Genomic DNA, 113,691 nt, shown 5'->3' on the forward strand with positions numbered 1-113,691 from the left:
TACTGTGTCCCATGACTAACTCGTCGTATCGTTTTATCAGGCGGGCATCTAGCCCAGTCATTTGATATCCATGCCGTCCCTTTATAGACCAGGATCGGGAGATGTGTAGATACCAATGCAGCGATGAGGGCATCAGACTCAACATCATCGCTGTCTGAAAGTCCGCGATCGCTGGCAAGTCGACCCGTCGCACCGCAGCTCCCACAGGGTCGTGTTCCGTCTGATTCACTTTCTCAGAGGTTCCATGCCCAACCGCCTGCCTCTCGACGCCATCACTGCCCGCTGGTTGCCGTGGGTCGTGGCCATTGCGTTCTTCATGCAGTCCCTCGACGGGACCATTCTCAACACCGCCCTGCCGGCCATGGCCCGCGATCTCGCTGAAGATCCGCTGCGCATGCAGGGCGTGATCATCGCGTACATGCTCACGGTCGCATTGCTGATCCCGGCCTCGGGCTGGATCGCCGACCGCTTCGGTACCAAGAAAATCTTTTTCGGCGCGATTCTGCTGTTCAGCATCGGCTCGCTGCTCTGCGCGTTATCCAGCAGCCTGAGCATGCTGATCGGCGCGCGGGTGATTCAAGGCCTCGGCGGTGCCCTGATGCTGCCGGTCGGGCGCCTGGTGGTGTTGCGCGCCTACCCGCGCTCGGAGCTGGTGCGGATCATGGGTTTCATCACCATTCCCGGCCTGCTCGGCCCGCTGATCGGCCCGACCATGGGCGGCTGGATGGTCGAGTATCTGACGTGGCACTGGATCTTCCTGATCAACCTGCCGGTCGGCGCTATCGGCTGCTACGCGGTGTGGAAATTCATTCCCGACCTGCGCGGCACTGAGCGTACGCGCTTCGATAGCCTGGGTTTCCTGCTGTTCGGCGCGGCGATGGTGCTGATCACCATCGCCATGGAAGGCCTCGGCGAATTGCACCTGCCGCACCTGCGGGTAATGCTGTTGCTGTTTGGCGGCATGGCTTGTCTGGCGGCATATTGGTTGCGTGCCGGGCACATCGAAAATCCGCTGTTCGCACCGTCGCTGTTCAAGACGCGGACCTTCGCGGTCGGCATTCTCGGCAACCTGTTCGCCCGTTTGGGCAGCGGCGCCCTGCCGTTTCTGGTGCCATTGCTGCTGCAAGTAGCGCTGGGTTATTCGCCGTCGCAGGCTGGCATGAGCATGCTGCCACTGGCCGCTGCGGCGATGTTCGCCAAATCCGTGGCGCGGCCGCTGATCGAGCGCTTTGGATACCGCACCATCCTCACCGTCAACACGTTGCTGCTGGGGATCATGCTGGCGAGCATGGGCCTGGTCAGCGAGCAGACACCGTACTGGCTGCTGCTGTGCCTGCTGGCTGTGCTCGGCGCGATCAACTCGCTGCAATTCACCGCAATGAACACCGTGACCCTGATTGACCTCGACGACGCCAGCGCCAGCAGCGGCAACAGCTTGCTGTCAGTGGTCGCGCAACTGTCGCTGAGCCTCGGCGTCGCCTGCGCCGGCGCATTGCTCGGCGGCTTCACGGCAGAGGTCGGAAACGACGGCGTTGACACCGTGTTGGGCGCATTTCAGCTCACGTTCGTCACCGTTGGCATCATGGCCATGCTGGCTGCAACGATCTTCTCGCAATTGTCGAAGAATGACGGACGGCGGGTCAAACGTCCGGAAGAACACATCGAGCCTTAGGGCGAATGGCCACCGGGCTGGTACACTGCGCGACATTTTGTTTTGCAGGCCAGTCCCGTGACCACCATCGCCACCGCTTTTAATACTCTGCCGCTCTCCGCCGCCATGCTGGCTAACCTCGAATCTCTCGGTTATGCCCAGATGACGCCGATCCAGGCGCAGAGCTTGCCGGTGATCCTCAAAGGGATGGACCTGATCGCCCAGGCCAAGACCGGCAGCGGCAAGACCGCTGCGTTCGGTATCGGTCTGCTGAACCCGATCAATCCGCGCTACTTCGGTTGCCAGGCACTGGTGATCTGCCCGACGCGCGAACTGGCAGACCAGGTCGCCAAGGAAATCCGTCGTCTTGCCCGTGCCGAAGACAACATCAAGATTCTGACCCTGTGCGGCGGCGTGTCTTTCGGCCCGCAGATCGCTTCGCTGGAGCACGGCGCGCACATCATCGTCGGCACCCCAGGGCGTATCCAGCAACACTTGCGCAAGGGTTCGCTGGTGCTTGACGGCCTGAACACGCTGATCCTTGACGAAGCCGACCGCATGCTCGACATGGGTTTCTACGACGCCATCGAAGACATCATCGAGAAGACCCCGGCCCGTCGTCAGACGCTGCTGTTCTCCGCGACTTACCCGGTGGGCATCAAGCAACTCGCCTCGAAATTCATGCGTGACCCGCAAACGGTCAAGGCCGAAGCGTTCCACGATGACACGCAGATCGAGCAGCGCTTCTACGAGATCACTCCGGAAGAGCGCATGAGCGTGGTGACCAAGGTTCTGCACCACTTCCGTCCGGCGTCTTGCGTGGCGTTCTGCTTCACCAAGCAGCAAGTGCAGGAAACCGTTGATCACCTGACCTCCAAAGGCATTTCCGCCGTCGGCCTGCACGGCGATCTGGAACAGCGTGACCGCGACCAGGTGCTGGCGATGTTCGCCAACCGCAGTACTTCGGTACTGGTCGCCACCGACGTCGCCGCCCGTGGTCTGGACATCGATTCGCTGGACATGGTGCTCAACGTCGAACTGGCGCGTGACTCGGAAATCCACATTCACCGCGTTGGCCGTACCGGTCGTGCGGGCGAAAAAGGTATCGCGATCAGCCTGGTCGCACCGTCCGAAGCGCACCGCGCGCAAGCCATCGAACAACTGCAAAAATCCCCGCTGAACTGGGATCAGGTCGACAACCTGAAATCCCAGGGCGGCGCCCCGCTGCAGCCGCCGATGAGCACGCTGTGCATCGGTGGCGGCCGCAAAGACAAAGTGCGTCCGGGCGACATTCTCGGTGCTCTGACTGGCGACGCGGGTATTCCGGGCGCGCAGGTTGGCAAGATTGCGATCTTCGACTTCCAGGCCTATGTGGCGGTTGAACGCACCGTGGCCATGCAAGCGCTGCAGCGTCTGAACGACGGCAAGATCAAAGGCCGCTCGCTGCGCGTCCGCATCCTCTGACTGTATTCGGTTGAACCTGTGGCGAGGGAGCTTGCTCCCGCTGGGCTGCGAAGCGGCCCCCTCAATCTGCCAGTCACTCCGTGATTCCAGGTTTACGACTGCTGCGCAGCCGAGCGGGAGCAAGCTCCCTCGCCACAAAAGCCTTCCCTGGTCTGTTTAGTGAAATTTGAGGACACCGTTTTGCGCTCTACCGAAGTCGTGATCATTGGCGCTGGCGCCGCAGGTTTGATGTGTGCACTGACCGCCGCCGGGCGTGGGCGTCAGGTGTTGCTGCTCGATCATGCGAACAAGGCCGGCAAGAAAATCCTGATGTCCGGCGGTGGCCGCTGCAATTTCACCAACATGTACACCGAGCCGAGCAATTTCCTCTCGCACAACGCGCATTTCTGCAAATCCGCGCTGGCGCGTTACACCCAGTGGGATTTCATCGGTATGGTCGCCAAACACGGCGTGCCCTACCACGAGAAAAAACTCGGCCAGTTGTTCTGCGATAACAAATCCAGCGACATCCTCGAAATGCTCCTCACCGAGTGCGATCAGGTCGGCGTCAGCCTGCACCTCGACACCTCGATTCAGACCATCGAGAAAGTCGAGGGTGGTTACCTGCTCGACACCACCCTCGGGCAGATCCAGTGCCAGTCGCTGGTGATCGCCACCGGCGGACTGTCGATCCCGACGCTGGGCGCTACTGGCTTCGGTTATCAGGTCGCCAAACAGTTCGGCCATGAATTGCTGCCGACCCGCGCCGGGCTGGTGCCGTTCACCATCACCGACCAGTTGAAAGAGCTGTGCACCGAATTATCCGGCACCTCGGTGGATTGTCTGGTCAGCTGCAACGACCAGAGTTTTCGCGAGAACATCCTGTTCACGCATCGTGGCCTCAGCGGCCCGGCGATTTTGCAGATTTCCTCGTTCTGGGAATCCGGCGACACGGTGGAGATCAACCTGCTGCCGGATCATGACGCCGCGAGCTGGCTGCAACAGCAAACCGCCGAGCGCCCGAACAGCGAACTGAAAACCCTGCTCGGCGAGATTTTCACCAAGAAGATGGCCAACCTGCTGGCGGACAACTGGTTCGTGTCCAAGCCGATGAAGCAGTACACTTACGCTGAACTGGCGGAGATCGCCGAGAAGCTGGGGAGCTGGAAAGTCGTCCCGGCCGGCACCGAAGGTTATCGCACGGCCGAGGTAACGCTGGGCGGCGTGGACACGCGCGAAGTGTCGTCGAAAACCATGGAATCGCTGAAAAGCCCCGGCCTGTATTTTGTCGGCGAAGTGCTCGACGTCACCGGGCATCTGGGCGGCTTCAACTTCCAGTGGGCCTGGGCCTCCGGTTACGCGGCGGCGCAGTACGTCTGACACCATTCTCAAAATGTGAAATGCAATCCCTGTGGGAGCTGGCTTGCCAGCGATGAGGCCTGCACATTCAACATTGTCTTTGAATGTCAGACCGCTATCGCTGGCAAGCCAGCTCCCACAGGTTTATTTGGCGGATTCAAAATTTGAGCCCGGCAAAGATCTCAAAGGAACATTTTTTGCTGTCAGATGTGATCGGCGCCATTGCGTCGGCGTCATTACTGGCTCAATTTAGCGGCATCGCCTCGGAAGGCCTTCGCACTTCATGTCCTCGACCTCGTTTCGTCAGTCTTTGCGGCGCCTGTGGGCGCTGGATAAATTCAGCTACAGCGTGCGGGTGTTCATCGCCCTGACCGGCAGCATGGCGCTGTGTTGGTATCAGGATGAAATGGGGCTGCTGATCCCGCTGTTCCTCGGAATTATCGCCAGCGCCCTGGCCGAAACCGACGACAGTTGGCAGGGCCGCCTCAACGCACTCGCCGTGACGCTGGTGTGTTTCAGCGTCGCCGCATTGTCGGTGGAATTGCTGTTCCCCTATCCCATCGTTTTCGCCATTGCGCTGGCGCTGGCAAGCTTCGGCCTGACCATGCTCGGTGCGCTCGGCGAGCGTTATGGTGCGATCGCTTCGGCAACCTTGATTCTGTCTGTCTACACGATGATCGGCGTTGACCAGCGCGGCGGTGCGGTCACCGATTTCTGGCATGAGCCGATGCTGCTGGTGGCCGGCGCCGCATGGTACGGCTTGCTCTCGGTTCTGTGGCAGGCGATGTTTTCCAACCAACCGGTACAGCAGAGTCTGGCGCGGCTGTTCCGCGAACTGGGCTTCTATCTCAAGCTGAAATCCGCGTTGTTCGAGCCGATCCGGCAGATGGACGTCGAAGCCCGACGTCTGGAATTGGCGCAGCAGAATGGTCGCGTGGTGGCTGCTCTGAACAGCGCCAAGGAAATCATCCTGCACCGGGTCGGCAACGGTCGCCCCGGCTCAAAAGTCAGCCGCTACCTGAAGCTGTACTTCCTCGCACAGGACATCCACGAACGCGCCAGTTCTTCGCACTATCCGTACAACGCGCTGGCCGAGGCGTTTTTCCACAGCGACGTGTTGTTCCGCTGCCAGCGCCTGCTGCGCCAGCAAGGCAAGGCCTGCCGCGCGCTGGCCGAATCGATCCAGATGCGCCAGCCGTTCATCTATGACGCGAGTTTTGCCGAAGCGCTAAACGACCTGCACGCCTCCCTCGAACACCTGCGCATCCAGAGCAATCCGGCGTGGCGCGGCTTGTTGCGCTCGCTGCGCGCACTGGCAGCCAACCTCGGCACCCTCGACCGTTTGCTCAGCGATGCGAGCAATCCCGATGCTCTGGCAGATGCCACCGACAGCAGCCTGCTCGACCGCTCGCCGCGCAATTTCAAAGACGTGTGGATTCGTCTGCGCACACAACTGACACCGACTTCGCTGCTGTTCCGCCATGCCCTGCGCCTGCCGCTGGCGTTGAGTATCGGCTACGGCATGGTGCATCTGATTCACCCGTCGCAGGGTTACTGGATCATTCTCACCACGCTGTTTGTCTGCCAGCCGAACTATGGCGCGACGCGGCGCAAGCTCGGTCAGCGGATTTTCGGCACCGCTATCGGCCTGACCGTGGCGTGGGCACTGTTCGATCTGTTCCCGAGTCCGCTGGTCCAGTCATGTTTCGCCATCGCCGCCGGGGTGGTGTTCTTTACCAACCGCACCACGCGCTACACGCTGGCGACGGCCGCGATCACGATCATGGTGCTGTTCTGCTTCAACCAGGTCGGCGACGGTTACGGACTGTTCCTGCCACGGTTGTTCGATACGTTGCTCGGCAGTTTGATCGCCGGCCTTGCGGTATTTCTGTTTCTGCCGGACTGGCAGGGTCGGCGCCTGAACAAAGTGCTGGCCAACACCCTGACCTGCAACAGCATCTATCTGCGGCAGATCATGCAGCAATACGCCGCCGGCAAAAGTGACGACCTGGCTTATCGCCTGGCCCGCCGCAACGCGCACAACGCCGATGCGGCGCTGTCGACCACGCTGGCGAACATGCTGATGGAACCGGGGCATTTCAGGAAAGAAGCCGATGTGGGTTTCCGCTTTCTGGTGCTGTCGCACACGTTGCTCAGTTATCTGTCGGGCCTGGGTGCGCACCGCGACACTCCGCTACCGCCGGATGTACGCGAGCAGTTGATCGATGGTGCGGGCGTGAGTCTGGCGGCGAGCATCGACGAGATCGCGCAGGGTCTGGCGAGCAAGCAGCCGATTGCGATTCAGAGCGATGAAGAGGAAGCGCTGGCCAACGAACTGGAGCAAATGCCGGACGAGATTGATGAAGGCCAACGGCTAGTGCAAACCCAACTGGCGCTGATCTGCCGCCAGCTCGGGCCGTTGCGCACCCTGGCGGCGCATCTGATCAAGGACACCAGCGAGACTTGAGTCGGCCGGACTGGCCCAATCGCTGCTCCCACAGGATTTATGTACACCGCGAAACCTGTGGGAGCTGGCTTGCCAGCGATTGGGCCATCAGCCCCACCGAAAATATTGGATCAACCCTTACATCCCATGCTGCCTGAGTAACTTGTCATAACTGCCATCAGCCTTCATTGCCGCAATCGCCCGATCAAACCCGGCGACGATCTGCGCATGCTGCGGGTTCTTCAGGCTGACGAGAATATGCAGGCTGTTCTCGCTCAGCGGCTTGGGCAGAAACTCCACGGAATTGCGCACTTTCGATGATTCGCGCGCCAGGTAATAGCGCGCGACATATTCGTCTTCCAGCGTCAGCTTGACCCGATCCGCCGCGAGCATGCGCACTGCCATGGCGAAGTTATGCACCGGGACTTTCTGCAATGCGCTGTCGGCATCGAACGGCGGCGAATAGGCGTAACCGCGCACTACCGCAATCGGATAAGTGTGCAGCTCTTGAAGATTGTTGTATTCGATAGGCGCGTCTTTGCGCTTGATGAAACGAATGCGGTTGAGCAGATACTCACCGGAAAACTGCCCGAGCTTTTTGCGGTCGTCGTTGTACCAGGCGTTGACCAGCACGTCATAACGCCCCTCACCAACACCGAGCAACGCCCGCGCCCACGGCACTTGTTCGTAACCGCTGGCATAGCCGGCACGCGCCAGTGCAGTGCTGACGATATCGGTGGCCACGCCGCCATTGACCAGCGTGTCATCGGTAAACGGTGGCCAGACGTCGAACACCAGCCGCAGTTTCTCTGCTGCAGCGCTTTGACCCAGCAACAGCAACCCGACCAAAGCAAAGGCTTGATGCAATCGCGGCATGCTTGAAAATCCTTAGCGGGCGGGCAGCCCGGCGTGCTTTCCAGTCAAAACCCCAAGACCCCTTTTCCGGCAAATCCCAGGCCCTAACGTTAGCTCATTGAAGCCATCGCACAGCGCTTCCCAGCAGATTACACAAAGATGTCAGCGGCGCGGAAAAGGAATGATGGCATTTTGGCCTTCGTCACAGATTAATGCGCCATACAGACAGAATTCGTCGCGGCGCTTAGTATCGGGCGACACAGTTCAAGGAATCAGAAGATGACAATCGAGTGGGTTTGCAAACATCACAGCGATCTGGGCAAGGAGCAGCTATATGCGCTGTTGAAGCTGCGGTCGGAAGTGTTTGTCGTCGAACAGAAATGCGCTTACCCGGACCTCGACGGCCAGGATCTGGACGGCGATACCTATCACCTGATGGGTTGGGAGGATGACCAGTTGATGGCTTACCTGCGCCTGCTCGATCCGGAATCCCAGGGAGGCGACGTGGTGATCGGGCGGGTGCTGACGGCGCCTGCCGGGCGTGGCAAAGGTTTGGGACATGAAATGATGGAACAGGCGCTGAAGCAGGCCGAGAAACACTGGCCGCAGGTGCCGATCTATCTTTCAGCGCAGGCGCATTTGCAGGGGTATTACGGGCGGTACGGGTTTGTTGTCGCGGGTGAGGAATACCTTGAGGATGATATTCCGCATATAGGTATGCGGCGTTCCTGAAAAGCCCCTCACCCTAGCCCTCTCCCGGAGGGAGAGGGGACTGACCGAGGTGTCTTACGCTAAACATCGACCTGAAAAAGCTTGGCGATTATGGATTCACCAGCGCCGGTGCACGTCGGCATCTCTCCCCAATATCCCCCAATAGGCCCCCTCTACCTCTGGGAGAGGGCTGGGGTGAGGGCAAACAATCTCAAGGCGAACACGCAACTCAGGGATACCCCAATACCGCCTTCACCTGCCGCAGATTGCGCTCGATCCAGCCCCGATCAATCGCGCCCCACTCACGAATTCGATAACCTCCGGCATGGTTGCGCCCGCCCTCTTCCTGCTCGAACTCGCAAACAATATCCAGATCCGCCAACGCCGCAATCGTGTCCTGCGCCGTACGCCGCGGCATGCCCGTGACATCGGTCAGCGCAGGCACGCTGCAGGCCAGACCGCTGTCGATCAGATACGCCACATACAAACGCCGATAGAAACTGCTCTTGGTCTTGCTCACGTCCATGCATGAATCCCCTTGATCGTTCACTGCATATCCCGCCACGTCAGGTACACGCGCAGATCAAACTCGATCTGGTGATAGCCCGGCAGCATGTGTTCACACAATTTATAGAACGCCTTGTTGTGATCCGACTCTTTGAAGTGCGCCAGCTCATGCACCACGATCATTTTCAGAAACTGTGGCGCGGCCTCCTTGAACAGCGAGGCGATGCGGATCTCTTTCTTGGCCTTGAGCTTGCCGCCCTGCACTCGCGACACCGTGGTGTGCAAGCCGAGCGCGCGGTGGGTCAGGTCGAGGCGATTGTCGAACAGCACCTTGTCGATGGCCGGCGCATTGCGCAGGTATTCCTGCTTCAAGTCCAGCGCGTAGCCATACAACGCCTTGTCGCTCTGCACGTCGTGGCGATCCGGATAGCGTTGGCTCAGGTAATCACCGAGGCGTTCTTCGGCAATCAATTGGCGCACCTGATCCTGCAAATTCGCGGGATAGGCCAGGAGGTATTTCAACGCGATCATCGGGCGGGCAGACACGGCTCAGGAAAAGGTCGCCAGTGTAGCGAATTCAATCGGCCAACGCGCTCCACTCGAACGGCTCGACAAAGCGCGCAGTGTCCTCGGCGATCAACGGTCGCGCCACCAGGAAGCCCTGTACATATTCGCAGCCGTGGGCTTGCAGCCACTGAAATTGCTCGACGGTTTCCACGCCTTCGGCGATCACCAGCAAACCGTATTCCTTGCACAGTTCAAGCACGCTGCGCACCAGCGAAGCATCCCGCGTCGAGTCAGGTAATTTGGCAATCAAGTGTCGATCCAGTTTCAGCGTGTCCAGTTCCAGATCGCGTAAATGCGCCAGTGAACAGGCGCCCGAGCCGAAATCGTCCAGCGCCACCCGCACCCCGAGATTGCGCAAAAGCCGCAATTGCTTGCGCGTTTCGTCCGCATTGATCGTCAGCGCTTCCTCAGTCACCTCGACTTCCATCTGATGCGGCTGCAAGCCGTGGCGATCCAGCACCTGACGCAATTCGGTGACCAGATTCGGCATGCCGAACTGGGTGTTGCTCAGGCTCACGCCGAGCACCAGATCATCCGCGAACTGCCCTTCCCACGCCTTGCGCTGGCCAGCGCTACGATGATAAATCCAGCTACCGAGCCGACTGATCAGCGTCGCCTCCTCCAGCAACGGCAAAAACAACCCCGGCGGCACATCGCCGACACTCGGATGCTGCCAGCGCAACAACGCCTCGAAACCGCGGATCCGCCCATCGGCGATGGCCACCTGCGGCTGATAGACCAGATTGAAATCACGATTCTCGATGGCGTTGCGCACACTCTCTTCGAGCATCAAGCGCGAGCGCGCGCGCCCGTTCATTTCGTGATCGTAGAAGCGATATTGCTGCCGCCCGGCGCGCTTGGCCTCGTACATGGCGATGTCAGATGCACGCATCAGCCCGTCGAGGTTATTGCCGCAATCCGGGTAAGTGGCGATGCCGATACTCGCGCCGAGTGCGATATCCATGCCTTCGATCTGCTGACAGATCGACACCCGTTCGATGAGCTTCTCGGCAATCTTCGCCGCCTGCTCGGGGAACTCCAGATCCAGCAGCGCAGTGAACTCATCACCGCCCATCCGCGCGAGAATGTCGAACGGCCGCAAGCACGCCTTCAACTGCTCGGACACCCAACGCAACACACGGTCGCCGGCATCGTGGCCGAGGGAATCGTTGACCCGTTTGAAGCCGTCGAGGTCGAGGTACATCAGCACCCAACGGCTGTCCGCGCGCTCACCGCGCAGCAGCAGATTCTCGACAGTCTGGTAAAAGCCGCGCCGATTGAGCAGCCCGGTCAGCGGATCGGTCACTGCTTGAAACTCCAGTTGCTGATGCAGATGGCGCACCACCGACATGTCCAGCACCGTCACCACCATCGCGTGTTGCTCGGCCGGCAGCGCTGCGCAAGACAGCGCCACCGGCACTTGCTGGCCGGGCGCGGTTCGCAGCAGCGCGTCGTGCAGTCGCAAGGTCTGACCGGATTGGTAATGGGCGTAAAACTCGGAATCAGCCCACTCGGCAATGTGCGGTTTCTGTAAGTAATCGAGAAATTCCTTACCTTCCAGTTCCTTCACCGGCGCATTCAACAGCCGCGAGATGGCCGGATTGGCGAAGCGGATCACTCCGTCCTCACCCAACACCAGAATGCCTTCGGCCGCGTTATCCAGCACCGACGCATTAAACGCGCGGGCAACTTCCAGATCATGACTCAAGCGCTGCAACGCCCGACGGTTGCGCTGGTGCTCCAGTAACGCCTGAACCTTGGGCTTGAGGATCTGCGGGTCGAACGGTTTGAACAGGTAATCCACCGCGCCACTGGCGTAGCCCTTGATCACGGCGTCCTGCGATTGCTCGTTGGCGGTGAGGAAGATGATTGGCGTAAGTCGCGTGCGCTGGCTGCCACGCATCAAACGCGCGACTTCGTAGCCATCCATGCCCGGCATCTGCACGTCCAGCAGCACCAGATCGACTTCATGTTCAAGCAACAAACTCAGCGCCTCGAAACCCGAGGCAGCCGTCAACACCTGCCAGTCCTGGCGCTGCAACAACGCGCGCATACTGGTCAGATTTTCGGGGTAATCATCAACGATCAAAAGGACAGAGCTGCCTTCAACTGGCGGGTTTTGCGCGCATTCCATGCTGCTTCTCTTGTCGGGACTTCAGGCGGTTTCGCGGTTAAAAACCGTACACGTACTGAGCGTCCACTCTAGTCCGGGATCGCTCAAAGCAATAGCTGTCATCAAGCCATCATTTGCCCCCAGCCACGGTTAGCCGACTAACGGTCACCGCCACAGCCCCCGTAAACCGGGACAGATGGCATTTCGACAGGAGTTTGGCGCCAATCATCTGCCGGACGGGCGTTAACAAAAAATCCTCCTGCGCTTATAAAGGCCGCCCCCAAAACCCGCGTGCTAGAGCTTCTGGTACGCGCGTGCAGTGAAAACAGAATGGAACAAACGACATGATCGATCTCGCAACCTGGAACCTCAGCGTTCCCGTTGGCAGCCCGCCCTACACCGTCGAAACCTCCAAACTGGTCAAAGGCTTCAAGAATCAATACTTCCATTCAGACACCGGCACCCTGTTTTTCTGGTCTCCGGTGACAGGCTCGAAAACCGAAAACGCCATCTACCCGCGCACCGAACTGCGCGAAACTTACAGCAACGGCACCTTGCGCAACTGGCTCTATCCAGACGCCGATAACTCGCTGCGCGCGACCCTGACGGTTAACAAAGTCCCCAGCTCGGGCAAGATCGTCATCGGCCAGATTCATGCGTATGAAAGCCAGAAACCGATGGTCAAGCTTGAGTATCAGTACAAAACCAAGACCGAAACCGGCAACCTCGTCATCAAAGTGCGCATGCACCCGGACGACGACGAAAGTCGCGTCATCACCTTGGCGACCGGGATCAAAATGGACCGCGAGTTCAACTACCTGATTCACCTGAGCCCGGGTGGCGCGCTTGGCATCAGTGCGGCGGGGTATCAGTGGGATTCGCAGATCAGCGCGACGTGGAGGAATAAACCGTTGTACTTCAAGGCTGGCGTTTATGTTCAGGACAACACCGGTTACACCAGCGAGGGTGGCCAGGTAACCTTCAGCAAGCTCGACATCGACCACGACAAATAACAAATTCCCCCCGACCTCTCGGCAAAACACATACCTCTGTGGCGAGGGGACTTGTCCCCGTTGGGTCGCGCAGCGGCCCCGCTCTGCCTCTGGAAAGCAGGGGCCTGCTGCGCAGTCCAACGGGGACAAGTCCCCTCGCCACAAGTCTGTATTCCCCAGCCAATCCCGTCGCTGTTTACCAAGTTGTTTAAAGACACTCAGCGTTACGTCATCCAGCCTACAACGCCTTGCGCCATTACCTACCACTAAGCCAGAATCCGCCGGCTTGTGCGCCTGGAGGGCCATCGGTAACTTGATTCGGGTCACTGATTCGCAGTGATCGGGTTTAGTAGCCCGTGGTTCGCGATGCGTATTTGCACTCCATGCAGTCAGGTATTTCTATATCTGCACTTGATGGTAGCTGTACGCAGGGCGCCTTCGGGCGCGCCGGTTCGCGTCTCCCCGGTCTACTAACCTGCGTTCAGCTGCCACCCCTTCGTTTAGTAGCGATCCGGTGTCGGCTTCATTTCCGGAGACGAAACATGACTATATCGACACCACATCCGCCGGCCACAGACCCGGCCTCCCCCTACGAATCCCTCGATTCGCGAAAACTCAACGAAGCCGCCGACCGCGCCCTCGATCACTACCTCTGCCCCGGCGCGCGCATCATGGCCACGGTCAACGAACCCGAAACCATGTACCTCGCCAACCCCGCCTACAACAGCGAATCCCTGCTGGCCAACGCCAGCGAAACCCTCGGCTCCGCCAGCGAAATGCTCAACAACTTCGCCGCAGTACTAGACCCCGCTCACCGCAAAACTGCGTTGGGTATTGCGCAATTGGTGATGCTTGGAGAATTGGCGGTGAATCAGGCACTGGATCATGTAGAGCCAACAATTTAATCGGCGGATGGCTCAAGCGTTCCAACTACGAAGAAAATGCGCACCCGGCGGGTTTCTTAGAAAAACCGATAATTGGTTCAATTTCTAACAGAACGACAAGTTCTAGTACTTGAGCGCAATCGAAATCGGAATCTCCCCTTAGCAACTAAAGCGCATAACACCAATGCCGAAAAGCTTTAAAAAACTGTCAACTATGACAGTTGCCATCAACTTGATAACAATAAATTATAGGCACCCACTCATGGAGAGTCTTGAAATGCCAACCACCATCACACCAATAACCCCAAGCCCTATACCTACAAGCGGCCCGGTTAATAGCTTACCGTTGCCAACATCCATCATCACTACCGCAGCTATCGCGCCCGCCCCTCACCTTGAAAAGTATATAGACAATGGCCAAGAATGCTTCAGGGTTGCAGCACCACTGCATATAAACACTAGACACCACGACGTCATCGGATTTCACTTGAAGAGTACCACCACTAACCCTCCTAGCTCATTCAATTTTGGCGGCGACATAGTCGACTCTAATTTTGAAAATAGAGGCATCCTTAACAACAACGGCATGTGCATCTCAGCCTACAGCATAGACAACATTAAAAACCTAGGAATTACGAGCGGGACATACAAACTTACGTACTCCCAAAGAAACGCCACCGGCATATTGGTCGTTGTATCTCTCTCAAACGGTTACGTGATCACTGTCTAATAGCGATGCATCGCATACAAGGGGGATCATTTACCTATCCACCTTGTATGCAACTCATGCTCTGCTCATCGTCACAATCATCCTGCTGTCTGAAAATAATCTACTCGATTAGATCCAAACAGGAGCATAACCGTCCGAAAACTCACTCCCGAAGGGTAATAGAAATAATGAAAATGCTCCGATTCTCTCGAAACGGAGCATTTATGTACGCGGCGAAATTGAGAGAGCTAGCATAGGTCGTGAGATTATTTTTTGCCTATCTCTTAACACATTCGGCGACTAGCCCGTCACTTCAAAACTGGTCTGCTAGTAGAAATACTCCCTGGGCACGTGGCTGAACACGAACAATCACCTAGAGATGGATGAAACCACATTCCCGACGCTGCGTCGTATGACGGAGGCCTTGAATGCGTGCCAACATATGAGGGGCCAAGGGAAGGGAAACAACCCACATCCCCTTCAAAGAATGGACCAACGCCTATCAATTCAAAACTCCCGTACCGCTTATCGAAATAAAGACCACGTGGAATACTGAACGATTTCACAGCACTTCGCGCCACTGCCTCTACTTCATCAGGTTCTGGACCAGTCTGCATGACCACTCCTTCAGCGTCCATACCCTTTATAGTGCCGCTAAAAGCACTTCCATCCTTGAGGTTTAACACGCCGACATCATCAATTCCAATTCGAATCTTCATCAAAGAACTCCTTTCGTTATTGAGCTTCCATCATTACGAACCTACCCGAACATCACCACTGTCAAAAATGACAGTTTTTAATAACTTTTTAGAATCACCAATTATCTTTTATTCCGAACAGAACATTTTGAACAGCAATCATTGCGGACCAATCATTGGGGACAGGAAATCATTGGGAAATCATTGGAGACGGATTCATTTAATTCCCCTCTTTGATTGGCGCCATCTTTCCAACCTTAAATCTAAACAGGTCGACAAAAATGTCATTATTTCCGAACGCGCCTCCAACCACCAGTACATTCCCTGGAAACATCACTCAAGTCCTGAACGCGATCCCTCCAAGAACTTCTGGAAATCCATCAACTGATCCACAAGCAATTCCAGCCCGACGGCTCATGTACATCTCTACACTGCTGATCAATCAGACTAAAAAAGATGACACCATCGAATTCTTCATATACGACGGCAATACACCCGCAAATAATATTTCAATTCACCAACAGGTTTTCGACGGCCCAAGGATATATGTATATATAAAATCACTTCAGAGATGAATCTCGAAAAGAAGCGAGGTTGAAAAAGTACCCGCCACGAAGTAGATATGGTTTGTACTACGAACAATACGATTCATCTCAAAACCTGAAGGCGGTCGGCCAACAATCATATTTCATCATTTGACTATCGACCGTATTGAGTTAAGTTCATCGCCATCTTTCGGCGCCAGCTATTTTGTAGCTCACTGATCCACTGAAAATTGTGCTCATGAATGTGTCGCAGTCACTAGGATGCTTCGCGTTAATCAACCAATCGACAGACCTCGATCCGGCTTAATCGTAGAAGCCTAAGGGAGGAATTTATTTAGTTGCCCGCTTTTCACTCAGTCTCAATCAAATTAAGGAATATCAGCTGCTGGTCTTACCTACCGATTTGCGCCTCAATCCCGAACCAACGGAGTCGTTCAGAGCCACCACCCGATCACCATCCCATTCCCGCTGCATATCAGCAAACAGCTCACCATTCACCCGACCGCGATGATTCACCAACACCTCAGTCACCGCCTCAGCAATTCGCTCTATAACGACGGCAGGCTTCTGTATCGCGCATTGTTTTCGACCGAACTCAATCAGTTGCTGCCGGTCCGGATAGGTTTTCACCTTATTCATCTTTATTGCCAACGTACGGTCAACCAATGAACGGCCAGATTTTGGATTGTAGTTTTCGTAGACCGTTGTAGTGGTGACATCGAAAACCGGTGCCAATCGCACCGTCTCTGGCAAAGCAGGGTTAGCGTAAATCACTCCGAAGTTTTTCAGATGCGCATCGCCGTTGCGCACCATCACCGAAAGGCAGACCGAGTGGTAGAACCGTTCCAATTCGCGAAGTGGATCGCCATGCCGGCAGACTTGGCCGATAACGGCAGCGAGGGTTTCATAGCTCTGGGAATACTTGTAATTGTCGTGAGGATCCTTGTTGAGTCCCAACAGAACGGCCATGTCTTCAAACCCCAGCCGCCCGTCCGCAGTCAGGTCAAAGCGCTCCATCACAAACAGATCGCCATTTTCAGACAGCCAGAATGGTGGTGTTTCCATTCCTTCAATACGCGCGACTTCCAGACAAAGAAATTCGTTTTGCGCCAAGTGTGCGTATTCATCCGCGCCTGACTTCACGATCAGGTCGGAACTGAGCCTGGTTTTTCGGCCGCCGGAGAGTTTGTCCAGGTCAGGCACCAACACCTTGGGCTGCACCCCTGAAATACCCGACTCGAAAACACCATGCGAAGCATCTGCCGACAGGATTTCCTGAAGCACACGTTGCTGACACTTGGCGTCGGATCGTAAGGCATGACCAGTGGCACTTCCCTGGAAGCGTCGGCAGATTCGTAGGCAAACGAAAACTGTGAGCCCTTGGACAATGCTCCGGATAAACCTTGCGCAGTGATGACGTTGAGCAATTTGACCTTACTCATCTTGCTCTACCAGCTCGGCGAGCGACTTCAGATCAATTCGGTTATCGACAATTTCCAGCGCCATGCCCAATGCTGATAAAACCCTGAACACGGTATAGAGCGCGACGTTCTCACCCGCCTCCAGATCAATGATGGTTTTACGATTGCACTTGGCTCGATGCGCCAGAATTGCCTGGCTGTAGCCTTTGGCTTGGCGCAGCTGGCGGAGCCTTCCGCCGAAGACTGGGGGATTATGTAGAAGCATTGATGTCACCTATATCGGACTTTATCCGTGCATTTGTCTGAGTATGTCCGCTATAGGTAACATTTCAAGCGCCGCGCGTCTTATTACCGGTGGATCAAATTACGCCCACAAAAAACCCGTCTCGCGACGGGTTTCTTTCAAATCAGCTCAACACCCAGTCTCAATTGACCTTGGCGTTCAACTCACCTTTCAGATAACGCTGATACATCGCTTCCAGCGAGATCGGTTTGATCTTCGAAGCGTTACCGGCAGTGCCGAAAGCTTCGTAGCGAGCAATACACACATCACGCATCGCGGTCACGGTCGCGCCGAAGAATTTACGCGGGTCGAATTCGCTTGGGTTGGTGGCCATCAGGCGACGCATTGCGCCGGTGGATGCCAGGCGCAGGTCGGTGTCGATGTTGACCTTGCGTACGCCGTGTTTGATGCCTTCGACGATTTCTTCAACCGGAACGCCGTAGGTTTCTTTGATGTCGCCGCCGTACTGGTTGATGATTGCCAGCCACTCTTGCGGCACCGACGAGGAACCGTGCATCACCAGGTGGGTGTTCGGGATGCGTTTGTGGATTTCCTTGATGCGGTCGATGGCCAGCACGTCGCCGGTAGGTGGCTTGGTGAATTTGTAAGCGCCGTGGCTGGTGCCGATGGCGATGGCCAGGGCGTCGACCTGGGTGCGTTTGACGAAGTCAGCGGCTTCTTCCGGGTCGGTGAGCATCTGGCTGTGATCGAGAACGCCTTCGGCGCCGATGCCGTCTTCTTCACCGGCCATGCCGGTTTCCAGCGAACCCAGGCAGCCCAGCTCGCCTTCTACCGAAACGCCGCAGGCGTGAGCCAGGGCTACGGTTTGTTGGGTAACGCGGACGTTGTAGTCGTAGTCGGTCGGGGTCTTGCCGTCTTCGCCCAGCGAGCCGTCCATCATTACCGAGCTGAAGCCCAGCTGGATCGAGCGCTGGCAAACGTCAGGGCTGGTGCCGTGGTCCTGGTGCATGCACACCGGGATGTGCGGGAATTCTTCGATAGCCGCGAGGATCAGGTGACGCAGGAATGGCGCGCCAGCGTATTTGCGAGCGCCGGCCGAAGCCTGGACGATCACCGGGGAGTCAGTCTTGTCAGCGGCTTCCATGATGGCGCGCATCTGCTCAAGGTTGTTGACGTTGAAGGCTGGAACGCCGTAGCCGAACTCGGCTGCGTGGTCCAGCATCTGGCGCATGCTGATAAGTGCCATTGTGTGTGTCTCTCCCGGTTTGGGTCGTTAATCGTGCCAGCCTGCCGGAGCGGCGGCGGCTATTCAAGTGATTGCGGATCGGGGGTCGAGGCCCGGCCCGGTGATTCGATAAAGCAAAATCTTGTATGTGACTCAACCTGTGGCGAGCGAGCTTGCTCGCGCTCGGCTGCGAAGCAGTCATTAAAAGCCTGGGACCGCTTCGCGCTCCAGCGGGAGCAAGCTCCCTCGCCACAACAAGTCATCATCCGTAAATCTGTTGGAGCTACTCGGCCTTGCAGCCACGGCCGATCAGATCATTGGTGGCGACCCAGTACACCAGGCCTTCCTCACCTTTGATGTGAAACGCCAGCATGTCGTCGCTGTACAGCGCACCCGAGGCGCCCGGCTGTTCTTTCAGGCGATAGACCTGATCGGCACCGCCGAGGCGCACATCGACTTCCTTGCGTCCGGCATCCGTGAAGCGCCAGAGGACTTTGGCCTGGCTGTCGCAGGTCCAGGTGGTCCAGTTATCCACAGGCGCGGAGGACTGGAACGGGTTCCACTGCGCGCAGCCACCCAACATTGCCAGCGCCGCAATGGCGATCAAGCCTTTCATCCGTATTCCTCGACCGACAGCACACGCCGCCAGCCCTGAGTAATGAGTCAGACCGGTCAAGGACAACCATGTTCCTTGGCCGGGGTTTGCGTCTCGTATTTTTCCAGACCGTCCGGCCCCGAGCGCTTGTTCAGCACCGGGTTGGTTTCGGCCTGCCATTCAGCCTGGTAGCAGCCTTTCCGGGCCTCGCCGGGTGCAGGCGTCGGCTCGGCCTTCGGGTTGCTCCCGCAGGCCGCCAACACACCGGTCAGCAATAACAGCGCTAACGACTTGACCATGTAAACACTCCTTTGCCTGGCCAAACGGGCGGCCTCAGGCCTTGGCCCGGGTTTCCAGGACTTCTACGGCCGGCAGCACTTTGCCTTCGACGAATTCGAGGAACGCGCCACCACCGGTGGAAATGTAGGAGATCTTTTCCGCTACGCCATATTTATCGATAGCCGCCAGCGTATCGCCACCGCCAGCAATCGAGAACGCATCGCTCTCGGCGATGGCTTCGGCCAGCACTTTGGTGCCGTTGCCGAACTGGTCGAATTCAAACACGCCGACCGGGCCGTTCCACAGAATGGTTTTCGACGACTTCAGCAGTTCGGCGAAGTTGGCAGCGGTCTGCGGGCCGATGTCCAGAATCATGTCGTCGGCAGCGACGTCAGCGATCAGCTTGACGGTGGCTTCAGCCGTTTCAGCAAATTCCTTGGCGACTACAACGTCCACTGGCAGCGGCACGCTGACTTTGGCGGCGATGGCGCGAGCGGTGTCGAGCAGGTCCGGCTCGTACAGCGACTTGCCGACCGGATGACCGGCAGCAGCCAGGAAGGTGTTGGCGATGCCGCCGCCGACGATCAATTGATTGCAGATCTGGCTCAGGCTGTTCAGCACGTCGAGTTTGGTCGAGACCTTGGAGCCGGCAACGATGGCGGCCATCGGTTGCGCCGGAGCGCCCAATGCCTTGCCCAGTGCGTCCAGCTCAGCCGCCAGCAGCGGGCCGGCGGCAGCGACTTTGGCAAACTTGGCCACGCCGTGCGTCGAACCCTCGGCGCGGTGGGCGGTGCCGAAAGCATCCATCACGAACACGTCGCACAGGGCAGCGTATTGCTGGGCCAGTTCGTCGGCGTTCTTTTTCTCGCCCTTGTTGAAGCGCACGTTTTCGAACAGCACGATGTCGCCCGCCTTGACGTCAACGCCGCCAAGGTAATCGGCCACCAGCGGCACTTCGCGGCCCAAGGCCTTGCTCAGGTAGTCAGCAACAGGCTTGAGGCTGTTCTCGGCAGAGAATTCGCCTTCGGTCGGACGGCCAAGGTGCGAGCAGACCATCACCGCCGCGCCTTTTTCCAGGGCCAGCTTGATGGTCGGCAGCGAAGCCAGGATGCGCGCGTCGCTGGTGACAACACCGTCCTTGACTGGGACGTTGAGGTCTTCGCGGATCAATACGCGCTTACCTTGCAGATCGAGGTCGGACATCTTCAACACGGTCATGGGTCGCACTTCCTGAAATAGCTGTTCTTAGAGAGCAGGTTTTTTTGAAATCGCTGTTTGCAGATAGTGATCTGCAACGTCCAGCATTCGGTTGGCAAAACCCCATTCGTTGTCGAACCAGGCCAGGATGTTTACCAGCCGAGGGCCGGAAACGCGGGTCTGACTGGCATCGACGATGGCCGAATGTGGGTCATGATTAAAATCGCAGCTTGCGTGGGGAAGCTCGGTGTAAGCCAACAGGCCTTTGAGCGGGCCACTGGTAGCGGCGTCGCGCAGAATCCGGTTGACCTCGTTGGCGTCGGTGTCGCTCGCGGTCTGCATCGTGATGTCGAGGCAGGACACGTTGACCGTCGGCACGCGCACGGCTTTGGCCTGAATTCGCCCGGCAAGTTCCGGCAGCAGGCGTTCGATGCCGCGCGCCAGACCAGTGGACACCGGGATCACCGACTGGAACGCCGAACGGGTGCGACGCAGGTCTTCGTGGTGATAGGCGTCGATCACTGGCTGATCGTTCATCGCCGAGTGAATCGTGGTGATGGACACGTAATCCAGACCGATCGCCTGATCGAGCAAACGCAACAGCGGCACGCCGCAGTTGGTGGTGCAGGAAGCGTTGGACACCAGCAGTTCGTCGCCAGTCAGGCAATCCTGATTGACGCCGTAGACGATGGTGGCGTCGACATCCGCCTCGCTGGCCATTGGCTGCGAGAACAACACCCGTGGCGCGCCGGCGTCGAGGAAACGCTGGCCGTCTTCACGGGTGTTGTAGGCGCCGGAGCATTCGAGCACCAGATCGACGCCCAGCGACGCCCAATCGATGCCTTCGGGGGTGGCACTGCGCAGGACCTTCACGCAGTCGCCATTAATATGCAGACAATCGCCGTCGATCCGCACTTCGCCGGGAAACCGGCCGTGGGTGGAGTCGAAGCGTGTCAGGTATTCAATGCTGGCCATGTCAGCCAGATCGTTGATCGCGACAATTTCAAACCCGGCACTCGCCCCTCGCTCGAACAACGCACGCAAGACGCAACGACCAATCCGGCCGTAGCCGTTGAGTGCAACTTTGTAGGGACGCGGTTGAGGCATGGGGTTCTCGATAGAATTCGCTAACAACACAAGCCCTCTGTAGGAGCTGCCGAAGGCTGCGATCTTTTGATCTTGCTGTTTAAGAGATCAAGATCAATAGATCGCAGCCTTCGGCAGCTCCTACAAGAGAACGCGGTGACCGGGGCCACCGCATTTGTACTGCTTAGTCTTCCAGCAGCTCTTCAGCCTGACCCAGGATGTTTTCCAGGGTGAAGCCGAACTCTTCGAACAGCGCCGAAGCCGGAGCCGATTCGCCGTAGGTGGTCATGCCGATCACGCGACCTTCCAGACCCACGTACTTGAACCAGAAGTCGGCGTGAGCCGCTTCGATCGCGATACGTGCGCTGACCTGCAACGGCAGGACGGCTTGCTTGTAGCCCGCGTCCTGAGCGTCGAACGCGCTGGTGCACGGCATGGAAACCACGCGTACCTTGCGGCCTTGCTCGGTCAGTTTGTCGAAGGCTTGAACAGCCAGGCCGACTTCCGAACCGGTGGCGATCAGGATCAGCTCAGGCTCGCCTGCGCAGTCCTTCAACACGTAACCGCCACGGGCGATGTCGGCGATCTGGCCGGCATCACGGGTTTGGTGCTGCAGATTCTGGCGCGAGAAGATCAGCGCCGACGGGCCGTCCTTGCGCTCCAGAGCCTGTTTCCATGCCACTGCCGATTCAACGGCATCGGCTGGACGCCAGGTGTCGAGGTTCGGCGTGGTACGCAGGCTGGTCAATTGCTCGATTGGCTGGTGCGTCGGGCCGTCTTCGCCCAGACCGATGGAGTCGTGGGTGTAGACGTGGATCACACGCTGCTTCATCAGAGCGGACATGCGCACTGCGTTGCGCGCGTATTCCATGAACATCAGGAAGGTCGCGCCGTAAGGCACCAGACCGCCGTGCAGGGCGACGCCGTTCATGATGGCGGTCATGCCGAATTCGCGCACGCCGTAGTACATGTAGTTGCCGCTGGCATCTTCAGCGTTGACGCCTTTGCAACCGCTCCACAGAGTCAGGTTGGAACCCGCCAGGTCAGCCGAACCGCCGAGCAGTTCCGGCAGCAGCGGGCCGAACGCGTTCAGGGTGTTCTGGCTGGCTTTACGGCTGGCGATGGTTTCGCCCTTGGCAGCCACTTCAGCGATGTAAGCCGAGGCTTTCTCGGAGAAGTCGGCCGGCAACTCGCCGCTCAGACGACGGATCAGTTCGTTGGCTTCGGTCGGGAACGCGGCGGAGTAAGCAGCGAAACGCTGATCCCACTCGGCTTCGACAGCGCGGCCGCTTTCCTTGGCATCCCACTCGGCATAGATGTCGGCCGGGATTTCGAACGGGCCGTGGTTCCAGTTCAGCGCCTGACGGGTCAGAGCGATTTCCGCGTCACCCAGCGGGGCGCCGTGGCAATCTTCCTTGCCTTGCTTGTTCGGCGAACCGAAACCGATGGTGGTCTTGCAGCAGATCAGGGTCGGCTGCGCGCTCTTGCGCGCGGTCTCGATGGCGATCTTGATTTCTTCAGGATCGTGACCGTCAACGTTGCGGATCACTTGCCAGTTGTAGGCTTCGAAACGCTTCGGCGTGTCGTCGGTGAACCAGCCTTCGACTTCGCCGTCGATGGAGATGCCGTTGTCATCGTAGAAAGCGATCAGCTTGCCCAGACCCAAAGTACCGGCCAGGGAAGCGACTTCATGGGAAATGCCTTCCATCATGCAGCCATCACCCAGGAACACGTAGGTGTGGTGGTCGACGATGTTGTGGCCAGGACGGTTGAACTGCGCGCCCATGACTTTTTCTGCCAGCGCGAAGCCCACGGCGTTGGCCAGACCCTGACCCAACGGGCCGGTGGTGGTTTCAACGCCCGGGGTGTAACCCAGCTCCGGGTGACCCGGAGTGCGGCTGTGCAATTGACGGAATTGCTTTAGGTCGTCGATCGACAGGTCGTAACCGGTCAGGTGCAGCAGCGAGTAGATCAACATCGAGCCGTGGCCGTTGGACAGCACGAAGCGGTCACGGTCGGCGAACGATGGATTGCTCGGGTTGTGCTTGAGGTAGTCACGCCAAAGTACTTCGGCGATATCCGCCATACCCATCGGGGCACCGGGATGGCCGCTGTTGGCTTTTTGCACGGCATCCATGCTGAGGGCACGAATGGCGTTGGCACGCTCACGACGGCTAGGCATCGCTGATCTCCTGGGGGCTTGAATAAAACGAATCGGAAAAAAGGCGAGCATTTTCCCTCACCGGGACGCCTTGGGGCAATGACAGATAGTCATCCGAAGGCGTTTTTCCCATGGATAGCGGCGGTTTCGGCTGGTGAAACCTTTCCGCTACAGGTTTGTAGAGTTAACCGACCAGTGAGAAGTGCCAAAAAACGCCATCCATCGTGCAATATCAAAACTTTTTGATATTGGCCTTGCGGTGTTTTCCGGCCGTCTCTAGACTGCTGGCCCTATGAACTTACGTGTGCCCTCCATTCGCCATGACGACTGCGACGAGCTGGCAGCCTTGTGCAAGGCTGGCGGTGATCCGCTGCGGCTGAATGTCTTGCGCGCGCTGGCCAACGATTCGTTCGGTGTACTGGAGCTGGCGCAGATTTTCGGTATCGGTCAGTCCGGCATGAGCCATCACCTCAAGGTGTTGGCGCAAGCCGATCTGGTGGCGACGCGCCGCGAAGGTAATGCGATCTTTTATCGCCGCGCCCTGCCGCACACCGAACTGCTGGGCGGCAAGCTGCACGCCGCGCTGCTCGAAGAAGTCGACAATCTGATCCTGCCAGACGACGTGCAGGCACGGATCGCCCAGGTTCACGGGCAACGGGCTGCCAACAGCCAGGATTTTTTCGCACGAGTAGCGGAGAAATTTCGCGCCCAGCAAGATTTGATTGCCGGCCTGCCGCAGTACCGTGAAAGCGTGCTGGCCCTGCTCGACAAGCTGAACTTCAAGGACGCTGCCACAGCCATTGAAGTCGGCCCCGGTGACGGTGCTTTTCTACCGGAACTGGCGCGCCGCTTCAGTGCCGTGACTGCGCTGGACAACAGCGCGGCGATGCTCGAACTGGCGCGTCAGGTGTGCGTTCGTGAACAACTGGCTAACGTCAGCCTGCAATTGGCCGATGCATTGAATGGCGTGAGCCTGCAGGCCGATTGCGTGGTGTTGAACATGGTGCTGCACCATTTCGCCGCGCCGGCCGATGCGCTCAAGCACATGGCCAGCCTGCTGCAACCGGGCGGTAGCCTGCTCGTGACAGAGTTATGTAGCCACAACCAGAGTTGGGCCAGGGAGGCCTGCGGTGATCTGTGGTTGGGGTTTGAACAGGACGATTTGGCCCGTTGGGCCACCGCTGCGGGACTCGTTCCCGGGGAAAGCCTCTATGTAGGCTTACGTAATGGTTTCCAGATCCAGGTCCGCCATTTTCAGCGACCGGCTGGCGACACTCACCATCGGTAAATTCAGGAAAAAATCGAGATGAGCGAATACTCCCTCTTCACCTCCGAGTCCGTGTCCGAAGGGCACCCGGACAAAATCGCCGACCAGATTTCCGATGCGGTGCTGGACGCCATCATCACCCAGGACAAGCACGCACGCGTTGCGGTGGAAACCCTGGTCAAGACTGGCGTGGCCATCGTTGCCGGTGAAGTGACTACCAGCGCCTGGGTCGATCTGGAAGAGATCGTGCGTAACGTGATTCTCGACATCGGCTACAACAGCTCCGACGTCGGCTTCGACGGCGCGACCTGCGGCGTGATGAATATCATCGGCAAGCAGTCCCCTGACATCAACCAGGGTGTCGACCGTGCCAAGCCTGAAGATCAGGGCGCCGGCGACCAGGGCCTGATGTTCGGCTACGCGAGCAACGAAACCGACGTGCTGATGCCAGCACCGATCACCTTCTCGCACCAGTTGGTGCAGCGCCAGGCCGAAGCCCGTAAATCGGGTCTGCTGCCTTGGCTGCGTCCAGACGCCAAGTCGCAAGTGACTTGCCGTTACGAAGGCGGCAAGGTTGTCGGGATCGACGCGGTTGTTCTGTCGACCCAGCACAACCCGGAAGTGTCGTACAAAGACCTGCGCGAAGGCGTGATGGAGCTGATCGTCAAGCACGTACTGCCTGCCGAACTGCTGAGCAAAGACACCCAGTTCCACATCAACCCGACCGGCCAGTTCATCATCGGCGGCCCGGTAGGTGACTGCGGTCTGACCGGTCGCAAGATCATCGTCGACAGCTACGGCGGCATGGCCCGTCACGGCGGCGGCGCGTTCTCCGGTAAAGATCCATCGAAGGTTGACCGTTCGGCGGCCTACGCCGGTCGTTACGTGGCGAAAAACATCGTTGCCGCCGGCCTGGCCGAGCGTTGCGAGATTCAGGTTTCCTACGCGATCGGTGTGGCTCAGCCTACGTCGATCTCGCTGAACACCTTCGGCACTGGCAAGATCAGCGACGACAAAATCGTCAAACTGGTACGTGAAGTGTTCGACCTGCGTCCATACGCGATCACCACCATGCTCGACCTGCTGCACCCGATGTACCAGGAAACTGCAGCCTACGGCCACTTCGGCCGCACCTCGCAGACCAAGACTGTTGGCGAAGACACCTTCACCACCTTCACTTGGGAAAAAACCGACCGCGCCGACGCCCTGCGTTCCGCTGCTGGTCTGTAATTTTCTGGCTGCATGAAAAGCCCCGCACGGTTTGCGCCGTGCGGGGCTTTTTATTGCCTGAAGACGCTGCGAAACACCCCGCAAAACACCCGCCCGACCTCGCGCAAAATCCTGACTAGCCTTCAGGGTTCCCTATGAGCAAGGACGCTCGCGATGCGTTTTTCTTTCCTGATTCTGCTTAGCTTCATCAGCCTCACTGCCCACTCCGCCCAATGCCCGAACTGGCCCGCTGACCAGGCAGAACGCGAAATCACCTCTCTGCAAACGCAGATCGACCGATGGGACGACGCCTACCATCGCGAAGGCCGATCCCTGATCGCCGATGAACTCTATGACCAATCTCGCTCGCGACTGAGTGTATGGCGACAGTGTTTCAAACTCCCTGTAGCACCTGATCCAGTTCGCACGGCATCTGGCACGGTCGCACACCCCATCGCTCACACCGGCCTGGAAAAACGCCACGACGCAACGGCGATTGAAGCCTGGCTGCGCGATCGCAAAGACGTTTGGATACAACCCAAAATCGACGGCGTGGCAGTTACGCTGGTTTATCGCGGCGGCCGGTTGCAACAGGCAATCAGCCGTGGCGATGGGGTTCGCGGGCAGGACTGGACTGTGTCGGCGCAGAAGATCGCCACCATTCCTCAGAGATTGAAGCAGCCACAAGATCTGCTGGTTCAGGGCGAACTTTACTGGCGACTCGACGAGCATGTGCAGTCCCGCTCCGGCAGCCTCAATGCGCGCGCCACCGTCGCCGGACTGATGGGGCGCAAGACATTGAGCGCGGAGCAAGCGTCAGGATTAGGTCTGTTTGTCTGGGACTGGCCGCAAGGACCGGCTGATCTGCCTGCACGAAATTCGACCTTGGAGCAATTGGGTTTCGCTTCGACGTCGGCTTACAGCCAATCAATCACCAAACTCGCCGACGCAGAAAAATGGCGCGATCACTGGTATCGCTCTCCACTGCCCTTCGCCACCGACGGCGTGGTTCTGCGCCACAGTCAGCGCCCACCCGCCGAACGCTGGCAAGCACGCCCACCCTACTGGGCCGTCGCCTGGAAATACCCGTTCGCCCAAGCGTTGGCCGATGTGCGCAAGGTCAACTTCAAGATCGGCCGTACCGGGCGCATCACGCCGGTGCTGGATCTGGAACCGGTGATGCTCGACGACCGGCAGATCAAACGGGTTAGCGTCAGTTCGCTCAAGCGCTGGCGAGAGCTGGACATTCGGCCCGGCGATCAGATTGCAATCAGTCTGGCCGGGCTGACAATCCCGCGTCTCGACAGTGTCGTGCTTCGTGCGACTGAACGTGCAGAAATGCACATTCCAGTCGCCAGTGACTTTCACCCACTAAGCTGCTGGCAACCGACGCCGGGCTGCGAGAGTCAGTTCCTCGCCCGCTTGACCTGGCTCAGCGGCAAAAAGGGGTTGGCGCTGACGCACGTCGGTCCCGGTACCTGGGAGAAACTTCTCGAAACAGGCCAGCTGAAAAGCCTGCTGGATTGGTTGACCCTCGACGGGCCAGAGCTTGCTAACATTGCCGGCCTTGGCGAACGCAGCAGCGCGCGCCTGCTGGAGAGTTTTCACAGCGCCCGCCAGCGACCGTTTGCACAATGGCTCAAAGCCCTCGGACTGCCGCCGACCGGCCAGGCGCAATTGGCTGATTCATGGCAGGCGCTGGCACAACGTGACGCTGCACAATGGCAGGCAGAACCCGGAATCGGCCCCGGTCGCGCGGCGCAATTGAACGCATTTTTCCGCGACCCGCAGGTGCTGGCCCTGAGAGACACCTTGCAAGCCGCCGGCATCGACGGCTTCTGAATATGTAATCCCCGGCACGCCGGGAACCCAAAGTCGCCGAGGCGCTCCAACTGCGCAGTGCCTCACCGACCCGAATGTCTTTGCACATGGAGCTTTTATGAAATTTTATGCACCGCTCGCCCTGCTGACACTTTGCGGCGTGATGGCCGCCCCCCTGATGGCCGCTGAAGATGCGCCAGGGCTGACCGGTTGCGCTGCCAAGAAGCAGGGCATCATCAACCAGATCGAACAAGCCAAATCACGCGGCAACGCTGATCAGCAGGCGGGTCTGGAAACCGCTCTGCGCGAAGTGACTGAACATTGCACTGACGCTGGCCTGAAGAAAGAACGCGAAAACAAGGTGCTCGACGCCAAGCACGAAGTCAGCCAGCGCCAGGCTGATCTGGACAAGGCCATGAAGAAAGGCGATCCGGAGAAGATCGACAAGCGCAAAAACAAACTCGCCGAGTCGCGCAAGGAACTGCAGGACGCGCTGGACGAACTGGATAAATAATCGAAGATCCCTGTGGCGAGGGAGCTTGCTCCCGCTGGAGGCCGAAGGACTCCCGGTTCGTCCGGGCGCCGATATTGGGGCCGCTGCGCAGCCCAGCGGGAGCAAGCTCCCTCGCCACAGTTACTCAGATCAATGATCACGAAATTCTTTATGGCAAGCGCTGCAGGCATCTTCAACCTTCTGCACCGCTGGCCCGAGATTGCTGGCCTTGTACGGCTGAACCTTGCTGGCAATCACCAATTCACCGGTGGCCGCTTCAAGGGTACGAGCCATTTCCTGAAAGCGCGCCTGCTTCTGCCAGACATCGTCCTTGGCGCTGGTGTGATCTTCCTCGCGCACCTGCGGGAAGTGTTTCCACGGTTCATGCGACAAGGCATCCAGCTTGACCGCGCCGTCGGCGAATTTCGGCCCGTCGAACGGAATGCGCCCGCGCAGCATGCCGCCCAGATCTTCGCCGGTCTTGAGCATCTGTTTGAAGATGGCCTTGCGCTGGCCCAGCGGGGAGTCTGGATCGACACCGCCACAGGCGGACAAAGTCAGGCAGGCCAGCAATACAACAGAAAGTCTTTTAAAAGTCATGGTGGCTTCAGGTCACGGAAATCGGCGGCCAGTATCCCCGCGTCACGGGCAAACACCAATAGCCCTATTAACAATAGGGTTGCATGAGCGCATGGAGCACTTCTGCAACCGACACAGGAAAATCTCCATGAACAGCCGTTTCAAGGCCTGGCGTAATCCGCTCCTCGTCACCGTCCCGATGCTGGCAATACTCGCCGGCTGTACGGGTGGAGACACCGAGAAACCGAAAACCCACGCACTGGCCACCTACTCCAGCGCGACCTGGGAGGCATTGCCTGCCGTCACCGACAGCGATCTGGTTGCCGGTTTCGGCTCATGGCGCAGCGCCTGCACCCGACTCAAAGCCGACGCAGTCTGGGGTCCAACCTGCGCAGCGGCGGCCAATGTGCCGCAGAGCGCCGGTGACATCCGCGCGTTCCTCAAACAGAACCTCGCGGTCTACGGCTTGCGCGCCGCCAACGACAATCCCAACGGTTTGATCACCGGTTACTACGAACCGGTGTACCCCGGCAGCCTGACCCAGACCGAAACCGCGAACGTGCCGGTGTACGGCGTGCCCGAAGACATGATCATCGTGTCGCTGGACAGCATTTATCCAGAGCTGAAAGGCAAACGCCTGCGCGGGCGCCTTGAGGGTCGCGTGCTCAAGCCTTACGACGATGCGGCGACCATCGAGAGCCAAGGCGTCAAAGCGCCTGTGGTGGCATGGCTGACTGACCCGATGAATCTACAGTTTTTGCAGATTCAGGGTTCGGGGCGGATTCAGACTGACGACGGTCGCCAATTGCGCATCGCCTACGCCGACCAGAACGGTCATCCGTATCGGCCAATCGGCCGCTGGCTGGTCGAGCAAGGCGAGCTGAAGAAAGAAGACGTGACCATGGGTGCGATCAGCAACTGGGCCAAGGCCAATCCGGCGCGTATTCCCGAACTGCTGGGCAGCAACCCGAGTTACGTGTTCTTCACCCGCAACCCGGACAGCAACGAAGGCCCGCGCGGTTCGCTGAACGTGCCGTTGACTGCCGGTTACAGCGCAGCGGTGGATCGCAAAGTGATTCCGCTGGGCAGCCTGTTGTGGCTGTCGACCACGCGCCCGGACGGCACGGCGCTGGTACGGCCAGTGGCAGCGCAGGATACCGGCGGCGCGATTGCCGGCGAAGTGCGTGCGGATCTGTTCTGGGGCACCGGCGAGGCAGCCGGGCAACTGGCCGGCGACATGAAACAGCAAGGGCAGATCTGGATGCTCTGGCCAAAAGGCGCGGCATTGCCGCAAGTGCCTCAGGTCGCGGATAAACCGTAAAAAGCAAAAGCTCGCAGCCTTCGGCAGCTCCTACAGGGTTTGAGTAGGAGCTGCGGCACGCTGCGAGCTTTTGATCTTGCCTGTCACATCGACACAAAGAAGAAACTGGCAATCAACCCCATCCCGACAAACCACACCAGCGAACGCAACACCGCCCAGTCCGCCAGATAGCAAATGATGTACAGCAGGCGACTGGTGATAAACAGCACCGCCAGCACATTCACTGTCACCAACTGCGCAGTACCCACCAGATGCGCGACCAGCACGGCTGCGGCAAATGCCGGGGTCACTTCAAAGCTATTCAACTGCGCCGCATGCGCGCGTCGGGCCACGCCGTTAAGACTCTCAAGAAAATCCCGCGGGTCGTAATTATCCCGCAACCTGAAGCCGCCGGAGGCCTTGGCCACCACCGTGCACAGATACGGCAGAAAGATTGCGACCAACACACACCACAAAGCCACCGTCATAACGCAGTCCTTTTTCAGAATTTGATTTCAGGCCGTCAGAACTTCATCACCAGCATGCCGATCAGTACCAGCCCACAGGCTAAGAGCCGTGGCCGGCCGAAAGGTTCTTTCAGGTAACGCATGCCGAACAACACCACCAGAATCACGCTGATCTCGCGCAACGCCGCCGCTTCGGCAATCGAGCCCAATTGCATCGCCCATAGCACCAGAGCGTAGCTGAACAACACGCAGAACCCGACCGTCAGCCCCAACTTCCACTGCTCGCGCCAGAACTGCAAAAACGCCGGACGCCTGGCCACCCAAGCCAGCAGCGGAAACGGCCAGGCGCTGAGCAGCGTGACCCAGACCAGGTAATCCAGCGGATGCGACCAGCGCCGCAAAGCCTGGCCATCGATAAAGGTGTAGCAGCCGATGCACAAGCCAATCAGCGCCACCACCGGCAGCATCGACCAAGGCAATCGCGCCCCGCCACCGCCTTGCCACAGCAGGCAGAGCATGCCGAACGGGATCAGCAGAATGCCGAAGATCTGCTGTGTGCTCAGCACCTCGCCAGCGAAGATCAGAGTCAGCGCAAGCACCACCAGTGGAGATAATCCGCGCATCAGCGGATAGACCAGACCCAGATCGCCGACCCGATAAGCCTGAATCAGCAGATACCGATAAAGCAGCTCGAACGCCGCCGAGGCCAGAATCCATGGCCAGATTTCCAACGGCGGCAGGTTCACGAAGGGCAATGCCACGGCGACAGACAACAGCGCCACCGTGTCCATGCACGCCACCACCAGCAACCGCTCGGCGCTGAATTTGATCAGGGTATTCCACGCCGCGTGCAGCAGCGCCGCCACTAACACCAAAGCCGTTGCCAGCACAGCCAACTCCTTTTTTTGCCAACGCCCGGTAGAGGCCGCCGGGCAATTAGTCAGATTATTGATTCGCGATGTGTCAGCTGCTGTTTATACTGCAAGCGACCACGCCGCACTCAGTTGCGCACAGACTAATTCCAATAATTGCTGCCTGCACCGCTCTCTTCCGAGATCGGTCGTCGGCCTGCGTATGCCTGATCAAAGCGTCAAGACTACCGACAAGAGACCTTGCGCATGCCCCTCGCCTTGCTTGCACTGGCCGTCGCCGCTTTCGGCATCGGCACCACCGAATTTGTCATCATGGGCCTGCTGCCCGATGTCGCCCGCGACCTATCCGTAAGCATTCCCGATGCCGGTCTGTTAATCACTGGCTACGCGCTGGGCGTGGTATTCGGCGCGCCAATCCTCGCGATCGCCACCGCGAACATGCCCCGCAAAGCTACGCTGCTAGGCATGACGCTGATGTTCATTCTCGGCAACATCCTCTGCGCGCTGGCGCCAAATTACGCGACGCTGATGGCCGCGCGAGTGGTCACCGCGTTGTGTCATGGCGCGTTCTTCGGCATCGGTTCGATAGTTGCCGCCGGCCTCGTCGCGCCGAACAAACGCGCTCAGGCAATTGCCATGATGTTTACCGGCCTGACCCTGGCCAACGTCCTCGGCGTGCCGCTGGGCACAGCACTCGGCCAGTACGCGGGCTGGCGCTCAACCTTCTGGGCCGTTTCGGTGATCGGTGTGATCGCCGCACTCGCGCAATGGCTGTGGCTGCCGAAACACATCGCCATGAACAAGGCCAATCTGGCCAGCGAATTCAAAGTGCTGGGCAAGGCCAACGTTTTGTTGGCGCTGGCCATGAGCGTGTTGGCGTCGACCAGCCTGTTCAGTGTGTTCACCTACATCGCGCCGATCTTGCAGGACATCACCGGGGTCAGCCCGCATGGCGTAACCGTGATGCTGCTGCTGTTCGGCGTTGGCTTGACCGGTGGCAGCATGCTCGGCGGACGCTTGGCCGATAGCCGACTGCTGCCTTCTCTGGTGGGCGTGGCACTGGCGGTGGTAGTGATTCTGGCGGCATTCAGCCAGACCAGCCGCTCGCTAATTCCAGCGGCGATCACGCTGGTGCTGTGGGGGATTTTTGCTTTTGCGCTGTGCCCGATTTTGCAATTGCTGATCATTGATCAAGCGCATGAAGCGCCGAATCTGGGTTCGACGCTGAATCAGAGCGCGTTCAATCTGGGCAATGCGGCCGGGGCGTGGATTGGCGGGTTGGTGGTAGCCAGCGGCGCGGATCTGGCGGACCTGCCTTGGACCGGGGCGCTGGTCGGGGTGTTGACTGTGCTGACGGCGCTGTTCTTTATCTATCTGCAACGTCGCGGCGCAGCTGCGGTGAATGTGTCCGGCTGAATGCCCGGGGACACAAATGTGTCCCCTCCCCGCGCCAACCCATCCAACCTCTGCGCCGAAGAATCCGCGCGCTGTCTTTCCAACCCTCATCCAAAGGACCCCGGATGCTTGAACTTGTAGCCGCTTTCATCTGCCTCACCACCCTCCTCACCTACGTCAACTTCCGCTTCATCGGTCTGCCACCGACCATCGGCGTTATGGTCACGGCGCTGATGTTTTCCCTGCTGTTGCAAGGCCTGAGTCTGCTCGGCTACCCCGGTCTTGAAGAGCGCGTGCAACAGCTGATCGGCCAGATCGACTTCGGCGACCTGTTGATGAACTGGATGCTCTCCTTCCTGTTGTTTGCCGGCGCCCTGCACGTCAATCTGAATGACCTGCGCAGCTACCGCTGGCCAATCGGCCTGTTGGCGACCTTCGGCGTATTGATCGCCACCGCCGTGATCGGCAGCCTGGCTTATTACATCTTTGCCCTGTTCGGCTGGCACGTGAGTTTCCTGTACTGCCTGCTGTTCGGCGCACTGATTTCGCCGACCGACCCGATTGCGGTGCTCGGCGTGTTGCGGACCGCCAACGCCTCGAAGCCATTGAAGACCACCATCGTCGGCGAGTCGCTGTTCAACGACGGCACGGCGGTGGTGGTGTTCACCGTGCTGCTGGGTATCGCGCAATTGGGCGAGACGCCGACGGTTGGCGCCACCGCGATGCTGTTCGTGCATGAGGCGATTGGCGGCGTGCTGTTTGGCGGGCTGATCGGTTATCTGGTGTACCTGATGATCAAGAGCATCGAGCAGCATCAGATCGAAGTCATGCTGACCCTCGCGCTGGTGATCGGCGGTTCGGCGATGGCCACCGAGCTGCACGTCTCGGCGCCGATTGCGATGGTGGTGGCCGGTCTGATCATCGGCAACCTCGGACGCAATCTGGCGATGAACGACATGACCCGTAAATACCTGGACGGCTTCTGGGAATTGCTCGATGACATGCTCAACGCGTTACTGTTCGCGCTGATCGGTATGGAGCTGTTGCTGTTACCGTTCAACTGGTCGCACGTGGCGGCGGCGAGCATGCTCGCAGTGGCGATTCTGGCGTCGCGCCTGCTCACCGTGGCGCCGGCGATTGTCCTGCTGCGTCGCTGGCGCAGCGTGCCGCGCGGCACCATCCGCATCCTGACCTGGGGCGGCTTGCGCGGCGGTGTCTCGGTGGCATTGGCACTGGCCCTGCCGCTGGGCGCGGAGCGTGATCTGTTGCTCAGCATCACTTACATCGTGGTGCTGTCATCGATCCTGCTGCAAGGCCTGACCATCGGCAAACTGGTCAAGCACGCAACCCGCGACGAGCCGGCCGACGCCAGTGTGCCAGCGCACCACTGATCACTTTTTGATCTGCTGCGGATCAGGTTTTTCGGCCTGATCCGCAGCCTTCTTCGCCGCCGGTTCTTTCGGCGCCCCGCTCTCGCTGCGAATCTGCGCATGGCTGATCAGCGCAAAGATGAAACTCCCGCCGATGATATTGCCCGCCAGCGTCGGCCCGGCAAATACTATCCAGAAATCACTCCACGGCAACTCGCCGGCAAATACCAGATACGACACCTCCGCCGATCCGACCACGATGTGCGTGAAGTCACCGAGCGCCATCAAGTAGGTGATGAGGATGATGATCCACATCTTCGCGCTCTCCATCGACGGAATCATCCAGACCATGGTGGCGATCATCCAGCCGGAAACAATGCCCTTGGCAAACATCTGGCCAGCGTCGTTTTCCATGATCTTGTGCCCGATTTCGAGGAAAGCCAGATCGGTCTTGCTGTCGAAAATCGGCAGTTCGAGCATCACGTAGGCCACCAGAATCGTGCCGCACAGGTTGCCGACCAGTACCACTGTCCAGAGCCGGATTAGCCGACCGAAATTCGCCAGGGTGGGTTTGGTCATCACCGGCAGCACGGCAGTCAATGTGTTTTCGGTGAAGAGTTGCTGGCGCGCGAGAATCACCGCAAGAAAGCCGGCGCAGTAACCGAAGCTGGCGATCACCTTGAACTCTTCGCCGTCGGGCAACCGCGAGTTGAGCAGACCCATGCCCATCAGCGACAGGCCCATAGTCAGGCCAGCCGCCAGTGCAGACCACCAGAGCGCGGCGATGCTGCGCTCAAGTTCCTGATCGCCCTGAGTGCGAATGATTTCATGCAGAACCGCCGCGCGCGGCGGCTGGTTTTTCTCGACTTCATGTTGTTCCTGAGCCGAGAGATCGGGGGTCTTGCCGTCTGTTGGAGTCGTCATGGCGTGTGAACCGTGGGGGTGTCGTTTAGCTACGACCCCCGCCGTTCACAGCTGTTCAGTGACCAGATGAATCTTCGGTGATTACAGAATCGCCATCGCGGGCAAGCCCGCTCCCACAAGGACAACGCTGGACCTGTGGGAGCGTGGCTTGCCCGCGATGGGAGCGCTGCCAATATCACTTGGTAACGAGTTCATCTTCCTGAAACTGGTCTTTGACGTACTTGATCTCGGTCCGCCCGTGCGGTGCTGGCAGCCCATCTTCACCGAGGTTCACGAAGACCATTTTCTCGACGGTCAGAATGCTTTTGCGGGTGATCTTGTTGCGCACTTCGCAGGTCAGGGTGATCGAGGTGCGGCCGAATTCGGTGGCGGTGATGCCCAGTTCGATGATGTCGCCCTGGCGCGAAGCACTGACGAAGTTGATTTCGGAAATGTACTTGGTCACCACGCGCTGATTGCCCAACTGGACGATGGCGTAGATCGCCGCTTCTTCGTCGATCCAGCGCAGCAGACTGCCGCCGAACAGCGTGCCGTTGGGGTTGAGGTCTTCGGGTTTTACCCATTTGCGGGTGTGGAAATTCATGTTCACTCCTGAGCGTCTGGCCGAATGATGGGGGCCATCATGGCAGACCGGGCGGTCACGCTCCATGACCGATCCGCTATGGTCATGATTGGCAATCTTCATTTGTCCGACAGAAACCCTTTGGAAGATCAGCCCGGACAGCTATAATCGCGCCCGTTTCAAAACGGTAATGTTCACTTGCTACCGTTTTCCCGCCACCTGTCCGAGGGGCGCTGCAGCAGGTACAACCTGTCAGGCTCGGATGGGGCGTTGACCGGCCTTGTGCCGGACACTAAACGCACAACGGCGCCCATTCGCATACATTACGAATGGAGGCTCTTCATGAGCGCTGTTATCACGCCTGCAGATTTTACCGATTACAAAGTTGCCGACATGTCCCTGGCTGCCTGGGGCCGTCGCGAAACCATCATCGCCGAATCGGAAATGCCGGCTCTGATGGGTCTGCGTCGCAAGTACTCCGGCGAACAGCCGTTGAAAGGCGCGAAGATCCTCGGCTGCATCCACATGACCATTCAGACTGCCGTGCTGATCGAAACACTGGTTGCCCTGGGTGCCGAAGTACGCTGGTCGTCCTGCAACATTTTCTCGACTCAGGATCAGGCTGCTGCCGCTATCGCTGCTGCCGGCATCCCGGTTTTCGCCTGGAAAGGCGAGACTGAAGAAGAGTACGAGTGGTGCCTGGAGCAAACCATCCTCAAAGATGGCGCGCCATGGGATGCCAACATGATCCTCGACGACGGCGGCGACCTGACTCAGCTGCTGCACGACAAGTACCCACAGGTGCTGGATCGCGTTCACGGCGTGACCGAAGAAACCACCACCGGCGTACACCGCCTGCTGGACATGCTGGCCAAGGGCGAACTGCGCATCCCGGCCATCAACGTCAACGACTCGGTAACCAAGTCCAAGAACGACAACAAGTACGGCTGCCGTCACAGCCTGAACGATGCGATCAAGCGCGGTACCGACCACCTGCTGTCCGGCAAGCAAGCGCTGGTCATCGGTTACGGTGACGTGGGCAAGGGTTCGGCGCAGTCGCTGCGTCAGGAAGGCATGATCGTCAAGGTCTCCGAAGTCGACCCGATCTGCGCCATGCAAGCCTGCATGGACGGTTTCGAACTGGTTTCGCCGTTCATCGACGGTATCAACACCGGTACTGAAGCAAGCATCGACAAAGCACTGCTGGGCAAGATCGACCTGATCGTGACCACCACCGGCAACGTGAATGTTTGCGACTCGAACATGCTCAAAGCCCTGAAGAAGCGCGCTGTTGTCTGCAACATCGGCCACTTCGACAACGAAATCGACACCGCTTTCATGCGCAAGAACTGGGCATGGGAAGAAGTGAAGCCACAGGTACACAAGATTCACCGTACCGGCCCGGGCGCGTTCGACGCTCAGAACGACGACTACCTGATCCTGCTGGCCGAAGGCCGTCTGGTGAACCTGGGCAACGCCACCGGTCACCCGAGCCGCATCATGGACGGTTCGTTCGCCAACCAGGTTCTGGCGCAGATCTTCCTGTTCGGCCAGAAGTACGCCGACCTGTCGCCAGCCCAGAAAGCCGAGCGTCTGACCGTTGAAGTACTGCCGAAGAAACTCGACGAAGAAGTGGCCCTGGAAATGGTTCGCGGCTTCGGCGGCGTGGTCACGCAACTGACCAAGCAACAGGCTGACTACATCGGCGTAACCGTCGAAGGCCCGTTCAAGCCGCACGCTTACCGCTACTAAGTAACCGGCTGCTTTATTTGTTGGATTGGCTTGTTGTGGCGAGGGAGCTTGCTCCCGCTGGGCTGCGAAGCGGCCCCAGGATATTTGGGAGCGCTGCGCGCTCCAGCGGGAGCAAGCTCCCTCGCCACATACAAGCTTGATCCCACAGATGAAACATACCGCAGGCTTTCGTGTTTCCAAAGGTATGACCATGTCCCAAGACCGTCGCTACAGCTTCGAGTTCTTCCCGACCAAGACCGATGCTGGGCATGAAAAGCTGCTCAACGTTGCCCGTCAGTTGGCAACGTACAATCCCGATTTCTTCTCCTGCACCTATGGCGCTGGCGGTTCGACCCGTGATCGCACGCTGAACACCGTGTTGCAGCTGGAAAGCGAAGTCAAAATACCCGCCGCCCCGCACATGTCGTGCGTTGGCGACAGCAAGGACGACCTGCGCGGCCTGCTGAACGAGTACAAGGCTGCCGGCATCAAGCGCATCGTTGCCCTGCGTGGTGACCTGCCATCCGGCATGGGCATGACCAGCGGCGAGCTGCGTCACGCCAATGAGCTGGTTGAATTCATTCGTGAAGAAACCGGCGATCATTTCCACATCGAAGTTGCCGCTTACCCGGAGATGCATCCGCAAGCGCGCAATTACGAAGACGATCTCGCCCATTTCGTGCGCAAGGCCCAGGCCGGCGCCGACAGCGCGATCACCCAGTACTTCTTCAACGCCGACAGCTACTTCTACTTTGTCGATCGTTTGCAGGCGCTGGGCGTGGATATTCCGGTGGTACCGGGGATCATGCCGATCACCAACTACAGCAAACTCGCGCGTTTCTCCGATGCCTGCGGTGCGGAAATTCCGCGCTGGATCCGCAAGCAACTGGAAGCCTATGGCGATGACACTCAGAGCATTCAGCGCTTTGGTGAGCAAGTCGTCAGCGAGATGTGCGAACGCCTGTTGCAGGGCGGCGCACCGGGGCTGCACTTCTATTCCATGAACCAGGCTGAGCCTAGTCTGGCGATCTGGAATAATTTGAAGCTGCCGCGCTAAACATTAGAGCAAGATCAAAAGATCGTCCGATCGCGGCCCGAGCCTTCGGCAGCTCCTACATGGGGTTGTCGGGGGGCTACGATCTTTTGCTTTTAATCCCCGATTTAGAGCTTGTGCCGGCAGTTTCTGGCTCTTTGCCGTTTCTCGTCGTAATCTCAAGCCATGCCTTTGATCGCGCAGTTATTCACCGTGCTGGTTTTCGCTTGCCTGAGCTTTGCCGCTCGGGGCGAGAAGCTGCGCATTGTCACCGAACCGTGGGCGCCGTACGTCTACGAAGAAGGCGGCAAGAACCTCGGCCTCGATTACGAAACCACGGCGATTGTGTTCCAGCGGCTGGGGATTGAAGTCGACTGGCAATTCCTGCCGTGGAAGCGTTGCCTGTCGATGCTTGAAACCGGCCAGGCCGACGGCGCACTGGATATATTCCACAGCGCCGAGCGCGACGCGACCCTGCTCTATCCCAGCGAGCCGCTGTCGGATGTGGAGTTCGTGATGTTCTACGCCAATGAGCGTCCGCATCCATTTCGCACGCTGGATGAACTGAAAGGCCTGACCATCGGCACTTCGCCCGGCTATCTCTATAGTCCCGACTTCAGCGAGTCGACCCTGTTCACCCGCGAACCCGCACCGACCCACGAAGCCAACTTCGGCAAGCTGGAACGCGGGCGCATCGACCTGTTGATCACCGACCGCCGCGTCGGTCAGCATTTGCTCGATGAACTGGGAATCCGGGACAAAATCAGCGAAAACCCGACCGTTATCAGCCGTCAGAGCCAGTTTCTGGCCGTTCGGCGCAATGCCGGGATGGATTTGCTGGTGCAGCGTTTCGGCGCAGAACTCAAGCGTTTCAAGCGGGAACCGGCGTATGCCGAGCTGAGTGCGCGCTACGGCGCAGCCCCGGCACTCGCCGCACCGCTGGGCAGCGCCACCGCCAACAGTAAAACCGTTGAGCAGCAGGAAAGCGGCGCGCAGTGATTGCTCTGTTATACTCCGGCGTTCCCGCCAGGCTCACGCCCGGACGCCCGGAACCGTAACAGGCTTCTCGACCCGCTACAGCGCAGCTTTCAGCCCGCGCGAGCGCTCCAGACGTGCCTTCGGAACCGCAGCTGGACCGGACGGGATTGCGTCCTCTTAAACGCGATTCGCGCCAGGCAAGATTCCCATTGGGCCAAGCCCTAACTAGAACAGGATTACTCATGTCCTTTGCTTCCCTCGGTCTCTCCGAGGCTTTAGTCCGCGCCATCAATGATGCGGGCTATACCGAGCCTACTCCGGTGCAACAGCGGGCCATTCCCGCCGTGTTGCAAGGTCGCGACCTGATGGTTGCGGCACAGACAGGTACTGGTAAAACCGGCGGTTTCGCCCTCCCTATTCTGGAGCGGCTGTTCCCCAATGGTCACCCGGACAAATCCCAGCGTCATGGCCCGCGCCAACCGCGCGTACTGGTCCTGACCCCGACCCGCGAACTCGCGGCCCAGGTGCACGAGAGCTTCAAGATCTACGCCCGTGACCTGAAATTCGTCAGCGCCTGCATCTTCGGCGGCGTCGGCACCAACCCGCAGGTTCAGGCCATGTCCCGTGGCGTTGACGTGCTGGTGGCATGCCCGGGTCGTTTGCTCGACCTGTGCGGCCAGGGCAGCGTCGATCTGTCCCACGTGGAAATCCTCGTGCTTGACGAAGCCGACCGCATGCTCGACATGGGCTTCGTGCACGACGTGAAGAAAGTCCTCGCGCGTCTGCCGTCCAAGCGTCAGAACCTGCTGTTCTCGGCGACGTTCTCCAAGGACATCACCGACCTCGCCGGCAAGCTGCTGCACAACCCGGAACGCATCGAAGTGACGCCGCCGAACACCACGGTCGAGCGCATCGAGCAACGCGTATTCCGTCTGCCGGCCAGCCACAAGCGTGCGCTGCTGGCACACCTGATCACCGCCGGTGCGTGGGAACAGGTTCTCGTGTTCACCCGCACCAAGCACGGCGCCAACCGTCTGGCCGAGTACCTCGACAAGCACGGTCTGCCGGCTGTCGCGATCCACGGTAACAAGAGCCAGAACGCGCGCACCAAAGCGCTGGCCGATTTCAAGGCTGGCGAAGTGCGCATTCTGGTTGCCACCGACATTGCCGCACGTGGCCTGGACATCGACCAGTTGCCGCACGTGGTCAACTTCGAACTGCCGAACGTTGATGAAGACTACGTTCACCGTATCGGCCGTACTGGCCGCGCCGGTCGTTCGGGCGAAGCGATTTCGCTGGTCGCACCGGACGAAGAAAAACTGCTGAAAAGCATCGAGCGCATGACCAAGCAGAAAATCGCCGACGGCAACCTGATGGGCTTCGACTCGAGCACCATTGAAGCCGAGAAGCCGGAAGTGCGTGAGCGTCCGGATGTGCGTAACCCGCGCAACCCGCGTGGCCCACGCGGCGACGGTCCGAATGGCGGCGGCGGTGGCGGCGGTCGCAAGGACAAAGGCAAAGAGAAGAGCAAGGAAAAGCCAGCCGGCGAACGTGGAGAGCGCCCAGCTCGTTCGCAGAAGCCACGCGAAGGCACCCCGGCGCGCGAGCAGCGTCAGCCGAGCCAGACTCCGCGCGCAGCTTCCGACCGTGCTCCCGACGTGTTCCTTGATGACGATGTGGATAACTTCGGTAACCGCGTCGACTACGTGCCAAAGCCATCGCCTGCCGGCGGCCGCGGTCGTCGTCCCAACGCTCCAGCCCAAGGCGCAGGCGCCGGTTCGGGCGCACCACGCAGCGGTCAGCCGCAAGGTGGCCGTCAAAACAACCCGCGTAACAACAACGGTTCGACTACCGGTACTCCGCCAGCCAAACGCAGCGGCCCGCGCAGTGGTGCTCCGCGTGACGGTCAAGGCCGTCGCGACGAGTCCTCGCGCAACCGCCGTCCGGCCCGTGACGATCAGCCAAGTGCCGAGCCAGCGGTACAGAACCCGCGCAGCACCGGCCCGAAGATCATGCACAAGGAATCGAAAGCCGATCGCTTCCCGACTCCAGAGCAACTTGATCAACTGCCAAGCCGCCCGCGCGGCGAAAAACCGGCATTGCTGACCCGCAATCGCTGATTTTTCCCGGTAATAAAAAATGCCCCGACTCGCAAGAGCCGGGGCATTTCTATGAACAGCGCAAACCCTGTGGGAGCGGGCTTGCCCGCGATGAGGCCGGTACATTCAAAGTTGATGTTGTTTGAACTGACGCCATCGCGGGCAAGCCCGCTCCCACAGGTTATGTGCAAATACCCGATTAAGTGTTCGGCAATAAAAAACGCCCCCGGTCGCGAGACCGGGGGCGTTTTTGTGTGGCCGGCGAAAGTTATTTCGCTTTCACACCTTCAAACGAAACGTACAGCTCGACCGCATCGGATTTCGGGCCCAGATCTTTCTGCTTGCCGAAATCGGAACGCTTGATGGTCGTGGTGCCTTCGAAGCCGGCACGGTAGCCGCCCCATGGATCTTTGCCTTCACCCAGGAAAGTGGCCTTGACCACAACTGGCTTGGTCACGCCCAGGATGGTCAGGTCGCCAGTCACGTCAGCGGTGTTGGCACCGGTGGACTTGACGCTAGTGGAGACGAAGGAGGCTTTGCCGAACTTGCTCGCATTCAGGAAGTCAGCGCTGGCGATGTGCTTGTCACGTTCGGCGTGGTTGGTGAACACGCTGGCGGTGTTCACGTTGAACTCGATCTTGCTGTCTTCAGGCTTGGCGGCGTCAAAGCTGAACTTGCCGTCGATGTCCTTGAAAGTACCGGTAATGAAGCTGTAGCCCAAGTGGCTGATCTTGAAGTCGACGAAGGCGTGCTGGCCTTCTTTGTCTACGACGTAGTCAGCAGCCATTACGTTGGAGGACAGAACGGCAGCGCCGATTGCCAGAGCGGCCAGAGTCTTTTTCAACATGCTTTGTTTTCCTTTGGAGTCGAGGTTGAACATCAGGCTTTGCGTCCCAGCATTCGTGTCAGGGTCGCATCACGATCGATAAAGTGGTGCTTCATTGCTGCCAACGCATGAAGGCCGGAAAAAATTACCAGCGCCCATGCCAGGTAGAAATGAATCACCCCAGCGGTATCTGCCTGATCCGGTAGGCCGGAAACCAGTGCAGGCACTTCAAACAGGCCAAACACCGGGATCCCGACACCGTCTGCGGTGGAAATCAGGTAACCGGCAAGCATCACAGCAAACAGCGCGACATATAGAAACCCGTGGCCGAACTTCGCGCCAATGCGAGTCATGCGGCTGTAGCTTTGCAGCGTTGGCGGCGGTGGGCTGATAAAACGCCACAACACCCGCAGGACCATCACGCCCAACAACACCAGACCGATGCTTTTGTGCAGGTCCGGCGCGTCTTTGCGCCAAGTGCTGTAGTAATCCAGCCCGACCATCCACAGGCCCAGCGCGAACAGTCCGAAGACCACCAGCGCCACACCCCAGTGCATGAAGATGCTGACCCAACCGTAGCGCGAAGAAGAGTTACGTAGCTGCATTGCCCAAATCCTGTGAGAACTGCGAACCAAGACTAGCGAGTTATCTATCGAATTAAAGCGGAAAATTTCGCTTTGAAATATCGAGAAATACGATCAAGAGTCTTGAACAGGGGAGTTAAGGAAAGATTAAAGGCCAAAGTGTGAGGGGATGTTAGTCGGCAAGATAGGAAATCTGTGCTGACTTTACCGACACCTGTGGGAGCTAGCCTGCTAGCGATGGCTATGTGACAGACAATAAAAAAGCGCGGCATCAGAGCCGCGCTTCTTCATTCACCGCAAGGCTTACTGCGCCTTGGTCTCGGTGGTCGCCGCCGGTTTGGCCGCTGGCTTCTTCGCCGGTTCAGGCTTTTTCGCCGCTGGCTTGGCCGGCGCTTTTTTCGCGTCGGTTTTTGCCGCTGGTTTTTTCGCCGCCGGTTTGGCCGCCGCCTTCTTCGCTGGCTCGGCTTTCACCGGGGCCGCTGGCTTCGGCGCTTCCACCGGAGCTGGCGCTGGAGCAGGTGCAGGCGCTGGTGCAACCGGTGCCGGAGTTGGCGCCGGATCTGGCGCCTTGGCCGGAGCTGCATCGGAACCGCCGCCAAACAGGCGCTTGAAGAAGCCCGGCTTCACCGCATCGGCTTTCGCGTCAGCCTTGGCCGGTTCAGCTTTGGAAGCTGCCTTGTCGTCCGAGCCGCCGAACATATTGCTGAAGAAATTGCCTTTCTTCGCTGCTACTGCACCCGCCGCTGCCGCAGTAGCTGCCGGCACGACTTTGACTGGCTCAAACGATTTGCCTGCTGCCAGATCTTCAATCTGACTGGCCGCACGCTGGCCGGTGCGCAGAGCGCCTTCCAGAGTGCCCGGATACAAGGTGTCGGTGTGTTCGCCGGCGAACGCTACGCGTTGCAGCGGACGTTCCCAGATGCGCCAGAATTTGCTGATCTGGCCCGGGCCGAAGGCCAGGTACGAACCGCCTGTCGACGGGTCGGTGCTGTAGCGACGGATTTCATAACCGGTGAACGAGCCGCGCGCCTGTGGATAAAACGCGTGCAGACGGATCAGTACCTGATCGGCCATTTGCTTGTCGCCGAAGGCCTGCATCACCCGTGCGTTGTCGCCGGACAGGTTGATCACCACATTGGCGCCGCCCTTCAGTGCCGGCTCGACCCAAAGCATGCCCAGGCCGGTGTTGCTGTAGATCTCGCCGGACATGCGCGCCTTGCTTTCCCAGACCGGCGTCTTGAACTTCAACATGATCTGGTCGCGCCAGCCGTAGTTGGTGCCCTTGATCGCCGCCAGGTGCTGGGCGTCCAGTGCCGGGGTCAGTTGAATCTTGCTCAGGGCGCGCAATGGCACCGCGAGAACGACGTAGTCCGCCTGATAGCCGACTGCGCCGACCTTGACGGTCACACCGTCCTTGTCCTGAACGATCGCCGACACCGGAGCGTTGGTCTTGATGGTTTTCAGCTGTTTGACGAAGGCTTGCGCCAGCACCGGGCTGCCACCGACCAGACGCGAAGCGCGCAGGTCACGGTCGGACACGCCGCGATACACTCGGCCCTGCTGCGCGAAGTACAGCAGCGACAGGCGCGAAGGTTCGTCATAACGGGTGCGGATCTGCTGGTTGATCAGTTGACGAGCAGTAGGGGGCAGCGTCAGGCGATCGAGCCAGTTGGACACGTTGATCTGATCCAGCGCATGCAATGTGTTGTTGGCCGCTGGGTTTTGCGGATCGTCGATGGAGCGCGCCAGATCGTCGAGAGTCTTCTCGTAGCGCTTGAGCGCCTCGGCGGTGGCCGGCTCGCGGGTGGCCAGATCGGCGGCGGTGTAATACACGCCATCGATCAGGTAGCTCGGAGTACGCACGAATTCAGGCGCTGGCGTGGTGCTCAGCTTGAAGGTCGAGACGTACTTGTTCAGCACCGGCTGGGTCTTGTCGTTGCCGATCCACTCGCTGGTGGCCATGCCGGAGCGACCGCCCAGGCTTGGTTTGGCTTCGAGCAAGGTGACTTGCCAGCCCTTGTTTTGCAGCTCGTAGGCTGCGGTCAGGCCCGACAGGCCGCCGCCGATCACGATTGCGGTTTTATCCTTGGCCAGCGCAGTCACGCTGAACAGCCCCAACATCACCAGCGCACAGGCGCGCAGCCAACCGACAGACATTCAGCGAACTCCGGAAATACACGTAGGAAAAAGCAGCTTTTCGGGTCAGACGACCCAGATAACCGCGAAGAATACGTCAGCCATCAAAACGCCGCCAGCGACGTCTATCGCCCCATACAAAGTAGCTCAATCGACACAATGGGTTGTCCCGACGCGATGCATTGCATAGGCTTGCGCGATTGTTTGCCCGCGTCCGACGCGAGCCGCCTCGAGGAGACTGTAAATGGGCCTGAATAATCAGTGGATGCAACGCGATCTCGCGGTGTTGTGGCATCCCTGCACCCAGATGAAAGACCACGAACAGCTGCCGCTGATCCCGATCAAACGCGGCGAAGGCGTCTGGCTGGAGGACTTCGAAGGCAAGCGCTACCTCGATGCGGTCAGCTCGTGGTGGGTCAATGTGTTCGGCCACGCCAATCCGCGCATCAACCAGCGGATCAAGGATCAGGTCGATCAGCTGGAGCACGTGATTCTCGCCGGTTTCAGCCATCAACCGGTGATCGAGCTGTCCGAGCGTCTGGTGAAGATGACGCCCGAAGGCCTGAATCGGGTGTTCTACGCCGATAACGGTTCATCGTGCATCGAAGTCGCGCTGAAAATGAGCTTTCACTATTGGCTCAACCGCGAGCAACCGAACAAGAAGCGCTTCGTCACCCTGACCAACAGCTACCACGGCGAAACCATGGCGGCGATGTCGGTCGGCGACGTACCGCTGTTTACCGAAACCTATAAAGCCCTGCTGCTGGACACCATCAAGGTGCCGAGCCCGGATTGCTACATGCGCCCGCAAGGCATGAGTTGGGAAGAACACTCGCGCAACATGTTCGCGGCGATGGAACAGACCCTCGCCGAGAACCATGACAGCGTGGCTGCGGTGATCGTCGAGCCGTTGATCCAGGGCGCGGGCGGCATGCGCATGTATCACCCGGTGTACCTCAAGCTGTTGCGCGAGGCCTGCGACCGCTATGGCGTGCATCTGATCCTCGATGAAATCGCCGTCGGCTTCGGCCGTACCGGAACGATGTTCGCCTGCGAGCAGGCCGGCATCCGCCCGGACTTCCTGTGTCTGTCGAAAGCCCTGACCGGCGGCTATCTGCCGCTGGCCGCGTGCCTGACCACCGACGAGGTCTACAGCGCGTTCTACGACGACTACCCGACCCTGCGCGCGTTCCTGCACTCGCACAGCTATACCGGTAATCCGCTGGCTTGTGCGGCAGCATTGGCGACGCTGGATATTTTCGAGCAGGACAACGTGATCGAAAACAACAAGGCCCTCGCTCAGCGCATGGCCTCCTCGACCGCACATCTGGGCGATCATCCGAACGTCAGCGAAGTGCGCCAGACCGGTATGGTGCTGGCGATCGAGATGGTCAAGGACAAGGCCAGCAAAGAAGCCTACCCGTGGCAGGAACGTCGTGGTCTGAAGGTGTTCCAGCATGCGCTGGAGCGTGGCGCGCTGCTGCGTCCGTTGGGCAGTGTGGTGTATTTCCTGCCGCCGTACGTGATCACCCCGGAGCAGATCGACTTCCTCGCCGAAGTCGCCAGCGAAGGCATCGACATCACCACGCGTGACAGCGTCAGCGTGGCCGTGCCGAAGGATTTCCATCCCGGCTTCCGCGATCCGGGCTAGACCCTTACACAAATCCTGTGGCGAGGGAGCTTGCTCCCGCTGGAGGCCGAAGGACTCCCAAACCCAGCCGGCGCGATCTATCAGAAACACCGCGTCGGCAGTTTTTGCGGCTGCTGCGCAACCGAGCGGGAGCAAGCTCCCTCGCCACACAAGCACCACAATTCCTCAGCGATTCCAGCGATTCCGAGCCAATTTTTCAGAGACCCACCATGAGACTGTCCCGCTTCTTTATCGACGCCCCGCTGAGCATCGGCGACCACGAACTGCCGGAAGCCCAGGCGCATTACATCAGCCGCGTGTTGCGCATGGCCGAGGGCGATGCGGTGCAGATGTTCGACGGCTCCGGCCACGAGTTTCGCGGTGCATTGCTGGAAGTCGGCAAGAAACGCGTGACGGTGCGCATCGACGAACAACTCGCCGGGCAGATCGAATCGCCACTGCACATCCACCTCGGCCAGGGTTTGTCCCGTGGCGAGCGCATGGACTGGGCGATACAGAAAGCCACCGAGCTGGGCGTCAACGAAATCACCCCGATCTTCAGCGAGCGCTGCGAAGTCCGCCTCAAGGACGAACGCGCCGACAAACGCCTGCAGCACTGGCGCCAGGTGGCGATCAGCGCGTGCGAGCAATGCGGTCGTTCGCGGGTGCCGGTGATTCATCCACCGGTGTTGTTGGCGGACTGGGTGAAGCAGACTGAAGCCGAGTTGAAGCTGGTGCTGCACCCGGTGGCTGAGCCGTTGGTGAGTCATGCCAAGCCTTCAACCCTGGCTTTCCTGATCGGGCCGGAGGGGGGCTTGTCGGATGCCGAGGTTGAGCAGGCCAAGGGCAACGGTTTCCACGCTGCACGACTTGGGCCGCGCGTGTTGCGCACCGAGACTGCGCCGGTGGTTGCATTGGCGGTGGCCCAACAACTCTGGGGTGATTTCTAGGGCCCCATCGCTGGCAAGTCGAATCGTCGAACCGCAGCTCCCACAGGATCTGAGTTGACCACAAAATCTGTGAACAACCCTGAACCCTGTGGAGCTGGCTTGCCAGCGATTAGCCGCAACTCGGTCTACAGGACGTAAAACATAATCGCCACAAAGTGCAGCAAACTCCCGGCAATCACGAACAGATGCCAGATCCCATGCGCATGCCTTAACCGGTGATCCAGCGCAAAAAAGACAATCCCCACCGTATACAACACGCCGCCCGACGCCAGCCAGGCAAACCCCGTGCTGCCCAGTGCCGCGATCAGCGGCTTGACCGCCACCAGCACGATCCAGCCCATCACCGCGTAAATCACGATCGACAGAATGCGTGCCTCGGAACGCGGTTTGATCTCTTGCAATATGCCGATCAGCGCCAGCCCCCAGACAATCCCGAACAGCGTCCAGCCCCACGGCCCGCGCAGCGTCACCAGACAAAACGGCGTGTAGCTGCCGGCAATCAGCAGGTAGATCGAAAAGTGATCGACCTTCTTCATGATGGCTTTTCTGCGCCCGCGCACGCTGTGGTAAACCGTTGAAGCGCTGTACAGCACCAGCAAGGTGAACGCGTAAATCGCCACGCTGACAATCTTCCACGGACTGCCATCGAGACAGGCGATCACCAGCATCCATACCCCGCCGATAAACGCCGCCACCGCCCCGACCAGATGCGTCCAGGCGTTGAGTTTTTCCCCGTGATACATGTATCGCACACCTCGTAATCGTTATTGCAAAGCTTCTTTACGCAACTGACAGCGCGTCGAGCCCGGCATCCACCAATAATTGCTCAAGCGCTAAAAGATCAGGCACCTTGGCCACCTGCTCCCCCACCTGCACTGCCGCCTGCTCCAGCGCACACAGCGGCACATCGACATAACTCAACTGGCTGTCGAGCTTGTACGAACGCGGAATCCCCTGCACCAACAGCGCAATGAACTGCAACTGCGGCAACCCGCCGAGCGCATTCAAAATCACGATCCGCGCGCGCTCACCAATCACGACTTTCTGCCCACAGGCCGACTCGAAACTCAACAACGGAATCTGCCGCTCACGCCAGGTCACGCGCCCCAGATACCACGGTGGCGTGTCCAGATCGAACGCGCTCGGCTGATAGTCGATCAACTCGGCCACAGCGACGTTGGGCAGAATCAGATTGCGATCCGCCAGCGGCAGCAGCAGCCCGGTGAGCTGGCTGGTGCGTTGGTTATGCCGGCGTTCATGCATGTTTTTTGCTCCACAGGGCGATGCTTTCGAGCAGCAGCGCTTCCTGGTACGGCTTGCCGAGGTAGTCGTTGACGCCGATGGCCATCGCGCGGTCGCGGTGTTTCTGCCCGGTGCGTGAGGTAATCATGATGATCGGCAGGTGTTGCAGGCGTTCGTCGTGACGCACCTGAGTGGCCACTTCGAAACCGTCCATGCGCGGCATCTCGATATCGAGCAGCATCACGTCGGGCATGTGTTCTTCGAGCAGCAGCATCGCATCGACTCCGTCCTTGGCGGTCAGCACTTGCATGCCGTGGCGTTCAAGCAAACGGCTGGTGACCTTGCGCACCGTCACCGAGTCGTCGACCACCAGCACCAGCAGCGGTTTCTGCGGCTCGCTGTCGACTTCCTGGCTGGCCGGACGCTGCGGCAAACGCGCCTGCATCGCACGGATCGGCGCGAGCAAATCGAGAATCAGCACCACCCGGCCATCGCCGAGAATCGTCGCGCCGGACACGCCTTGCACCGCCGCGAATTGCGCGCCGAGGCTTTTGACCACGATCTCGCGAGTGCCGGCCATCGTATCGACCTGCACCGCAATGTGCCGCTCGTTGCACTGCACCAGCAGCACCGGCAACGGTAGGCTCTGCCCCAGGATTTTCGGGCGTGGCGCGGTTTTCAGCAGTTCGCCGAGATAGCACAGTTCATAGCGCTGGCCGCCATATTCATAGCGCGGCGGATCGTGGCGGAAATGTCCTTCCAGTTCCGTCGGCAGCACGCGGACGATGCCGTCGATGGTGTTCAGCGGAATCGCGTATTGATCCTCGGCGCACTGCACCATCAACGCGCGGTTCACCGACACCGTAAATGGCAGACGAATGCGGAAATGCACGCCCTGCCCCGGCACCGAATCGATCACCATGCTGCCACCGAGCTGACGCACTTCTTCGTGCACCACGTCCATGCCCACGCCGCGTCCGGAAATCTGGGTAATTTTTTCGGCAGTGGAAAACCCCGGCTGGAGGATGAACTGCAACACTTCGCGGTCGCTGATCTCGGCGTCCGGCGCGAGCAAACCACGCTTGATTGCCTTGCGGCGCACGGCGTCCAGCGGCACACCGGCGCCGTCGTCGCGAATGTCGAAAACGATGTCGCCGCCCTCGCGCGACAGATCCAGAGTGATCTGCCCTTGCGCCGGTTTGCCTGCGGCCAGCCGTACTTCGGCGGATTCCAGACCATGATCGACGGCGTTGCGCAGCATGTGTTCCAGCGGCGCGGCCATACGTTCGAGGACGTTGCGATCCATCTCGCCTTCGGCGTTGCCGACGCTGAACTCCACGTCCTTGTGCAGCTCTTCGGCAACTTGGCGGACGATGCGTTTGAGCCGCGGCAACATGCGTTCGAACGGCACCATGCGCGTACGCATCAGGCCTTCCTGCAATTCGGTGTTGATGCGGCCTTGCTGTTGCAGCAGGTTTTCCGCGTCGTGATTGCGCCGGTCGAGGGTTTCTTTCAGATCGAGCAAGTCGGAGGCCGATTCGAACAGCGCGCGTGACAGTTGCTGCAACTGCGAGTGACGGTCCATTTCCAGCGGATCGAATTCTTCATAGCCGAGGCGCTCGGCGTCGACTTGTTGGCGGCTGAGAATTCGCCCTTGGGTTTCGGTATCCAGCCGGCGCAACTGATCACGCATGCGCTCGATGGTGGTTTCCATCTCGGTGAGGGCGATTTGCGCGTCGTTGACCTGTTGCTCGATACGCCCACGAAAGATCGAGGTTTCGCCGGCCAGATTCACCAGCTCATCCAGCAGTTCGGCGGAGACCTTGACCATGTCCGCGCCGGCCTCGGCAACGGGTGCGGCCGGCTCGGTTTTGACCACAACCGACGCCGGCGCCTTGGGTGCTTCAACGGCTATCGGGTGACTGAAATTCTGGATCGCATTAATCAGGCGATCGGCTGGCGGGCACGGCTGGCCGGCGCGCACTGCGTCGAGCATTTGCGCCAGTCGGTCATGGCTGCGCTGCACCAGCGCAAACATCTCAGGCCCCGGTTGTTGCGCGCCGGTGGCGAGGCTTTCGTAGAGGTATTCCAGCTCATGGGCGAGATCGCCAATCGGGCCGATTTCGACCATCCGCGCACCACCCTTCAGGGTGTGCAGATCGCGCAGCAGGGTTTCCATTTCCTGGCGGTTGCCCGGCTCGGCTTGCCAGCGCTGTAGCGCGGCGCCGGAATTTTCGATGATGTCGAAACCTTCTTCGAGGAAGATTTCCAGCAGCTCCGGATCGTGACCGGCGCCCGTCTGGCTTGGGGCAGTCGCGGCTTGCGCAGTGCCGGACTGGGCTTGACGGAATTGGCGAATCGCCTCGATCAGATCCTGCGCGGGATTCAGCGGCTGATTGTTGTGCAACTGGTCGAGGAACAGCGCCAGACGCTCATGACAGCTGAGCAACAACATTCCCAGGGCATCGCTGTGGCTGTAGCGCCGATCCACCAGACCTTCGTAAAGGCTTTCCAACTCCTGCGCCAAATCTGCGACTGCTTCGACTTCGGCCATGTGCGCACCGCCCTTGAGCGTGTGCAGATCGCGTTGCAACGACGACAGCGGCGCACTGTTGTCGGTATCGCCGAGCCAGCGCTGCAAGGCCTGGCCGGCGCTGTCGAGAATATCCACTGCTTCTTCGAGAAAGATGTCGACGATTTCGTCGCTTGGCTCGGTTTCGGCAGCGGTCTTCTGCAGCTCTGCGGTGGCGCTGCCCAGTTCGCGGATGCTCAGGGTGCGGCTGCCGTCGCTGCGGATCAACCCCATCGACGACGGGTCGAGGCTTTCATCAAGCAACTCGTGCAGCGCGTGAATACGTTGCGGTTGCGGCGTGACTTCCTGGCCAGCCGCCAGTTCGTCGAGCATGTTGATCAGCGCTTCGTGGGCGAGTTGCGCCTCGCTGAAGAAACGTTCGCTGACCGCCAGACTGCTTTCTTCGACCGCCCCATAAAGGTCGAGCAAAGCCTCGCAGAGCACATCCACCGGCAGCAGATCTGCCAGATGCGCGCCTTCGCCGAGGGTGGTCAATTCATCCAGTAACGCGCTGAGTTCCTGGCGCTCGCCGGGGTGTTGCTGCCAGCGCTGCAAGAGGTTTTCGGCGTCGAGCAGGATGTCCATGCCCTGCGCCAGAAAGCTGTTGATCAATTGCGGATCGCGCTTGACCCGCAGGCCGCTGCTCGGCGCATTGAGGATCGATTCCAGTCGCTCGTTCAGCAGTGTTTGCGTGCGCTTGATCAGCGACTGCGCGCCGACAATCGGCGCCAGCGGATCGTGACGCAGTTGCCGCAGACCGACGCGCAACAGGCCTTCGGCTTCGAGCAGCAATTCCACTTCATCGAGATCCAGCGCCAGTTGATGCGCCTTGAATTCGCGGGCCAGATGATCCAGCGGCGCCGCCAGTTCGGCAATCGGCAGCACACCGGCCATCGACGCGCTGCCCTTGAGCGTGTGCAGGGCGCGCAGCAACTCGTCGCTGGCCTGCAACGGCACGTGTTCGGCGGCTTGATCGAGGAAGCGGTTGAGGCTGGCGAGGTGGGTTTCGGCTTCGTTGCGGAAGATCTCCAGCAACAGCGGATCGAGCGCGGCGACGTCTTCCACGTCTTCGGCGGACGGTGGTTTGTCACCCTTGGCCAAGGCGTGGGCGCGGGCCGCCAGTTGATCGACGTCCTGACGCTGGCGCTGGCGATTGACCGCGAACTCAGCAATCAGATCCGGCAGCAACAGCAGGCTGTCAGTGAGCAATTGCTGCACCGCAGGGCCGGGTTCGACGCTGTCTTCCAACACGCGATTGAGCAGGTTTTCCACGGCCCACGCCAACTCGCCGAGGATCAACGCGCGCACCATGCGTCCGCTGCCCTTCAAGGTGTGAAAGGCCCGACGCAGTTCGCTCAGGGCTGCGCGGTCGCGGGAATCGGCGAACCAGCGCGGCAGGTATTCACGCAGCACTTCGAGGACTTCGTCAGTCTCTTCGAGGAACACTTCGCGCAGTTCATCATCCACCGGTTCTTCATCGGCCGGCGGCGGCATCAGGCTGCCCGGAGTGATCAGCGCGGGCGGGTTGACCGCCGACACCGGGCTGGCCAACACGTCGGCCAGCGACTGCACAGTTTCCGGGTCCTCCAGCGCCTGCAGATCCTGCATCACCTGTGCTTCGTTGGGGCTGAGTACGTCTTCCAGCACCGGCACATGTTGCTCGCTGGGAAAGTAACCGAGACTGGCCAGACTCTTTTGCGCACCGTCGAGCAGTTGTTCACTCGGCGCTATCGGGTCATCCGTCAGGCGTTCGAGGTAATACTCAAGGCTGGTGATGACGTCGGCGAGGTTGTCCAGTTGCTGCCAGCCCGGCTCTTGCGGGTCGAGCAGCAAATGCTCGCGGATAAAGCCGTTGCAGGCCTCGACCAGATTCGCCGCCCGGCTCAGTCCGATTACGGCCAGCGCGCCGCGCACCTGGGTCAGCAGCGCGGGCAGCGGTTGCAGTTGCTGGCGATCCCAATCGGCGTCGATGTAGTCGACGATCATATCCTTGGCCTGTTGCAGGCAGATGCGCGCTTCCTTGATCACGATCTGATGAATCTGCGTCAGATCGGTAGTCGGCAGGCGATTGTCTTCCTGGCTCTCCGGTTCAACCGTGCCGACCATTCCGGCCAACGTGGCTTCGACGTAGAGCAAGGCGCCGGCGACGTCCATCAGGATCGCGTCGTTCGGCTCGCGCTGGCCCTGGACGAGACTCAGCACCACCGCCAGTTGATCGATAATGACCTTGCGCGGCTGGCCGAAACCGAGCACCGCCAGGGTATCGGCAATCTGCCGCAGCGGCGCCAGCAAACTGTCCAGATCCGAGGTGTGCTGACGGTCGCTGCGCACGAACAGGTCGAGGCGCTCTTTGACCCGCACCAGCTCTTCACATAACGCCTTGAGCACCGAGCGCATCGCATCGCGGTCCGGGCCGGCGAGGCGCGCGCGTTCTTCGTCGACCATTGCGCTGTCGGGCAACGCATCATCCAGCGAGTAGCGATCTTTCATGGTCAGCATCTGCCCGGTGGGATGTTCGGCTTTGGCAATATAGAACAGCAGGCTCTTGAGCAGCTCCGGCGGAGGCGGCTGATTGAGGCCCGACATGCCCTGTTCGAGCAGGTGCTTGAGTTGTTGGTCGGCGTCCTTGAACAGACTGCGCAGCGCCGGGCTGTTGGCGATCCGCCCTGCGAGCATGCCTTCGACCAGCGCCGAGGCGACCTGCCACAACGGACTCAGCGGCGCGTTGCCGCTCAACGCTTCGAGGCGAGTGAAAACTTTGGCGAGGTAGCCGATGTGCGTCTGATCATCCTGTTCGCGCAGCAAACCGACCAGCGCCATTTGCAGGGTCTGCCGCAGCTTGCGCAGCACATTGGGCAAGTCTGCCGGTTGGAGCAGCGCCAACGCTTCGTCACTGAGCGGCGGCAGTTCGGGCAATTGCGGACTGAACAGACTGGTTTCCGACAACAGGCTTTCGCCACGCGCGCTGCGCAGATCGTTGATCAATGGCAACACCACCAGCGGCAGATCGCGGCGGGCGCTTTGTACGCGATCCAGATAAACCGGCAACTGGCCGAGCGCTTGCAGCAGCAAGTGCAATGCCTCGTCGCGATGGTTGACCCGCTCGTGTTGCAGCGCGGCGCAGAGTTTTTCCATTTCTTCAGCCAGCAGCGCCGCGCCGTAGAACTCGACCATCTGCAAACTGCCGTGCACCTGATGGATGCACGCCAGACATTGGTCCAGACCGGGGAACGCCTGCGGATCATCGAGCACCGACTCAATCGCCTGATGCGCCTGCTTCAGCGTTTCGGCAATTTCGCCCTTGATCCACTCGAGGGCCACGTAATCGTGCCGATCAACCATAACCGCTCCGCTCAACATGCTGCCTCAAGCCTTGTCCGTCGCCGCGCCCGGCTCTGCCGGCAAAGTGAAACCGGACACCGAGCGGCGCAACTGACTGGCCATCTTCGCCAGATTGCCGATGCTCTCGGCAGTCGCCGTGGAGCCGGACGAGGTCTGCGAAGTGATCTGCTGGATCACGTTCATCGTCAGCGAAATCTGCCCGGCCGAAGAAGTCTGCTGCTGCGCCGCGTTGGAAATACTCTGGATCAGCGCCGCGAGGGTCTTCGATACGCCTTCGATTTCTTCCAGCGCCACACCGGCATCCTGCGCCAGCCGTGCGCCGCGTACCACTTCGGTGGTGGTCTGTTCCATGGAAATCACGGCTTCGTTGGTGTCGGTCTGAATCGCCCGCACCAGGGTTTCGATCTGGCGGGTCGCTGCGGATGAGCGCTCGGCCAGCCGCTGCACTTCATCGGCAACCACGGCGAACCCGCGTCCGGCATCGCCGGCCATCGAAGCCTGAATCGCGGCGTTGAGGGCGAGGATGTTGGTCTGGTCGGCAATGTCGTCGATCAGGCTGACGATGTCGCCGATTTCCTGCGACGACTCACCGAGACGCTTGATGCGTTTGGCGGTGTCCTGAATCTGCTCGCGAATGTTGTCCATGCCGTGGATGGTGTTGTGCACCACCTCGTTGCCCTTGTTGGCAATCTCCACCGAACGCTCGGCCACCGCCGAGGATTCCGCGGCGTTGGCCGACACTTGGTCGATGGATTCGGCCATGTCACTGATGGCGGTCGAAGCTTCGGAAATCTGCTGCGCCTGATGCTCGGAGGCCTGAGCCAGATGCATCGCAGTGGCTTGGGTTTCCTGCACTGCTGCGGCAACCTGGCCGGCGGTGAGGTTGATGGTCGCGACCAGATCGCGCAATTGGTCGACCGAGTAGTTGATCGAGTCGGCGATGGTGCCGGTGAAGTCTTCGGTGACCGAGGCGGTCACGGTCAGGTCGCCATCGGCGAGGTCTTCGATCTCGTCGAGCAGACGCATGATCGCGTTCTGGTTGCGCTCGTTCTTCTCGGCGGTCTCGCGCAACTGGCGGTTGGTTTCGCGCACCATGACCAGGCCGATCAGGATGATCGAGGCCAGCGCCAGCAAGCCCAAAACGTAGCCACCGATGGTGTCGGTGCTGCGCCCGCCGGCCAGGTTTTCAAAACGCGTGGCCAGATGCGAGGCTTCGTCAAGCAGGGTTTGCGACAGGCTGAAGATGTTGGTGGCCGACTCGCGCACCTTGAACAGTTCGGGCGAGGTTTCGAGGATTTCATCCACCGAGCCCGAGACGAACTGGAACAGCTCGGAAATCTCGCTCAAACGCGCACGCGCGTCGCGGTCCTCGACCTGGCTGATTTTCAGTGCCGGGTTGCCCTGCAGCATACCGTTGAGCACCTGGCCAAAACGCGCGGCGTCGCGGCCGAAAGCGTCGGCGGCTTGCTGGGAGTTTTCGTCGCCGGACAGCACGGTGTTGACCGCGCCGAGAATGCGCTCGGCGAGCAACGACTGGCGCTGGGCCATGGCCACTTGCGCGGACGGGGCACCGCGCTGGATGAGGATTTCGACGACTTTTTCGTATTCGATCTGCAACTGCGGCACGGTTTCGGCCAAGGTCGCGGCGACCTGATGCAGCGAGAGCACGGTCTGTTCGCTGGAGAGAATTGCGTCGGTGTTTTTCAGCAGGCGTTCCCAGTCCAGCTGTACGGCGCGCATTTCCGGGCGTACGGCGGAAGGTGCTGGCAGCAGGCTGGTCTGCGGGTCACCCTTTTTCAGATAGCCCCAGCGCTGCGCGAAATCGTTGCGCGCATCGCTGAGCAACTTGAACGCGGCAGCCTTGCCGGCGGCGGCTTCGGTGGCATTCTTGGCGATGCGTTGCGAGAGCACGCGCAGTTCCCCGGCGTGGCCGATGTACTGCTTGTCGTAGTTGGCCTGGGTGTTGAGGTAAGCGAAGTTGGCGAACAGCAGCATGATGAACACGATCAGCGCGATAAACAGCACGATGATCTGCGAGCGGCTGCGCGAGCCTTCTGCGGGCTTGCCTGTTTTTGCTTTTGTCATCCGCACCTTCCAAGACATGCCGAAAACCTGTGGGAGCTAGCCCTTGTGGCGAGGGGATTTATCCCCGTTGGGCTGCGCAGCAGCCCCAAGTTTTTTGGGGTCGCTACGCGACCCAACGGGGCGGTGCGACGATTCGCTGAATCCCCTCGCCACAAAGGCCCATTCCCACATGGGTTCTATATTGTTGCTGCTATACCGCTACGTTCATGAACACCGGTGACTGCGCCAGCGCAAACAGGCTGAACACGCGCCAGTCCTGCTCACGCCGAAAATGCCCCTGCACAAACTCGGCCTTCGAGCCGTGGCGCTGGCTGATCGGCATCGGTTCAAAACTGTCCTGCTCGAAATGCTGCAAGCCGAACACTTCATCGACGATCAGCCCGGCAAACACGTCCTGATGCTCCACCACCAATACCCGCCGCTGCTTGCGCATCGGCGACAGCTCATGGCCGAAGAACCCGCACAGATCCATGATCGGCAGCAAACGCCCGCGCAGGTTAGCCACACCCTTGACCCACGGCTTGACCCCGGGCAATTGAGTGAAGCGCGGTTCCGGCAGCACTTCGCTGACTTCGCCCATCGGCGCGACATACCAGTGTTCGCCGAGACGAAAGCCGATGCCGCTCCAGCGATCCTCGCGCGCCGCTTGCGACGGCAAGTCCGCCGCCAGCAAACGGCAGCGCTGGTCGATCTGCCACAACAGCTCGAACGCGGTCAGCGACTCGCTCATGGCTGCGCGATCAACCGGCCAGCACGTTGTTCAGGGTTTTGATCAGGGTTTCTTCGTCGACCGGTTTGGTCAGGTAGTCCTTGGCGCCCTGACGGGTGCCCCAGACCTTGTCGGTTTCCTGATCCTTGGTGGTGATGATGATCACCGGGATGTGCCCGGTGTCCGGGTCTTTGGTCAACTGGCGCGTGGCCTGAAAGCCGTTGAGGCCGGGCATGACAATATCCATCAGCACTGCGTCGGGTTTTTCCTGACGGGCCAGCGCTACGCCGTCGGCACCGTTTTCGGCTTTCAACACTTCATGACCGTGCTTTTCGAGCATGCCGGTCAGTTTGTACATTTCGGTCGGCGAGTCATCGACGATCAGAATACGTGCCATGGTTTTCCCCATTTTCTTGTCGACCCACGGCCCGCTGACCGCGCGTCTGTATACATGTCTTACTGCGGCAAAACGGCGGCGAAGCCCGGCACATGGGCCGAAATCGCGTCGAGCAGTTCTTCCTTGCTGAAAGGCTTGGTCAAAAATTGATCGGAACCGACAATCCGCCCCTTGGCCTTGTCGAACAGCCCGTCACGCGACGACAGCATGATCACCGGCGTGGCCTTGAACGCACTGTTGTTCTTGATTAAAGCGCAGGTCTGATAACCATCCAGACGCGGCATCATGATGTCGACAAAAATGATCCCGGGATGGTTATCGGCGATCTTCGCCAGAGCGTCGAAACCGTCGATTGCCGTGATGACTTCGCAACCCGCATTTTTCAACAATGTTTCGGCGGTGCGACGAATCGTTTTCGAGTCGTCGATCACCATGACCTTCAAGGCGCTGGACTGCTGTTCCATAAGGGGGCTCTACCGTCGCCTTTGCGAATCAATTTGTCCGTTTTGCGATGACCGCTGGCTTCAAACCCTTGATGCTCAAGGGCCAGCACGTATTGCCAGCCTTTTTAGCACAGTCTCCAGATGCAATCTATCGACGGGTTTTTCCTTGACCGCAAACCCGCCCGGCGCCACTCTGGCGGCACTTTTTTCATACCGTTCCGGTAGCCCATTTTCGAGGAAAACCCAATGAGCGTTCGCGTCGGGATTGTCATGGACCCTATCGCCAGCATTTCCTATAAAAAGGATAGCTCGCTGGCCATGCTGCTGGCCGCGCAGAAGCGCGGCTGGGAACTGTTCTATATGGAACAGCGCGACCTGTATCAGGGCGAAGGTCAGGCGCGGGCGCGCATGCGTCCGCTGAAGGTGTTCGCCAACCCGGAAAAATGGTTCGAACTGGACGCCGAGCAGGATTCGCTGCTGAGCGATCTGGACGTGATCCTGATGCGCAAGGATCCGCCGTTCGACATGGAGTTCGTTTACTCCACTTATCTGCTCGAACAAGCCGAAGCCGCTGGCGTGCTGGTGGTGAACAAGCCGCAGAGCCTGCGCGACTGCAACGAAAAGCTGTTCGCCACGCTGTTCCCGCAGTGCACACCCCCGACCGTGGTCAGCCGCCGCACCGACGTGCTGCGTGAATTCGCCGCCAAACACGGCGACGTGATCCTCAAGCCGCTGGACGGCATGGGCGGCACGTCGATCTTCCGTCACCGTGCCGGTGATCCGAACCTGTCGGTGATTCTGGAAACCCTGACCGCCCTCGGCGGCCAGCAGATCATGGGCCAGGCTTACCTGCCGGCGATCAAGGACGGCGACAAGCGCATCTTGATGATCGACGGTGAGCCGGTAGATTACTGCCTGGCGCGGATCCCCGCTCAGGGCGAAACCCGGGGCAACCTCGCGGCCGGTGGTCGCGGCGAAGCACGTCCGCTGACCGACAAGGATCGCTGGATCGCCGCACAAGTCGGCCCGACCCTGCGCGAGAAAGGCCTGCTGTTCGTCGGTCTGGATGTGATCGGCGAGCACCTGACCGAAATCAACGTCACCAGCCCGACCTGCATCCGCGAGATCGACAACGCGTTCGGCACCGACATCGGCGGCTTGCTGATGGATGCCATCGATCAGAAGCTCAAGGCTCGTTGAGTTAGAACAACCAAGATGCGACCAACATTGCGTTATCATGCGCGGCCTGTGAAAAACGCGATGTTGGTTTACTTGTCATGACCCTCCCGTCCGATCTGCCCGCAGAACTCGCCCATCGTGGCGTGCGCCCGGTCGATCGCCTCGGATTTACCCTGTTTCTCGCGGCGCTGATCCATTTGGCGCTGCTGCTTGGCGTGGGTTTCACCATGGTCGAGCCCAAGCAGATCAGCAAAACCCTGGAAATCACCCTCGCCACGTTCAAGAGCGAAACCAAGCCGAAGAAGGCCGATTTCCTTGCGCAGGAAAATCAGGAAGGCAGCGGCACGCTGGACAAGAAGGCGATTCCGAAGACGACTGAAGTCGCGCCGTTCCAGGCCAACGAGGTGAAGAAGGTCACCCCGCCGCCGGCCGCCAAGCCGCAAGTGCAGGACGCCGCGCCCAAGGCTGCAGTGACCACCGTCGCGCCGAAGCCAAAAAAAGCCCCGACCAAGAAAGAAGAAGCCAAAACCCCGATCAAACCGACGGTCGATGCGCCGACGTTCGACAGCTCGCAGCTGTCCAGCGACATCGCCAGTCTCGAAGCGGAACTGGCCAACGAACAGCAGCTGTACGCCAAACGCCCGCGTATCCACCGCCTCAGCGCGGCCTCGACCATGCGCGACAAGGGCGCCTGGTATAAGGATGACTGGCGCAAGAAGGTCGAGCGCATCGGCAACCTGAATTATCCCGACGAAGCGCGCCGCCAGCAGATTTACGGCAACCTGCGCCTGATGGTTTCGATCAACCGCGACGGCTCGCTGTATGAAGTGCTGGTGCTGGAATCCTCCGGCCAGCCGCTGCTGGATCAGGCGGCGCAGCGGATTGTGCGGCTGGCAGCGCCGTTTGCACCGTTCAGCGGCGATCTGGCAGATGTCGACCGACTGGAAATCATCCGCACCTGGAAATTCGCCCGGGGCGACAAGCTTTCCAGTAACTGAATACCACCCGTACAGCTTTTGTGGCGAGGGAGCTTGCTCCCGCTGGGCTGCGAAGCGGCCCCCTGCTTTTCTTGAGACACACCGCGCCAGCAGATTTTGCGACTGCTGCGCAGCCGAGCGGGAGCAAGCTCCCTCGCCACAGTGGTCTGTTGAACGATCAGAAGACCATTTGCAACGCATCCCCAGCTTGTCAGTTCGCCCCTTGAACGCCACACTAGCGCACATGAAAAACGTCAGCCCCAGCTACCTCAAGCATCAATTCCTGATTGCCATGCCACACATGGCCGACCCGAACTTTGCCCACACCTTGACCTACATCGTCGAGCACACGGCCAATGGGGCCATGGGGCTGGTGGTCAATCGACCGCAAGAGCTGAATCTGGCCGACATTCTCGAACAACTGCGCCCGGACATCGAGCCGCCTGCACTGTGCCAGCACGTGCCGATCTTCATCGGCGGTCCGGTGCAGACTGATCGCGGGTTTGTCCTGCATCCGGCGGGCAAGACCTTTCAGGCGACCGTCGAGCTGGAAGGCGATCTGGCGCTGTCCACCTCCCAGGACGTGCTGTTCGCCATCGCTGACGGCGTGGGCCCGGCGAAAAGCCTGATCACCCTCGGCTACGCCGGTTGGGAAGCCGGGCAACTCGAAGCCGAACTGGCCGACAACGCCTGGCTCAACTGCCCGTATGACGCCGACATCCTGTTCAACACCAGCAGCGAACTGCGTCTGGAAGCGGCAGCCAAGCATCTGGGGATCAACCTCAGCTTGCTGACCAGCCAGGCGGGGCACGCCTGATGGCTCTGCGTCTGATTCTCGGCTTCGATTACGGCACCAAACAGATCGGCGTCGCGGTCGGTCAGGTGATTACCGGCCAGGCCCGCGAGCTGTGCACCTTGAAAGCGCAAAACGGCGTTCCGGACTGGAATCAGGTCGAAGCGCTTATAAAGGAATGGAAACCCGACGCTGTAGTAGTCGGCCTGCCGCTGAACATGGACGGCACGCCAAGCGACATGTGCGTACGCGCCGAGAAGTTTGCCCGCCGCCTCAACGGCCGCTACAACCTGCCCTTTTATACCCACGATGAACGCCTGACCACTTTTGAAGCCAAGGGCGAGCGGATGGCGCGTGGCGGACAAAAGGGCAGTTACCGCGACAACCCGGTGGATGCCATCGCCGCCGCCCTGCTGCTGCAAGGCTGGCTCGATGAAAACACTGCACTGTTTGCGTCCTGAGCGCATTTAATTCGAGAAGCGCTACGGCGCTTTTCTTTTGGCTAAATACCCGAGCCACGTCCGGCAGGATCAGGCTCGGGTCAAAGAAGGAGCAACCATGAGTCTGCCCAATCCCGCCGATCTGATCAGCCAGATGGCCACTAGCCTCAAGGCGCACCTGGCCCAGCGTGGCATCAGCGAACCGCGTTACATCGGCATTCGCACCGGTGGCATCTGGGTCGCCCAGGCCTTGCTCAAGGAAATGCGCAGCGATGCGCCGCTCGGCACCCTGGATGTGTCCTTCTACCGCGACGATTTCAGCCAGAACGGCCTGCACCCGCAAGTGCGCCCGTCCGCCCTGCCCTTCGAGATCGAAGGCCAGCATCTGGTGCTGATCGACGACGTACTGATGAGCGGCCGCACCATTCGCGCCGCCATGAACGAACTGTTCGACTACGGCCGCCCGGCCAGCGTGACGCTGGTCTGCCTGCTCGATCTGGACGCCGGCGAGCTGCCGATCCGCCCGAATGTGGTCGGTGCAACCCTGACGCTGGCCGCGCACGAGCGGGTGAAGCTGTCCGGCCCCGAGCCGCTGGCGCTCGAACTGCAAGACTTTGCCCTTTAATCCGCCCTATTGAGAGTCCCCTTCGCGATGACGCCTCTAGATACCAAGCGCCCGCTGCAGCTCAATGATCAGGGCCAGCTGCGCCACTTCCTCTCGCTCGACGGCCTGCGCCGCGAGTTGCTGACGGAAATCCTCGACACTGCCGATTCGTTCCTTGAAGTCGGCGCCCGGGCGGTGAAGAAAGTCCCGTTGCTGCGCGGCAAGACCGTGTGCAACGTGTTCTTTGAAAACTCCACGCGCACCCGTACCACTTTCGAACTGGCGGCCCAGCGGCTGTCGGCGGACGTGATCACCCTGAACGTCTCGACCTCGTCGGCGAGCAAGGGCGAAACGCTGCTCGACACCCTGCGCAACCTCGAAGCGATGGCTGCCGACATGTTCGTCGTGCGCCACGGTGATTCCGGCGCTGCGCACTTCATCGCCGAACATGTCTGCCCGCAAGTGGCGATCATCAACGGCGGCGACGGCCGTCACGCGCACCCGACTCAGGGCATGCTCGACATGCTGACCATCCGTCGGCACAAGGGCAGCTTCGAAAACCTCTCGGTGGCCATCGTCGGCGACATCCTGCACTCGCGGGTGGCGCGCTCGAACATGCTCGCGCTGAAAACCCTCGGCTGCCCGGACATCCGCGTGATCGCGCCGAAAACCCTGCTGCCGATCGGCATCGAGCAGTACGGCGTAAAGGTCTACACCGACATGACCGAAGGCCTGAAAGACGTTGACGTGGTGATCATGTTGCGTCTGCAACGCGAGCGCATGACCGGCGGCCTGCTGCCGAGTGAAGGCGAGTTCTATCGCCTGTTCGGCCTGACCACCGCGCGTCTGGCCGGGGCCAAACCGGATTGCATCGTCATGCATCCGGGGCCGATCAACCGTGGCGTGGAGATCGAATCCGCAGTGGCCGACGGCCCGCATTCGGTGATCCTCAATCAAGTTACCTACGGCATCGCGATCCGTATGGCCGTGCTATCGATGGCCATGAGCGGGCAGACTGCGCAACGTCAATTCGAGCAGGAGAACGCCCAGTGAAGCTCAGCATTCTCGGCGCCCGCGTCATCGATCCAAGCAGCGGCCTGGATCAAATCACCGATATTCACATTGAAGCCTGCAAGATCATCGCCCTCGGCGCTGCGCCGGCCGGTTTCACCGCGCTGGAAACCATTGATGCGACGGGTTTGATCGCCGCACCTGGCCTGGTCGACCTCAACGTCGCCCTGCGCGAGCCGGGCTACAGCCGCAAAGGCTCGATTGCCAGCGAAACCCGCGCTGCAGCGGCGGGTGGCGTGACCAGCCTGTGCTGCCCGCCACAGACCAAACCGGTGCTCGACACTTCGGCGGTGGCCGAGCTGATCCTCGACCGCGCTCGCGAAGCCGGCAACACCAAGGTGTTCCCGATTGGCGCGCTGAGCAAAGGTCTGGATGGCGAGCAACTGGCCGAACTGGTGGCCCTGCGCGACGCCGGTTGCGTGGCGTTCGGTAACGGCCTGGAGAGTTTCCGCAACACCCGCACTTTGTGCCGGGCGCTGGATTACGCGGCGACCTTTGATCTGACGGTGATTTTCAATTCGCAAGATCACGATCTGGCTGAGGGCGGTCTGGCGCACGAAGGCCCGACCGCAAGTTTCCTCGGTTTGCCAGGCATTCCGGAAACTGCTGAAACCGTAGCTTTGGCTCGCGACCTGCTGTTGGTCGAGCAGACTGGCGTGCGTGCGCATTTCAGTCAGTTGACCAGCGCGCGCGGCGTGGCGCTGATCGCTCAGGCGCAGGCGCGTGGCCTGAAGGTAACGGCGGATGTGGCGTTGTATCAGCTGATCCTGACGGATGAAGCGCTGATCGACTTCAACAGTCTGTATCACGTACAACCGCCGCTGCGCACCCGCGCCGACCGCGATGGCCTGCGTGATGCGGTGAAATCCGGTGTGGTGTCGGCCATCTCCAGCCATCACCAACCGCATGAACGTGACGCGAAACTGGCACCGTTCGGCGCGACCGAGCCGGGCATCAGCAGTGTTGAGCTGCTGCTGCCGCTGGCGATGACGCTGGTTGAGGATGGTCTGCTCGATCTGCCGACCTTGCTCGCGCGTTTGAGCGCTGGCCCGGCCGACGCCTTGCGCCTGCCGGCGGGCAAGCTGGCGGTGGGTGGCGCAGCGGATATCGTGCTGTTCGATCCGAAGGCTTCGACAGTGGCCGGTGAAGGCTGGCGCTCGAAGGGTGAGAACTGCCCGTTCCTGGGTCACACTTTGCCAGGTGTGGTTCGCTATACCTTGGTGGATGGGCGGATCAGTCACCAGGCTTGATAACGAGTTGCCCTCAATCGCTGGCAAGCCAGCTGCTCCCACAGGTTTTGCGCTAACCCGAAGATTGCGCAAGACCTTGTGGGAGCTGGCTTGCCAGCGATGGCTTACTGGAAGGTGCCGCGATTCTGCGCGTTACGCACCGAGACCTGATCGTTCAGCGTCCAGAAGTCATACAACACCCCCAGAAAGAACAACCCGCCCGTCAGCAAGTACAGCAATCCGCTGATCCACTTGCCCTGATACATCCGGTGCACGCCGAATACGCCGAGAAACGCCAGCAGAATCCACGCCACGTTGTACTCGATCGGCCCTGCGGTGAAACGCAGATCTGCTTCGCGATCCATTGCCGGGATCAGAAACAGGTCGATCAGCCAGCCGATTCCCAACAATCCAAGGGTGAAAAACCAGATCGTCCCGGTCACCGGCTTGCCGTAATAAAAGCGGTGCGCGCCGGTAAATCCGAATATCCACAGCAGGTAACCGATGAATTTGCTGTGGGTGTCTTTTTCTTTCACACGGGGTAGCTGATAGCTGCTCATTAAGACCTCGATGCACACGATAGATAAATATTGTTGAATTCTTTGTGACTTTTTTACAGGTAGCCGACGTATGGCAAATGTTAGGGTGACGTCCGTCAAAGCCTTATAGCATCGGACTCGTGTCCGACAATCGCGTCAATTTGCCGCTTATTTGGTTCCGTTGCCCGCCGCTTGAATCGACCAACGGCCTCGGAAGGGACAAAAAAGCTGTTATAAAGTTGCGCGCTATCACTTAAGAGCCACGCCTAATGCGACCATTTTTCAAGACATGGCTAACCATTTGCCTGTTACTGCCACTGGCCGCCCACGCCACCAATCGTGAGCAACGTCTTCCCAACGTTAACGGTTTCACCCCGAAATCCCATGCTTCTGCTCCCTCGAACAAGAGCAAGCAGAGCAAAACCACCACGCTGAGCAGCAAAGGCAACAGCAAGCTGGTGCCACCGATGGCGAGCAAGGAAAGCAGCAATGTCCTCAGCCGCGCGGTAAACGTCCTCGGCACTCCCTATCGTTGGGGCGGCAGCAGCCCAAGTAAAGGCTTTGATTGCAGCGGTCTGGTGAAATACGCGTTCAACGACGCTACGTTCGACCTGCCACGCACCTCGAACGCCATGGCCAGCGGCCACGGCGAGAAAGTCGAGCGCAAGGATCTGAAGCCGGGCGATCTGATTTTCTTCAACATCAAGAGTCGTCGGGTCAATCACGTTGCCATCTACCTGGGCAACGACCGCTTTATCCACGCACCGCGTCGCGGCAAGTCGGTAAGCATCGACACCTTGAACAAGCCGTACTGGGAAAAACACTACGTGGTTGCCAAGCGTGTGTTGCCGAAAGAACCGAACCAGTTGCGCGTGGTTCAGCGCTAAGCCTTACAGCAAGATCAAAAGATCGCAGCCTTCGGCAGCTCCTACACGGGATTAGCGTTTCCCTGTAGGAGCTGCCGGAGGCTGCGATCTTTTGCTTTTAGCTCCTAAAAATTATCCGGCGTACGCGCCTTCTCTCGCGCATGCTCGCGGCTGATCAAGCCTTTGGTCACCAACTCCTTCAGGCACATATCCAGTGTCTGCATCCCCAAAGACCCACCGGTCTGAATCGACGAATACATCTGCGCGACCTTGTCCTCGCGGATCAGGTTACGGATCGCCGACGTGCCGAGCATGATCTCGTGCGCCGCCACCCGCCCGCCGCCGATCTTCTTGATCAAGGTCTGCGACACCACCGCCAACAGCGACTCCGACAGCATCGAGCGCACCATCGACTTCTCGTCACCAGGGAACACGTCCACCACCCGGTCGATGGTCTTCGCCGCCGACGTGGTGTGCAGCGTGCCGAACACCAGATGCCCGGTCTCGGCGGCGGTCAACGCCAGGCGGATGGTTTCCAGATCGCGCATCTCGCCGACCAGAATCACATCCGGGTCTTCGCGCAAAGCCGAACGCAGCGCCGTGGCGAAACTGCGCGTATCGCGGTGGACTTCACGCTGATTGATCAGGCATTTACGCGATTCATGGACGAATTCGATCGGGTCTTCGATGGTCAGGATGTGGTGATGGCGATGGGTGTTGAGATAATCGATCATCGCCGCCAGCGTGGTCGACTTGCCCGAGCCGGTCGGCCCGGTGACCAGCACCAGCCCGCGCGGGGCGTCGGTGATCTTGCGGAAGACGTCGCCCATGCCGAGGTCTTCCATGCTCAGCACTTTCGACGGAATGGTACGAAACACTGCCCCGGCGCCGCGATTCTGGTTGAAGGCATTGACCCGAAACCGCGCCACACCGGGCACTTCGAAGGAAAAGTCGGTTTCGAGATGTTTCTCGAAGTCCACGCGCTGGGTGTCGTTCATGATGGCGTAGATCAATTCGTGCACTTGTTTGTGATCGAGCGCCGGCAGATTGATCCGCCGCACATCGCCATCGACGCGGATCATCGGCGGCAATCCGGCCGACAAGTGCAGGTCGGAAGCGCCCTGTTTGGCGCTGAAGGCCAGCAGTTCAGTGATATCCATAGCGTCCCTCAATTCCAGTAGAATGCCGCGAACCTTCAGACCGCTGGCGCCTCTTGATGTCCACGATAGCAGACAACATTGTTCAGGTTAGTTCGCGCATCCGTGCCGCCGCCGAATCCGCCGGGCGCGTCGAAAACAGCGTGCAGCTCTTGGCCGTGAGCAAGACCAAGCCCGGCGAAGCCTTGCGTGAAGCGTACGCCGCCGGCCTGCGGGATTTTGGCGAGAACTATCTGCAGGAAGCCTTGGGCAAACAGCTCGAACTGGCCGACCTGCCCTTGATCTGGCATTTCATCGGCCCCATTCAATCGAACAAGACTCGCGCCATCGCCGAGCATTTCGCTTGGGTGCACTCTGTGGATCGTTTGAAAATCGCCCAACGCCTGTCCGAACAACGCCCGGCGGACATGCCGCCGCTGAACATCTGCATTCAGGTCAACGTCAGCGGTGAAGCCAGCAAGTCCGGCTGCACCCCGGCGGATCTGCCGGCATTGGCGCAAGCGATCAGTGCGTTGCCACGGATCAAGTTGCGCGGATTGATGGCGATTCCCGAGCCGACCGAAGATCGCGCCGAACAAGACGCAGCGTTTGCCACCGTGCAGCAATTGCAAGCGAGCCTCAATCTGCCGCTCGACACACTTTCCATGGGCATGAGCCACGACCTCGAGTCGGCCATTGCCCAAGGCGCCACATGGGTACGTATCGGTACGGCCCTGTTTGGCGCCAGAGACTATTCCCAATCTTGAACATTTCCAGATAAGGATCAGACATGAGCGACACACGTATTGCCTTTATCGGTGCCGGCAACATGGCCGCCAGCCTGATCGGCGGCCTGCGGGCCAAGGGTCTGGACGCCGCGCTGATCCGCGCCAGCGATCCGGGTGAAGAAACCCGCACGCGCGTCAGCCGCGAACACGGCATCGAAACCTTCGCCGACAACGCTCAGGCCATCGACGGCGCCGACGTAGTAGTGCTGGCGGTCAAGCCGCAAGCCATGAAAGCCGTATGCGAAGCGATTCGCCCGAGCCTCAAACCCCATCAACTGGTGGTCTCGATTGCTGCCGGCATCACCTGCGCGAGCATGACCGCGTGGCTCGGCGAGCAGCCGATTGTGCGCTGCATGCCGAATACTCCGGCGCTGCTGCGCCAAGGCGTCAGCGGCTTGTACGCCACCAGCGAAGTGACTGCCGAGCAGCGTCAGCAGGCCGAAGAGTTGCTGTCCGCCGTCGGCATCGCGCTGTGGCTGAACGAAGAGCTGCAACTGGACGCAGTGACCGCCGTGTCCGGCTCCGGCCCGGCGTACTTCTTCCTGCTGATCGAAGCCATGACTGCCGCTGGCGTCAAACTCGGTCTGCCAAAAGAAACCGCTGAACAACTGACCTTGCAAACCGCTCTCGGCGCCGCGCATATGGCCGTTTCCAGTGACGTTGACGCCGCGGAACTGCGCCGTCGCGTGACCTCGCCGGCCGGTACCACTGAAGCCGCAATCAAATCGTTCCAGGCTGGCGGCTTCGAAGCGCTGGTAGAAAAAGCACTCGGCGCCGCCGCGCACCGCTCGGCCGAAATGGCCGAACAACTGGGCAAATAAGGAGCCTTACATGATTGGATTGAACACCGCAGCGGTTTACGTGCTGCAAACCCTCGGCAGTCTGTATCTGCTGATCGTGTTGTTGCGCTTCGTTCTGCAACTGGTGCGCGCGAACTTCTACAACCCGCTCTGCCAGTTCATCGTCAAAGCCACCCAGCCGCTGCTCAAGCCACTGCGCCGGATCATCCCGAGCATGTTCGGTCTGGACATGTCGTCGCTGGTACTGGCAATTCTGGTGCAACTGGCGCTGATGGCCCTGACCCTGCTGCTGACGTACGGCACCACCGGCAATCCGCTGCAACTGTTTATCTGGTCGCTGATCGGCGTGGCCGCGCTGTTCCTGAAGATCTTCTTCTGGGCCATGATCATCAGCATCATTCTGTCTTGGGTCGCACCGGGCAGCCATAACCCGGGCGCTGAACTGGTGAACCAGATCTGTGAACCGGCTCTGGCGCCGTTCCGTCGCTTCCTGCCGAATCTCGGCGGGCTGGATCTGTCGCCGATTTTTGCCTTCCTGGTGTTGAAGCTGATCGATATGTTGGTGATCAACAATCTGGCGGCGATGACGATGATGCCGGAGATATTGCGTTTGTTGATGTGATCGGTTTTTGCTGGGGCGGTGTGGGCGTTGTTCGGTCTGATTCCGTGTCGGCCTCTCCCCTCACCCCAGCCCTCTCCCGAGGGAGAGGGAGCTCAGCTGTGTTGTTTCCGAGACCGGAGTCCGGCGCGGAAATTTCAGGTCGGCGTAGCTCTGAAGATCGCCTCGATCAGTCCCCTCTCCCTCCGGGAGAGGGTTAGGGTGAGGGCCGCTTGCCGCTAACCCCCCCGGTCTTTAGACTTACGCCTCATTTCAACGAGAGCAGGGTCGATGCCAGCTGCCTTTCCCCCCGATTCTGTTGGTCTGGTGACGCCGCAAACGGCGCACTTCAGCGAACCGCTGGCCCTGGCCTGTGGCCGGTCGCTGCCCGCTTATGACCTGATCTACGAAACCTACGGCACGCTCAACGCGCAGGCGAGCAACGCCGTGCTGATCTGTCATGCGTTGTCCGGCCATCATCACGCCGCCGGCTATCACAGCGTCGACGACCGCAAGCCCGGTTGGTGGGACAGCTGCATCGGCCCCGGCAAGCCGATCGACACCAGCAAATTCTTCGTGGTCAGCCTGAACAACCTCGGTGGATGCAACGGCTCCACCGGCCCGAGCAGCATCAACCCCGAGACCGGCAAGCCCTTCGGCGCCGACTTCCCGGTGCTGACCGTGGAAGACTGGGTGCACAGCCAGGCGCGTCTCGCTGACCTGCTCGGCATCGGCCAGTGGGCGGCAGTGATCGGCGGCAGCCTCGGCGGCATGCAGGCGCTGCAATGGACCATCACTTACCCGGATCGCGTGCGCCACTGCCTGGCCATCGCCTCGGCCCCCAAGCTGTCGGCGCAGAACATCGCCTTCAACGAAGTGGCGCGTCAGGCGATCCTCACCGACCCGGAATTCCACGGTGGCTCGTTCCAGGAAGCCGGCGTAATCCCCAAGCGTGGGCTGATGCTGGCGCGGATGGTCGGGCACATCACGTATCTGTCCGACGATTCGATGGGCGAGAAATTCGGCCGGGGCCTGAAGAGCGAGAAGCTCAACTACGACTTCCACAGCGTCGAATTCCAGGTCGAAAGCTACTTGCGCTATCAGGGCGAAGAGTTCTCCGGACGCTTCGATGCCAACACCTATCTGTTGATGACCAAGGCACTGGATTACTTCGATCCGGCGGCGAACTTCGACGATGACCTGGCGAAAACCTTCGCCAACGCTACAGCCAAGTTCTGTGTGATGTCGTTCACCACTGACTGGCGCTTCTCCCCTGCCCGCTCGCGGGAACTGGTGGACGCGCTGATGGCCGCGCGCAAGGACGTCAGCTACCTGGAGATCGACGCGCCGCAGGGCCACGACGCCTTCCTGATTCCGATCCCGCGCTATTTGCAGGCGTTCGGCAATTACATGAACCGAATCACGTTGTGAGAAAGCCATGAGAGCTGATCTGGAAATCATCCAGGAATGGATCCCCGCCGGCAGCCGCGTGCTCGACCTCGGCTGCGGTGACGGCGAGCTGCTGACCTGGCTGCGCGACCACAAGCAGGTCACCGGTTATGGCCTGGAAAACGACGCCGACAACATCGCGCAGTGCGTGGCCAAAGGCGTCAACGTCATCGAGCAGGATCTGGACAAGGGCCTGGGCAACTTCGCCAGCAACAGTTTCGACGTGGTGGTGATGACGCAGGCCCTGCAAGCCGTGCATTACCCGGACAAGATCCTCGACGAAATGCTGCGGGTCGGGCGTCAGTGCATCATCACCTTCCCCAACTTCGGCCACTGGCGCTGCCGCTGGTATCTGGCGAGCAAGGGGCGGATGCCGGTGTCGGAGTTTCTGCCGTACACCTGGTACAACACGCCGAACATCCACTTCTGTACCTTCGAAGACTTTGAAGAACTGTGCCGTGAACGCGAAGCCAAGGTCATTGATCGGCTTGCCGTGGATCAACAGCACCGCCACGGGTGGGCCAGTAAGCTATGGCCTAATCTGTTGGGTGAGATCGGTATCTACCGCGTCAGCAGCCCAGGGCTTGCGGATCACCAGATCGCGGTCTGAAACACGCCATTTCGAGGAGAGAGATCATGGGTCGTATAGCGTTGTTCGTGTTAACCGCTTGCCTGAGCATCAGTGCCATGGCCGCCGACGTGATCAAGGGCGAGCGCAAGCAAACCTTCGGCGACGTGACGGTGCACTACAACACCTTCAACTCGACGTTTCTGACGCCGGACATCGCCAAGGCTGCCGAGCTGATCCGCAGCAAGAATCAAGGCGTGATCAACGTCTCGGTGATCAAGGCTGGCAAGCCAGTCATCGCGCAGGTGACTGGCACGGTCAAAGACCTGACCAGCCAGAGCGTGCCGCTGACCTTCCGCCAGATCACCGAACAAGGCGCGATCTACTACATCGCCCAATACCCGGTCGAGCAGCAGGAAGTGCGCACTTTTGAGATCAAAGTGCAGACCGGCGACAAGATCGACACCATCAATTTCAACCAGGAACTTTTCCCCGGCGAATGATGAACCTCACACAACTCGTACTGGCCAGCCATAACGCCGGCAAACTCAAAGAACTCCAGGCCATGCTCGGCGAATCGGTGCAACTGCGCTCGATTGGCGAATTCAGCAGCGTGGAGCCGGAAGAAACAGGTCTGTCGTTCGTCGAAAACGCGATCCTCAAGGCGCGTAATGCGGCGCGCATCTCCGGGTTGCCGGCGCTGGCCGATGACTCGGGCCTGGCGGTGGATTTTCTCGGCGGCGCGCCGGGCATCTACTCGGCACGCTATGCCGACGGTAAAGGCGATGCGGCGAACAACGCCAAATTGCTGGATGCCTTGAAAGATGTGCCTGAAGCCGAGCGCGGCGCGCAGTTCGTTTGCGTCTTGGCACTGGTGCGACATGCCGACGATCCGTTGCCGATCCTCTGCGAAGGCCTGTGGCACGGGCGCATTCTGACCGCCGCCAGTGGCGATCACGGTTTCGGCTACGACCCGCTGTTCTGGGTGCCGGAGCGCGAAGTTTCCAGCGCCGAACTGAGCCCGGCCGACAAGAACCAGATCAGCCACCGCGCCCGTGCAATGGTTCTGCTGCGCCAGCGTCTGGGCTTGAAATGACTCACGATTCCTCCGCGTCGTCGCTGATCATTGGCGGCGCCGCCTCCTCGCCTCGGGCACCGCTCACAACGCTGCCGCCCCTGGCGCTGTACATCCACATCCCGTGGTGTGTACGCAAATGCCCGTATTGCGATTTCAACTCGCACACCGCCAGCCCGGTGCTGCCGGAGCAGGAATACGTCGACGCGCTGCTCGCCGATCTCGATCAGGATCTGCACGCGGTCTACGGGCGCGAGTTGAGTTCGATCTTTTTTGGCGGCGGCACGCCAAGCCTGTTCAGCGCCGAAGCGCTTGGGCGGCTGTTGAAAGGTGTTGAACAACGCATCACGTTTGCTCATGACATCGAAATCACCCTGGAAGCCAACCCCGGCACCTTCGAACAAGAAAAATTCGTCGCGTACCGCAAGCTGGGCATCAATCGCCTGTCGATTGGTATTCAGAGCTTTCAGCAGGAAAAACTTGAAGCGCTCGGGCGGATTCACAACGGTGCCGAAGCGGTGCGTGCTGCTGGCATGGCACGTCAGGCCGGGTTCGATAACTTCAATCTGGACTTGATGCACGGCTTGCCCAACCAGTCACTGGACGACGCCTTGAGTGATCTGCGCCAGGCCATCGCGCTGAATCCTACACACTTGTCCTGGTATCAACTGACGCTGGAACCGAACACAGTGTTCTGGAACCAGCCGCCCGTGCTGCCGGAAGACGACACGCTGTGGGACATTCAAGAGGCCGGGCAAGCGCTGCTGGCCGAGCACGGCTACGCGCAGTACGAGGTTTCGGCTTATGCCCAGCCCGGTCGCGCGGCGCGGCACAATCTCAATTACTGGAGCTTCGGCGATTTCATCGGCATTGGCGCCGGTGCTCACGGCAAACTCAGCCATCCGAACGGGCGCATTGTGCGTACCTGGAAGACGCGTCTGCCGAAGGACTATCTCAACCCGGCCAAGCATTATCAGGCGGGCGAGAAAGCCCTGACCAATGACGAAATGCCGTTCGAGTTTCTGATGAACGCACTGCGCCTGACTGCTGGCGTCGAATCGCGCCTGTACCCGGAACGCACCGGCCTGTCGCTGGAAAGCCTCGACGAACACCGGCGCGAGGCAGAACAAAGCGGCCTGTTGCAGGTCGAACCGTCACGTCTGGCGGCCACCGAGCGCGGACAACTGTTCCTCAACGACTTGCTGCAGAAATTTCTGAGCTGAGCCCAACGCCGAACGGCAGCCCTAAGGAAAAACCCATGGATTTGATTCTCGACCTGCTCGCCACCGTGTCCCGCTGGAGCCGCAGCAACCTTTCGGAAATCGCTTTGGCGCTGGTCGGCTGCCTGCTGGTGCTGTTCGGCGCCGACTTCAAAGGCTGGGTCGAGCAACGCCTGGGCAGCATCGCCGGCGCCCTGCGCGTGCCACTGATGGCGCTGCTGTGCCTGATCGGCAGCGGCGCGGCGCTGATCTACGCCACGCCGTGGGTGATCAAAGGCTTGAGCCAGTTCAACAACTACAGCCTGGCCCCGGTGTTGTTGGTGGTGCTGGTGCTTATCGGCGTAGTCGCTGACCGCCGCTGAATTGTATCCACCACAAAAACCTGTGGGAGCGGGCTTGCCCGCGATGGCGGCATAACAGTCGACAAAAAATGTTGAATGTTATGGCCTCATCGCGGGCAAACCCGCTCCCACAGGTTCATCTACATCCTGGAATCAGGATTGTTTTTCGAACTTCAGGTCCCACACACCGTGGCCCAGTCGTTCGCCGCGGCGTTCGAACTTGGTGATCGGGCGTTCGGCCGGGCGTGGCACGCACTTGCCGTCTTCGGCGAGGTTGCGATAGCCCGGAGCGACGTTCATCACTTCCAGCATGTATTCGGCGTACGGTTCCCAGTCGGTGGCCATGTGCAGAATACCGCCGACTTTGAGCTTGCTGCGCACCAGCTCAGCGAAGGACGCCTGAACGATGCGACGCTTGTGGTGGCGACTTTTGTGCCACGGATCGGGGAAGAACAGCATCAGACGATCAAGGCTGTTGTCGGCGATGCAGCGGTTGAGCACTTCGATCGCATCGCAATCGTAGACCCGCAGGTTGGTCAGGCCTTGCGTCAGCACGCCGTTGAGCAGCGCGCCGACACCCGGACGGTGCACCTCGACGCCAATGAAATCCTGCTCCGGCGAAGCGGCGGCCATTTCCAGCAGCGAGTGGCCCATGCCGAAACCGATTTCCAGCGAGCGCGGCGCCGAGCGGCCGAACACTTGATCGTAGTCGACTGGCGCATCGGCCAGTGGCAGCACAAACAGCGGCGTGCCCTGATCAAGACCTTTCTGCTGGCCTTCGGTCATGCGCCCGGCGCGCATCACGAAACTCTTGATGCGGCGGTGTTGGCGCTCGTCGCCTTCTTCCGTCTGGATTGGCGTGTCGTTCGATTCAGTCATCAGTAGCTCTTACTTGATCAGACCATCCAGCGGCGAAGAGGCGCTGGCATAGAGTTTTTTCGGCATGCGGCCGGCGAGGTAGGCCAGACGGCCCGCGACGATCGCGTGTTTCATGGCTTCAGCCATCATCACTGGCTGCTGCGCGTGGGCGAGTGCCGAGTTCATCAGCACCGCATCGCAACCCAGCTCCATCGCAATGGTGGCGTCGGAAGCAGTACCAACACCAGCATCCACCAGCACGGGAATTTTGGCTTCTTCGAGGATGATCTGCAGATTGTACGGATTGCAGATGCCCAGACCCGAACCGATCAGACCGGCCAGCGGCATCACCGCGATGCAGCCGATTTCCGCCAGTTGCCGGGCGATGATCGGGTCATCGCTGGTGTAAACCATCACGTCGAAACCTTCCTTGACCAGCACTTCGGCGGCCTTGAGGGTTTCGATCACGTTGGGAAACAGGGTTTTCTGGTCGGCCAGCACTTCCAGCTTCACCAGATTGTGCCCATCGAGCAGCTCACGGGCCAGGCGGCAAGTGCGCACGGCCTCGATCGCATCGAAGCACCCGGCGGTGTTCGGCAGGAACGTGTAGCGATCCGGCGACAACACTTCGAGCAGGTTCGGCTCGCCCTTGATCTGGCCAAGGTTGGTGCGGCGCACGGCGAACGTGACAATTTCGGCACCCGAGGCTTCGATGGCCACGCGGGTTTCTTCCATGTCACGGTACTTGCCGGTACCGACCAGCAGACGCGACTGGTAAGTACGACCGGCCAGTACAAAAGGCTTGTCGCTACGAACGATGCTCATGGGAAATCCTCTGTTGGGGTGAGGGTCTTGCAGAATGCTCGGCAGATGCAGGCCGGATGATTAGCCACCGCCGATGGCGTGCACCACTTCGACGTTATCGCCGTCGTTCAATGCAGTCTCGGCATGCTGGCTGCGCGGGACGATATCCAGATTGAGTTCGACCGCCACCCGGCGTCCGGTCAGATCCAGACGGGTCAGCAGGGCCGCAACGGTTTCACCGTCGGGCAGTTCAAGGGATTCGCCGTTCAACTGAATGCGCATGCCGGATGCCGCCATCATTTTTAGGGGCTGGCATTCTAGCCCGTTCATGACCCAAAGGTCAGCACCAAGCGTCAAGCGGTTACTGCAAACGCCAGGCGGCCAGGCCGAGGCATATCCAGCCGATCAGAAATGCCAGGCCACCGAACGGGGTGATGATCCCGAGTTTGCCAATGCCGATGGTGGTCAGCAGGTACAGGCTGCCGGAGAACAGCAGGATGCCGACGGCAAACGAAATCCCTGCCCAAGTGATCAGCCGACCCTGAATCTGCGTGGCCAGCAGCGCTACGCCAAACAGCGCGAGTGCGTGCACCAGTTGATAGGTGACGCCAGTGTGGAAGATCGCCAGATACTCGGGCGTCAGGCGATTTTTCAGGCCATGGGCGGCAAATGCGCCAAGAGCGACGCCAGTGAAACCGAAAAAAGCGGCCAGCATCAGAAAGCCACGCAGCATTTGGAACTCCAGTCAGACTCGGTCGGCAGGGTCTGTATAATGGCCCGCTCCACGGGTTCGGCCAAGCCATCTCTATGCTGCGTTTATTTTTTCGTCGTTTCATCAAGGCCCTGCTCTGGTTCGCGGGCGGCAGCGTATTGCTGGTGCTGGTGTTTCGCTTTGTGCCGCCACCGGGCACCGCGCTGATGGTCGAGCGCAAAATTGAATCGTGGGTTGATGGCGAGCCGATTGATCTGCAACGTAGCTGGAAGCCTTGGGATGAAATCTCCGATGACCTGAAAGTTGCGGTGATTGCCGGCGAAGACCAGAAATTTCCTGAGCACTGGGGTTTTGATCTGCGCGCGATTCAGGCGGCACTGGCGCACAACGAGTTGGGCGGTTCGATTCGCGGCGCCAGCACCTTGAGTCAGCAAGTGTCGAAGAATCTGTTTTTGTGGTCGGGTCGCAGCTATCTGCGCAAAGGTCTGGAGGCCTGGTTCACCGCGCTGATCGAAGTGTTCTGGCCCAAGCAGCGGATTCTCGAGGTGTATCTGAACAGCGTCGAGTGGGATGACGGCGTGTTTGGCGCAGAAGCGGCAGCGCGACATCACTTTGGCGTGAGCGCCAAGTCACTGTCACGGCAGCAGGCGAGTTATCTGGCGGCGGTACTGCCGAACCCACGGGTGTGGAGTGCAAGCCATCCGACCGGTTATGTGTCGCGCCGGGCCGGGTGGATTCGGCAGCAGATGAGCCAGTTGGGTGGGGACAGCTATTTGCTGACGCTTAACGATTCGCGGCGAGCGCCTTGGACCCAATAGCCGGGCACACATCTTCCAAACTTTCGAAATCCCTGTGGGAGCTGGCTTGCCAGCTCCCACAGGGATTGGTGCAGCCCCAGAAATACGCGCACAAAAAAAACGCCCCGATCAGTGATGATCGGGGCGTTTTTTATTGCCGATGCGCCGGTTATGCGGCGATCGACAACTTGAGCTTGTTCATCGCGCTCTTCTCGAGCTGACGAATACGCTCGGCAGACACGTTGTACTTCTGCGCCAGGTCATGCAGCGTGGCTTTTTCTTCCGCCAGCCAGCGCTGGTAGAGGATGTCGCGGCTGCGCTCGTCCAGCACTTCCAATGCTTCGTGCAGGTTGTGATTGGAGTTGTCGCTCCAGTCGGCATCTTCCAGTTGACGGGCCGGGTCATACCGGTGGTCTTCCAGATAGTTGGACGGCGACTGGAAAGCACTGTCGTCATCGGCTTCTGCAGCCGGGTCGAAGGCCATGTCATGACCGGTCAGACGACTTTCCATCTCACGCACTTCACGCGGCTCGACACCGAGGCTTTCCGCCACACGGTGGACTTCCTCGTTGTTCAGCCAGGCCAGACGCTTCTTCTGGCTGCGCAGGTTGAAGAACAGCTTGCGCTGAGCCTTGGTGGTCGCGACTTTCACGATCCGCCAGTTGCGCAGGATGAACTCGTGAATCTCAGCCTTGATCCAGTGCACCGCGAAGGACACCAGACGCACGCCCATTTCCGGGTTGAAACGCTTGACGGCCTTCATCAGGCCGACGTTGCCTTCCTGGATCAGGTCAGCCTGAGCCAGACCGTAACCGCTGTAGCTACGGGCAATGTGTACAACAAACCGCAGGTGGGCGAGCACCATCTGCCGAGCCGCCCCCAAATCCTGCTCATAATAGAGACTCTCGGCCAGTTCACGCTCCCGCTCCGGCGTCAGCAATGGAATGCTGTTGACGGTGTGCACGTAGGCTTCCAGGTTTGCGCCTGGAACCAACGCGTACGCAGGTTGCAAAGAATTGGTCATACGAAAAAACCTCCGACTTACATACTCGTGCTTCTCAGCACTGCGAAAAATTGACCGGGAATTCAAGTACGAGTTCCCTAAAAAACCGTGAGGTCAATCACGCGCAAAAAAGATTCTACTTCGGCGCCAGCTCCCTGAGGTGGCGTGCGACTGCAATCCATGCACCGATATAACCCAACAGCACCGCGCCAAGCAAGAGCGACAGACCGTCGGCAACTGGCACTCCGGCCAGCGCGAAATCACTGCCATACAAACCGGCCAGGCCAACCACCGCATCGTTCAGCCAGTCCAGACCAAACGCCAATACACCCCAGGACAACATCCCCGCACCGAAGCCATACAGTGCGCCCATATAAAGGAAAGGACGCCGCACATAGCTGTCAGTGCCGCCGACGAGTTTAATCACTTCTATCTCGGTGCGGCGGTTTTCAATATGAAGACGAATGGTATTGCCTATCACCAAAAGTAATGCAGACACCAGAAGCACCGTCAGACCGAAGACAAAACGGTCACCGAGCTTGAGGATGGCGGCCAGACGCTCGACCCAGACTAGATCAAGTTGCGCCTGCTGTACCTTGGGCAGCTCGGAAAGTTTTTGTCTTAATGCTTCCAGCGTGGTCTTGTCGACTTCGTTCGGCGTCACCAGAACTACACCGGGTAACGGGTTCTCAGGCAGCTCGCGCAGGGCTTCACCCAGTCCGGACTGTTGCTGAAACTCTTCCAGCGCCTGATCACTGCCGACATATTCAGCATCAGAAACGCCAGGCATGCCTTTGATCTGTTCGCGCAGCTTCTCGCCCTGCTCCGGACTCGCATCCAGTTGCAGGTACAACGAAATCTGCGCCGCACGCTGCCACGAACCGCCGAGACGTTCGACGTTGTTCAGCAGCAATGACAGGCCCATTGGCAAACTCAGCGCAACGGCCATCACCATGCACGTGAAGAAGCTGCCGATTGGCTGTTTGCCGAGACGACGCAGGCTGTCGAGCAGGCTGGCGCGATGGCTTTCGACCCAGGCGCGGAACAGCGTTGCGAAGTCCGGGCCGTCATCATCGTCGTGTTTTTTCTTCTTCGCCGGTTGCGGATCGGCGGCCTTCGGGGCCACGCGCTCGGAAACCTTGGGGCTACGTGTCGCACTCATTCCGCAGCCTCCCCGTCGCCGATCAATCGGCCGCGTTGCAGGGTCAGCATGCGATGGCGCATGCGTGCGATCAGCGCCAGGTCGTGGCTGGCGATCAATACGCTGGTACCCAGACGGTTGATGTCTTCGAACACGCCCATGATCTCCGCCGCCAGCCGCGGGTCGAGGTTACCGGTCGGTTCGTCCGCCAGCAGCAGGGCCGGACGGTGGACGATGGCGCGGGCAATGCCGACGCGCTGTTGCTGTCCGGTGGACAAGTCGCCGGGGTACAGATCGGTTTTATCCGACAGCGCCACGCGCTCCAGCGCCGAATCCACACGCTTGGCGATTTCGGCTTTGGACAGCCCAAGGATCTGCAATGGCAGCGCGACGTTGTTGAAAACCGTGCGATCAAACAGCAGTTGGTGATTCTGGAACACCACACCGATCTGCCGACGCAGAAACGGAATCTGCGCGTTGCTGATGGTGCTCAGGTCTTGCCCGGCGAGCAGCAATTTGCCGCTGGTCGGACGTTCCATCGCCAGCAGCAGACGCAATAGCGTGGATTTACCGGCACCGGAGTGGCCGGTGACAAACAGGAACTCACCGCGACGCACTCGAAAGCTCAGCTCATGCAAGCCGACGTGACCGTTCGGGTAGCGCTTACCGACCTGTTCGAAACGAATCATGCACGCTCCCGCTCGGCAAACAATGCCTGGACAAAGGGTTCTGCTTCAAATGTACGCAAATCGTCGATGCCTTCGCCGACACCGATGTAGCGGATCGGCAGGCCGAATTGCTTGGCCAGGGCGAAAATCACCCCGCCCTTGGCGGTGCCATCGAGCTTGGTCAGCGCCAGGCCGGTCAGTTCGACGGTCTGGTTGAATTGTTTGGCCTGATTGATGGCGTTCTGGCCAGTGCCCGCGTCAAGCACCAGCAGCACTTCGTGCGGCGCATCCGCATCGAGCTTGCTGATCACCCGGCGAACCTTTTTCAGTTCTTCCATCAGGTTGTCTTTGGTGTGCAGACGACCGGCGGTGTCGGCGATCAACACATCGATGCCACGGGCCTTGGCGGCTTGCACGGCGTCGAAGATCACCGAAGCCGAGTCGGCGCCGGTGTGCTGGGCGATCACCGGAATCTTGTTGCGCTCGCCCCACACCTGCAATTGCTCGACAGCGGCAGCACGGAAGGTGTCACCGGCGGCCAGCATGACTTTCTTGCCTTCCAGTTGCAGCTTCTTCGCCAGTTTGCCGATGGTGGTGGTCTTGCCGGCGCCGTTGACGCCAACCACCAGAATCACAAACGGCTTGGTCTGCGAGGAAATCTTCAGCGGTTGCTCGACCGGTTTGAGCATCGCCGCCAGCTCGGCTTGCAGCGACTTGTACAGTGCGTCGGCGTCGGCCAGCTCCTTGCGGGCGACCTTCTGCGTCAGGCGCTGAATGATCACCGAAGTGGCTTCGACACCAACGTCCGCAGTCAGCAGGCGGGTTTCAATGTCGTCGAGCAGCTCGTCATCGATGATTTTCTTGCCGAGGAACAGGCTCGCCATGCCCTCGCCAATACTGGCACTGGTCTTCGAGAGGCCTTGCTTGAGACGGGCGAAGAAGCCGGCCTTGGTTTCCTCGGTGCGCGGCGCTTCGGCGGCAGACTCCACTGGCGCTTCAATTGCAACGACCACCGGCTCAGCGATGACAAGTGGTGCAGGCGCAGGCACTTCGACGACCGGGGCAACCGGGGCAACCGGGGCAACCGGGGCAACCGGGGCAACCGGGGCAACCGGGGCAACCGGGGCAACCGGGGCAACCGGGGCAACCGGGGCAACCGGGGCAACCGGGGCAACCGGCTCAGGCTCGGCGATAACAGGCGCGGCCTCAACGACTGGCTCCGGAATCGGCTCAGGTGTAAAAAGCACTGGCGCAGGAATCGTCGGCGTCACATGCGGTGCAGCTTCTTCAACCAGCGCCACTGGCTCTTCCGCCACCGGCAAGGTCAACCAAGGCTCGGCAACTGGCGTCAGCGGCAGCTCGGCGGCCACTCCAGGCTCAGGCTCTGCCGCGACCACCGGTTGCAACACTGGCTCGGTAATCGGCAGCACAACCGGCGCCGGCGCTTCTTCTATAAGAGCAGGCTCAGGAGCTGGCTCAGGAATCGCAGGCGGCTGTTCGACGACGGGTTCCTGCGGTTTCTTACGCAGCCATCCGAACAGGCTTTTCTTCTCGCCAGCCGCAGCTGGGGTCTTCTTGTCGTCGTTGGAACCAAACATGGAGGACGGCTATCTCACGGTGGCGACGCGCCCATGGGCGCCCCGGCAATTGAATATTCGATGCAGAACAGACTGTTATTCACTCAGCTTGTTCACGCGCAACATTTTGTCGAGGCGCCACAGGCACCTCAAAGGTCTGTAAATACGAAGGACTGGAGCGGCATCGTCGGCGAAAACGCCGAGTTTAGCTGAGAAACTCAAAGCTTCTGCCGGTAACCCGTACAACCTATAGACCGATAAGTGGACTCATAGGCGTGGCCGCCAGTAAAACGGATCAGTATCCTAGCACCCTCTCGCCCGCTGACGCTAAGACCAAGCGGGCAGCCCAACAGGTTTAAAAACGAATGAATGCTCTAGCCCGCCGCGCCGCAGGCCTGCTGCTCAGCACAGTCTGCCTGCCCCTTTCGGCCTTGGCAGCCGACCCGCAACCGACTCACGAATTCACCCTCGACAACGGCTTGAAGGTCGTCGTGCGCGAAGATCATCGCGCACCGGTGGTGGTTTCGCAGATCTGGTACAAGGTCGGCTCCAGTTACGAAACCCCGGGCCAGACCGGTCTGTCCCACGCGCTTGAGCACATGATGTTCAAGGGCAGCGACAAGGTTGGCCCCGGCGAAGCCTCGCTGATCCTGCGCGATCTTGGCGCCGAAGAAAACGCCTTCACCAGCGACGACTTCACGGCTTACTACCAAGTGCTGGCCCGTGACCGTCTGGGTGTGGCCTTCGAACTCGAAGCCGACCGCATGGCCAATCTGCGCCTGCCAGCCGACGAGTTCGCCAAGGAAATCGAAGTCATCAAGGAAGAGCGCCGCATGCGCACCGATGACAAACCGATGTCCAAGGCTTACGAGCGCTACAAAGCCATGGCTTACCCGGCCAGCGGCTACCATACGCCGACCATCGGCTGGATGGCCGACCTCGACCGGATGAAGGTCGAAGAACTGCGTCACTGGTACCAATCCTGGTACGTGCCGAACAACGCCACACTGGTGGTGGTCGGCGACGTGACCCCGGACGAAGTCAAAACCCTTGCCCAGCGTTACTTCGGCCCCATCGCCAAGCGCGACGTGCCGCCAGCCAAGCAACCGCTGGAACTGGCCGAGCCCGGCGAACGCCAAATCACTCTGCATGTGCAGACGCAGTTGCCGAGCCTGATGCTTGGCTTCAACGTGCCGAGCATCGCTACCGCCGAAGACAAACGCTCGGTCAACGCATTGCGCCTGATTTCGGCGCTGCTTGATGGCGGCTACAGTGGACGCATCCCGACTCAACTGGAGCGTGGCGAAGAGCTGGTGTCCGGCGGTTCGTCGAGCTACGACGCCTACACCCGTGGCGACAGCCTGTTTACCTTGTCCGCCACACCGAACACCCAGAAGAAAAAAACCATGGCTCAGGCTGAAGCCGGCCTGTGGAAACTGCTCGAGCAGCTGAAAACCACCGCGCCGTCCGCCGAAGAACTGCAACGCGTACGCGCTCAGGTTATTGCCGGTCTGGTGTTCGAGCGTGATTCGATCACCAGCCAGGCCACCGCCATTGGCCAACTGGAAACCGTTGGTTTGTCGTGGAAGCTGATGGACACCGAACTCGCCGATCTGGAAAGCGTGACCCCGCAAGACATCCAGAACGCCGCCAAGCTGTATTTCACCCGCGAACGTCTCAGCGTCGCCCATGTTCTGCCACTGGAGACGCCTCATGAGTGAGCGCAAAACCCCACGCCTGCTGCTCGGCCTGATCGCCGTCGCAGTAATCGGCGCCGCCGCGTTCTACCTGGTGCCAAGCGACAAAAGCACCGCCAGCGAAGCGCTGGACAAGGCCAAGTCGAGCCAGAAACTGCAATCGCTGGCCGAACTCGACGGCAAGGCGCCAAGCAGCCGCAAGCTCGACGTGCAAACCTGGAACACCGCCGAAGGCGCCAAGGTGTTGTTCGTTGAAGCCCACGAATTGCCGATGTTCGACCTGCGCCTGATCTTCGCCGCCGGCAGCAGCCAGGACGGCAATGCGCCGGGTCTGGCGGTGCTGACCAACGCCATGCTTAACGAAGGCGTGGCGGGCAAAGACGTCAGCGCCATCGCTGAAGGCTTTGAAAGCCTCGGTGCCGATTTCGGCAACGGCGCATTCAAGGACATGGCCCTCGCCTCGCTGCGCAGCCTGAGTGCGCCTGAGCAACGTGAACCGGCGCTGAAGCTGTTCAGCGACGTGGTCGGTCAGCCAACCTTCCCCGACGATTCCTTCGCGCGCATCAAAAATCAGCTGCTCGCCGGTTTTGAATATCATAAACAGAACCCCGGCAAACTCGCCAGCCTCGAACTGATGAAGCGTCTGTACGGCGATCACCCGTACGCGCATTCCAGCGATGGCAGCGCGCAAAGCGTGCCGAAGATCACTCTGGCGCAACTGCGTGAGTTCCATGCCAAGGCCTACGCGGCCGGTAACTCGGTGATTGCGCTGGTTGGCGATCTGTCCCGCGCCGATGCCGAAGCGATTGCCAAGCAGATCTCGGCTGCCCTGCCGAAAGGCCCGGCGCTGGCGAAAATCGCTGATCCGGTTGAACCGAAAGCCGGCGTCGGCCACATCGAGTTTCCATCGAAACAGACCAACCTGATGATCGCGCAACTGGGCATCGACCGTGACGACCCGGACTACGCGGCGTTGTCGATGGGCAACCAGATCCTCGGCGGTGGCGGTTTCGGTACGCGGCTGATGAGCGAAGTGCGCGAGAAGCGCGGCCTGACCTACGGCGTGTATTCGGGTTTCAGCCCGATGCAGGCGCGCGGCCCGTTCATGATCAACCTGCAGACCCGCGCGGAAATGAGCGAAGGCACCCTGAAATTGGTGCAGGACGTGCTCGCTGATTACCTGAAAACCGGCCCGACCCAGAAAGAACTCGACGACGCCAAACGCGAACTGGCCGGCAGCTTCCCGCTGTCCACCGCGAGCAACGCCGACATCGTCGGTCAGCTCGGCGCGATGGGTTTCTACAACCTGCCGCTAAACTATCTGGATGACTTCATGCGTCAGTCCCAGAGCCTGACCGTCGAACAGGTCAAAACCGCACTGAACAAACACCTGAGCACGGACAAACTGGTCATCGTCACCGCTGGCCCGACCGTGCCGCAAAAGCCGTTACCGGCCCCATCTGATAAACCTGCCGAGCAACCGCTCGGGGTTCCGGAGCATTAATGGCTACTCGTCCAAAAAAACCTGTGCACAACGTACACAACGGCGTGAATCAACTGCGCATCATTGGCGGTGAATGGGGCAGCCGCAAGCTGAGCTTCCCCGATGCGCCGGGCCTGCGCCCGACGCCGGATCGCGTGCGCGAAACCCTGTTCAACTGGCTCGCGCCGTACGTGGCCGGGGCCAAAGTGCTGGATCCGTTCACCGGCAGCGGCGCGCTGTTTCTTGAAGCGCTGTCGCGCGGCGCAGCCATGGGCCAGGCACTGGACGCGAGCAACATCGCGGTCTCCAGCCTGAAAGAACATCTTGGCACCCTGCGTTGCACCACAGGTCAGGTACAGACCGCCGACGCCCTGCGCTATCTGGAAACCCAGACTGCCAGCGCGTTCGATCTAGTGTTCCTCGACCCACCGTTCAACCAGAACCTGCTGCCCGCCGTGTGCACCCTGCTCGAAGAGCGCGAGTGGCTGGCACCGGATGCGTGGATCTACACTGAAAGTGAAAACGCGCCATCGGCCCTCGGCCTGCCGGGCAACTGGCGCCTGCACCGCGAGCAGAAATCCGGGCGGGTGTACTACGCGTTGTGGCAACGTACGGCAGAGATCGCCGGTTAACCGACCGGCCTGAAACAGCGGCGCGCCTCAACCGAGGCGCACCGCGCTGCATCGAGAACAATCGTGCCCCCTTCTTCAGATCCGTTCCGCCCCGCCTTCGGCCTCGGCAATCCGCACCTGCAAACCTTGTGGGGGCCGCTGTGGCGCAAAACCGTACACCTTGATCGCGAGCGCGAACGGCTGTGGCTGGACGACGGTGATTTCCTCGACCTCGACTGGCACGGCCCGCACAGCGCCGAAGCACCGTTGGTGCTGCTGTTGCACGGGCTGACCGGTTCATCCAATTCGCCGTACATCGCCGGAATCCAGGCCGCACTGGCCGCGCAAGGCTGGGCCAGTGTTGCGCTGAACTGGCGTGGCTGCTCGGGCGAGCCGAACCTGCTGCCGCGCAGCTACCATTCCGGCGCCAGCGAAGACCTTGCCGAAGCGATCAGACATCTGAAGGCCAAACGGCCATTGGCGCCGCTGTATGCAGTCGGCTATTCGCTGGGCGGCAACGTGTTGCTCAAGCATTTGGGGGAAACCGGTGCTGACAGTGGCGTGCTCGGCGCGGTGGCGGTGTCGGTACCGTTTCGTCTTGACCAGTGTGCAGATCGAATCGGCCAAGGCTTTTCCAAGGTCTATCAGGCGCACTTCATGCGCGAGATGGTCGCCTACATCAAGAACAAGCAACGCCAGTTCCAGCATGACGGTCGTGAAGATGGACTCGCCGCGCTGGCGGCGCTCGGCTCACTGGAAAACATGCGCACCTTCTGGGATTTCGACGGCAGGATCACCGCACCGCTGCACGGCTTCGTCGATGCCGAGGATTACTATCGCCGCGCATCGAGCCGCTATTTCCTCGGCGAAATCCGCACGCCGACCCTGATCATTCAGGCGGCGGACGATCCATTCGTGTTCCCGCACAGCTTGCCGCAGGCCAGCGAACTGTCAGCGTCGACGCAGTTTGAACTGCAGGCCAAAGGCGGGCATGTCGGCTTCGTCGACGGCACCGTGCGTCAGCCAGGTTATTACCTTGAAAGACGCATTCCCCAGTGGCTGACGGACGTTTATTCGCCGGTGGCGACACCGCGCGCAGGCTCGTTGATCCACTCGCTCCAAGACCCGGCGTACAGCGATCCCAGCGGATAACCGGCAAGACACAGCGCGAACAGGTTGTGGCACGCGGTCACCCCGGAACCGCAATATGCCACCAGATCATTCGGCGAGCGCCCGGCGAGCTTCGCCGCGAATCGCTGCTTGAGCTGATCGGCTGGCAGGAAACGTCCGTCGCTGTCGAGGTTGTCGCTGAACGCCGCGCACTGCGCGCCGGGGATGTGCCCGGCAATCGGATCAATCGGTTCCACTTCGCCTTTGAAACGCGGCAGTGCGCGCGCGTCGAGCAGGGTCAGCGCTGGCTGACCGAGGCGTTGCTGCAGTTGTTCGGCGCTGAGCAACAAACTCATGTCCGGCTGTCCGGTGAAATTTCCGCGAGTCCCGGAAGGCGCGTCGAGGCTCAGCGGCAAACCCGCCGCATGCCAGGCCTTGAGCCCACCATCGAGAATCAACACGCCGTCACGCTTGCCCAGCCACGCAAGCAACCACCATGCGCGCGCCGCAAAAGCACCGGGGCCGTCGTCATACAGCACCACGTCGCTGTCGGCATTGATGCCGAACGCTTGCAGACGCTCGACCAACTCGACCGGTTCGGGCAGCGGATGGCGTCCGGTCACACCCTTGATCACCTTGCCGCTGAGGTCGCGCTCAAGATCGGCGTAACTCGCCCCGGCGATATGCCCTTCGGCATAGCTGCGCTGGCCATAGTCCGGATCTTCCAGAGCAAAGCGGCAATCGAGAATCACCAACCCCGGCTGATCCTTGCGGGCATCCAGAGCTTGCGGGCTGATCAGTTGCGCAATCGGCATAGCGGACGACTCCTGTGAGCGTAAATGGTTACGGCTTGTCTTCGAGGGCCTGCGCCAGCGGCACGTAGAATTCTTCAAACAATGCATTGACCGCTTCACGCGCCTGATCGGTGACGAACCCGGCTTCCAGCACCAGCACCTGATACACGCCACGCTTGATGGCCTGCTCGCTGAGGTGATTGGAGTTCTCGCGGGTGGTGCACAAAAAACGTACCCACGAGGTGAGGATGATCCACGCATTGAGCGTCAGCGATTCAATCTGCACCCGATCCATTTTCAGGATCCCGGCGGCGACGAAGCCTTCATAGATCGCCGCGCCCTGGATTACGCAGCGCTGAGAGAAGCGCCGGTAACGCGCGGCCAACTCCGAATCGCTATCAAGCAAGTGCTCAAGGTCGCGGTGCAGAAACCGGTAGCGCCACATCGCCGATAGCAACTCCTTAAGGTAGAAGCGCTTGTCCTCGACCGTCGCCGGGCGGCCCTGTGGCGGGCGCAGAAAGCTGTCCACCAGGCTTTCGTACTCACTGAACAGCACGGCGATGATCGCCTGCTTGTTGGGGAAGTGGTAGTACAGGTTGCCCGGAGAAATCTCCATGTGGGCAGCAATGTGATTGGTGCTGATGCTGCGCTCGCCCTGCTGATTGAACAGTTCGAGGCTGTTCTGCACGATGCGCTCGCTGGTTTTGATCCGTGGGGCCATGGCTTGAGCTTTAATTCAGAGTGCGTTGAGGGGCATCTTACGACCTATCCGGAATTGGATAAAACCATCGCGCGCAAGGAAGTCATTTGACTTTCTAGAGCATCGACTCTAAAAAGTTCATCATTACAACAAAAACCGGAGCCGACGATGACTGCCGAAATTGCCTACCTGCAAACGTTGCAACAGCCGCTGGAAGAACTCAACCGTCAGTTCGATGCGCAACGGGCCGCCTACGCCGCCAACCCGATGCCGCCCGCCGCGCAACGCCAGCAATGGCTCAAGTCTCTGCGTGAGCTGTTGAGCAATGAACGGCAAGCCTTGGTCGAGGCGATCAGCGCCGATTTCAGCCACCGCAGCGCCGATGAAACGCTGCTCGCCGAACTGATGCCGAGTCTGCACGGTATCCACTACGCCAGCCGCAATCTCAAAGGCTGGATGAAGCCGTCGCGACGCAAGGTAGGGATCGCTTTTCAGCCAGCATCGGCGAAAGTGATTTACCAGCCGCTGGGCGTGGTCGGCGTCATCGTGCCGTGGAATTACCCGCTGTTTCTGGCCATCGGCCCGCTGGTCGGGGCGCTCTCGGCGGGCAACCGGGTGATGCTCAAACTCAGCGAATCGACCCCAGCCACCGGCCTGTTGCTCAAGGAATTGCTGGGGCGGATCTTCCCCGAAGATCTGGTTTGCGTGGTGCTCGGCGAGGCCGATATCGGCGTGGCCTTCTCGCGGTTGCGCTTCGATCACCTGCTGTTCACCGGCGCTACCAGCATCGGTAAACACGTGATGCGCGCGGCGGCGGAAAACCTCACACCGGTGACGCTCGAGCTGGGCGGCAAGTCGCCAGCCATCGTCTCCCGCGATGTTCCGCTGAAGGACGCCGCCGAGCGCATCGCCTTCGGCAAGACCCTCAACGCCGGGCAGACTTGCGTGGCGCCGGACTACGTATTGGTGCCGGAAGACCGCGTCGGCGCCTTTGTCGAAGCCTATCGACAGGCCGTACGCGGGTTCTATCCAACGCTCGCCGACAACCCGGACTACACGGCAATCATCAATGATCGCCAACTGGCGCGGCTCAGCAGTTACCTGAGCGACGCCACCAGCAAGGGTGCGCTGCTGATTCCGCTGTTCGCTCAGGGACAGGGCCGACGCATGGCCCACAGCCTGTTACTGAATGTCAGCGACGAGATGCTGGTGATGCAGGACGAAATCTTCGGCCCGTTGCTGCCGATCGTGCCGTATCAGGATCTCGATCAGGCTTTCGCTTACATCAACAAGCGGCCACGACCTCTGGCTCTTTACTACTTCGGCTACGACAAACGCGAACAACAGCGCGTGTTGCACGAAACCCATTCCGGCGGCGTGTGCCTCAACGACACGCTGCTGCATGTGGCGCAGGACGATATGCCGTTCGGCGGCGTCGGCCCTTCCGGCATGGGTCACTACCATGGCCACGAAGGATTTCTGACCTTCAGCAAGGCCAAAGGCGTGCTGGTCAAACAGCGCTTCAACGCGGCCAAATTGATTTATCCGCCTTACGGCAAAGCCATTCAGAAGCTGATCCAGAAACTGTTCATTCGTTAACGTCGCCGCCGGGTAATAAAAATAATGCACCCAAGCCTGACCGAAACACCTGCACTGTCGCGCCGTGGCCTGCTGAAATTCAGCCTCGGCGCTAGCGCGTTTCTCGCCACCGCTGGCCTTGGTGCCAGCCTCAGCGGCTGCTCGTCGAACGTCGCGGCCAATGGTTTTGTCACGTTACGCAGCGGCGATCTGCTGTTTCTGCGTGCGTTGATTCCGGTGATGCTTGAAGGTGCCGTGGCCAGCGCGGCCATGCCTGCGGCCGTCGATGGCACGCTGAAATCTCTGGATCGCAGCCTCGACCACCTGTCGCCGGAAATGCTCAAGCTCACACGGCAGTTGTTCGACGTGCTCGGCATGGCCGTCACGCGCGGGCCACTGACCGGAATCTGGGGCAGTTGGGAAAACGCCAGCTCCGACGCGATGCGGCATTTTCTCCAGCGCTGGCAAAACAGCTCATTGGGCCTGTTGCGCATGGGCCACAGCTCATTGCTGCAAATGGTCATGATGGCCTGGTACGCCCGCAGCGAATCCTGGGCGCATTGCGCTTATCCCGGCCCGCCGACTGTTTAACAGCTGCGCCGCACTCCAAAAATAATAAGAGAATCTGATCGATGCCCGTACCTGACCCGTTCCGCGAAGGCCTCGCCCGTGGCTGGAAAACCTACAACGGCGCGCAACTCACCGACGACCTGACGCTGGAAGCCGACGTTGCGATCATCGGCAGCGGTGCCGGTGGCGGCACCACAGCGGAAATCCTCAGCGCCGCTGGCTACAAAGTGCTGCTGATCGAGGAAGGCCCGCTCAAGACCAGCAGCGACTTCAAGATGCTGGAGGATCAGGCCTACAGCAGCCTCTATCAGGAAGGCATCGGCCGCCAGAGCAAGGATGGCGCGATCACCATCCTCCAAGGCCGCGCGGTCGGCGGCACCACGCTGATCAACTGGACCTCAAGCTTTCGCACTCCGGAACCGACCCTCGACCACTGGGCCAGGGAGCACAACGTCATAGGCCACAGCGTCGCCGAAATGGCACCGTGGTTCGAGAAAATGGAGCAACGCCTCGGCGTCGCGCCGTGGATGGTGCCGCCGAACGCCAACAATGACGTGATCCGCAAAGGCTGCGAGCAACTCGGCTACAGCTGGCACGTGATCCCGCGCAATGTGCGCGGCTGCTGGAACCTCGGCTACTGCGGCATGGGCTGCCCGACCAACGCCAAGCAATCGATGATGGTCACGACCATTCCCGCTACTTTGGAAAAGGGCGGCGAACTGCTTTACCTGGCGCGCGCCGAAAAGCTGTTGATCAGCGGCGACAAGGTTACCGGCCTGCACTGCGTGGCGATGGACGAGCGCTGTGTCGAACCGACCGGCCGCACGATCACGGTCAAAGCGCGGCATTACGTGCTGGCCGGTGGCGGTATCAACAGCCCGGCGTTGCTGCTGCGTTCGGATGCGCCAGATCCGCACGAAAGCTTGGGCAAGCGCACTTTTCTGCATCTGGTGAACATGTCTGCCGCGCTGTTCGACGAGGTGATCAACCCGTTTTACGGCGCGCCGCAGTCGATCTACTCCGACCATTTCCAGTGGAAGGACGGCGCCACCGGGCACATGGCCTACAAACTCGAAGTGCCGCCGCTGCACCCGGCGCTCGCCGCCACATTGCTCGGTGGTTTCGGCGAGCAAAGCGCACGGCACATGGCCGACCTGCCGCACACCCACGCCATGCTCGCGTTGCTGCGCGACGGCTTTCATCCGGACAGTCCGGGCGGCAGCGTCGAACTGCGCGGCGACGGGTCGCCGGTCCTCGATTACCAGGTTTCACCCTACGCCTGGGACGGTTTGCGCCGGGCCTTTCACAGCATGGCCGAGATCCAGTTCGCTGGCGGCGCCAAAGCAGTGATGCCGATGCACGCCGACGCGCGTTACGTGAACAGCTTGGCCGAGGCCCGCAGTTTGATCGACGGCTTGAGCCTTGAGCTGTATCGCACGCGTCTGGGCAGCGCCCACGTCATGGGCGGTTGCGCGATGGGTGAAGACCCGAAAACCGCTGTCGCTGACAGCCTCGGTCGCCATCATCAACTGCGCAATCTGTCGATCCACGACGGCTCACTGTTCCCCACCAGCATCGGCGCCAATCCGCAGTTGTCCGTGTACGGGTTGACGGCGCAACTGGCGACGTCCCTCGCCGAACGGCTGAGAAATTCGTGAAAAAGCAGAAAATTCCTGACGTCTATAGTGCTTTCTTACCCAACAGGCGACTTTCCCGACCGGGACGGCTGCGATACCATCCGACTCCCCAACGGACTCCCGCCAGGACGACGCGATGAACCGAGTGTTGTACCCAGGTACCTTCGACCCTATTACCAAGGGCCATGGCGATCTGGTCGAACGCGCCTCGCGCCTGTTCGATCACGTGATCATTGCCGTCGCTGCCAGCCCGAAGAAAAACCCGCTGTTCCCGCTGGAACAACGGGTGGAACTGGCTCGCGAGGTCACCAAACACCTGCCGAACGTGGAAGTGGTCGGCTTCTCGACGCTGCTGGCGCATTTCGCCAAAGAGCAGAATGCCAACGTGTTCCTGCGTGGTCTGCGCGCGGTGTCGGACTTCGAATACGAATTCCAGCTGGCCAACATGAACCGCCAACTGGCCCCGGACGTCGAGAGCCTGTTTCTCACCCCGTCCGAGCGTTACTCGTTCATTTCCTCGACGCTGGTGCGGGAAATTGCGGCGCTTGGCGGCGATATCACCAAGTTCGTGCACCCGGTGGTGGCTGACGCGCTGACCCAACGCTTCAAGAAGTAGCGACCGTTGAAACGGCGCCCGCGTGCACTGCGGGCGTCAATGCGGCACAATTGCGCGCATTGATAGATAGCGCCCGGGCCATGCGCCCCGGCTGGAGCAAGCATGTCCCTGATCATCACCGACGATTGCATCAACTGCGACGTCTGCGAACCCGAGTGCCCGAACGCCGCGATCTCCCAAGGCGAAGAGATCTACGTGATCGACCCGAACCTGTGCACCCAGTGTGTCGGCCACTACGACGAGCCGCAGTGCCAGCAGGTCTGCCCGGTGGATTGCATTCCGCTGGACGAAGCGCATCCGGAGACTGCTGAACAGTTGCTGGAGAAATACCACAAGATTACCGGCAAGGCCTGAATCCCTCGGCGTCTGTTCCGACGCCATCGCGGGCAAGCCCGCTCCCACAGAGATTTGTGGTGCTCACAAAATTTATGTATTACACGGGACCCTGTGGGAGCGGGCTTGCCCGCGATGGGGCCTTCAGCAACACCACAAAACCCGATCAGCTCACTCGCGTTGCTCAAACCCCTCCCCGATACAGCCCAGACACCGCACAAAAGCCGCTTTCGCCGGCTCGACCACCAACGCCTGTCCCGCATCGCCAATCCCGCCACCCAGCGCGGTAAACGGCAGCGACACGACAAACGCCCCCGCACCGATCACCGTTGCCGCTACCAGTAAAGGTCGAGCAATCAGCAAGTCGCCGAGCATGGCGTAAGCCGGGGGATTTTGGATGGTGTAACGCGGATCACCGCTGCCGCTTGGCGTGGCCTGAGCAATCAGGCTGGAACACAGCAGCATTGCGGCAAACAGGACTGGCAAGGACTTCATGGCGCGATCCTTCGGGCTGAACAGTGAGACAACTCACTATAGACCGTAGGACTTTTTCAGCCGTTTGCGCTCAAGTCTGGCAGCGCGGGCACCAGACGCTGTTGCGTTGCCCGAGCTTCATTTCGCGCAGACCGGTGCCGCAGACTTTGCAGTGCTCGTTGCCGCGGCCATAGACAAACAACTCCTGCTGGAAATACCCCGGCTGACCGTCGCCACCAATGAAATCGCGCAATGTGGTGCCGCCGCGCTCGATGGCCGCCGCCAGGATGCGTTTGATCTCGATCGCCAGTTTCAGATAGCGCGCGCGGGAAATACTTTTGGCCTCGCGACGCGGGTCTATCCCGGCGGCAAACAGCGCTTCGGTCGCGTAAATATTGCCGACGCCGACCACCACCGCGTTGTCCATGATGAACGGCTTGACCGCCATCGAACGCCCGCGCGACAGTTGAAACAGCCGTTCGCCGTCGAACAGATCGGTCAACGGCTCAGGGCCAAGGCGAATCAGCAGTTCGTGATTGAGCGGATCGAGACTCCAGAGCATCGCCCCGAAGCGGCGCGGATCGGTATAACGCAGCGCCAGACCGGACTCGAGTTCGATATCCACATGCTCATGCTTGGCCGCCGGCAGCCCGGCCTCGACCAGCCGCAAATTTCCAGACATGCCCAAGTGGCTGATCAACGTACCGACTTCGGCCTTGATCAACAGATACTTGGCCCGCCGCTCGACCAGCACGATGCGCTGCCCGGACAGGCGCACATCGAGGTCTTCCGGGATCGGCCAGCGCAGTCGCCGGTCACGCACGATTACTCGGCTGACTCGTTGGCCTTCCAGATGCGGCGCAATACCGCGACGGGTGGTTTCGACTTCCGGCAATTCAGGCATGGGCTTCTCGAATCAATGCGCGCCGAGGTCGCGGATCGTTTGTTTCAGGGTTTCAAAATCGTATTCCGACAGGCCGACATAATCGAGCACCAGCGGCCCGACAGCCTTCCATTCGAAGTCTTCGGTCTGACCGCCCAGCACCCGATACGACGCGCAGATGTGCTCGGCCATTTTCAGAATCGCCAACAGGTTCTTCATCTGACTGTTGCGCGACGACTCGTCGCTGAAAATCGCCAAGGCATTGTGGTGATTGGCAATCGCCGTGCTGACGTGCTCCGGCAGGCGCCAGGATTTGGCGGTGTAATAGCCGACCACGGCGTGGTTGGTGTTGAACTCGCTGTTTTCGGTGTCCACCACCCGGCATTCGGCGCTGGCATTGGCATAAGCCTTTTCCAGCACCTGCATGTAATTGGGGAAGCGCTGCAACATCAACGGCACGCCGCAATCGTGGAACAGACCCAAGGCGTAGGCTTCGTCGCCGGCCTGAGTGCCGATGCGCTTGGCCAGCGTCAGGCAAGTCATCGCCACATCCTGAGCGGTGTCCCAGAAACGGTTGAGGGTGACGATGGTGTCGTCATTCATCTCGCCCTTGATCGACTGCGCATTGATCAGATTGATGATCGAACGACTGCCCAGCAGGTTAACGGCACGCTGAATCGAGGTGATCTTGTTGCTCAAGCCGTAATACGGCGAGTTGACGATTTTCAGCAGCGCGCCGGACAGGCCGGGGTCCTGAGCGATCAGCTTGGCGATCACCTCCAGGTCCGGGTCGGGCATGTATTGCTCCATTTGCAGATCCACCATGATCTGCGGCTGCGCCGGCACGCTGATGCCTTGCAGGGACTGTTGGATCTGTTCAGTGGTCAGCTCTTGGGACATAAGTACACACTCTGGGACAGGCGGCGATTCTAACCGCTAAAAACCGCCAGGCGACAAATGAGCGGCAGATCAGCGCAAAACTTTCATTCAAGACCATGCCGAGGATTTCGCCTGACCAGATTTGCGGGCCGACTCGGGTGCCGCATGTCCTGCGCCGAACCTGCACGCGGCGCAACACGGTATACTCCCGCTCTTTTTTCCGGAGCGACGTCATGTCCCTGCCTAGCCTGCGCCTCAAAGCCAACGCCGACCGACGCCTGCGAAACGGCCACTTGTGGGTCTACAGCAACGAAATCGACGTGGCTGCCACGCCATTGCACGGCTTCAAGGCCGGCGACCAGGCCATCCTCGAAGCTGCCGGCGGCAAGCCGCTGGGCATCGTCGCGATGAGCCCGAACAATCTGATCTGCGCTCGTCTGGTGTCGCGCGATATCAAGCTGCCGCTGGACAAGTCGCTGCTGGTGCACCGCATCAACGTCGCTCTCTCGCTGCGAGATCGCCTGTTCGACAAGCCGTTCTATCGCCTGGTTTACGGCGATTCCGACCTGCTGCCGGGTCTGGTAGTCGACCGTTTCGGCGATATCCTCGTGGTGCAGATCGCCTCGGCCACCATGGAAGCGCATAAAGATGACGTGATTGCTGCACTGACCCAAGTGCTCAAGCCGAGCGGCATTCTGTTCAAGAACGACTCCGCTGCGCGTGACGCCGAAGGCCTCAACCGCTACGTCGAAACCGTGTTCGGCCTAGTGCCGGAGTGGGTTGCGCTGGAAGAGAACGGCGTGAAATTCGAAGCCCCGGTGATTCAGGGTCAGAAAACCGGCTGGTTCTACGATCACCGCATGAATCGCGCGCGCCTGGCCCCTTACGCCAAAGGCAAACGCGTGCTCGACCTTTATAGCTACATCGGTGGCTGGGGCGTGCAGGCTGCCGCATTCGGCGCCAGCGAAGTGTTCTGCGTCGACGCTTCGGCCTTCGCCCTTGACGGCGTTGAGCGCAACGCTGCGCTGAACGGCGTTGCCGAGAAAATGACCTGCATCGAAGGCGACGTCTTTGAAGCACTGAAAGAACTGAAAGCCAGCGAAGAGCGCTTCGACGTGATCGTTGCCGATCCGCCTGCATTCATCAAACGCAAGAAGGACATGAAAAACGGCGAAGGCGCTTACCGTCGTCTGAACGAGCAAGCCATGCGCCTGCTCACCAAGGACGGCATTCTGTTCAGCGCTTCGTGCTCGATGCACCTGCCGGAAGACGACCTGCAGAACATCCTGTTGACCAGCGCCCGTCACCTGGATCGTAATATTCAGTTGCTGGAGCGTGGCGGTCAGGGCCCGGATCACCCGGTGCACCCGGCGATTGCCGAAACCCGCTACATCAAGAGCATCACCTGCCGCCTGCTGCCTAACAGCTGATTCCTGCGGGATTGATGACACCAGAAAGGGAGCCTGCGGGCTCCCTTTCTGCTTTTTACTACTTTGTGTTCCTACACTAGTCGTCCTGATGGCGTGCAGGACATTTCCTTAAATTTGTTAATTACTCATATTTAACTGACACAACTATTCCAAACCAAAGATCACTCCGACAAAATTACTGGAATATTCCTACTCAATATCTGCTTGCCATTAATCCATTACAAACTATGATTGAGTTGTCACCACGAGGTGGCTCAACTAATCAATGAACAAGGAGTTCAAACATGAAAGCAATTACTCTGGAATCCGGCAAAATCGCAAACCTGGCTTTTCTGGTTGCGCCTAAAGCCCGCTAAGTAATAGAGACGCTGGGGACGGCCGGCGCCCCAGCGCCTTATACCCAATCCAGAGCGCCTTGTATGAACATGCACATAAATCCTTATTTATTCATATTGCCCTGCACACCCGGCCAAATAGTCTGGAACTACAAAGATCACACGCAACATGAACTTGATCTGAATTACTCCACTCGCCTGGCACAACTCATTAACAACCCGAACTTGTTTGATATCAATAATATTATTGATACAGAACTTTTAGATGCACAAATACTGACCACATCTAAAATTGACTGCCCTGCCTGGGGCTGGGATGAACTGTCGAAGATTTATCATATCGGCACGCAAAATATTCCCTGCGAACATACCCCACAAAATATTCAAGAATGGTCCAGGCAATATCTGGAACATTGCACAGAGGTGCTAGCCACTTCACCTGCTGCGCCAGTTCGCGCGGATCATTCTCCGCGAGACCTTATCGCTTTACCCGCACTCGCCGCGCTGAACAACGACAGTTTTCGGAACGCGCTGATGCAGAGAAAAACCTGCCGTTCCTTCACTGGCGCCGCGATTTCCCTGCAAGACGTCGGCACCCTGCTCTACCTGACCCTCGGCTATTTGCGCGAGCGCGATAGCGCTTGCGACCCGAGCATTGCCGAAGGCCTGAGTGCGCGCCGAAGCAGTCCTTCCGGCGGCGGTCTCAATGCCTGCAACGGCTTTCTGCTGGTGCAGCACGTCGATGGACTGGCACCCGGGGTCTACGCCTATCATCCCGCAGAGCACGCCTTGAGCTTCGTCGATCAATTGCCGAGCGAGCCGCTGGGCAATCTCCTGGCTGGCCAGCATTTCATCAACAACCTGCCGCTGGGTCTGTTCATCACCGCCCGCCTTGATCGTCTCTGGTGGAAGTACCAGCATTCGCGTGCTTACCGAATGGCCTTCGTTGAAGCCGGGCATCTGTCACAGACCTTCCAACTGGTGGCCACGGCACTTGGCATGAACACCTGGCTCACCGGTGCATTCGCCGATGATCAGGTCGAAGCATTGTTGAAAACCTCGGGCAGCGCGGAACAACCATTATTCTTCGTCGGTTGCGGTGCAAGCGATGGACAGGCGATGTGTCAGGAAATGCGCGACTTGCTGCAAGTGGCGCAGCCGTGAGTGCCTTCAAGGAGGTCCCGGACGCAGCGCAGCGCTTCACACTCGGGGACTGGAATAACCGCGCCTCGGTACGCATCAGTGTCCACGACTACCAGTTGCCGGACGACGTGGAGCTGCAACTGAAAACCCGCCACTGGTTCCCCCCTGGATTCTTGCCTTATCTGGCGCACCCGATCATCCAGCAAGCCGGTCCCAGCGTCTTGCACCGGCTGACAGCCAATCATCTGGTGCACTTTCTCGACTACACCACGTTGCTCGAACACCGCATCGTCAATCGCGCCGTGGAAGTGATTGTCCACGGCGAGCTGCCTGCCGCCGTTCCGTTACAGATGAAAACCGCTGCGCTGCAGCTGTACACCGACGAGGGCTACCACGCATTGTTTTCCAGTCAGGTTGCCGAGCAGATTGCCGACTTCTATGGCATCAGCGACCGTCCGGCGATGCCCCGACGCATTACCCGCATGAACGCGCTGATCGCTCGCACACCGCAAAAGCACAAATCACTGGCTTGGTTTCTGCTCGGTTTCGTCTCGGAAACCATCATTGCTCGCGAGCTGCTCGACGTGTGCCGCGACAGTCTGGTATCCAATGTCAGCGAGATGCTGCGCGATCACCTCACCGACGAGGCCCGGCACAGCCGGTATTTCGCCGAGGTGTTTCAGCACCTGTGGCCCGGCCTCGACAGCCGCCAGCGCACCTTCACCGCGAGAATGCTGCTGGAAATCATCGGCATATTCTTTGAGGTCGATGAGCCTTGGCTGCAACAAAGCCTGAGCGGTGCCGGGATTGCCGACAATGCGCTGCTGCAAATTGTCGGTGGCATGGCCACTGAGCAAGCCTGTCGCTTGCGCGCACGTTCTGGCGCCATCGCTACGCTAGACGCCCTGAGAAAAGCCGGATTTTTCGCGTCGCCTCAAAACCAGACACTTTTTGCCAAAGCAGGACTGATCCATGGATGACGGAAAATCTGCGGTAACTCCAGGGCAACGCCGTGCGGCGGTCAGTCTGCTGTTGGCGATGGTCTTGCTCGGCGTGTTTCCGCTGGATGTCCTGCTACCGTCGTTTCCGGCACTGGCAGAACACTTCAGTCGCACGCCGGCAGACATCGCACTGTCGATCAGCCTGTTTGCCGTCGGCATTGCATTTGCGCAATTGCTGATCGGCCCGCTGTCCGACGTGATCGGACGCAAAGGTCTGTTGCTCGCGGGCATGACGGTTTCGATGCTGGGTGCCATGGGATGTGTGATGACCAATGATTACTCGCTGTTCCTGATGTTCCGCGTGGTGCAGGCATTGGGCTGCGGCTGTTTCGTTCTGTCTCAGGCACTGGTGCAGGATCTGTTTGAAGGTGAAGAACGTGACCGCCTGCGCATCCTGATGGTCACCGCCACCGGGGTCTTCATCTCGGTGTCCCCGTTGGCCGGCACGTTTCTCCAGGCGACCCTCGGCTGGCGCGGCAGTTTTTGGGTTTTCACTGTGTTGGCGGCGCTGGTATTGATCAAGGCCTGGCTATTTCTGGATAACAGCCGTCCTGCCGTCCGCGGTACTCGCACAAACTTTCTCAAGGCCTATCGCCGCGTGCTGGGCGATTTTGATTTCGTCGGCTATTGGCTGATCTCGGCGTTCGCGTTTGCCTGCCATTTTTCTTTCATCGTGATTTCGCCGCTGATTTTCATGGATCATCTGCAACTGTCGGCCTATGACTTTTCATTGATCCTGCTTATCTACGGTGCGGCATATGTGGTCGGCGGCATCATCGCCACCGTGCTCAGTAGAAGGATCGCCGCGGGTCAGCAGATTGTCGTCGGGTTGAGCCTGATCCTGCTGTCAGGACTGGTCATGCTCTATCTCGCAGCCAACTTCGAACTGGCAGCGGCCACCGTGCTGATCCCGATGCTGGTCTGCACCGCCGGCACCACTATCGCGCGTCCGGCCGCCACCTCCCGAGCAATGGGCATGTTCCCCGACAACGCCGGCACCTCGGCGTCGGCCGGCAGTACGCTGATCTTTATCTGCGGCGGTTTGATCAGCGCGTTGATCAGCCTGAGTCCGGCGAATCTCCAATCTACGCTGGGCTACTGCTTCGTCATTCTCAGCAGCGTGGCACTGGCGTTGAACAGCCAGATTAGCCGCCGCGGCAAAAGCTCCGAGGCAAATTCCATCGCGCAACCGGGCAGCGATTAATCCTGCCGGTCGTCATCTCACACGCTGCGTCACCGCTGGAAGCACGCTTTGCGCCATTCCCTCCTGACGCCAGCGGTGTAGAATCGCCAGATTCATCGCCATTCATCCCCCGGCGGGTTTATGAGCTCAGGCTGAGACCAGCGGCGATCCCGCAACGTCATCGGCAACATCAGGACACACGGCCATTTCTGAGTGTTCCAGACGTCAATAGAAGCTCACTCCCCTTTGTTATGTGATTAGCCGCCCGGAGTGCTCCATGCCAGATTACCGCTCGAAAACATCCACCCACGGCCGCAACATGGCCGGCGCCCGCGCACTGTGGCGCGCCACCGGGATGAAAGATGACGACTTCAAAAAGCCGATCATCGCGATTGCCAACTCGTTCACTCAGTTCGTACCGGGTCATGTGCACCTGAAGGATCTGGGTCAGCTGGTAGCTCGCGAAATCGAACGCGCCGGTGGCGTGGCGAAAGAATTCAACACCATCGCCGTCGATGACGGCATCGCCATGGGCCACGACGGCATGCTCTATTCGCTGCCGAGCCGCGAGATCATCGCCGACTCCGTCGAGTACATGGTCAACGCCCACTGCGCCGACGCCATCGTGTGCATCTCGAACTGCGACAAGATCACCCCGGGCATGCTGATGGCTGCTTTGCGCCTGAACATTCCGGTGATCTTCGTTTCCGGCGGTCCGATGGAAGCCGGCAAGACCAAACTGGCCAGCCACGGCCTCGACCTCGTCGATGCAATGGTCATCGCCGCCGACTCCAGCGCTTCTGACGAGAAGGTTGCCGAGTACGAGCGCAGCGCTTGCCCGACCTGTGGTTCGTGCTCCGGCATGTTCACCGCCAACTCGATGAACTGCCTGACCGAAGCCCTCGGCCTGGCATTGCCCGGCAATGGCTCGACCCTTGCCACCCACAGCGACCGCGAGCAACTGTTCCTGCAGGCTGGCCGCACCATCGTCGAACTGTGCAAGCGCTACTACACCGAGAACGACGAGTCGGTATTGCCGCGCAACATCGCCAACTTCAAGGCGTTCGAGAACGCGATGATGCTCGACATCGCCATGGGCGGTTCGACCAACACCATCCTGCACTTGCTCGCTGCCGCCCAGGAAGCCGAGATCGACTTCGACCTGCGCGACATCGATCGCCTGTCGCGCATCGTGCCGCAACTGTGCAAAGTCGCGCCGAACATCCAGAAGTACCACATGGAGGACGTGCACCGTGCTGGCGGCATCTTCAGCATCCTCGGTTCGCTGGCCCGTGGCGGCCTGCTGCACACCGACCTGCCGACCGTGCACAGCCGCAGCATGGAAGAAGCCATCGCCAAGTGGGACATCACCCAGACTGACGACGAAGCCGTGCATCACTTCTTCAAGGCCGGCCCGGGGGGCATTCCAACGCAGACCGCTTTCAGCCAGTCGACCCGTTGGGAAAGCCTCGACGACGACCGTGAAAACGGCTGCATCCGCAGCTTCGAACACGCCTATTCGAAAGAAGGTGGCCTGGCCGTGCTTTACGGCAACATCGCACTCGATGGCTGCGTGGTGAAAACCGCCGGTGTCGACGAGTCGATCCACGTGTTCGAAGGCAATGCGAAGATCTTCGAAAGCCAGGACAGCGCGGTACGCGGCATCCTTGCCGACGAAGTGAAGGAAGGCGACATCGTCATCATTCGCTACGAAGGTCCGAAGGGCGGCCCGGGCATGCAGGAAATGCTCTACCCGACGTCGTACCTGAAGTCCAAAGGATTGGGCAAAGCTTGCGCTCTGCTCACCGATGGCCGTTTCTCCGGCGGTACTTCCGGTCTGTCGATCGGCCACGCTTCGCCAGAAGCCGCCGCCGGCGGTGCGATTGGTCTGGTGCAAGATGGCGACAAAGTGCTGATCGACATTCCGAACCGCTCGATCAACCTGTTGATCAGCGACGAAGAACTGGCCGCGCGCCGGGTCGAGCAGGACAAGAAAGGCTGGAAGCCGGTGGAGATCCGTCCACGCAAAGTCACCACAGCCCTCAAGGCCTACGCCCTGCTGGCGACCAGCGCCGACAAGGGTGCTGTACGCGACAAAGCGATGCTCGACGGGTTGTAAGCGTCAATCGCAGAAACAAAAATGCCCCGCCAAATGCGGGGCATTTTTTTGCCCGATCGATTTTATGCGTAACCGTGAGTGCCCCATCGCTGGCAAGCCAGCTCCCACAGAGTCCAAGGTGAAACACACATCGTGTGAGCACCCTACATCCATGTGGGAGCGGGCTTGCCCGCGATTGGATCAACTCGGTTTTACTGGATTTCTTCTGGTTTGACGATCACCCAGTTCTTGTCCGCCGTCACCGGCAAGCCTTCTTTGGCCTGCGCCGCCGCGTGTTTGGCCATCATGCCGTTGAGCTGGGTCATGTATTTGTCCTTGCGGTTGATCCACAAGTGGATGCCACCCTTGGCCACGTCAACATCGTGGAACAGCATGTAGCCGTCGCTCGTCGGAGTGTCGCCGCCCACCAGTACCGGTTTTTTCCATTCGTCGATGTAGGTCAGGATCGCCGCGTGTTTGCCGGCCATCCAGGTCGCGGGTGTCCACAGGTAGGGCGTCAGTTCGAGGCCGAGATTGGCTTTCTCGTCATATTTTCCGGCGGTGATCTGCTTGCGCGCGGTGGTCAGTTCGCCGGTCTCGCGGTTCTTCAGCAGCGTGGTCACGCCGATCACGTTCTGCGGTTTGACGTTGTAGCCATACTTCGGATCGGCCGCGACCATGCGCACCAGTTCTTCGGAAGCGGCGGTCATCACGTAGACCTCGATGCCGTTCTCCATCAGCTTGTTGTAGAGCTCTTTTTGCCCGGTGAAGATCTTCGGCGGATTGACGTCGAGCGTCTTCACCACGTCGCCTTCGTAATAAGTCGCTGGCACCGGTTTGCCCGAGGCCATCAGCTCATCGACGTAGCCCTTGAGTTCCTTGAGGGTGAAGCCGGAGAACACCTGCGCCACCCACGGATAGCAGACCATGTCGTCGACTTCGCAGAGACGGTAGTAGTAGCTGAACAGGCTTTCCTTGTGCTCGGCAGTGTCTTTGAACGGCATCAGTTTCAGGGAGGGATCGAGCTTGTCGCGGGTGATCAGGCCCTTGTTTTCCATGAACGGCAGCAGCGATTCTTCGAGGTCGTAGCGGTAGCTGGTGTTGTCCATGTCGAACACCGCGTAGTTACCCTTGTTGGCATTGGCCGCGATCATCGCGTCCAGCGCCTTGGCCTGATCCGCCGGCCAGTGCTTGAGGTCGGTGGCGAACACCTGGCCGGCGAGGCCAAGGCACAGTGCTGCGGCGAGAAATTTCGGTGCAAATTTCATCAATGGATCTCCCTGACTCAAAGAGATCGACGCTAACAAATATGTGTGACAGTCCTCGTCTGTCAGCGACCGTGCACGTCCCCATCGCGCCAAATGCATCCCCGAGAACGACACGCGCTTATTCCAAAAACGACGGACGACCTGCGATTTAGGTATTAAATCAATGGAAATCAAGCTGTTAGGCTTGCCGGTTCGCAGTTGCCCAAGAATGCGACTGACACAGTCATATCGGAGTTTTCATGAATCTGCCGCTGATCCTCAATCTGCTGGTGTTCCTCGCCCTGCTCTTCGGTCTGGCGCAAACCCGCCACACTTCGTGGAGTCTGGCGAAAAAAGTCCTGCTCGCGCTGGTGCTCGGCGTTGCGTTCGGTGTCGCATTGCACACGATTTACGGTGCTGGCAACCCGGTGCTCAAAGCCTCCATCAGTTGGTTCGATCTGGTCGGCAACGGTTACGTGCAACTGCTGCAAATGATCGTGATCCCGCTGGTGTTCGCCTCGATCCTCAGCGCGGTGGCGCGCCTGCACAACGCTTCGTCGCTGGGCAAGATCAGCTTCCTGACCATCGGCACGCTGCTGTTCACCACCGCGATTGCGGCGCTGATCGGGATCGGCCTGACCAACCTGTTCGGCCTGACCGCTGAAGGTCTGGTGGCCGGCACCCAGGAAATGGCTCGTCTGCAAACCATTCAGAACGACTACGCGGGCAAGGTCGCCGACCTGAATGTGCCGCAACTGCTGCTGTCGTTCATCCCGCAGAACCCGTTCGCCGATCTGGCACGGGCCAAGCCGACGTCGATCATCAGCGTGGTGATTTTCGCCGCGTTCCTTGGAGTAGCGGCGCTGCAACTGCTCAAGGATGACGTAGAGAAAGGTCAAAAAGTGATCAACGCCATCGACACCCTGCAAGCCTGGGTGATGCGTCTGGTGCGTCTGGTGATGAAGCTGACCCCGTACGGCGTGCTGGCGCTGATGACCAAAGTGGTGGCCGGTTCCAACCTGCAAGACATCATCAAGCTCGGCAGTTTCGTGGTGGTGTCGTACCTCGGTCTGGGCCTGATGTTCGTGGTGCATGGCTTACTGGTGTCGGCGGCGGGGATCAATCCGCTGCGCTTCTTCCGCAAGATCTGGCCGGTGCTGACCTTCGCGTTCACCAGCCGCTCCAGCGCGGCGAGTATTCCGTTGAGCATCGAAGCGCAGACTCGCCGTCTGGGCATTCCGCAATCTGTTGCGAGTTTCGCCGCGTCGTTCGGTGCGACCATCGGCCAGAACGGCTGCGCCGGTTTGTATCCGGCGATGTTGGCAGTGATGGTGGCGCCGACCGTGGGCATCAATCCGCTGGATCCGCTGTGGATCGCGACGCTGGTGGCGATTGTGACGCTGAGTTCGGCCGGTGTGGCCGGGGTCGGTGGTGGCGCAACGTTCGCGGCGCTGATCGTGCTGCCGGCAATGGGTTTGCCGGTTTCACTGGTGGCGTTGCTGATTTCGGTTGAGCCGCTGATTGATATGGGTCGCACGGCGCTGAACGTGAGCGGTTCGATTACCGCGGGTGCGATTACCAGTCAGGTGATGCAGCAGACGGACAAAGCGTTGCTGGATGCGGATGAGCATGCGGAGTTGGCGCAGGCTTAAATGATCTTGTGGCGAGGGAGCTTGCTCCCGCTGGGTTGCGAAGCGACCCTGATATTTTGGGGCTGCTGCGCAGCCCAGCGGGAGCAAGCTCCCTCGCCACAGATTTAGGCTTTTTCCCAGACTTCGAAGCTGTACGCCGGCTTGTCGTCGACTGCCGGGTTCGGCACGTTCGACACCAGTTTCCACTGGTCCAGATCAAACTCCGGAAACCACGCATCGCCTTCCGGACTCAGCGCCACTCGGGTCAAATAAAGACGATCCGCCTGCGCCAGCCCTTGCGCATACAGCTGCGCCCCGCCAATCAGCATCAGCTCATCGACGCCCTGCTCTTTCGCCCATTCTTCGGCGCGGACCACAGCAGCTTCCAGCGACGAAAAAACTTCCGCGCCTTCGAGTACCAGATCGGCCTGACGGCTGACCACGATGTTCAAACGCCCCGGCAACGGACGACCGAGCGAGTCCCAGGTCTTGCGCCCCATGATGATCGGCTTGCCGAGCGTGGTGGCCTTGAAGTATTTGAAGTCGCCCGGCAGGTGCCAGGGCATGCTGTTGTCGACGCCGATCACGCGGTTTTCACCGAGGGCTGCGATCAGGCTGAGAGGGAGTGATTTAGTCATGTCGGCGAGGATACCAGAGCCGTGCTTACCCGGATAAGCGCCACAGCGGTTATGCTCTCGACTCAATTGAGCGACGGGATGCCGCGTGACTGAACTGACTCCACTGCAAAACCTCTGGCTGACTGAAACCATCCGCCTGCGCGAAGAACACGCCGGGCCTCTGGACGATCTCGAAGCCAATCGCCTCGCCCGTGCGGCCGGCGGTGATCTGCCCAGCCGTGTTCAACGCCGCGCTTTGTGGCTGGCCGAGCGTGACGGGCTGACTTCGGCCCTCACACATTGGCTGCAAGGCGCGCGACTGGCGCTGATCGTGCTCGCGGTGGTCGCAATTGTCAGCGGCGCCGGTCTGGCATTCGCCGCACTGGGCAACGGGCAAACTCCGGTCAACGTGTTCTGGGCCTTGGGCAGTCTGCTCGGGCTGAATCTGCTTCTGCTGTTGAGCTGGGCGCTGGGGCTGGTATTCGCCGGCGAGCACGGCGCCGCGCTCGGCCGTTTGTGGCTGTGGCTCAGCGAAAAACTCGCCCGCGACGCCAAAGCCGCGCAACTGGCGCCGGCCCTGCTGCTGTTGCTGCAACGCCAGAAACTCAATCGCTGGGCGCTCGGCACTTTGGTCAACGGCTTGTGGCTGTTGGCGATGCTCAGTGCGCTGATCTTGCTGCTGACGCTGATGGCGACCCGGCGCTACGGCTTTGTCTGGGAGACCACGATTCTCAGCGGCGACACCTTCATCAACATGACCCAGAGCCTCGGCACGCTGCCGGCGCTGCTCGGCTTCAACGTCCCGAGCGTTGAAATGATCCGCGCCAGCGGCGACGGCGCGCTCGACATCGAAAGTGCGCGTCAGGCCTGGGCGACCTGGCTGGTCGGCGTGCTGGTGGTGTTCGGCGTGTTGCCGCGGCTGCTGCTGGCGCTGTTTTGCTTCTGGCGCTGGAGCAGTGGCAAATCTGCGTTGCGTCTGGACCTGAATCTGCCCGGCTACGCGCAATTACGCGAACGCCTGATGCCGACCAGCGAACGCCTCGGCATCACCGACGCCGCGCCAGAGCATCTGCACCGTGTCGAAAGCAGCGTCGGCGAACACGCCAGTGAGGGCGCGTTGCTGGTGGCCATCGAACTCGACGATCAGCGTCCGTGGCCGCCCGCGCTGCCGAAAAACGTCAGCAATGCCGGTGTGCTCGACAGCCGCGAATCGCGCCACAAACTCCTCGAACAACTCAGCCGCTTCCCGCCCGCGCGTCTGGCCATCGCCTGCGACCCACAGCGCTCACCGGATCGCGGCAGTCTCGCGCTGATCGCCGAACTGGCGCGCAATGCCACGGCCACGCGGATCTGGCTACTGCAACCGCCGCAGGGCCAGGCGCTGGACGCCGAGCGCCTGGGCGACTGGCATGTGGCATTGCAACAACTCGAGCTGCCGTTTGCCGACAGTGCGCCGCTGAACTGGCTGGAGAACGGACATGACTGACGCCCGCAAAGCGCCGCTGAAACTCGCGGTGGTCGGCCACACCAACGTCGGCAAAACCTCGCTGCTGCGCACGCTGACGCGCGATGTCGGCTTCGGCGAAGTCTCGCACCGGCCGAGTACCACCCGGCATGTCGAGGGCGCGCGGCTGTCGGTGGACGGCGAGCCGTTGCTCGATCTGTACGACACGCCGGGACTGGAAGACGCCATCGCCCTGCTCGACTTTCTTGAACGGCTGGAGCGCCCCGGTGAACGCCTCGACGGCCCGGCACGTCTGGCGCGTTTTCTCGACGGTAGTGAGGCCCGCCAGCGTTTCGAACAGGAAGCCAAAGTGTTGCGCCAGCTATTGGCCTCCGACGCTGGCCTGTACGTGATCGACGCCCGCGAACCGGTATTGGCCAAGTACCGCGATGAACTGGAAGTGCTGGCCAGTTGCGGCAAACCGCTGCTGCCGGTACTGAATTTCGTCAGCAGCGCCAGCCATCGCGAACCGGACTGGCGCGAAGCGTTGGCGCGCCTCGGTCTGCATGCGCTGGTGCGTTTCGACAGCGTTGCCCCGCCGGAGGATGGCGAGCGCCGATTGTACGAAAGCCTCGCACTGCTGCTGGAAAATGCCCGCCCGCAACTTGAACGCTTGATCGCCGATCAACAGGCACAGCGCTTGGCCCGCGAGCAAAGCGCCGCGCGGCTGATCGCCGACTTGCTGATCGACTGCGCCGCGTGCCGACGTAGCGTGGCCAGTGAAGCCGCGCAGGAACAGCAAGCCATCAGCGAACTGCGCAAAGCCGTGCGTCAGCGTGAGCAACGTTGCGTTGAGGCGCTGCTCAAGCTCTACGCGTTTCGTCCACAGGATGCGGCGGCCAGTGATTTGCCGTTGCTCGACGGGCGTTGGGGTGATGACCTGTTCAACCCGGAAACCCTCAAGCAACTCGGTGTGCGTGTGGGTGGCGGTATCGCTGCGGGTGCGGCGGCTGGCGCCGGGGTGGATTTGCTGGTGGGCGGCATTACGCTTGGCGCTGCCGCACTGGCCGGGGCGATTGCCGGTGGCGCGCTGCAAACTGCGCGTAGTTACGGCAATCGCCTGCTGGGCAAGATCAGAGGCCAGCGTGAACTGACCGTCGATGACAATGTTTTGCGCCTGTTGGCGTTGCGTCAGCGACAACTGCTGCAAGCGCTGAATGCCCGAGGCCATGCGGCGCTGGAGAGCATTCAAGTTGCGACGCCACAGGACAAGACGTGGCGCGAAGGCAAGTTGCCCGAGGCCCTGCACAAGGCTCGGGCGCATCCGCAGTGGTCGTCGTTGAATCCGCATCCGAAACTCAATCAGACGGAAAGACAGGAGCAGATCGAGTCTCTTGCTGCAGATTTGTAGTGTCTGATCTGGCGCCATCGCTGGCAAGCCAGCTCCCACAGTGTTCTTCGATGAACACAGATCTTGTGAACACCAAAGTTCCTGTGGGAGCGGGCTTGCCAGCGATGGCAGCGACACGGTTTGAAGCTAAGCAGCCAAAAGGCGCGCCGCTTTATCCTTCAAAACCGCAAGGTCGATCACTGGCACCGCCATTTCTTTGGCCATTTCATCCCACTGACGCATACGCAAACTGACTTGCTCGTGACGCGCCATCAAATCTCCCCCAACACCTGCGCGATATTGCGCTCAGCCATCGCCGGGCCAACGCTCATGCCGACTCCGGTGTGCATCAGCGCCACGCTCAGTCCCGGCGCCGGACGCAGGAACGAAAACGGTCCCGGCCCGCGCGATCCATACACACCTTGCCAGCGCTCGAGCACTTGCACTTTACAGCCGAGGGTTTGCTCGGCCAGTTCGAGCATCCAGGTATCGACTTGCTCGGCGTTGAACGGCGACGGATCGCTGCCGTAGTGATGAGAGTCGCCGATGATCAGTTCGCCGTAGGGCGTCGGGCTGATCAGCAGGTGGATACCGTGCTCCTGCAAGTGCGGCTCTTCGCGCTGGATCTGCGCCTGCACCGCTACCGCTTCCGGCAGGTCGGCGAAGGCGCCGTAGTGCACGCAGCTGAGGCCGGTAAGCAAGGCGTGTTGCAGGTTGAGATTGACCTGCGGCCGGGCGCGGAGCATTTGCAGGCGACAGATTTGCGGGTTGAGGGCGGCGATCGGTTCGGCCATGAGGGTCTGATAATCGTGACCGGAACAGACGATGATTTGTTCGGCCGTGAACATGCCGGCAGTGCTGTGCAGACGGCCCGGTTCGACGTCGCGCACCAGTGTCGAGAAATGAAACTCGACGTTGAGTTCGCGACGCAGATACTCGATCAGCGCCGGAATTGCTTCGCGCGAATACACCTGTTGATCATCCAGCCCGTGCAAAGCGGCGCGGTGATGGCTGAACTGGCCGCGATACAGATCGCGCAATGCCGAACCGCGCAGCAGGTCGACGTGGTAGTCGTGCTCCACCGCGCGACCGGCGCAAAAAGCTTCCAGCAAGTGTTCTTCAGCTTCGGTGCGGGCGAAAAGGTACGAGCCGTTGCGCTTGAGTTGCAGCCCGGCGAGCTGCGCCCAATCGCCCCAGATCTTGCGGCTGGCCTTGGCCAGTTCGAGCATCGGCCCGGGTGGCTGGCCCGTGACCAGCGCTTGGCCGAAGTTGCGCACCGAGGCGCCAAGGGGAGTGGCGGTGCGCTCGAAAACCGCGACCTTGAGGCCGCGTTTGGCGGCGGCGTAGGCGTGGGACAGGCCGAGGATTCCGGCGCCGACGATGAGCAGGTCTTTGTGTTGGGTCATCTGGAGGTGCTCTGAATGAGAGACCGTCATCGCTGGCAAGCCAGCTCCCACAGGTTCAGCGGTGTCCACAAAATGTATGTTCCGCACCGGTCAATATGGGAGGGCTTACCTGCTCCCCCAGATTTTGTGGTGAACACCGATTGCGGGGACACCTTGAAACCTGTGGGAGCTGGCTTGCCAGCGATGAGGCCCTGACAGTCGAAAAAGATCTTACTTGGCGACCACTTTCTCGGACTTGCCGTCATAGCGCTTGCGCCACTCGGTGAGGATCTCGTCGCGATTCTTCGAGGCCCAGGCGAAGTCGTTCTTGATCAGGCGCTGCTCGTAATCCGCAGGCAATTCAGTCTGCGGCTTGGCAATGCCCGGTTGCGCCAGAACCGCGAAGTTCTCTTTATACAAATCCATCGCCTCAGCGCTGGCAGAGAAGTCAGCCAGTTTCTTCGCGGCGTCTGCATGCGGGGTGCCTTTGATCACGGCAGTCGCTTCGATCTCCCAGCCCAGGCCTTCCTTCGGCAGGATGATGTCCAGCGGCGCGCCCTGGCGTTTCAGCTGAACGGCTGGGTATTCAAAGGAAATCCCGATCGGAAATTCACCCGCCGCCGCCAGTTTGCAAGGCTTGGAGCCGGAGTGAACGTACTGGCCGATGTTCTGGTGCAGACCGTCCATGTAAGCCCAGCCCTGCTTCTCGCCGAAGGTTTGCAGCCACGCACTGACGTCGAGGAAACCGGTGCCGGACGACGCCGGGTTGGGCATGACGATCTTGCCCTTGTATTCAGGCTTGGTCAGATCCTGCCAGCTCACCGGTTTGGTCAGGCCCTGCTTCTCGGCTTCGACGGTGTTGAAGCAAATGGTCGCAGCCCACACGTCCATGCCAACCCAGGCTGGCGGATTGGCGGCGTCGCGGTAGTTTGCGCCGATCTTGTCCAGATCCTTTGGCGCGTAGCTTTGCAGCATGCCTTGCTGATCGAGAATCGCCAGACTGGATGCCGCCAGACCCCACACCGCGTCAGCCTGCGGGCGATCTTTCTCGGCAAGCAGTTTGGCGGTGATGATCCCGGTGGAGTCGCGCACCCACTTGATCTCGACCTCCGGGTTGGCCTTTTCGAAGGCTTCTTTGTAAGTCTTCAATTGCTCAGCTTCGAGGGCGGTGTACACCGTCAACTCGGTTTTCGCCGCGAAGGCGTTCAGGCTGAAAGTAGCGAGCACAGCAGCGGCCAGGGCCATAGGCTTGAACATGATCGGTTTCCTTTCTCGGATTAAAGAGGTGAGTTGAGGGTTACGGAAAATCAGTGACCGGGCGCGTTCTGCCGCCAGGCCTGGGAGCGGCGCAACAAGCCGCGCGAAGCCCACGCCAGCAGCAAGGACACGCCCGCCGAGGTGAACAGAATCAGGGTCGACATCGCCGCCGCGCCGCCGACGTTGCCGGCGTCATCCATGTTCAGCACCGCGACCGCTGCGAGGATGGTGTCGGGGCTGTAGAGGAAGATCGCTGCCGACACGGTGGTCATCGCCGAGACGAACAGGTAGCGCACTATGTCCAGCAGCGCCGGCAGGCAGATCGGCACGGTAACTTTCAGGTAATGCCGATACAGCGGCGCCTTGAGTGACAGCGCCGCAGCTTCGAACTCGGCGTCAAGCTGGCGCAGCGCGGTGGTCGCGGTCATCTGCGCAGTGGTCAAATAGTGAGCAATGGTGCAGACGATCAGCAGCGTCATCGTCCCGTACAGCACGTGCAGCGGGTTGCCGGTCAGGTTGAAGAAGAAGACGTAACCCAGGCCAAGCACCAGACCCGGCACCGCCATCGGAATGAAACTGAGCATGCGCAAGGTCAGATTGAGCCCGCGCTGACTGCGGGTCTTTTCCATCAGGTACGCGCCAGTGAAGATCAGCACGCTGCCGATCAACGCCGTCCCCAACGCCATTTTCAGGCTGTTGCTGTAGGCCAGCCAACCACCGCCAGCGGTTTCGTTGAACTGGTAGTGATTGAGCGACAGCGACAGGTTGTACGGCCAGAACTTCACCAGCGATGAGAACACCGCCATGCCGAACACCAGCAGCAACGCGGCGCTGATCAGCAGGACGATCGCCAGATAGCAGCTGTCGCGCAGCTTCGACGGCGCCGGTTTGAACACCTGGGCGCGGCCGCTCATGGAGTCGCCGTGACGCCGACGCAGCCAGGCGTCCACTCCGAAGCTGAACAGCGCCGGCAGCAGCAACACCATGCCGATCAACGCGCCGCGCCCGAATTGTTGCTGGCCGACCACGGCTTTGTAGGCCTCCAGCGCCAGCACTTGATAGTCGCCGCCGACCACCACCGGCACTCCGAAATCGGTGATGGTCAGGGTGAACACCAGACAGAACGCGGCGAACACGGCTTGGCGAGTCGCCGGCCAGGTGATGCTGCGAAAAGCCTTGGCCGGACTGGCGCCCATGCTCGACGCCGCATCAAACAAGCGCGCATCGGCCAGCGACAAGGCAGAGAGTAAAATCATCAGCGCATGCGGAAAGGTGTAGATCACCTCGCCCAGCACAATTCCCCAGAACCCGTAGATGTTGTCCGACAGCAGTCCGCGCAACATGCCCTGGTTACCGAACAGATAGACCAGTGCAATCCCCGGCAGCATCGACGGCGCCATCAATGGCAGCAGGGAAATCCCGCGCCAGATGCCCTTGGCCGGAATCAGCGTGCGTTGCAGTGCGTAGGCAAACAGGTAGGCCAGCGGTACGACAATGGCCGCGACGCTGAGGGAAACTTTCAGGCTGTTGCCGAGCAGCCAGTGGAAGTTTTCACTGCTCACCAGCTCCTTGGCCGCGACCCAGCCACCGCCCTGCCCGGCCTCGCTGCTGAAGCCGCGCCAGAAGATCGCCAGCAACGGCATCAGCACCGCGACACCGAGCAACACCAACAGCAGAACTTTGCCACCGACCACAAAGATGCGGTCGCCGATCTCGGCGCGGGACACCTGCCGTACCTGCTTGTGCGGTAACGGCAGCGCAATATTGCGGTTCATCAGGCAAACACCTGCAAACTGCGCGGCGGCAAAGCGACCATGATTTGCTGGGCGCCGAGGCGCGGCATGGCTTCTGGCGCCAGTTCGGCGAGCAGTGCATGGCCGGGCAATTGATCGAGTTCGAAGCTCATGCGGCAGCGATTACCGAGGAAGGTGATCTCGCGCACCTTGGCCGGGAACAGGTTTTCCTCATGCACCAGCGGGTTGACGCTGATCGCTTCCGGGCGGCAGAACAAGCGGCCCGAGGCGCCGCTGACACTGCCGTGGGCCAGACGCATGTTCATCCCGCCGACCTGAGCGTGGCTGTCGCTGCTGCGCTGGAATGGCAGCCAGTTGCCCTGGCCAACGAACTCCGCGACGAACGGCGTGGCCGGGCGGTTGTAGATTTCCTGCGGAGTGGCGTACTGCTCGACGCGGCCGTTGTTCATCACCGCAATCCGGTCGGCCATCAAC

Annotated in this window: 105 protein-coding genes, 1 pseudogene and 1 riboswitch (1 of these 107 only partly in view); of the genes and pseudogenes, 57 read left to right on the forward strand and 49 right to left on the reverse strand. The window is 60.1% G+C overall.

What is annotated here, in order from left to right:
* The first annotated feature begins 244 nt into the window (after positions 1-244).
* From mdtD to yccS, 4 genes are all read left to right on the forward strand, one after another.
* Positions 245-1,672, forward strand: a complete 1,428-nt coding sequence (mdtD, locus tag ACP7BN_RS16020) for a multidrug transporter subunit MdtD (RefSeq protein ID WP_426205205.1) — start codon at positions 245-247, stop codon at positions 1,670-1,672.
* A 57-nt stretch (positions 1,673-1,729) separates the two neighbouring features.
* Positions 1,730-3,115 (forward strand): ATP-dependent RNA helicase DbpA, encoded by a 1,386-nt coding sequence (gene dbpA / locus ACP7BN_RS16025; protein WP_420647302.1) that lies wholly within the window; start codon positions 1,730-1,732, stop codon positions 3,113-3,115.
* 180 nt (positions 3,116-3,295) lie between these two features.
* Positions 3,296-4,474, forward strand: a complete 1,179-nt coding sequence (locus ACP7BN_RS16030) for an NAD(P)/FAD-dependent oxidoreductase (RefSeq protein WP_426205206.1) — start codon at positions 3,296-3,298, stop codon at positions 4,472-4,474.
* A 262-nt stretch (positions 4,475-4,736) separates the two neighbouring features.
* Complete coding sequence (gene yccS, locus ACP7BN_RS16035; protein ID WP_426205207.1) at positions 4,737-6,920, forward strand: YccS family putative transporter; 2,184 nt, start codon at positions 4,737-4,739, stop codon at positions 6,918-6,920.
* A gap of 117 nt (positions 6,921-7,037) precedes the next feature.
* On the opposite strand, the gene ACP7BN_RS16040 is transcribed toward yccS, so the two are convergent.
* Entirely contained in the window at positions 7,038-7,775 is a 738-nt protein-coding gene (locus ACP7BN_RS16040) for a substrate-binding periplasmic protein (RefSeq protein ID WP_426205208.1), read from the reverse strand.
* Positions 7,776-8,033: 258 nt separating this feature from the next.
* Here ACP7BN_RS16040 and ACP7BN_RS16045 point away from each other — a divergent pair, with 258 nt between their 5' ends.
* Entirely contained in the window at positions 8,034-8,486 is a 453-nt protein-coding gene (locus ACP7BN_RS16045) for a GNAT family N-acetyltransferase (RefSeq protein WP_426205209.1), read from the forward strand.
* Positions 8,487-8,694: 208 nt separating this feature from the next.
* On the opposite strand, the gene ACP7BN_RS16050 is transcribed toward ACP7BN_RS16045, so the two are convergent.
* From ACP7BN_RS16050 to ACP7BN_RS16060, 3 genes are read right to left on the reverse strand one after another with little or no spacing between them, the layout of a single operon-like run.
* Positions 8,695-8,991, reverse strand: coding sequence for a winged helix-turn-helix domain-containing protein (locus ACP7BN_RS16050; RefSeq protein WP_426205210.1), 297 nt, complete (start codon positions 8,989-8,991; stop codon positions 8,695-8,697).
* 20 nt (positions 8,992-9,011) lie between these two features.
* The gene (locus ACP7BN_RS16055; RefSeq protein ID WP_426205337.1) at positions 9,012-9,503 is read right to left on the reverse strand and encodes a M48 family metallopeptidase; all 492 of its coding nucleotides are present in this window, start codon (positions 9,501-9,503) and stop codon (positions 9,012-9,014) included.
* Between the two features lie 46 nt (positions 9,504-9,549).
* A complete protein-coding gene (locus ACP7BN_RS16060) occupies positions 9,550-11,673 on the reverse strand; it encodes a putative bifunctional diguanylate cyclase/phosphodiesterase (protein ID WP_426205211.1) in 2,124 nt (707 codons plus the stop codon).
* Positions 11,674-11,996: 323 nt separating this feature from the next.
* On the opposite strand from ACP7BN_RS16060, the gene ACP7BN_RS16065 reads away from it, so the two are divergent.
* The 4 genes from ACP7BN_RS16065 to ACP7BN_RS16080 all read left to right on the forward strand — a co-directional run bounded on the left by ACP7BN_RS16065 (position 11,997) and on the right by ACP7BN_RS16080 (position 15,323).
* Positions 11,997-12,665 (forward strand): polysaccharide lyase family 7 protein, encoded by a 669-nt coding sequence (locus ACP7BN_RS16065; protein ID WP_420647310.1) that lies wholly within the window; start codon positions 11,997-11,999, stop codon positions 12,663-12,665.
* A 521-nt stretch (positions 12,666-13,186) separates the two neighbouring features.
* The gene (locus ACP7BN_RS16070; protein WP_426205212.1) at positions 13,187-13,549 is read left to right on the forward strand and encodes a DUF6124 family protein; all 363 of its coding nucleotides are present in this window, start codon (positions 13,187-13,189) and stop codon (positions 13,547-13,549) included.
* Between the two features lie 256 nt (positions 13,550-13,805).
* Entirely contained in the window at positions 13,806-14,258 is a 453-nt protein-coding gene (locus ACP7BN_RS16075) for a hypothetical protein (RefSeq protein WP_426205213.1), read from the forward strand.
* A gap of 594 nt (positions 14,259-14,852) precedes the next feature.
* The gene (locus ACP7BN_RS16080; RefSeq protein ID WP_426205214.1) at positions 14,853-15,323 is read left to right on the forward strand and encodes a hypothetical protein; all 471 of its coding nucleotides are present in this window, start codon (positions 14,853-14,855) and stop codon (positions 15,321-15,323) included.
* 535 nt (positions 15,324-15,858) lie between these two features.
* Here the strand turns inward: ACP7BN_RS16080 and ACP7BN_RS16085 are convergent.
* The 8 genes from ACP7BN_RS16085 to tkt all read right to left on the reverse strand — a co-directional run bounded on the left by ACP7BN_RS16085 (position 15,859) and on the right by tkt (position 23,709).
* On the reverse strand, positions 15,859-16,764 hold the full coding sequence (locus tag ACP7BN_RS16085) for a HipA domain-containing protein (protein WP_426205215.1): 906 nt from the start codon (positions 16,762-16,764) through the stop codon (positions 15,859-15,861).
* Positions 16,765-16,914: 150 nt separating this feature from the next.
* Complete coding sequence (locus ACP7BN_RS16090) at positions 16,915-17,166, reverse strand: helix-turn-helix transcriptional regulator (protein ID WP_426205216.1); 252 nt, start codon at positions 17,164-17,166, stop codon at positions 16,915-16,917.
* A gap of 160 nt (positions 17,167-17,326) precedes the next feature.
* Positions 17,327-18,391, reverse strand: a complete 1,065-nt coding sequence (fba, locus tag ACP7BN_RS16095; protein WP_027617054.1) for a class II fructose-bisphosphate aldolase — start codon at positions 18,389-18,391, stop codon at positions 17,327-17,329.
* A 262-nt stretch (positions 18,392-18,653) separates the two neighbouring features.
* Positions 18,654-18,986 (reverse strand): MliC family protein, encoded by a 333-nt coding sequence (locus ACP7BN_RS16100; protein ID WP_426205217.1) that lies wholly within the window; start codon positions 18,984-18,986, stop codon positions 18,654-18,656.
* Between the two features lie 56 nt (positions 18,987-19,042).
* Positions 19,043-19,264, reverse strand: a complete 222-nt coding sequence (locus ACP7BN_RS16105; protein WP_426205218.1) for a hypothetical protein — start codon at positions 19,262-19,264, stop codon at positions 19,043-19,045.
* A 34-nt stretch (positions 19,265-19,298) separates the two neighbouring features.
* On the reverse strand, positions 19,299-20,462 hold the full coding sequence (locus tag ACP7BN_RS16110; protein ID WP_426205219.1) for a phosphoglycerate kinase: 1,164 nt from the start codon (positions 20,460-20,462) through the stop codon (positions 19,299-19,301).
* 27 nt (positions 20,463-20,489) lie between these two features.
* On the reverse strand, positions 20,490-21,548 hold the full coding sequence (gene epd / locus ACP7BN_RS16115; protein ID WP_426205220.1) for an erythrose-4-phosphate dehydrogenase: 1,059 nt from the start codon (positions 21,546-21,548) through the stop codon (positions 20,490-20,492).
* A 163-nt stretch (positions 21,549-21,711) separates the two neighbouring features.
* Complete coding sequence (gene tkt, locus ACP7BN_RS16120) at positions 21,712-23,709, reverse strand: transketolase (RefSeq protein WP_426205221.1); 1,998 nt, start codon at positions 23,707-23,709, stop codon at positions 21,712-21,714.
* A gap of 271 nt (positions 23,710-23,980) precedes the next feature.
* Between tkt and ACP7BN_RS16125 the strand changes: the two genes are divergently transcribed.
* The 4 genes from ACP7BN_RS16125 to ACP7BN_RS16140 all read left to right on the forward strand — a co-directional run bounded on the left by ACP7BN_RS16125 (position 23,981) and on the right by ACP7BN_RS16140 (position 28,499).
* Positions 23,981-24,976: an ArsR/SmtB family transcription factor gene (locus tag ACP7BN_RS16125; protein WP_426205222.1), complete on the forward strand. Its 996-nt coding sequence runs from the start codon at positions 23,981-23,983 to the stop codon at positions 24,974-24,976.
* 18 nt (positions 24,977-24,994) lie between these two features.
* Positions 24,995-26,185 carry a methionine adenosyltransferase gene (gene metK / locus ACP7BN_RS16130; RefSeq protein WP_420647321.1) on the forward strand — a complete coding sequence of 397 codons (1,191 nt, stop codon included), beginning with the start codon at positions 24,995-24,997 and terminating at the stop codon, positions 26,183-26,185.
* A 153-nt stretch (positions 26,186-26,338) separates the two neighbouring features.
* Positions 26,339-28,006 carry an NAD-dependent DNA ligase LigB gene (gene ligB / locus ACP7BN_RS16135; protein ID WP_426205223.1) on the forward strand — a complete coding sequence of 556 codons (1,668 nt, stop codon included), beginning with the start codon at positions 26,339-26,341 and terminating at the stop codon, positions 28,004-28,006.
* Between the two features lie 97 nt (positions 28,007-28,103).
* Positions 28,104-28,499, forward strand: a complete 396-nt coding sequence (locus ACP7BN_RS16140) for a DUF1090 domain-containing protein (RefSeq protein ID WP_426205224.1) — start codon at positions 28,104-28,106, stop codon at positions 28,497-28,499.
* Between the two features lie 129 nt (positions 28,500-28,628).
* Here the strand turns inward: ACP7BN_RS16140 and ACP7BN_RS16145 are convergent, their stop codons facing one another.
* A complete protein-coding gene (locus tag ACP7BN_RS16145) occupies positions 28,629-29,078 on the reverse strand; it encodes a c-type cytochrome (protein WP_420647324.1) in 450 nt (149 codons plus the stop codon).
* A gap of 127 nt (positions 29,079-29,205) precedes the next feature.
* On the opposite strand from ACP7BN_RS16145, the gene mltA reads away from it, so the two are divergent.
* A complete protein-coding gene (gene mltA / locus ACP7BN_RS16150; RefSeq protein ID WP_426205225.1) occupies positions 29,206-30,378 on the forward strand; it encodes a murein transglycosylase A in 1,173 nt (390 codons plus the stop codon).
* Between the two features lie 83 nt (positions 30,379-30,461).
* On the opposite strand, the gene ACP7BN_RS16155 is transcribed toward mltA, so the two are convergent.
* Both ACP7BN_RS16155 and ACP7BN_RS16160 read right to left on the reverse strand, forming a co-directional pair.
* Positions 30,462-30,845, reverse strand: a complete 384-nt coding sequence (locus ACP7BN_RS16155) for an MAPEG family protein (RefSeq protein WP_426205226.1) — start codon at positions 30,843-30,845, stop codon at positions 30,462-30,464.
* A gap of 35 nt (positions 30,846-30,880) precedes the next feature.
* Positions 30,881-31,714 (reverse strand): EamA family transporter, encoded by an 834-nt coding sequence (locus ACP7BN_RS16160; protein WP_426205227.1) that lies wholly within the window; start codon positions 31,712-31,714, stop codon positions 30,881-30,883.
* Positions 31,715-31,942: 228 nt separating this feature from the next.
* Here ACP7BN_RS16160 and ACP7BN_RS16165 point away from each other — a divergent pair, with 228 nt between their 5' ends.
* Both ACP7BN_RS16165 and ACP7BN_RS16170 read left to right on the forward strand, forming a co-directional pair.
* Positions 31,943-33,112 (forward strand): MFS transporter, encoded by a 1,170-nt coding sequence (locus ACP7BN_RS16165; protein WP_426205228.1) that lies wholly within the window; start codon positions 31,943-31,945, stop codon positions 33,110-33,112.
* 104 nt (positions 33,113-33,216) lie between these two features.
* Positions 33,217-34,482, forward strand: a complete 1,266-nt coding sequence (locus ACP7BN_RS16170; protein WP_426205229.1) for a cation:proton antiporter — start codon at positions 33,217-33,219, stop codon at positions 34,480-34,482.
* Here the strand turns inward: ACP7BN_RS16170 and ACP7BN_RS16175 are convergent, their stop codons facing one another.
* Both ACP7BN_RS16175 and ACP7BN_RS16180 read right to left on the reverse strand, forming a co-directional pair.
* Positions 34,483-35,385, reverse strand: coding sequence for a formate/nitrite transporter family protein (locus ACP7BN_RS16175; protein WP_426205230.1), 903 nt, complete (start codon positions 35,383-35,385; stop codon positions 34,483-34,485). It lies immediately after the preceding gene.
* Positions 35,386-35,560: 175 nt separating this feature from the next.
* Positions 35,561-35,968 (reverse strand): acyl-CoA thioesterase, encoded by a 408-nt coding sequence (locus ACP7BN_RS16180; protein WP_016984776.1) that lies wholly within the window; start codon positions 35,966-35,968, stop codon positions 35,561-35,563.
* Positions 35,969-36,166: 198 nt separating this feature from the next.
* A riboswitch (S-adenosyl-L-homocysteine riboswitch) is annotated at positions 36,167-36,266 on the forward strand.
* Between the two features lie 23 nt (positions 36,267-36,289).
* Here ACP7BN_RS16180 and ahcY point away from each other — a divergent pair.
* The 4 genes from ahcY to ACP7BN_RS16200 all read left to right on the forward strand — a co-directional run bounded on the left by ahcY (position 36,290) and on the right by ACP7BN_RS16200 (position 41,809).
* Entirely contained in the window at positions 36,290-37,699 is a 1,410-nt protein-coding gene (gene ahcY / locus ACP7BN_RS16185; RefSeq protein WP_426205231.1) for an adenosylhomocysteinase, read from the forward strand.
* A 190-nt stretch (positions 37,700-37,889) separates the two neighbouring features.
* Positions 37,890-38,735 (forward strand): methylenetetrahydrofolate reductase [NAD(P)H], encoded by an 846-nt coding sequence (gene metF, locus ACP7BN_RS16190; RefSeq protein ID WP_426205232.1) that lies wholly within the window; start codon positions 37,890-37,892, stop codon positions 38,733-38,735.
* Between the two features lie 162 nt (positions 38,736-38,897).
* Positions 38,898-39,710, forward strand: a complete 813-nt coding sequence (locus ACP7BN_RS16195) for a substrate-binding periplasmic protein (RefSeq protein ID WP_426205233.1) — start codon at positions 38,898-38,900, stop codon at positions 39,708-39,710.
* A 221-nt stretch (positions 39,711-39,931) separates the two neighbouring features.
* Positions 39,932-41,809: a DEAD/DEAH box helicase gene (locus tag ACP7BN_RS16200; protein ID WP_426205234.1), complete on the forward strand. Its 1,878-nt coding sequence runs from the start codon at positions 39,932-39,934 to the stop codon at positions 41,807-41,809.
* A 247-nt stretch (positions 41,810-42,056) separates the two neighbouring features.
* Here the strand turns inward: ACP7BN_RS16200 and ACP7BN_RS16205 are convergent, their stop codons facing one another.
* The 3 genes from ACP7BN_RS16205 to ACP7BN_RS16215 all read right to left on the reverse strand — a co-directional run bounded on the left by ACP7BN_RS16205 (position 42,057) and on the right by ACP7BN_RS16215 (position 45,355).
* On the reverse strand, positions 42,057-42,635 hold the full coding sequence (locus ACP7BN_RS16205; RefSeq protein WP_426205235.1) for a YceI family protein: 579 nt from the start codon (positions 42,633-42,635) through the stop codon (positions 42,057-42,059).
* Between the two features lie 32 nt (positions 42,636-42,667).
* Complete coding sequence (locus ACP7BN_RS16210) at positions 42,668-43,219, reverse strand: cytochrome b (RefSeq protein WP_426205236.1); 552 nt, start codon at positions 43,217-43,219, stop codon at positions 42,668-42,670.
* Between the two features lie 282 nt (positions 43,220-43,501).
* Positions 43,502-45,355 (reverse strand): flavin monoamine oxidase family protein, encoded by a 1,854-nt coding sequence (locus ACP7BN_RS16215; RefSeq protein ID WP_426205237.1) that lies wholly within the window; start codon positions 45,353-45,355, stop codon positions 43,502-43,504.
* 223 nt (positions 45,356-45,578) lie between these two features.
* On the opposite strand from ACP7BN_RS16215, the gene ACP7BN_RS16220 reads away from it, so the two are divergent.
* Together ACP7BN_RS16220 and ACP7BN_RS16225 are read left to right on the forward strand one after the other, a co-directional pair.
* A complete protein-coding gene (locus tag ACP7BN_RS16220) occupies positions 45,579-46,985 on the forward strand; it encodes an adenosylmethionine--8-amino-7-oxononanoate transaminase (protein ID WP_426205238.1) in 1,407 nt (468 codons plus the stop codon).
* A 209-nt stretch (positions 46,986-47,194) separates the two neighbouring features.
* Positions 47,195-47,914, forward strand: a complete 720-nt coding sequence (locus ACP7BN_RS16225) for a 16S rRNA (uracil(1498)-N(3))-methyltransferase (RefSeq protein WP_426205239.1) — start codon at positions 47,195-47,197, stop codon at positions 47,912-47,914.
* A gap of 125 nt (positions 47,915-48,039) precedes the next feature.
* On the opposite strand, the gene trhA is transcribed toward ACP7BN_RS16225, so the two are convergent.
* From trhA to pilG, 7 genes are all read right to left on the reverse strand, one after another.
* On the reverse strand, positions 48,040-48,657 hold the full coding sequence (gene trhA, locus ACP7BN_RS16230; RefSeq protein ID WP_426205240.1) for a PAQR family membrane homeostasis protein TrhA: 618 nt from the start codon (positions 48,655-48,657) through the stop codon (positions 48,040-48,042).
* Between the two features lie 37 nt (positions 48,658-48,694).
* Positions 48,695-49,177, reverse strand: a complete 483-nt coding sequence (locus ACP7BN_RS16235) for a chemotaxis protein CheW (protein ID WP_426205241.1) — start codon at positions 49,175-49,177, stop codon at positions 48,695-48,697.
* Entirely contained in the window at positions 49,170-55,070 is a 5,901-nt protein-coding gene (locus ACP7BN_RS16240) for an Hpt domain-containing protein (protein ID WP_426205242.1), read from the reverse strand. The genes ACP7BN_RS16235 and ACP7BN_RS16240 overlap by 8 nt, the downstream gene beginning before the upstream one ends.
* 24 nt (positions 55,071-55,094) lie before the next feature.
* Positions 55,095-57,155 carry a methyl-accepting chemotaxis protein gene (locus ACP7BN_RS16245; protein ID WP_426205243.1) on the reverse strand — a complete coding sequence of 687 codons (2,061 nt, stop codon included), beginning with the start codon at positions 57,153-57,155 and terminating at the stop codon, positions 55,095-55,097.
* Between the two features lie 190 nt (positions 57,156-57,345).
* Positions 57,346-57,885, reverse strand: coding sequence for a chemotaxis protein CheW (locus ACP7BN_RS16250; protein WP_426205244.1), 540 nt, complete (start codon positions 57,883-57,885; stop codon positions 57,346-57,348).
* A gap of 10 nt (positions 57,886-57,895) precedes the next feature.
* Positions 57,896-58,261: a twitching motility response regulator PilH gene (gene pilH, locus ACP7BN_RS16255; RefSeq protein ID WP_027926574.1), complete on the reverse strand. Its 366-nt coding sequence runs from the start codon at positions 58,259-58,261 to the stop codon at positions 57,896-57,898.
* A 59-nt stretch (positions 58,262-58,320) separates the two neighbouring features.
* On the reverse strand, positions 58,321-58,725 hold the full coding sequence (gene pilG / locus ACP7BN_RS16260; RefSeq protein WP_420647344.1) for a twitching motility response regulator PilG: 405 nt from the start codon (positions 58,723-58,725) through the stop codon (positions 58,321-58,323).
* A gap of 225 nt (positions 58,726-58,950) precedes the next feature.
* Between pilG and gshB the strand changes: the two genes are divergently transcribed.
* The 7 genes from gshB to ACP7BN_RS16295 all read left to right on the forward strand — a co-directional run bounded on the left by gshB (position 58,951) and on the right by ACP7BN_RS16295 (position 65,018).
* Complete coding sequence (gene gshB, locus ACP7BN_RS16265; RefSeq protein WP_426205245.1) at positions 58,951-59,904, forward strand: glutathione synthase; 954 nt, start codon at positions 58,951-58,953, stop codon at positions 59,902-59,904.
* Positions 59,905-59,981: 77 nt separating this feature from the next.
* Positions 59,982-60,881 carry an energy transducer TonB gene (locus ACP7BN_RS16270; RefSeq protein ID WP_420647346.1) on the forward strand — a complete coding sequence of 300 codons (900 nt, stop codon included), beginning with the start codon at positions 59,982-59,984 and terminating at the stop codon, positions 60,879-60,881.
* A gap of 223 nt (positions 60,882-61,104) precedes the next feature.
* The gene (locus ACP7BN_RS16275) at positions 61,105-61,677 is read left to right on the forward strand and encodes a YqgE/AlgH family protein (protein ID WP_426205338.1); all 573 of its coding nucleotides are present in this window, start codon (positions 61,105-61,107) and stop codon (positions 61,675-61,677) included.
* On the forward strand, positions 61,677-62,114 hold the full coding sequence (gene ruvX, locus ACP7BN_RS16280) for a Holliday junction resolvase RuvX (RefSeq protein WP_426205246.1): 438 nt from the start codon (positions 61,677-61,679) through the stop codon (positions 62,112-62,114). Before ACP7BN_RS16275 ends, ruvX begins: the two co-directional genes overlap by 1 nt.
* 97 nt (positions 62,115-62,211) lie before the next feature.
* A complete protein-coding gene (gene pyrR / locus ACP7BN_RS16285; protein ID WP_426205247.1) occupies positions 62,212-62,718 on the forward strand; it encodes a bifunctional pyr operon transcriptional regulator/uracil phosphoribosyltransferase PyrR in 507 nt (168 codons plus the stop codon).
* Between the two features lie 27 nt (positions 62,719-62,745).
* A complete protein-coding gene (locus ACP7BN_RS16290; protein ID WP_095164512.1) occupies positions 62,746-63,750 on the forward strand; it encodes an aspartate carbamoyltransferase catalytic subunit in 1,005 nt (334 codons plus the stop codon).
* The gene (locus tag ACP7BN_RS16295; RefSeq protein ID WP_426205248.1) at positions 63,747-65,018 is read left to right on the forward strand and encodes a dihydroorotase; all 1,272 of its coding nucleotides are present in this window, start codon (positions 63,747-63,749) and stop codon (positions 65,016-65,018) included. The genes ACP7BN_RS16290 and ACP7BN_RS16295 overlap by 4 nt, the downstream gene beginning before the upstream one ends.
* A gap of 104 nt (positions 65,019-65,122) precedes the next feature.
* On the opposite strand, the gene ACP7BN_RS16300 is transcribed toward ACP7BN_RS16295, so the two are convergent.
* Positions 65,123-65,557, reverse strand: coding sequence for an NINE protein (locus ACP7BN_RS16300; RefSeq protein ID WP_426205249.1), 435 nt, complete (start codon positions 65,555-65,557; stop codon positions 65,123-65,125).
* 248 nt (positions 65,558-65,805) lie between these two features.
* Between ACP7BN_RS16300 and ACP7BN_RS16305 the strand changes: the two genes are divergently transcribed.
* Entirely contained in the window at positions 65,806-66,423 is a 618-nt protein-coding gene (locus ACP7BN_RS16305; protein WP_426205250.1) for a C40 family peptidase, read from the forward strand.
* A 104-nt stretch (positions 66,424-66,527) separates the two neighbouring features.
* On the opposite strand, the gene ACP7BN_RS16310 is transcribed toward ACP7BN_RS16305, so the two are convergent.
* Positions 66,528-67,562: a type IV pilus twitching motility protein PilT gene (locus ACP7BN_RS16310; protein ID WP_420647352.1), complete on the reverse strand. Its 1,035-nt coding sequence runs from the start codon at positions 67,560-67,562 to the stop codon at positions 66,528-66,530.
* 56 nt (positions 67,563-67,618) lie between these two features.
* Between ACP7BN_RS16310 and ACP7BN_RS16315 the strand changes: the two genes are divergently transcribed.
* From ACP7BN_RS16315 to ACP7BN_RS16355, 9 genes are all read left to right on the forward strand, one after another.
* Positions 67,619-68,305: a YggS family pyridoxal phosphate-dependent enzyme gene (locus tag ACP7BN_RS16315; RefSeq protein ID WP_426205251.1), complete on the forward strand. Its 687-nt coding sequence runs from the start codon at positions 67,619-67,621 to the stop codon at positions 68,303-68,305.
* A gap of 23 nt (positions 68,306-68,328) precedes the next feature.
* The gene (gene proC / locus ACP7BN_RS16320; protein ID WP_426205252.1) at positions 68,329-69,147 is read left to right on the forward strand and encodes a pyrroline-5-carboxylate reductase; all 819 of its coding nucleotides are present in this window, start codon (positions 68,329-68,331) and stop codon (positions 69,145-69,147) included.
* A gap of 10 nt (positions 69,148-69,157) precedes the next feature.
* Entirely contained in the window at positions 69,158-69,748 is a 591-nt protein-coding gene (locus ACP7BN_RS16325) for a YggT family protein (protein ID WP_420647355.1), read from the forward strand.
* Positions 69,749-70,015: 267 nt separating this feature from the next.
* A complete protein-coding gene (gene metX / locus ACP7BN_RS16330; RefSeq protein WP_426205253.1) occupies positions 70,016-71,155 on the forward strand; it encodes a homoserine O-succinyltransferase MetX in 1,140 nt (379 codons plus the stop codon).
* A 7-nt stretch (positions 71,156-71,162) separates the two neighbouring features.
* The gene (gene metW / locus ACP7BN_RS16335) at positions 71,163-71,783 is read left to right on the forward strand and encodes a methionine biosynthesis protein MetW (RefSeq protein ID WP_420647357.1); all 621 of its coding nucleotides are present in this window, start codon (positions 71,163-71,165) and stop codon (positions 71,781-71,783) included.
* Positions 71,784-71,809: 26 nt separating this feature from the next.
* Positions 71,810-72,244, forward strand: coding sequence for a DUF4426 domain-containing protein (locus tag ACP7BN_RS16340; RefSeq protein WP_426205254.1), 435 nt, complete (start codon positions 71,810-71,812; stop codon positions 72,242-72,244).
* Positions 72,241-72,837, forward strand: a complete 597-nt coding sequence (gene rdgB / locus ACP7BN_RS16345; RefSeq protein ID WP_426205255.1) for an RdgB/HAM1 family non-canonical purine NTP pyrophosphatase — start codon at positions 72,241-72,243, stop codon at positions 72,835-72,837. The genes ACP7BN_RS16340 and rdgB overlap by 4 nt, the downstream gene beginning before the upstream one ends.
* Positions 72,834-74,039, forward strand: coding sequence for a radical SAM family heme chaperone HemW (gene hemW, locus ACP7BN_RS16350; protein ID WP_426205256.1), 1,206 nt, complete (start codon positions 72,834-72,836; stop codon positions 74,037-74,039). Before rdgB ends, hemW begins: the two co-directional genes overlap by 4 nt.
* Positions 74,040-74,074: 35 nt before the next feature.
* Positions 74,075-74,398 carry a DUF3392 domain-containing protein gene (locus ACP7BN_RS16355; RefSeq protein ID WP_008083808.1) on the forward strand — a complete coding sequence of 108 codons (324 nt, stop codon included), beginning with the start codon at positions 74,075-74,077 and terminating at the stop codon, positions 74,396-74,398.
* Positions 74,399-74,530: 132 nt separating this feature from the next.
* Here ACP7BN_RS16355 and trmB read toward each other — a convergent pair whose 3' ends face one another.
* The 4 genes from trmB to ACP7BN_RS16375 form a co-directional block, all read right to left on the reverse strand.
* The gene (trmB, locus tag ACP7BN_RS16360) at positions 74,531-75,256 is read right to left on the reverse strand and encodes a tRNA (guanosine(46)-N7)-methyltransferase TrmB (RefSeq protein WP_420647361.1); all 726 of its coding nucleotides are present in this window, start codon (positions 75,254-75,256) and stop codon (positions 74,531-74,533) included.
* 9 nt (positions 75,257-75,265) lie between these two features.
* The gene (locus tag ACP7BN_RS16365) at positions 75,266-76,060 is read right to left on the reverse strand and encodes a thiazole synthase (protein WP_426205257.1); all 795 of its coding nucleotides are present in this window, start codon (positions 76,058-76,060) and stop codon (positions 75,266-75,268) included.
* Between the two features lie 60 nt (positions 76,061-76,120).
* Positions 76,121-76,321, reverse strand: coding sequence for a sulfur carrier protein ThiS (gene thiS, locus ACP7BN_RS16370; RefSeq protein WP_426205258.1), 201 nt, complete (start codon positions 76,319-76,321; stop codon positions 76,121-76,123).
* A gap of 79 nt (positions 76,322-76,400) precedes the next feature.
* Positions 76,401-76,772, reverse strand: coding sequence for a DUF423 domain-containing protein (locus tag ACP7BN_RS16375; protein ID WP_420647364.1), 372 nt, complete (start codon positions 76,770-76,772; stop codon positions 76,401-76,403).
* 74 nt (positions 76,773-76,846) lie between these two features.
* Here ACP7BN_RS16375 and mtgA point away from each other — a divergent pair, with 74 nt between their 5' ends.
* The gene (gene mtgA, locus ACP7BN_RS16380) at positions 76,847-77,569 is read left to right on the forward strand and encodes a monofunctional biosynthetic peptidoglycan transglycosylase (protein WP_426205259.1); all 723 of its coding nucleotides are present in this window, start codon (positions 76,847-76,849) and stop codon (positions 77,567-77,569) included.
* A 148-nt stretch (positions 77,570-77,717) separates the two neighbouring features.
* Here the strand turns inward: mtgA and rpoH are convergent, their stop codons facing one another.
* The 4 genes from rpoH to ftsY all read right to left on the reverse strand — a co-directional run bounded on the left by rpoH (position 77,718) and on the right by ftsY (position 81,958).
* Complete coding sequence (rpoH, locus tag ACP7BN_RS16385; RefSeq protein ID WP_420647366.1) at positions 77,718-78,572, reverse strand: RNA polymerase sigma factor RpoH; 855 nt, start codon at positions 78,570-78,572, stop codon at positions 77,718-77,720.
* 115 nt (positions 78,573-78,687) lie between these two features.
* Positions 78,688-79,713 (reverse strand): permease-like cell division protein FtsX, encoded by a 1,026-nt coding sequence (gene ftsX, locus ACP7BN_RS16390; protein WP_426205260.1) that lies wholly within the window; start codon positions 79,711-79,713, stop codon positions 78,688-78,690.
* Positions 79,710-80,381 (reverse strand): cell division ATP-binding protein FtsE, encoded by a 672-nt coding sequence (gene ftsE / locus ACP7BN_RS16395; RefSeq protein WP_095057385.1) that lies wholly within the window; start codon positions 80,379-80,381, stop codon positions 79,710-79,712. The genes ftsX and ftsE overlap by 4 nt, the downstream gene beginning before the upstream one ends.
* The gene (ftsY, locus tag ACP7BN_RS16400) at positions 80,378-81,958 is read right to left on the reverse strand and encodes a signal recognition particle-docking protein FtsY (RefSeq protein ID WP_426205261.1); all 1,581 of its coding nucleotides are present in this window, start codon (positions 81,956-81,958) and stop codon (positions 80,378-80,380) included. The genes ftsE and ftsY overlap by 4 nt, the downstream gene beginning before the upstream one ends.
* A 344-nt stretch (positions 81,959-82,302) precedes the next feature.
* Here ftsY and ACP7BN_RS16405 point away from each other — a divergent pair, with 344 nt between their 5' ends.
* From ACP7BN_RS16405 to ACP7BN_RS16420, 4 genes are all read left to right on the forward strand, one after another.
* Positions 82,303-83,658 (forward strand): M16 family metallopeptidase, encoded by a 1,356-nt coding sequence (locus ACP7BN_RS16405; RefSeq protein ID WP_420647369.1) that lies wholly within the window; start codon positions 82,303-82,305, stop codon positions 83,656-83,658.
* Positions 83,651-85,138 carry a M16 family metallopeptidase gene (locus tag ACP7BN_RS16410; RefSeq protein WP_426205262.1) on the forward strand — a complete coding sequence of 496 codons (1,488 nt, stop codon included), beginning with the start codon at positions 83,651-83,653 and terminating at the stop codon, positions 85,136-85,138. Before ACP7BN_RS16405 ends, ACP7BN_RS16410 begins: the two co-directional genes overlap by 8 nt.
* A complete protein-coding gene (gene rsmD / locus ACP7BN_RS16415; RefSeq protein ID WP_426205263.1) occupies positions 85,138-85,749 on the forward strand; it encodes a 16S rRNA (guanine(966)-N(2))-methyltransferase RsmD in 612 nt (203 codons plus the stop codon). Before ACP7BN_RS16410 ends, rsmD begins: the two co-directional genes overlap by 1 nt.
* A gap of 63 nt (positions 85,750-85,812) precedes the next feature.
* Positions 85,813-86,880: a hydrolase gene (locus tag ACP7BN_RS16420; RefSeq protein ID WP_426205264.1), complete on the forward strand. Its 1,068-nt coding sequence runs from the start codon at positions 85,813-85,815 to the stop codon at positions 86,878-86,880.
* On the opposite strand, the gene ACP7BN_RS16425 is transcribed toward ACP7BN_RS16420, so the two are convergent.
* Positions 86,799-87,653 (reverse strand): sulfurtransferase, encoded by an 855-nt coding sequence (locus ACP7BN_RS16425; protein ID WP_426205265.1) that lies wholly within the window; start codon positions 87,651-87,653, stop codon positions 86,799-86,801. The two genes, ACP7BN_RS16420 and ACP7BN_RS16425, sit on opposite strands and share 82 nt — an antisense overlap.
* 28 nt (positions 87,654-87,681) lie before the next feature.
* A complete protein-coding gene (locus ACP7BN_RS16430; RefSeq protein WP_426205266.1) occupies positions 87,682-88,353 on the reverse strand; it encodes a TetR/AcrR family transcriptional regulator in 672 nt (223 codons plus the stop codon).
* Positions 88,354-88,500: 147 nt separating this feature from the next.
* Between ACP7BN_RS16430 and ACP7BN_RS16435 the strand changes: the two genes are divergently transcribed.
* The 5 genes from ACP7BN_RS16435 (at position 88,501) to ACP7BN_RS16455 (ending at position 93,087) form a co-directional block, all read left to right on the forward strand.
* A complete protein-coding gene (locus ACP7BN_RS16435) occupies positions 88,501-89,931 on the forward strand; it encodes a coniferyl aldehyde dehydrogenase (RefSeq protein ID WP_426205267.1) in 1,431 nt (476 codons plus the stop codon).
* A gap of 24 nt (positions 89,932-89,955) precedes the next feature.
* The gene (locus ACP7BN_RS16440; protein WP_426205268.1) at positions 89,956-90,501 is read left to right on the forward strand and encodes a twin-arginine translocation pathway signal protein; all 546 of its coding nucleotides are present in this window, start codon (positions 89,956-89,958) and stop codon (positions 90,499-90,501) included.
* Between the two features lie 41 nt (positions 90,502-90,542).
* Positions 90,543-92,138 carry a GMC family oxidoreductase N-terminal domain-containing protein gene (locus ACP7BN_RS16445; protein WP_426205269.1) on the forward strand — a complete coding sequence of 532 codons (1,596 nt, stop codon included), beginning with the start codon at positions 90,543-90,545 and terminating at the stop codon, positions 92,136-92,138.
* A gap of 115 nt (positions 92,139-92,253) precedes the next feature.
* Positions 92,254-92,733, forward strand: a complete 480-nt coding sequence (coaD, locus tag ACP7BN_RS16450; protein WP_123426410.1) for a pantetheine-phosphate adenylyltransferase — start codon at positions 92,254-92,256, stop codon at positions 92,731-92,733.
* A gap of 102 nt (positions 92,734-92,835) precedes the next feature.
* A complete protein-coding gene (locus ACP7BN_RS16455) occupies positions 92,836-93,087 on the forward strand; it encodes a YfhL family 4Fe-4S dicluster ferredoxin (RefSeq protein WP_420647379.1) in 252 nt (83 codons plus the stop codon).
* 150 nt (positions 93,088-93,237) lie between these two features.
* Here ACP7BN_RS16455 and ACP7BN_RS16460 read toward each other — a convergent pair whose 3' ends face one another.
* From ACP7BN_RS16460 to ACP7BN_RS16470, 3 genes are all read right to left on the reverse strand, one after another.
* Positions 93,238-93,561 carry a multidrug transporter gene (locus tag ACP7BN_RS16460; RefSeq protein WP_426205270.1) on the reverse strand — a complete coding sequence of 108 codons (324 nt, stop codon included), beginning with the start codon at positions 93,559-93,561 and terminating at the stop codon, positions 93,238-93,240.
* Between the two features lie 70 nt (positions 93,562-93,631).
* Positions 93,632-94,444 (reverse strand): bifunctional DNA-formamidopyrimidine glycosylase/DNA-(apurinic or apyrimidinic site) lyase, encoded by an 813-nt coding sequence (mutM, locus tag ACP7BN_RS16465; RefSeq protein ID WP_420647381.1) that lies wholly within the window; start codon positions 94,442-94,444, stop codon positions 93,632-93,634.
* Between the two features lie 12 nt (positions 94,445-94,456).
* On the reverse strand, positions 94,457-95,269 hold the full coding sequence (locus ACP7BN_RS16470; protein WP_426205339.1) for an HDOD domain-containing protein: 813 nt from the start codon (positions 95,267-95,269) through the stop codon (positions 94,457-94,459).
* Positions 95,270-95,535: 266 nt separating this feature from the next.
* Here ACP7BN_RS16470 and ACP7BN_RS16475 point away from each other — a divergent pair, with 266 nt between their 5' ends.
* From ACP7BN_RS16475 to ilvD, 5 genes are all read left to right on the forward strand, one after another.
* Entirely contained in the window at positions 95,536-96,732 is a 1,197-nt protein-coding gene (locus ACP7BN_RS16475; protein WP_420647382.1) for a class I SAM-dependent rRNA methyltransferase, read from the forward strand.
* Positions 96,733-97,157: 425 nt separating this feature from the next.
* Positions 97,158-98,231, forward strand: a complete 1,074-nt coding sequence (locus tag ACP7BN_RS16480; RefSeq protein WP_426205340.1) for a SagB family peptide dehydrogenase — start codon at positions 97,158-97,160, stop codon at positions 98,229-98,231.
* The gene (locus ACP7BN_RS16485; RefSeq protein WP_426205271.1) at positions 98,228-99,190 is read left to right on the forward strand and encodes a diiron oxygenase; all 963 of its coding nucleotides are present in this window, start codon (positions 98,228-98,230) and stop codon (positions 99,188-99,190) included. The genes ACP7BN_RS16480 and ACP7BN_RS16485 overlap by 4 nt, the downstream gene beginning before the upstream one ends.
* On the forward strand, positions 99,183-100,415 hold the full coding sequence (locus ACP7BN_RS16490) for an MFS transporter (protein ID WP_426205272.1): 1,233 nt from the start codon (positions 99,183-99,185) through the stop codon (positions 100,413-100,415). Before ACP7BN_RS16485 ends, ACP7BN_RS16490 begins: the two co-directional genes overlap by 8 nt.
* A 256-nt stretch (positions 100,416-100,671) precedes the next feature.
* Positions 100,672-102,513 carry a dihydroxy-acid dehydratase gene (gene ilvD, locus ACP7BN_RS16495; protein ID WP_420647385.1) on the forward strand — a complete coding sequence of 614 codons (1,842 nt, stop codon included), beginning with the start codon at positions 100,672-100,674 and terminating at the stop codon, positions 102,511-102,513.
* A gap of 191 nt (positions 102,514-102,704) precedes the next feature.
* Here ilvD and ACP7BN_RS16500 read toward each other — a convergent pair whose 3' ends face one another.
* Positions 102,705-103,760: a haloacid dehalogenase-like hydrolase gene (locus ACP7BN_RS16500; protein WP_426205273.1), complete on the reverse strand. Its 1,056-nt coding sequence runs from the start codon at positions 103,758-103,760 to the stop codon at positions 102,705-102,707.
* Between the two features lie 239 nt (positions 103,761-103,999).
* On the opposite strand from ACP7BN_RS16500, the gene ACP7BN_RS16505 reads away from it, so the two are divergent.
* Positions 104,000-105,391: an L-cystine transporter gene (locus tag ACP7BN_RS16505; protein ID WP_420647387.1), complete on the forward strand. Its 1,392-nt coding sequence runs from the start codon at positions 104,000-104,002 to the stop codon at positions 105,389-105,391.
* 104 nt (positions 105,392-105,495) lie between these two features.
* On the opposite strand, the gene ACP7BN_RS16510 is transcribed toward ACP7BN_RS16505, so the two are convergent.
* Entirely contained in the window at positions 105,496-106,008 is a 513-nt protein-coding gene (locus ACP7BN_RS16510; protein ID WP_426205274.1) for a dihydrofolate reductase, read from the reverse strand.
* Between the two features lie 85 nt (positions 106,009-106,093).
* Here ACP7BN_RS16510 and ACP7BN_RS16515 point away from each other — a divergent pair, with 85 nt between their 5' ends.
* Positions 106,094-107,473, forward strand: coding sequence for a DUF2868 domain-containing protein (locus tag ACP7BN_RS16515; RefSeq protein ID WP_426205275.1), 1,380 nt, complete (start codon positions 106,094-106,096; stop codon positions 107,471-107,473).
* The gene (locus ACP7BN_RS16520; RefSeq protein WP_426205276.1) at positions 107,466-108,842 is read left to right on the forward strand and encodes a GTPase/DUF3482 domain-containing protein; all 1,377 of its coding nucleotides are present in this window, start codon (positions 107,466-107,468) and stop codon (positions 108,840-108,842) included. The genes ACP7BN_RS16515 and ACP7BN_RS16520 overlap by 8 nt, the downstream gene beginning before the upstream one ends.
* A 126-nt stretch (positions 108,843-108,968) precedes the next feature.
* Here ACP7BN_RS16520 and ACP7BN_RS16525 read toward each other — a convergent pair.
* From ACP7BN_RS16525 to ACP7BN_RS16545, 5 genes and pseudogenes are all read right to left on the reverse strand, one after another.
* Positions 108,969-109,076 (reverse strand): annotated as a pseudogene (locus ACP7BN_RS16525) (phosphohydrolase); the annotation flags it as partial.
* 17 nt (positions 109,077-109,093) lie between these two features.
* Positions 109,094-110,257 carry a TIGR03364 family FAD-dependent oxidoreductase gene (locus ACP7BN_RS16530; RefSeq protein ID WP_426205277.1) on the reverse strand — a complete coding sequence of 388 codons (1,164 nt, stop codon included), beginning with the start codon at positions 110,255-110,257 and terminating at the stop codon, positions 109,094-109,096.
* Between the two features lie 180 nt (positions 110,258-110,437).
* The gene (locus ACP7BN_RS16535) at positions 110,438-111,463 is read right to left on the reverse strand and encodes a putative 2-aminoethylphosphonate ABC transporter substrate-binding protein (protein ID WP_426205278.1); all 1,026 of its coding nucleotides are present in this window, start codon (positions 111,461-111,463) and stop codon (positions 110,438-110,440) included.
* Positions 111,464-111,513: 50 nt separating this feature from the next.
* Positions 111,514-113,238 carry a putative 2-aminoethylphosphonate ABC transporter permease subunit gene (locus ACP7BN_RS16540; protein ID WP_426205279.1) on the reverse strand — a complete coding sequence of 575 codons (1,725 nt, stop codon included), beginning with the start codon at positions 113,236-113,238 and terminating at the stop codon, positions 111,514-111,516.
* Positions 113,238-113,691 carry the end of a putative 2-aminoethylphosphonate ABC transporter ATP-binding protein gene (locus tag ACP7BN_RS16545; protein ID WP_426205280.1) on the reverse strand. Its footprint extends 623 nt past the window's final position, so the window shows 454 of its 1,077 coding nt (coding positions 624-1,077); its start codon lies off the right edge, out of view — the gene reads right to left on this strand; the stop codon is at positions 113,238-113,240. The genes ACP7BN_RS16540 and ACP7BN_RS16545 overlap by 1 nt, the downstream gene beginning before the upstream one ends.

Source organism: Pseudomonas sp. TWP3-1, from assembly GCF_049896625.1.
Classification (GTDB): Bacteria; Pseudomonadota; Gammaproteobacteria; order Pseudomonadales; family Pseudomonadaceae; genus Aquipseudomonas.

Bases quoted from the DNA above. Each gene is read 5' to 3' on its own strand.
- mdtD (WP_426205205.1), top strand. From the start codon at position 245: ATGCCCAACCGCCTGCCTCTCGACGCCATCACTGCCCGCTGGTTGCCG.
- yccS (WP_426205207.1), top strand. From the start codon at position 4,737: ATGTCCTCGACCTCGTTTCGTCAGTCTTTGCGGCGCCTGTGGGCGCTG.
- ACP7BN_RS16040 (WP_426205208.1), bottom strand. From the start codon at position 7,775: ATGCCGCGATTGCATCAAGCCTTTGCTTTGGTCGGGTTGCTGTTGCTG.
- ACP7BN_RS16045 (WP_426205209.1), top strand. From the start codon at position 8,034: ATGACAATCGAGTGGGTTTGCAAACATCACAGCGATCTGGGCAAGGAG.
- ACP7BN_RS16050 (WP_426205210.1), bottom strand. From the start codon at position 8,991: ATGGACGTGAGCAAGACCAAGAGCAGTTTCTATCGGCGTTTGTATGTG.
- ACP7BN_RS16055 (WP_426205337.1), bottom strand. From the start codon at position 9,503: ATGATCGCGTTGAAATACCTCCTGGCCTATCCCGCGAATTTGCAGGAT.
- ACP7BN_RS16060 (WP_426205211.1), bottom strand. From the start codon at position 11,673: ATGGAATGCGCGCAAAACCCGCCAGTTGAAGGCAGCTCTGTCCTTTTG.
- ACP7BN_RS16065 (WP_420647310.1), top strand. From the start codon at position 11,997: ATGATCGATCTCGCAACCTGGAACCTCAGCGTTCCCGTTGGCAGCCCG.
- ACP7BN_RS16070 (WP_426205212.1), top strand. From the start codon at position 13,187: ATGACTATATCGACACCACATCCGCCGGCCACAGACCCGGCCTCCCCC.
- ACP7BN_RS16075 (WP_426205213.1), top strand. From the start codon at position 13,806: ATGCCAACCACCATCACACCAATAACCCCAAGCCCTATACCTACAAGC.
- ACP7BN_RS16080 (WP_426205214.1), top strand. From the start codon at position 14,853: ATGACCACTCCTTCAGCGTCCATACCCTTTATAGTGCCGCTAAAAGCA.
- ACP7BN_RS16090 (WP_426205216.1), bottom strand. From the start codon at position 17,166: ATGCTTCTACATAATCCCCCAGTCTTCGGCGGAAGGCTCCGCCAGCTG.
- fba (WP_027617054.1), bottom strand. From the start codon at position 18,391: ATGGCACTTATCAGCATGCGCCAGATGCTGGACCACGCAGCCGAGTTC.
- ACP7BN_RS16100 (WP_426205217.1), bottom strand. From the start codon at position 18,986: ATGAAAGGCTTGATCGCCATTGCGGCGCTGGCAATGTTGGGTGGCTGC.
- ACP7BN_RS16105 (WP_426205218.1), bottom strand. From the start codon at position 19,264: ATGGTCAAGTCGTTAGCGCTGTTATTGCTGACCGGTGTGTTGGCGGCC.
- ACP7BN_RS16110 (WP_426205219.1), bottom strand. From the start codon at position 20,462: ATGACCGTGTTGAAGATGTCCGACCTCGATCTGCAAGGTAAGCGCGTA.
- epd (WP_426205220.1), bottom strand. From the start codon at position 21,548: ATGCCTCAACCGCGTCCCTACAAAGTTGCACTCAACGGCTACGGCCGG.
- tkt (WP_426205221.1), bottom strand. From the start codon at position 23,709: ATGCCTAGCCGTCGTGAGCGTGCCAACGCCATTCGTGCCCTCAGCATG.
- ACP7BN_RS16125 (WP_426205222.1), top strand. From the start codon at position 23,981: ATGAACTTACGTGTGCCCTCCATTCGCCATGACGACTGCGACGAGCTG.
- metK (WP_420647321.1), top strand. From the start codon at position 24,995: ATGAGCGAATACTCCCTCTTCACCTCCGAGTCCGTGTCCGAAGGGCAC.
- ligB (WP_426205223.1), top strand. From the start codon at position 26,339: ATGCGTTTTTCTTTCCTGATTCTGCTTAGCTTCATCAGCCTCACTGCC.
- ACP7BN_RS16140 (WP_426205224.1), top strand. From the start codon at position 28,104: ATGAAATTTTATGCACCGCTCGCCCTGCTGACACTTTGCGGCGTGATG.
- ACP7BN_RS16145 (WP_420647324.1), bottom strand. From the start codon at position 29,078: ATGACTTTTAAAAGACTTTCTGTTGTATTGCTGGCCTGCCTGACTTTG.
- mltA (WP_426205225.1), top strand. From the start codon at position 29,206: ATGAACAGCCGTTTCAAGGCCTGGCGTAATCCGCTCCTCGTCACCGTC.
- ACP7BN_RS16155 (WP_426205226.1), bottom strand. From the start codon at position 30,845: ATGACGGTGGCTTTGTGGTGTGTGTTGGTCGCAATCTTTCTGCCGTAT.
- ACP7BN_RS16165 (WP_426205228.1), top strand. From the start codon at position 31,943: ATGCCCCTCGCCTTGCTTGCACTGGCCGTCGCCGCTTTCGGCATCGGC.
- ACP7BN_RS16170 (WP_426205229.1), top strand. From the start codon at position 33,217: ATGCTTGAACTTGTAGCCGCTTTCATCTGCCTCACCACCCTCCTCACC.
- ACP7BN_RS16175 (WP_426205230.1), bottom strand. From the start codon at position 35,385: ATGACGACTCCAACAGACGGCAAGACCCCCGATCTCTCGGCTCAGGAA.
- ACP7BN_RS16180 (WP_016984776.1), bottom strand. From the start codon at position 35,968: ATGAATTTCCACACCCGCAAATGGGTAAAACCCGAAGACCTCAACCCC.
- ahcY (WP_426205231.1), top strand. From the start codon at position 36,290: ATGAGCGCTGTTATCACGCCTGCAGATTTTACCGATTACAAAGTTGCC.
- metF (WP_426205232.1), top strand. From the start codon at position 37,890: ATGTCCCAAGACCGTCGCTACAGCTTCGAGTTCTTCCCGACCAAGACC.
- ACP7BN_RS16195 (WP_426205233.1), top strand. From the start codon at position 38,898: ATGCCTTTGATCGCGCAGTTATTCACCGTGCTGGTTTTCGCTTGCCTG.
- ACP7BN_RS16200 (WP_426205234.1), top strand. From the start codon at position 39,932: ATGTCCTTTGCTTCCCTCGGTCTCTCCGAGGCTTTAGTCCGCGCCATC.
- ACP7BN_RS16205 (WP_426205235.1), bottom strand. From the start codon at position 42,635: ATGTTGAAAAAGACTCTGGCCGCTCTGGCAATCGGCGCTGCCGTTCTG.
- ACP7BN_RS16210 (WP_426205236.1), bottom strand. From the start codon at position 43,219: ATGCAGCTACGTAACTCTTCTTCGCGCTACGGTTGGGTCAGCATCTTC.
- ACP7BN_RS16215 (WP_426205237.1), bottom strand. From the start codon at position 45,355: ATGTCTGTCGGTTGGCTGCGCGCCTGTGCGCTGGTGATGTTGGGGCTG.
- ACP7BN_RS16220 (WP_426205238.1), top strand. From the start codon at position 45,579: ATGGGCCTGAATAATCAGTGGATGCAACGCGATCTCGCGGTGTTGTGG.
- ACP7BN_RS16225 (WP_426205239.1), top strand. From the start codon at position 47,195: ATGAGACTGTCCCGCTTCTTTATCGACGCCCCGCTGAGCATCGGCGAC.
- trhA (WP_426205240.1), bottom strand. From the start codon at position 48,657: ATGTATCACGGGGAAAAACTCAACGCCTGGACGCATCTGGTCGGGGCG.
- ACP7BN_RS16235 (WP_426205241.1), bottom strand. From the start codon at position 49,177: ATGCATGAACGCCGGCATAACCAACGCACCAGCCAGCTCACCGGGCTG.
- ACP7BN_RS16240 (WP_426205242.1), bottom strand. From the start codon at position 55,070: ATGGTTGATCGGCACGATTACGTGGCCCTCGAGTGGATCAAGGGCGAA.
- ACP7BN_RS16245 (WP_426205243.1), bottom strand. From the start codon at position 57,155: ATGACAAAAGCAAAAACAGGCAAGCCCGCAGAAGGCTCGCGCAGCCGC.
- ACP7BN_RS16250 (WP_426205244.1), bottom strand. From the start codon at position 57,885: ATGAGCGAGTCGCTGACCGCGTTCGAGCTGTTGTGGCAGATCGACCAG.
- pilH (WP_027926574.1), bottom strand. From the start codon at position 58,261: ATGGCACGTATTCTGATCGTCGATGACTCGCCGACCGAAATGTACAAA.
- pilG (WP_420647344.1), bottom strand. From the start codon at position 58,725: ATGGAACAGCAGTCCAGCGCCTTGAAGGTCATGGTGATCGACGACTCG.
- gshB (WP_426205245.1), top strand. From the start codon at position 58,951: ATGAGCGTTCGCGTCGGGATTGTCATGGACCCTATCGCCAGCATTTCC.
- ACP7BN_RS16270 (WP_420647346.1), top strand. From the start codon at position 59,982: ATGACCCTCCCGTCCGATCTGCCCGCAGAACTCGCCCATCGTGGCGTG.
- ACP7BN_RS16275 (WP_426205338.1), top strand. From the start codon at position 61,105: ATGAAAAACGTCAGCCCCAGCTACCTCAAGCATCAATTCCTGATTGCC.
- ruvX (WP_426205246.1), top strand. From the start codon at position 61,677: ATGGCTCTGCGTCTGATTCTCGGCTTCGATTACGGCACCAAACAGATC.
- pyrR (WP_426205247.1), top strand. From the start codon at position 62,212: ATGAGTCTGCCCAATCCCGCCGATCTGATCAGCCAGATGGCCACTAGC.
- ACP7BN_RS16290 (WP_095164512.1), top strand. From the start codon at position 62,746: ATGACGCCTCTAGATACCAAGCGCCCGCTGCAGCTCAATGATCAGGGC.
- ACP7BN_RS16300 (WP_426205249.1), bottom strand. From the start codon at position 65,557: ATGAGCAGCTATCAGCTACCCCGTGTGAAAGAAAAAGACACCCACAGC.
- ACP7BN_RS16305 (WP_426205250.1), top strand. From the start codon at position 65,806: ATGCGACCATTTTTCAAGACATGGCTAACCATTTGCCTGTTACTGCCA.
- ACP7BN_RS16310 (WP_420647352.1), bottom strand. From the start codon at position 67,562: ATGGATATCACTGAACTGCTGGCCTTCAGCGCCAAACAGGGCGCTTCC.
- ACP7BN_RS16315 (WP_426205251.1), top strand. From the start codon at position 67,619: ATGTCCACGATAGCAGACAACATTGTTCAGGTTAGTTCGCGCATCCGT.
- proC (WP_426205252.1), top strand. From the start codon at position 68,329: ATGAGCGACACACGTATTGCCTTTATCGGTGCCGGCAACATGGCCGCC.
- ACP7BN_RS16325 (WP_420647355.1), top strand. From the start codon at position 69,158: ATGATTGGATTGAACACCGCAGCGGTTTACGTGCTGCAAACCCTCGGC.
- metX (WP_426205253.1), top strand. From the start codon at position 70,016: ATGCCAGCTGCCTTTCCCCCCGATTCTGTTGGTCTGGTGACGCCGCAA.
- metW (WP_420647357.1), top strand. From the start codon at position 71,163: ATGAGAGCTGATCTGGAAATCATCCAGGAATGGATCCCCGCCGGCAGC.
- ACP7BN_RS16340 (WP_426205254.1), top strand. From the start codon at position 71,810: ATGGGTCGTATAGCGTTGTTCGTGTTAACCGCTTGCCTGAGCATCAGT.
- rdgB (WP_426205255.1), top strand. From the start codon at position 72,241: ATGATGAACCTCACACAACTCGTACTGGCCAGCCATAACGCCGGCAAA.
- hemW (WP_426205256.1), top strand. From the start codon at position 72,834: ATGACTCACGATTCCTCCGCGTCGTCGCTGATCATTGGCGGCGCCGCC.
- ACP7BN_RS16355 (WP_008083808.1), top strand. From the start codon at position 74,075: ATGGATTTGATTCTCGACCTGCTCGCCACCGTGTCCCGCTGGAGCCGC.
- trmB (WP_420647361.1), bottom strand. From the start codon at position 75,256: ATGACTGAATCGAACGACACGCCAATCCAGACGGAAGAAGGCGACGAG.
- ACP7BN_RS16365 (WP_426205257.1), bottom strand. From the start codon at position 76,060: ATGAGCATCGTTCGTAGCGACAAGCCTTTTGTACTGGCCGGTCGTACT.
- thiS (WP_426205258.1), bottom strand. From the start codon at position 76,321: ATGCGCATTCAGTTGAACGGCGAATCCCTTGAACTGCCCGACGGTGAA.
- ACP7BN_RS16375 (WP_420647364.1), bottom strand. From the start codon at position 76,772: ATGCTGCGTGGCTTTCTGATGCTGGCCGCTTTTTTCGGTTTCACTGGC.
- mtgA (WP_426205259.1), top strand. From the start codon at position 76,847: ATGCTGCGTTTATTTTTTCGTCGTTTCATCAAGGCCCTGCTCTGGTTC.
- rpoH (WP_420647366.1), bottom strand. From the start codon at position 78,572: ATGACCAATTCTTTGCAACCTGCGTACGCGTTGGTTCCAGGCGCAAAC.
- ftsX (WP_426205260.1), bottom strand. From the start codon at position 79,713: ATGAGTGCGACACGTAGCCCCAAGGTTTCCGAGCGCGTGGCCCCGAAG.
- ftsE (WP_095057385.1), bottom strand. From the start codon at position 80,381: ATGATTCGTTTCGAACAGGTCGGTAAGCGCTACCCGAACGGTCACGTC.
- ftsY (WP_426205261.1), bottom strand. From the start codon at position 81,958: ATGTTTGGTTCCAACGACGACAAGAAGACCCCAGCTGCGGCTGGCGAG.
- ACP7BN_RS16405 (WP_420647369.1), top strand. From the start codon at position 82,303: ATGAATGCTCTAGCCCGCCGCGCCGCAGGCCTGCTGCTCAGCACAGTC.
- ACP7BN_RS16410 (WP_426205262.1), top strand. From the start codon at position 83,651: ATGAGTGAGCGCAAAACCCCACGCCTGCTGCTCGGCCTGATCGCCGTC.
- rsmD (WP_426205263.1), top strand. From the start codon at position 85,138: ATGGCTACTCGTCCAAAAAAACCTGTGCACAACGTACACAACGGCGTG.
- ACP7BN_RS16425 (WP_426205265.1), bottom strand. From the start codon at position 87,653: ATGCCGATTGCGCAACTGATCAGCCCGCAAGCTCTGGATGCCCGCAAG.
- ACP7BN_RS16430 (WP_426205266.1), bottom strand. From the start codon at position 88,353: ATGGCCCCACGGATCAAAACCAGCGAGCGCATCGTGCAGAACAGCCTC.
- ACP7BN_RS16435 (WP_426205267.1), top strand. From the start codon at position 88,501: ATGACTGCCGAAATTGCCTACCTGCAAACGTTGCAACAGCCGCTGGAA.
- ACP7BN_RS16440 (WP_426205268.1), top strand. From the start codon at position 89,956: ATGCACCCAAGCCTGACCGAAACACCTGCACTGTCGCGCCGTGGCCTG.
- ACP7BN_RS16445 (WP_426205269.1), top strand. From the start codon at position 90,543: ATGCCCGTACCTGACCCGTTCCGCGAAGGCCTCGCCCGTGGCTGGAAA.
- coaD (WP_123426410.1), top strand. From the start codon at position 92,254: ATGAACCGAGTGTTGTACCCAGGTACCTTCGACCCTATTACCAAGGGC.
- ACP7BN_RS16455 (WP_420647379.1), top strand. From the start codon at position 92,836: ATGTCCCTGATCATCACCGACGATTGCATCAACTGCGACGTCTGCGAA.
- ACP7BN_RS16460 (WP_426205270.1), bottom strand. From the start codon at position 93,561: ATGAAGTCCTTGCCAGTCCTGTTTGCCGCAATGCTGCTGTGTTCCAGC.
- mutM (WP_420647381.1), bottom strand. From the start codon at position 94,444: ATGCCTGAATTGCCGGAAGTCGAAACCACCCGTCGCGGTATTGCGCCG.
- ACP7BN_RS16475 (WP_420647382.1), top strand. From the start codon at position 95,536: ATGTCCCTGCCTAGCCTGCGCCTCAAAGCCAACGCCGACCGACGCCTG.
- ACP7BN_RS16480 (WP_426205340.1), top strand. From the start codon at position 97,158: ATGCACATAAATCCTTATTTATTCATATTGCCCTGCACACCCGGCCAA.
- ACP7BN_RS16490 (WP_426205272.1), top strand. From the start codon at position 99,183: ATGGATGACGGAAAATCTGCGGTAACTCCAGGGCAACGCCGTGCGGCG.
- ilvD (WP_420647385.1), top strand. From the start codon at position 100,672: ATGCCAGATTACCGCTCGAAAACATCCACCCACGGCCGCAACATGGCC.
- ACP7BN_RS16500 (WP_426205273.1), bottom strand. From the start codon at position 103,760: ATGAAATTTGCACCGAAATTTCTCGCCGCAGCACTGTGCCTTGGCCTC.
- ACP7BN_RS16505 (WP_420647387.1), top strand. From the start codon at position 104,000: ATGAATCTGCCGCTGATCCTCAATCTGCTGGTGTTCCTCGCCCTGCTC.
- ACP7BN_RS16510 (WP_426205274.1), bottom strand. From the start codon at position 106,008: ATGACTAAATCACTCCCTCTCAGCCTGATCGCAGCCCTCGGTGAAAAC.
- ACP7BN_RS16520 (WP_426205276.1), top strand. From the start codon at position 107,466: ATGACTGACGCCCGCAAAGCGCCGCTGAAACTCGCGGTGGTCGGCCAC.
- ACP7BN_RS16530 (WP_426205277.1), bottom strand. From the start codon at position 110,257: ATGACGGTCTCTCATTCAGAGCACCTCCAGATGACCCAACACAAAGAC.
- ACP7BN_RS16535 (WP_426205278.1), bottom strand. From the start codon at position 111,463: ATGTTCAAGCCTATGGCCCTGGCCGCTGCTGTGCTCGCTACTTTCAGC.
- ACP7BN_RS16540 (WP_426205279.1), bottom strand. From the start codon at position 113,238: ATGAACCGCAATATTGCGCTGCCGTTACCGCACAAGCAGGTACGGCAG.